Below are 87140 nucleotides of genomic sequence, written 5' to 3'. Positions count from 1 at the left end.
ACGACGCTGGCCTGGGTCGAAACCGATGGTGATTTCTTTTTGATTGTTTGTGCAATTCATAATAAGCTGACTCCGCCTTGCTATTCGGGCTCGAGGCCCAGTTGACTATTCGAGTTTAATGCTTGGAGTCCTATACAACGTTCTCACTTGTTAACGGTCTCTCAAATGAGGAGCCTGCAATTTACCGAACTGTTGTATAAGAAGGCTTTGGTTGCAGCCAAAGCTTGGGCCTCACTTTACCTAAACGGGTTTAAAAGGTAACTATTTGGTGGGGTAATTATCCATACAAGGCATTTAAACGGAACAAAAACAGTTGGTTAGGTTCCGCTTCGCTCCACATCATAACCAACAATTTTTGTCCGCTTAAGCGGGCGTTAAGTGTACCTCGGGGATTTATTTATCTATGGAAGATATCGCAAAAATATTAGACTTCATTGTTGAAATTGAGAAACTAAAAGCTGTTCTGAGAAAGACGCGACCAGTTGGACTTGAACGTTATGAAAACTCGGGAGAGCATAGTTGGCATGTGTGTTTATCTGCGTTGTTACTTAAAGACTACTCTAATGAATCAATCGATATTAATAGAGTAATCAAAATGTTATTGGTACATGATCTGGGTGAAATTGATGTAGGTGATACAATTGTTTACAACAGTGGAACTGTTGAAAATAAGAGTAAAGAAGAAGCATGCATTAATAGAGTATTAAATATATTACCTGAAGAACAAAGAGCAGAGTACCTTGAATTGTGGCATGAGTGTGAACTAGCGGAAACTCCTGAAGCAAAGTATGCAAAAGCAATAGACAGAATCCCTCCATTACTTCATAACATCAATGATGAAGGGCATAGCTGGAAGAAAAATAATATACCTAAAGAAAAAGTGTTTGCTTTGAATAGTGTTGATATTTCGCAAGGTAGTGAGCAAATTTGGAGTGTCGTGAAAGGTAAATTAGAGACTGCAGTAGAAGATGGCATACTCGAATAGCACACTTCTTTAAACGGAATAAAAACAGTTGGCTACGTTTCGCTGCGCTACACATTATAGCCAACAATTTTTGCCCACTTAATTGGGCGTTATGTTTCTCATCCAGTAGTTTCAATATTATATTCTCATGGGGTAATTGCTGTTTATTTGATGTTTTATTTGTAAGCACCTGTTTTGTGACGTATTATGTCATCATGTGATATTGTTAAATAAGGATCTTTATATGAAGCGAGTTATTAGAATATTTTTAGGTTTGGCATTAATTGCTTTTATAGGTTATTTGTTTTTTAGTGGGCATATAGCAGGGGCTATTATAGTTATAATAGGAAGTGGTATTCTTATCCCATTAGCAATGCACATGACAAATGGTGGTCAATTTTCCGGAAGTCCTAAACAAGATTCTACACCACCATCAAGCCCCAATGGATCGGGTGGAGCCCATGGTGGAGGCTATGATTGAGCTGAAGGCAGTTTTAACTAATGCAAAACATAACAAGGCGCTTAAAAAGCTAATCGGGGATACCCAAAGACTATATTTTATAACTAGTTGTTTTTACTCGCCTCAATGTTTCATTGCCCGATATTTTCTATTATGAGTTGAATTAGAAACCACGTAATTTTTGTAACAGAAGGAAGGTTTAAATTATCCGAAAATTTGCGGTTTCCCCGATTTCTCTCTGTATAAAACCATGCGCTTTGACTGAATTTCTCGGTTATCCTATGGTTAAACGCGTATCATGAATTCATATTGGTAGGCAATCATCCTTCAATTTTGCTATCCATTGATATCGCATTCAAGTTGCTTTTTGAGTGTCTGAGACCAAATACTATCTTGGATTATTTATCATCATTTTAGAGTAAATGGTCATAATTAAGATTCCTCGCCTACGATTATTACAACTATCAATATGTCACATCCATGTCATAAATCCCCGTTATTCTGAAATAACATCATTACATTCAATCTTTTACAATAGAAATAAAGGGAAGCGATATGAAGCATATCTTAGATAAGGAATCAGATTTTAGCAGTATGGTCAATGCGCGTTTATCTCGCCGTCAATTCTTGATGGGAGCAACGGTCGCAGGCGCTGGGGCATTCTTAGCAACTAGTCCAATTGCGCAAGCGATTGCGGGCAGTTTAGATAGCCAGTTATTAAACTTCACTGCCATTCCTAATTCAACCAGCGACACGATAACGCTTGCTAATGGTTATAGCTACAGCAATTTAATGGCTTGGGGTGATCCTATTTTTGCCGATGCTCCTGCGTTTAATGCCAATGGTAAACAAAATTCAGCTGATCAAGCATTACAATTTGGCGACAATACCGATGGTATGAGCATATTCCCGTTATCAAATGATCGCGCTATTCTAGCCGTTAATAATGAGTATACCAATTATAAATACCTGTTTGCCCATGAAGGTAACAGCATGACTAAGGATGATGTCCTTAAAGCTCAAGCTGCTGTCGGGATCACTATTGTTGAAATAGTGAAAAAGGGCAGACAATGGTCGATCGATAAAAAAGGCCAAGCGAATCGTCGTATTACGGCTAACACTGAGATGCGCGTCTCTGGTCCTGCTGCGGGTCATCCATTATTAAAAACGGATGCTGATGCAACGGGTAAAAAGGTACTTGGTACCTTTAATAACTGTGCAAATGGTGAAACACCATGGGGGACTTACTTAACCTGTGAAGAAAACTTTAATGCTTTCTTTGGTACGGAAAAACCGACATCATTAACTGATGATCACCAGCGTTACGGACTGAAGGCGAAACAAAGCAAGTATCAGTGGCATAATCATGATCCACGTTTTGATTTATCTAAAAATCCCAATGAGCCAAATCGCCATGGTTGGGTGGTTGAAATAGACCCTAATGATCCCACTTCAACGCCTATCAAGCGCACCGCATTAGGTCGCTTCAAACATGAAAATGCTGCCTTAATGGTTAATGAAGATGGTCATGTTGTGGTTTATTTAGGGGATGATGAACGTGGTGAGCACCTCTACAAATTTGTTTCAAAAAACAGATACCAAGCAAACAATAAACAAGCTAATCGTGACTTGCTTGATGAAGGTACCTTGTATGTTGCTAAGTTTTCAATGCAACAGGATAAACTAGAGGGCGATGGTGAGTGGCTTGAGTTAACTTATGGTAAAAACGGTTTAACAAAAGAGAATGGATTTAATGATCAAGCTGAAGTGATGATCTTTGCTCGACGCGCAGCAACTCAAGTTGGTGCGACTACGATGGATCGCCCTGAGTGGGTTGCTGTTCATCCTGATAAAAAACATGTTTTCTGTACGTTAACCAATAATAAACATCGTGGTAAAAAAGCAGGCCAAGAAGTCGGTGGCCCTAATCCGCGTGAAGCAAACCATTATGGACAAATTGTTCGTTGGCAACCGACGAAGCACGATCACACTAGCAATACCTTTAAATGGGATCTGTATTTAATTGCAGGTAACCCTGCCGTCCATTCTGATAACCTTTACGCAGGCAGTAATAACATCAATAAAGATAATATGTTCAACAGCCCTGATGGTATCGCTTTTGATAAAGCGGGCCGTTTATGGATTCAAACCGATGGAAATTTCTCTAACGAAGGTGATTTTGCAGGACAAGGTAATAATCAAATGTTGTGTGGTGATCCTAAAACTGGAGAGGTTCGTCGTTTCTTAACCGGGCCTATTGGCTGTGAAATAACAGGTTTAACCTTTTCAGAAGATCAAAAAACGATGTTTGTGGGTGTACAGCATCCCACTGGTCACTTCCCGGAAGGGGGCAATAACAAACCCCGTTCGACGATTGTAATGATCACTAAAGACAATGGCGGTGTGATTGGTAGTTAAGTGCTGATCAGCGATGCTAAAGAGTGCGTAGCTATCAATTGCTAACTGTATAAGTTATCGATAAAACACCAGATAAGATTATATCTGGTGTTTTCATTTTAGGTGGCTGTTGATATTTTAAGTTAATTTTTGCAACCAATGTTGCCCTTCGGCTTCAACACAACATGCTTTGAGCTTACTTTATTTGACTACGTCAAACAGTACGCAATACAAAACGACGTTTTGCTATCCGTCAGAGGAAAAGAATAACTAAGTTACCTTCGCCTACCTTGCTCAAAACACGTTATGTTGAACAACATTTAAAGGGTAAAGTTCAACAGGCCGTTGTGCTAAGCAGTTATTGCAGTTGTTTTTTTCTTTTCTTGTTTGTGTTTATACATTCGCTGATCAGCTAAAGATAAACATTCAGATTGATTGGATGTTTCAAAACTCGTTGCAGTGCCAAAGCTAAGCCCTGTATCTACCCATCCTCTTTTTTTCAGTTGTAATTCAGCTTTTAATAACGCTTCTGATAACTGCATTATTGTTGTCTCTATATTTTGTGAGCCATTAAGACTCACGACTAAAATGAATTCATCGCCACCACAACGAAATAAAGACCCGAGTCCCGGTAAATTCTTCTGTATTAGATCAACCGTGGTAATTAAGACTTGATCGCCTTCTTCATGGCCCAGTTGATCATTAACTTGCTTAAAATTATCAAGATCAATAAACGTAAGACAGTAGTGCCCTGTTAAGTTAGCTAAGGTTTCATTTTGTGCGAAACGGTTACCTATTTGCGTTAATGGGTCAATACGAGAAGTAATATAACTACGTTGAAACTCTTTTTGCTTTATTTGTAACCATTCTGAAAGAGACAGAAGAATACATATACAATCAAAGGTTAATGCAAGTTGCACAACCAGTTCGGGGGATACGTTCCATACCATTTTATAAGTATGAGAGATAACATAAACAACCAATGTTAATCCGTATAAAAGATTACCGGCTAAGTAATACTTTGCTCTGAAGTCATTTTTACTGAGCATGTAAAAACCTGTGCCAATACAGAGCGGGGCCCATATTATGGCGATGATGTGAGAAATTAAGTAACTTAATGCAAAGGGGATAAAAGGCATCAAGATCCCAAATGCTAAACAGCTGATGGTCAGTAAGTTAAATATTTTTGCTAACTTTAAATGATATTCCTGGCAGTTAAAGAGTAGGCGTGTGAATTGGCTAGCTGCAGCGATAGCAAAGGGGAAGATCAACATGCCAATATATGCAGGATTAAAATTCGAAACGGAAAATAAATGCCCCCAGCTGCCAGAGGCTGCAAACCAACCCAGTGCATGTAAACCTACGTATGCGGTGCAAGCTAATGTCACTAAATACTTGGTTCTTATGTATATAACAAAAGCAATTAAGGCCAGTGTCATCATGACCGTAAATGAAATCGAAGTTGCGCTATTAATTAAAAATTGGCTACGGTAGAAGGTAGTTTGACTTTCGAACTTTAAATCTGCTGGTATGGCAAATATTTTAGCCTGAATGTAAATCCAAAGCGTACCACTCTCTGCATCACGTAATGGCAGTGAAAATACTTGTGAATGTGTCAGCTTGGGGTTCTCACTGTTTGTTTGTCCAAAGCTCGCTAGTTCAATAATATCGCCTTGCTCAGACTCCCAGTAAGCGGTGCCTACATCTAAATAGTTGATATGCAGGTTAACAAACCAAGTTTCATTCTCTCCTTTAGTATTAGCTAATTTAATTTTAGTTGCATAGGCGCCCATTTTCCCAAGGGTAGAAGGGACAAGCTGGCCATTTTGATATAGTTGTTTTAACAATTTAAAACTAGGGGGACGATCGAGCTGTGTCGTTTTCGACCATAGATTATGTTCGTTTAGTTGAATAGTGTTGAGCTCACCTAATTCAATATAAGCTAACACTCTATGAGCATTAGCGTGAAACGATACAATAAAAAGCGTTAATAACACACAAATATGGGGCATGATGTTGGCTTATTTTAATTAAAGATACTTATCGATAGTCATGTAAAACGGATGAAGTTTGCACAACCTTTGACAATATTATGGCATAAAAATAATTGGTTATAGGGAAGTGCTAGAAAAACCGATTGAAAACAAGCACTGCGCTTTTTAATAAGCTCGGCAGTTAACTATCGTTCTTTACTTTATTTGTAATCCACTGTCTTATTAACTTTTTCCACTTTGTAAAACGTTTCCATAAAGAACGATAAACTACACAGTAGAAAGCATATTCCGAGTATAAAATATGAGTAGCCGTGTGCAAAGCAAACCTTTGTCGTTTCTCTATGCCCAAATGGATTATCAATGCCATCGATGAGCAGTAAAAAGCTTACTAATAGCGTAAAGCATGAAATTGAGAATTTAAAAGTAAAGTTTTTACTAGAGTAGAAATTTTTATTAAAGGGTGGGTTTGATTTGATCCCTTGGGATAAAAAACGATATGAGGTGCTAATTCCCAAAATTGATGCCAGTAATAAAAAGATATCAAAGGGAGAAATACTGACTTGAAGTTGTGAATGCAAAAAATATGATCCCACTACTAATATGATAATAAAAATGAGTACTTTATGAGTTCTTAGCACGACTGCTCCTTAAGGCGAATTTAATCGGGGTAGTTATTGCTAGTTATCGCTTTGTTTATTGATGTGCAATAACCAAAAATTGTTGCAAAATTAAACTTGAAAGGTCAACAGAACCTAGGTGGACAACTCTTTAAATCCATACTAACAACAGCATCTTTAATCATAAAGCATCTTTACTTATCGCCATGCTCTATCTTCGTTTAATAAAATAAGTGGATTAAGGACGATACAAAGACAACCTTAAAAGTTTCCCTATATCAAAGGGCTAAAAGGGGAAGTGTTTATATCTGATATTTCAGCTGGTTGATGGTTTCATCAATTATGTTTAATTTAAGGAGTGATAGGTGTCATAAGTTTTATATGTGATTGATTATTTTTAATTGTTTATGGTGATGCAAATTAGACGCACCATAAAGTGAGGCTAAACTTTTAATACATATTTATGGCTTGTAAGTTACTGTCGTGATGATATCAGGTTATATGCAAGCGTATTATCAATGAGCAGAGGATATAATGGGATTTTTTTCAACGAAACACAAGAAAGTGGAGCCACTTTCAGCCTCCCAACTTAAAGCAAAAAAATCAGACCAGATATTCAACAGTATAAAACAGTCCGTTGCATATATTGAGTTTACCCCTGAGGGGAAAATAGTAGATGCTAATGATAACTTTTTGCATACTGTCGGTTTTACAATTGATGAGATTAAAGGTCAACATCACCGCATATTTTGTGATGTAGCGTACTCTCAGTCCAATGAGTATCAAGATTTCTGGAAACAGCTTGCCGCAGGAAACTCTATTAAAGACCGCTTTCTTCGCTTTACTAAAGGTAAAGATCCTATCTGGTTGGAAGCAAGTTACAGTGCTGTTAAAGGTGATAACAATGAGGTTATTTCGGTAGTTAAAATAGCGACTGATGTGACCGATTTTGTTGAAAAATCAAATATTCAAAAAGGCATATTGAAAGCACTTGATCATTCAACTGCCACTATCTCTTTTGAGTTGGATGGCAGCATCATTGATGCGAATGAAAACTTTCTCAACACAACAGGTTATAGCCTTTCCGATATTAAAGGCCAGCATCATCAATTGTTTTGTTCGCCAGAGCTAATTAATAGCAATGAATATAAAGAGTTTTGGGCACAGTTAAACAGGGGAGAATTCGTACAAGGTTTATTTGAACGAAGAGATAAAGAAGGTAATGTTTTATGGCTAGAGGCAAGTTATAACCCGATAATAGATGAAAATGGAAATTTATTGCGTGTCATAAAATTTGCCACAGATGTAACACTGCGCGTATTAAATATCAATAATGCTTCTGATGCGGTCCACTCTACAACCACCGAAACAGAGCAAGTGTCAGCGCAAGGTACCGATGTTTTGGCAAAAAGTGTGGCTATCATGGATGAAATCACGAGTAACGTTGAAATAGTGGCAACGGATATATCTGCGATCAACGAGCAATCAGATAAAATCAATAATATTGTTAGCACCATTTCTTCAATTGCAGATCAAACTAATCTATTAGCATTAAATGCTGCAATAGAAGCAGCAAGGGCTGGGGAGTCAGGACGAGGCTTTGCTGTCGTTGCTGATGAAGTCAGACAATTGGCTACTCGAACCAGCGACTCAACCGCTGAAATTACAGAAGTGGTTAAAAATAATGCCACCTTATCAATGGCGTTATCGCAAAACATTATCGAAACGCAGCAAAAATCGTTAGCGGGTTCAGAGCTTATTGCGCAAGTAGATGGCATATTTGAGGATATAAACAAAGGCATGAAAGCAGTGGCTTCTGCGGTTGACCGGTTATAATAAAATGGTTAATAATTTAGGTTGTTTGTCATTTTTATTATCCATTCGTCAAAGCTGCTGGGCAGATAATAGACCTGCTCATCAATCATTTGAAAATATTGGTCCATTGATAAAGGAAGGCATGGGTTCAAGCTTTCTTCTTGAAGTAAATCACTGACTAACGACATTCCTTTTTTATCACTAAATAAATAACTTACAAAAGAGAAAGCACTTGAATATAAGTGATTCATTTGATTAATATCTCCCCATTGGTTTTCCGCATATACCAAGTTTTGAAAGTCCATGGGAGTCGTTTGATTATATTGTAAATAGGGAAGCTTTAAACTAACTGTATAGCTCCCATTAACTTGTGCCACTCTCATATTTTCAAATAGCTCGGCAAGGCCCTCATTAGACCAGCGAGATTGTAAACCAACTAAGGAGAAGTTAATGGCGTGTACTGCTTCATGAAAAGCGGTTACTGCGGCTTGTTCTGTATCTCTAAAAGCTACAAACGCATAGTTACTTCTGGCCCAAAACAATCCTTGGGTATTAGTCGCATCAAGAGATAGCTGAGATATAAACTCTTGATAGGATTCTTGGCTAGGTAAAATAACTAGGTTTATTTCACTCTGCTTATTGAGGTTTAGGGCAAAGGATTGACGATAAATTTGTAACAGTGTTTGTATCTTATGTACGAGAATTTCATTAAAGCTTTCAGTTAATGCACCTGAAATAATGTTCAACGTTAACCCGCTCTGTATTTTATAACTGGATTTTTTGAGTGTTATGTTGTAACTCATCTGTTCAATAATTTGATTAATTTTTACAACAGATTGTCTATCAAATTCAATTGTACATTGGTGTATATCTTGGTTTGCAAAATCGACCTCTTTGAATAACGCTTTACCCTGTAGTTGAATGATCACGGGAGGAGGAGCTTCGTATAGATCAACAGGTGATATCGTTGTATCTGTAGGAATAAAATCACTCTCTGTTGTTTTAATTGCTGGTGGAGGCGCTGGAAGCGCTGTTATAGATGTTTCAACGGGTAACGTCGATTGTGTAGAGGAATTGTCACACATTTCACTGTCTTTACATCCTACGCTAGGTAAAAATTGAGCAGTATTGTCTATTGTTGAATTGTTGTTATTAGTTTTATCGGCAGGCCCACTAAAGGCGATATAAAGTGTTCCAATAGCGACCAGGGCACCTATATATCGAGTCTTTCTATAACGCCACTGTTTGTTGCTCATATATTAATTCACTTTAAATACATCCTGTGGCTATCACCATACCACTAAATAATACTGGATTCATTATTATACAAAATCCACTAAATAACTGATCAATCTTACTGGTTAAAAGAGGCTATTTCAGCGTTAAAAATATCGTAAAAGGAACAACCACTTGAATCAATTTTCGCTTTAACTAACTCATTTTTCATACGTAATATTTGATCACTATATTAACGGAATTGGTATTATTTCTTAAGCTTGATTTAAGCAATATTATTTTTTAGAAGAAGCATTTAAAGGTTGGAATAGGGGAGCTAAAAAGATGAGAATAACAATCAGCCCTTAAAATATTTCGCTTCATAGGGGGATTGTTATTATGGTCTGTTGATCTTTCGAGTTTATTTTTGCAACAAATTTTCCCCTACGGGTTCAACACAACACGCTTTGCTCGTGCTCTATTTGACTACATCAAACAGTACGCAATACAAAATGAAAAGACGTTTTGCTATCCGTTAGACGATATCTACTTAGCATGACCAAGCCACATCCCGTCTGACTTGCTAAAACGCGTTGTGTTGAACAAAATTTAAACGGCAAAGATTAACAGACCCTAGGTAGTCTTAATTTCCCCAGCGCTATACTCGATCACTTTCTAAATTCCATTGGTATAAATTATCGAGGAAACGCGATGAGTGTAACTTGCCCAGCGTCTTTTAATGAACGATTTATTAATGCGTCCATGTAACTTTTATCGATACTATTCACAACCTGATTTGACTCCAATACAGAACCAACAGCAAATCCTAGCATGGCATCGCGATGAATAAACCACGCTCTGGCTTTAGGGATTTTATCATTGTCTAACATTGCTAATGCTAATGCATTTTTATGCTCATCTAGCTCGTCCTGAGAAACACCGTGTTGATAAAGAGAAGCTAATGCTTCCTCTACAGCCGTTACGCCTTTGTCGGCATCACTTTTATCCGTGACTACATTAATTTGGCAACGCGCATAGTTACTGCCTGCTGTTGCATGTCCACACCATGCTTGAGGTGCGTAAGAGAGTGATAATTCCTCGCGTACATAGGCAAGAAGTTTACGATTCAAAATACGTGACAATATATCAGTAGCGTAAATTTCTTTGATGCTTGGTTGTGTCGCTTCAAATATAAAATCAAAGATGAGATCAGCACGCTGTTCACCATTTATATTTTCTTTTAATACAACTTTGTTCTTCGAAATTGGGAATTGCTGATGCGTATATTGATGTAATTCGCCTGCCGGTAAACTACCTAAATATTTTGTTATCATCAGCTTGGTTTGGACATCATTAAAATCACCAACCAAAGTAAGTTTATAGCCATTAGCGTGGCCAAATAATGTGTTATAAACGTATTCAACACTTTCTTGCTCAAGGTTGTATAACTGTTTTAACGATAACTTTCCTTCATAAGCGTTATTGATAAAGAGATCTTTTTCTCTAATAGAAAGAAAATCAGGATCATTGTTTCTATTCCAATTGAGCATGTTTTGTTTAATGTTTTTAAACACATGTGGCTCAATTTTACCGTACAACATGGCAGCATGAATTGCTGAAAGAGCAAATGCTAAATCATCGCTCGTAGTTTCAAGAGTGAACCCCTGCGATGTATTATCGATATACGGTGTAATAGTGGCGTTATTAACTTCAAATAATTGCTGTGTTTGCTGACTTGATAAATCAGATAGGCCACTGTAAGCATAAACATTTGGCGCAGCAACCGCAGCAACTCGAAATTCTGGTGGCAACGAGGAGATACCACCCGGGGCTGAGAACTGTAAATAGACTTTGTTGTTAGCACGACTATCCTGTTGCAGCAATACCTCGATCCCATTATCTAGTTGTAGGGCTTGTATCTGATAGTTGGGGTACGCTGTCGTATTAATTATTTTACCGGGGAGGGCAATTACGTCTGAGCGTTAGCCATACTACCGCTAGTATTTCCCATGTAACTGCCTATTTATTTTGTTTTTAAACTGTTTATATAAATGTGAGGGATATCGATAAATTTTTTAATTATTTTAGTTTTTCACTTGTCACCTTTATTTCATATTTACAACACATAATAATCAGCTACTGTTATTCACGAGTGGCTATTGTTAAATAGATGTTAAATGAATGTTATTTGTCCCCTTGGGGATGATGAAGCGAATGGAGAGAGTGATGTCAATAAGAACTAAATTTATAAAAAGCCTAACGATAATTTCTACTTTAGGGGTTTTAGTTTCTGCTAATGCTGTAGCTACTGAGAAGCCAAATATACTTGTTATTTGGGGAGATGATATTGGTCAATCAAATCTTAGTGCCTATACATTTGGCTTGATGGGCTATAAAACCAATAATATCGATAGCATTGCTAAAGAGGGAATGATGTTTACCGATTATTATGGTGAGCAATCTTGTACTGCAGGCCGATCAACCTTTATTACCGGACAGAGTGTATTTCGTACTGGACTGAGTAAAGTGGGTATGCCTGGTGCGGATATTGGTTTACAAGCTGAAGACATAACTATTGCTGAAGCATTGAAACCATTAGGTTATGCAACGGGCCAATTTGGTAAAAATCACCTTGGTGATAAAGATGAATTTCTGCCTACTGCACATGGTTTTGATGAGTTCCTTGGTAACTTGTACCATTTAAATGCAGAAGAAGAGCCAGAGCATCCAGATTATCCTAAAGACCCTGAGTTTCGTAAGAAGTTTGGTCCACGTGGGGTCATTCACTCTTTTGCTGACGGCAAAATTGAAGATACCGGTGCGTTAACCAAAAAACGTATGGAAACTATCGATGATGAAACAGTGGCCGCCGCGGAAGACTTTATGGAGCGGAGCGTTAAAGCTAAAAAACCTTTCTTTGTCTGGTGGAGTGGCACGCGTATGCATTTTCGTACCCATGTTAAACCAGAGCTACAAGGCTCATCTAAAATCAGTAATTATGCTGATGGTATGCTAGAGCATGATCGCCATGTGGGTATTTTACTGAAAAAAGTCGATGATCTTGGTATCAAAGATAACACCATCGTATTCTATTCGACAGATAATGGCCCACACATGAATAGTTGGCCTGATGCAGGTACAACACCGTTCCGTGGTGAAAAAAATACGAACTGGGAAGGGGCTTATCGTGTGCCTGCAATGGTTCGTTGGCCTGGTAAAATAAAGGCTAATTCGGTATCAAACGATATTATGCATCACATGGATTGGTTGCCAACCTTTGTTGCTGCCGCTGGTGATTCTGATATCAAAGCTAAACTTAAAAAGGGCCATAAAGCCGGTAAAAAGAAATTTAAAAATCATTTAGATGGTTATAACTTTTTACCTTACTTGACAGGTGAAGATACAACACCACCTCGTAAAGAGATTTTCTACTTTACTGATGATGGTGATGTCGCAGCATTACGCTATAACAAATGGAAGTTAGTCTTTATGGAGCAACGAGTTGAAGGTACATTGCAACTGTGGGCTGAACCATTTGTAACGCTACGCTTACCTAAAATATATAACCTACGCATGGATCCATATGAAAATGCGGATATCACTTCAAACAGTTATTGGGATTGGGTACTTGATCACGCATTTATGTTAGTGCCTGCTCAAGCTTATGTCGGTAATTTCTTAGCCACATTTGAAGAGTTTCCTCCTCGACAAAAAGCAGCAAGCTTTAGTTTATCGGAAGTGTTAGAAAAGTTGAGTACACCATCCAGTAATTAAATTTTTTGGCAAACTCCTAAGGGCGCATCTGCGCCCTTTATTTTTTTAAGCTTGCATAGATAATAAATTTTTTAATACAACATCTTATGCAAGGTAGAGGTAATGTGGCTTATTTCAGCCTGGTATAAACACTTTATGTTGTATTGTTTGCTATTGGCCTAGGGGCTGTTGATCTTTCAAGTTTATTTTTGCAACAAATGTTGCCCTTCGGGTTCAACACAACACGCTTTGCCCTTGCTCTATTTGACTACGTCAAACAGTACGCAATACAAAACTAAAAGACGTTTTGCTATCTGTTAGACGAAATTCGCTTAGAATGACTAAGCCACATCCCGTCTGCCTTGCTCAAAACGCGTTGTGTTGAACAAAATTTAAACGGCAAAGATCAACAGACCCTAGTTAATTGCAAAAAATTATTGCAAAAATAAACGCTAAAGATCAACAGAGCCTAGATATAAATTATAAAATCTATTTTTGCGATTGAGTAAACAGATGTGAGTTTATTTAACCATTATCTTATTGATAGTATTGTTATTATTTAGGTTATATTTTAGTTTTAGATGCGACCGTTATATATAAACCTTTTATCAGATTAAATATTAAAGTGAGTTATTAATGCCAAGCAATACCGTACCTTTTTCTGTTTTTACTTTTTTATTTTACTGTTTAGGGCTTTACTGCTTTTTTTATACTCCTTTTGCATCGGCAAATGGTGATGTAAAAGCACAAGTGAATTATGTCGGGAATGCGAGTTGCATTGAGTGCCATCAAGAGGAAGTTGAAAATTGGCAACTGTCGGATCATCAAAAAGCGATGCAAATAGCTAGTAAAGAGACGGTGTTAGGTGATTTCAATAATAGCCGTTTTGAGTCAGATAGTGGTTGGACGATCTTTAATCAAGACAAACAAGGTTTCTATATTGAAACAGGGGAGATAGGCAAAGCTGGAGAGCGCTTTCGAGTACCTTATGTTTTCGCATATTATCCATTACAGCAAATTCTCGTTGATATTGGCGGAGGGCGTTTACAGGCTTATACCGTTGCTTGGGACTCGAGAGAAAAAAGCAAGGGCGGACAACGTTGGTATAACTTGTATGAAGAAACGCATGAAACTGACAGTCCTTTTTATTGGAAAGGGCAATTTAATAACTGGAACGCTCGCTGTGCCTCATGTCACTCGACAGATTTAAAGCGTGGTTATAGTGTTGATAAAGATACTTACCAAACCACATTTAATGAAGTTAATGTAAGTTGTGAAGCATGCCATGGACCAGCAGAAACACATATTCAATTAACCTCTGAGCAGAAAAAGTCAAAAGCGAATGCGGGTTTTGAAATGCAACAACACAAAAAAGGGAACTGGTTTTTCAAGTCCGGAGAAACTACCGCTGAACGATTAGAAAAAATTCCTTTCTCGATAGACCATGGTCAAACTGATCAGTGCGCTTCATGTCATAGTCGCCGTGTAGCGTTAAGTGATGCCAATGATCCTGGCGATTTTACTGAGCATTATATTCCGCGTTTAGCCGTGCCTGAGCTATATCATGCAGATGGACAGATATTAGATGAAGTTTACGTGTATGGTTCATTCAGCCAAAGCAAAATGGCTGCTGCTGGCGTTACTTGTAGTAACTGCCATGAACCTCACACAGGTAAAGTACTAACACAAGACAATAATTTATGTGCACAATGCCACTTAGCAACAGAGTTTGATACACCAGAGCACACCTTACATAAAAGTGGATCAGAAGGTGCATTGTGTATCGATTGCCATATGCCAACGACTCGATATATGGGAGTGGATGATCGCCGTGACCATGCTTATCGTATTCCTAATCCGTGGGTAAGCGAAGCATTAGGTACGCCTAACGTATGTTTAGATTGCCATGAAGACAAAGATAATCAATGGTCGCAAAAGCACCTTAACAGTAAAAAAGAGCAGATATTTGGCAACTATGATGATATTGGTCCTGCACTTTTATTAAATCTAGAAAACCCCTTACAAGGCCAGCAAAATATTGCCAAATTAGTAGCGGATGAAACACAACCCCCTATGCGTCGTGCGGTTTTATTAGGGCACATAAATATGAGTAAGGTTGAGAATATGCAGCTATTAAATGAACTGGCTAACTCACCACAAAGCTTAGTCAAACTAGGAGTGATATCGGTATTAGAGCGTTCATCTAAACAGCTACAACTACAGGTTGGCTTTGGCTTATTATATGACGATGATAAAAATGTGCGTTTGCAGGCGATTAAATTGTTAGCACCTGCTTTTCGTGGTCAGCTCCCTAAAAAAGCGCAAAAGCCGATGCAAGATGCGTTGCTTGAAGCTGTAACAACTTACCAGAAGCAACAAGATCTACTATCAGCACAAATGGCACTAGCAGATTTAGCATATAAAATTGGGGATTTAGAGCAGGCACAAATTCAATACTTAAATGCAATTAATCTACAGTCTAGTTTTTTACCTAGTAAGCTAAATTTAGCGAGTATTTACCGAGAAACAAATCAACTTGATAAAGCGCGACGGTTACTGCAAGAAATTTTAAAAGTTGTGCCTGATCATGCGATGGCTTTACATAATTTGGGGCTGGTTTATGTCGTAAAGCGGGATTGGCCTAAGGCACTAAATGCGCTGCTCAAAGCGAAACAGCAAGAGCCTGATAATGCACGTTTTTCCTTTGTATATGTATTGGCACTCGAGGCCAGTGGTGATATTCAAGGCGCATTAAAAGAGTTGCAAGTATTAGAGCAGCGTACACCAGGCGATCCGGCACTTAAAACACTACGAAATAGATTGACTCAGTAACTATACAGACAACAATTAATATTAACTTAAAGCAAGCCACTACCACTTTAAACCGATAGGAACGAGATATGTCTTTTGCAAATAGAATGAAAAAACAAGCCGTTGTTATTGCTTGTGCACTAGCGAGCACAGCCTCGATGAGTGCTCTGGCTAAGCAAAATGAACAACCTAAATTAGTATTACAGATTACCGTGGATGCCTTACGTGGAGATTTTCCTACTCGCTTTTTGGATAAAATGGGTAAAGGTGGATTTCGATATTTGTTAGAAGAGGGCGTCGTTTATAATAATGCACATTACCAGCACGCAAATACAGAAACCATAGTGGGTCATAGTTCATTGGCAACGGGCGCTTTACCCTCAGTGCATGGCATGGTGGGTAATGTTTGGTTTGATCGAAAACTAGCGCGTATTGTTTATAATATTGAAGATGAAAATTACCATCTACTTGGGCAAGGAGGAGTTGATAAAAGCACTGAGATTGATAGTACACAAAAAGCAGCAAAGGGCGATGGGCGTTCCCCTTTGCCACTATTATCAAGTACGTTAAGTGACGAAATGAGTATTGCTTATAATGGTAAATCAAAAATATTTGGCGTGTCGGTAAAAGATAGGGCCGCCGTTTCATTGGCTGGGCAATACGGTAAAGCGTTCTGGTTTTCAAAGTCAACTAAGCAGTTTGTCACGAGTGATTATTACTACAAAGCTTACCCAAGTTGGGTAGAGCAGTGGAACCAACTTAAAAAAGCAGATAAATATAACCAGCAAAGTTGGTCATTGATGCAACCTGTTAAGCAGTATCTGTTTGCGGGTGAAAAAAGTGTCGGATATAAAACCGATTTAGCGGGCTTTGGTCAGCAATTTCCACACCCTTATGGTGAAGCGTCAGGTAAGTATTTTGGAACGCTTTTAACACTAAGTCCTGCTGGAGATGAATTAACCTTAGATTTTGCAAAAACGTTAATGGCTGAAGAAAAAATAGGGCAGAACAGCGTACCCGATTATTTAGCGATTAGCTTCTCTTCTACTGATTATGTCATTCATATGTTCGGCCCTTCTAGTTTAGAAAATGAAGATAACCTGTTGCGTTTAGATCGTACGTTGGCTGATCTTTTTAGTCATGTAGATAAAACAATCGGATTAGATAAAACCTTAATTGTGCTTTCTGCCGATCACGGTGCTGCTGACGCACCTGCATATTTAAATCAACTAGGTGCACAAAAGCCTCGTTATTTTGATCAAATGTTACTTGAAGATGCGGGTATTTATAAATCGTTAAAGCAACAGTTTGGTGTTGGAAAGGAGTTGGTTCGCCTTTACTCTAAACCTTATTTATACCTAGATCACGGTGTAATTAACGCAAATAAATTAGACCTAAATGAAGTACAACATGCACTTGCTAGTTTAGTGGAAAAAATACCAGGTGTTGAATATGCGGTCACTACTGAAGACATAATTCAGGGAAAACTTGACGATCAACAGGTATTACGTTTGGTGGCGAATAACTTTAATAAGAGTCGCTCAGGTGACATCCATATCGTCTTTTCGCCAAATACTTATATTAATGACTTCGACGGGTTAAAAGTGGCTTCAACACATGGCTCTCCTTGGTCCTATGACACGCATGTACCAGTCATTTTTGCTGGCATGGATATTGATGATGAGAAAGTCACACGTGCTGTTACTCCTTATGATATTGCGCCGACTATTGCTAATTTCTTAGGGATCACTCAGCCAACAGGAACGACAGGAAAGGTACTAAAAGAAGTTGTTGAATAACTGATAGTTGCGTGTGGAGGATGGCTCTCCGCACGCACTTTAACTACTAAAACCATTTACATGTATGCTTCTATTTATTGCTACCGGTTAAACCCTACTATTAATTTGTTAAACATATATAACCTCAAATAAAAAGCATTAACAGATTGTAAATATCTACATTTATAGTAACGTGCAATAAATTTTATATTACTTAGCTATTTAATTTTAAAGGTGTTTTTTTGAAACAAAATCCATTTTCTTTCTACGATTTTCTCGGCTATATGATACCCGGCGCGGTGTTATTATATATGCTAACCTTCGTTTTTGGCGTTGATAACTTAGTCACTGTATTACATTTAGAGGAAACTAAAAACTCGACTGCAAATCAGTTACTGAGCTTTATCCCTGCCGTCATTGGTTGTTATTTATTAGGACATGCGTTAGCGATTGGCTCCTCAGCAATCATTGAATCATTTACTAATTATTCTAATGGTTATCCGTCGGAGTTCTTGTTTGCTGTAAAACCTAAACCTTACTTATCAAGTTCCTCATTAGTGGGTAATATTGGACGTGCTTTATTATGGTTACTCATCTTTCCTATCTCTTTTTTGAAAACCTTACTCAAAGATCGCTGTAAAATAAAAATATTCAATCAAGCTAAGTCATTACCTAAGCCATTGCGCGAAGCCACATTTAATAAATGTGTAAAAATATTAAAGGATAAGATAGAAGTTGATACCTCAAATATGCACATAGATAAGGGGATTGATGGCGATTATTTACGTCTTTTGTACCATTTCATTTTCGAAAATTCAGAAAGGCACTCACTTAAATTACAAAATTATGTGGCGCTGTATGGCTTGACCCGTAATGTATCATTTGTTTTTATTTTACTGTTCTGGATTGCGCTTTATTCATGGTTATTTGTTGAGTCTTCTAACATCGACAGCACCTACTTATTTGTCTTTTCAATGCTTGCTTATATATTCTATCTTGGTTTTGTAAAGTTTTACCGACGTTACAGCTTAGAGGCTGTGATGGCTTCAACTGTCTATAACGTCAAAGAATCTTAATGATAAACCTGTAATGTAGGGATGATTTTAAAAAACAGAAAACTTGCGGTAATTACGAGGTTGAATCTGCTTCTTCTTATAAGTGAAATAATTATTTCGTTTTAGATTGCCTCGATTATTAAGAACATTGACATTACAATATGCAAAATTTAATCAGTTAAGCAGGTATATATGTCACTTTCTCCTTGTCCTAAATGTAACTCAGAATTTGTTTACCAAGATCAAAACCTATTGATTTGTCCTGAATGTGCTTACGAGTGGGATCCCAATGAAATAGATGAAGATGCGATATTTATTGTTAACGACTTTAATGGTACACCTTTGAATGAGGGTGATAAAATTACCATGGCAAAAGATCTGAAAATAAAAGGCAGTTCGCAAGTTATTAAAGTAGGTACAAAAGCAATTATTAAACGTATCGTTGAAGGCAAAGACCATCAACTTGATTGCAAAGTCGATGGTGCCAGTGAAATGATGATCACTGCTAAGTTTGTAAAAAAAGCGTAATTGATATGACTAAACTTTAGCTGGCATTCATTATCGCCAGCTTAGTACCATCAAATTTTAACTTGCTCAGCAAAACTTTTGCATTGTTTTGCCCCTCTTCGCTAAATTTTAAACCATATTGAGAATGATTAACCGAGCTTTGTAGATTACAGACTTCACCAATCAATAAAGCAGAATCAGTCAGGTTTTTGCCCTTGTGTGTCACACTGATCACCACCTTATCGCCGATGGTTAACTTTTGATTTAGTAATGAGGTGACCACGCGACAGCCTCCGCGTGAGAGATCGTGAATTTGACATTCAAATTTATAATTATTGGTAATAGCCTGCGCCATTAAAGCGACTTCGTACCGAGGCTCCTTTCGAAGCTGATATATTTGCATAGTTTGTGGTATCGAAAGTAATAATAATTGCACAGGGCTTTCGATGAGATGAATTAATTGGCTTTTAAAAGTAAGGTGTGCACCACGCCCTCGCGATGAAATAGCACATACTTCCATCCAAAATCCTTCTTGGAAAAAGTAAGTCTTGTCATCACCTTGAACCTCAGGCATTTCCATTAGAATATATTGGTTTGTGTGACAACCAATAAAATTTGCTTTACTTGAAATGTGAGTGCCAATAGGCGTCATTAGGTCAAAGGATAATTCACTACCATGGGATATCATCGGTAATGCGTCAATACTGCTGATTGTTGATTGCATGACCTTAGCTTGTCGCTTATTAATGATTTTACCTTTTAACGCAACGGCATCTTGCTGTGACATATATCCTCCATGATTCAATATTATTGCTCCTAGGCTCTGTTGATCTTTGCCGTTTATCTTTTCAATATGTATTGCCCTGCGAGTTCAATACACTTTGCTCGTGCTCTATTTGCTAAGTCAAACGCTCGCAACTCAAAGCTAGCAGCCCATTAGAGGAGATTCGTTTATCATGACTAAAGCACATGCTAAATCATTTGTCAGTGACTCACCATAGTGAACACGACGTTTATTTGATAATAGGCAATAAATTATAGATGTTTTAATACCAATTTCGCTAATATAGTGATCAAATATTACGCAGGAAAAAGGAGTGGTTAAAGGCGAAAATTGATGCAAGTGGTTGTTCCCTTTACGAAATTTTTAACGCTGAAATATCTTCTTTTAACCAGTAAGATTGATCAGTTATTAAGTGGATTTGGTATAAAGTGCGATGTAGCGAAATAGTATTATTTAAAATCGTTAAACGAAGTATATTATTTGTGCTTAAATAGCACGATCAATGAGAACCGATAGGAAGCAAACAATGAAATTGCAACAACATGTCTATTTAATGGCAGATTACAATCAATGGATGAACCAGAAAGTTTATGAAGCTGTTGGTACGCTTTCACCTGAAAAGCTACATCAAGACCAAGGCGCATTTTTTGGTTCGTTATTTGCGACGTTAAATCATATTTGTGTAGGCGATACTATTTGGTTAAAGCGTTTTGCTACTGTACTCGATAAGTATGAGGCGTATACACCGATTAACGACCTTGAGATGCCTGAGTCATTAAATACCTTTCTGGCGAACAATTTTATCGATCTCAAAGATCGCCGTGTTTTATTAGATGAAAGCATATTAGAAATAACGAGCCTGTTAACGGATGAAGAGTTATTAATGCCGATTAGTTATCAAAACAGTAAAGGTGTAAATGCCAACAAAACATTGTTTAACCTACTGATGCATATGTTTAACCATCAAACTCATCATAGAGGACAAGTCACGACGCTATTAAGCCAATCTGGTATTGATATTGGTATCACAGATTTAGTATTTATTCAGCCGAATGTCAGTGTTTAGGATACTTTTTCAAGTTATGGATAGTGCGGGCATACTCGCTTTTTATTAGAGTTAGATTATATTTAACTTATCGCTTAAACAGTAAATGGAGATTGTATGCCACTGACAAGATTGATTTATGTAAGTACTATCACAGATAAATTTGAGGCATCTTCATTGGAAGATATTCTGCGAATTGGCCGAAAAAATAATAGTAAAAATGGCATTACAGGCATGCTCTGTTTTCAGCGTAAATACTTTATTCAATGTCTTGAAGGCTCTCGAAAAGCGATTAATGAGACCTATAATAAAATTATTAATGATGAACGCCATACCGACATTATGATTTTGGAATATAATCCGATACATGTAAGAGAATTTAACGACTGGTGCATGGGTTATATCCCTACATCACAGTTTACAGACCCACTAATTTTAAAATTTTCAACCAGTGTTGATTTTAACCCTTATGACATGTCTAGCACGAGTGTTGATATGTTAATGCTCGAATTTAAAAAAACACACCTATCATTTTAGCAGTCACTAAAATAAGCCTCGCTCGTACAAAGTGCTCAATGATACCAAACACAATAAAATAGCTTTACCTGAGTAAAATTTAGATCACTGACTTAAACTCAATTGCTATAACTCCGAAGAGCACTTTTCACTTCAATCGCCCATTTTATTTTCCCAAATAAAACTTAATTCAAACCCTAAGTTATTGAATTTAATGGGTTGTTTTGTTTTATTTGATAACATTGATAAAACAATAACAACCTGTCACATTTCTGTAATATTGCTCTGCTTAAATGCACCTGTCAAAAAAATGAAACATAACTGTCACATAGTGTGGCGATCGATAGTATTTAAGCGATTACATCAATAGGTATCAACATGAGTGTGTTTAATAACAACTTTAAAACAAATAAATTATTTAACTGGGTAGCAGTAATTTTTCTTATTTACAGCATGCTAGTAGCGGTGAGTACTGTTGGCAGTGGTTTTAAAATATTCTCAGGGGGTGCAGCTGGTGCTGAGCAGATATTTGAGTTTGTCACAAATCCTTTCATTGCTCTTATTTTAGGAACATTAGCAACGGCATTAGTACAATCTTCTTCAACGGTCACCGCTGTGATTGTTGGTCTTGTTGCTGGTGGTTTACCTCTTTCAATTGCTATTCCGATGATCATGGGGGCAAATATTGGTACAACCATCACTAATACGATTGTTTCAATCGGACACGTGAGAGATAAAGCTGAATTCAAACGTGCTTTTAGTGCTGCCACGGTACATGACTTCTTTAACTTACTTGCTGTTATTATTTTCTTACCGCTTGAATTAATGTTTGGCATGTTAGAGAAAATAGCAACTGCAACCGCTCACTTTTTTGTTGATGGTGCCAATGTTTCAATGAAAGAGTTTAACTTCATGAAAGCGATGACTAAACCGGGAGTGAACTTTATCAGTGAACTTGTTTCGGTTGTTCCTGGTAAAATGGTCGGCATCGTGATGGTTATTACAGGCGTATTAATAATCTTATTTTCGGTGACGTTTTTAGGAAAAGTGCTCAAGAAAGTACTCGTCGGCCGCGCTAAAAATATCCTGCATAATACAATTGGTAAAGGTCCTGTAACTGGTGTTGCATCGGGCGCATTGATGACCGTAATGGTGCAATCGTCATCAACGTCAACAAGCCTAATGATACCCCTCGCAGGTAGTGGCATGTTCACAACACGCCAAATATATCCATTTACATTAGGTGCAAACATTGGCACAACGATCACCGCGCTACTTGCTGCGACTGCTATTTCTGGCTCTGCTGCAGAAGCTGCTTTAACAATCGCATTAGTCCATTTCCTGTTTAACTTTTTAGCGGTCGTTGTTATATACGGAATTCCAGTGTTGCGTGAAATACCATTACGATTAGCTGAGCATTTAGCGGAAGTGGGGACCAATAATAAACTGCTTGCGCTTGGTTATGTGCTCGGGACTTTCTTTGTTATACCTGGTTTAATCATGATTGGTGTCCGCTAAATTGACCACCTACAAGTAGCGCAGTCCTTGCGCTACTTGTCACTTCTCTGTTCTCATTTTTACTGAAAATTATCTTCCGCTACAAAAATACTCTAAAATACTGATTTTAGTAAAACGATGGAGGTAATTTGCAAACACTTGAAGGTGGCCGTATTGGTCAAGTCTTTCGTGAGAAAGATAAAGTCTATCGCCCTAAAGGTTTTTGGTCTGATGCCGTGCATCAATTGTTACTTCACTTGCATGAAGTCGGCTTTACAGGAGCACCATATCCCATCGGTTTTGATGACCAAGGCAATGAGATTGTCTCCTATGTAAAGGGGGATGTTTACAATTATCCGCTAGTAGGGAATATCGCAACAGAGCAAGCTTTAACTTCGGCGGCTACTTTGTTACGTTGTTTTCACGATGCCACGCTGAGCTTTATTAATTCATCGCAAACAGCCGACTTACAATGGATGCTACCAAGTCGTAATGTCAATGAAGTGATCTGTCATGGTGATTTTGCCCCCTATAATGTTGCTCTCATAGACAAACAAACAGTGGCAATATTTGATTTCGACACTGCACACCCTGCACCGAGAGTTTGGGATGTCGCCTATGCAATTTATTGTTGGTCTCCATTTAAAACAGATCCCTTTGATGCGCTTGGCGACATTAACAGTCAGTCACAAAGAGCAAAAATGTTCTGTGATGCATATCAGCTCGACGAGCCTGATCGTAAACGGTTAGTACAAGTGATGATTGAACGTATTCGAACTTTAGTTGATTATATGCAAAGTGAGGCAAAGAAAAACAATACTGCATTTGTAGAAAACATTAATGATGGTCATCACCTCGCATATTTAAAAGATATTCGCTACTTGCAAGACAATGAGCAGTTAATTACCGCTGTTCTGTGTGACTAACCTTGATATAAAGTGTCGAATTATTTTGCAATTACCTGTTTGGCATTTTGTACAAACTTACTAACTTACTAATCTATAAGGGCAGGAAATTATTGGCATAAAGTGTGCTTTATTTTTATGAACTGCGAAAATGCAAGTAAAGGAATAGATATGATCAATACATTTAAAAATACTGCGCTGGCTTTATTATTGGGCACGATGGCAACTGTTGCCCATTCAACGGTTATGTTTGAAGATGATTTTAATAGTTATCAAGAAGGGACCTATACCACAACTATTGGTAGTAACTGGAAGGTTAACAAAGGATCTATCGATATTGTTGCACCTGGTGGTAGCTGGGAAAGCCTTAACCAACCTGGTTACATGGGTTTTGTTGATTTAGATGGTTCAACAGGCGAATCAGGAAAAATTGTCAGCAGTGATAAATTCTTTTTTGAACTGAATATGAATTATCAACTAACGTTTGATTTAGCAGGTGATCAACGTAATGACGGTGAAAATAGAGCACGTAGCTTTATCACAACCGTAGATGGTATTAGTGGTAATAATCTATTAAGCAACTTAATCACTTTAGACTCAAACGCGAGCTTTGATACCTATAGCTACAGTTTTGTAGGTACAGGAGTCGAAGGACGAATAGGCTTTAATGCCCGTGGTGGTAATAACGATGATGATAATATAGGTCTGTTACTTGATAATGTTCAACTAGCAAGTGTCCCTGCGCCAAGTGGGTTAGCATTATTCGCAATGGTACTGTTAGGTTTAGGCTGGAGTCGTCGCAAGTTCAGCGCTTAATAAGATTCCTAACCCTGAAAAAAAGCATAATGGCTCAAGCTATTATGCTTTTTTAATATCAGTGTTTTCTATGACTGTTACATTCAAACTTGCATAAGTACACAATCGCTGTTCTTAAAACCTTCCTTTAATTAAGCCATCTGTTTTGCGTAGAATTTAGAACAAATACTTAAATGTAATCACTATGAAAAGCTGTTTATCGTAGTTAAAAAGGTTAAAAACAGATCTTCATTTAGCGAAAACCTACTTAAGCGCTACTAAATAAGCTAAAATGCTCGGCTCTATTCTTTGCATCGAGCCCTAATATCAATGAGCACTGTTACTTCAACGAACACGACTTCTCCCGAGTTTATCCAACTTGGCCTTATAGCACCGTTAGTGGCGCGTCTGACCGAGTTGCAATACAAGCATCCAACGCCAATACAAGCCTCTGTTATCCCAACGGTATTAGCAGGGAGAGACTTGATTGCGGGTGCGAATACTGGCTCAGGAAAAACAGCCGCGTTTGCCTTACCTCTTTTGCAAAAAATACAGGCGGGTAAACCAACTAAAGATAATAAAAACAAAGGTAACCTTGTTACTGGGCTTGTTTTAGTACCCACGCGAGAACTCGCAAAGCAGGTGGCAGATGATATTAAATCCTATGCTGCTCACCTGAACGGCTCGATAAAAACAGTGGCAGTATTCGGTGGTGTATCTGTCAATACGCAGATGCTAGCATTACGTGGTGGCGCCGATATTATTGTCGCAACACCGGGTCGATTATTAGATTTGATTTCAAGTAATGCGATCAAACTCGAGCAGCTTAAGACCTTAGTACTCGATGAAGCTGATCGTATGTTAAGTCTGGGTTTTACAGAAGAACTCAACAACCTATTAGCATTAATGCCAGCTAAAAAACAAACTTTACTCTTTTCTGCAACGTTTCCAGAGCAAGTTAAATCGCTGACTCTTACATTGCTTAATGATCCCGAAGAGGTGCAACTACAAAGCAATGATGCCAGCACCTTAGTGCAACGTGTCTTTAATGTTAATAAGGGGCAAAAAACGGCACTACTAGCGCACCTAATTAAACAACATCAATGGCAACAAGCGCTAATATTTGTCAATGCTAAAAGTGGTTGTAATCACCTTGCAGAAAAATTGGCAAAACGAGGCATCAGCGCTGAAGTTTTTCATGGCGATAAAGGTCAAGGCGCGCGAAGTCGCGTACTAAATGCCTTTAAAGCAGGAGAGATTCAAGTGCTTATTGCCACTGATATCGCAGCGCGCGGATTAGATATAGAAAAGCTACCAGTTGTGATTAATTTTGATTTACCAAGAAGTCCAGCTGATTATATGCATCGTATCGGCAGAAGTGGCCGTGCAGGAGAAGTGGGGCTAGCGCTTTCTATTATCGACAGTGACGATGCGCATCATTTTAAAGTGATTGAGAAGAAGCATAAAATTCGCCTCGAGCATGAACAAGTTGCGGGTTTTGAACTTAATGAAGCGCTGAGTAATGCATTCAATAAAGGACCAAAATCAGTCGCTAAACCCGCAGGAAGTGGCAAGAAAAAGCGCAAACAGAGTGAGCAAATCAATGCTGATATCTGGTCAGGCAACATATAAATAATTTTGCCTTCGTAACACAATAATACAAAGAGACGTGCCAGCATTGGTGCGCCTTTATCATGAGTGACATAAAGTTGTTATTTGTGATCTATAAACTTTGCAAACAATGTGATACCAAAGTGAATAAGTATATGATTTAAATTTAGCGTAGGAAAAATAGCTTAATTCAAGGCAGAAGTTGAGCTAAATGGTTGCTCCCTTTACGAAACTTATAGCGAAGAAGTAAGTTGTTTTTACCAGTGAAATAAATCAGCTATTTATTCAGATTGGTATTGCATGTCTATGATAAATACAAATTTAAAATTAATACTTAAACAAGGAAATAACGATGTATAAACAATGGATTAATCGCTGCTTATTACTGTTAGGGATATGTTGTTTTATTGCTCCATTTAGTGTCATACAAGCGGCTGATGCAGAGCAAAAAAGTACCACACAGGCAGAGAGTGAACAACCGGAAGAACTACTGGCGCGATATAAGCGACAACAAGAGCGTATTGACCAGATACAAAATTATAAAATTAGCTTGTCGACGCTTGAAAAAGAAGCGCTTGAATACCGTTTATTTCAACGACATTTAACCGCCTTCGAAACCTTAAACAAATTATCAGCAATATTGATAGAAGATAAAAAAAAGGGCCATGACAACCTTGCTATTATGGCTGAAATGGCACCGATAATTGAGCAGAATAATCAAGCGTTAAAACAAGGCATCCATAAATTACAAACCAACTTTAATGAAAACTACGCGAAGCAAGAGCCATACAGCACAGAATCATTACGTCTTTATATTTCCCATTTATCATTGCAAGACACAGTCTATAGCGCGATGACGCAGCAGGTGCTTAATCAACAAGGCTTAGGTTTTGATGTTGCCAACACCAAAAGCTATTTAATTGAGCAACTTTATAATCGCGCAGAGTCTTTTTCAGGGATGGTTGAGTTAGTCGTTAAAAAGCGAGAAGAGCTGAAAATTTTAATCGGTGTCAAAACTGATAACCAATCCTTAAAAGACACCCTTGCCGTGGTCACCGAGCAACTAGTCGTTGCGAGAGGAAGTTTTAGCTTAACTGCAGATTTACTTACCCAACTCGGGTTTGATGCTGCCTTTTATCAGCAAACAATCCTCAAGCTTGGCGGGCAAATCACCTCTGAAGTGTTAGACTTTAACCTGCTAACTGGCATGTTTAACCGCCTTACGCAGCGTGTCTCTGAGTATATGGTTGAGTATGGCGGTGAATGGATATTCAACATTTTACTGATTATTGCCATCTATTATATATTCCGCTCATTAGCAAAGGTCGCACGTAACCTATTGCGTAAAAGCCTCAGTAAAACCAAATTAAACCTATCATCTTTAATGAAAGAGATGATTATCTCATCGGTAAGCAGATTGATCATGATTTTGGGATTGTTTATCGCACTCGCTCAACTTGGCATATCGCTAGCACCCATTTTAGCCGGCTTAGGGGTGGCTGGTTTCATCATTGGTTTTGCCCTGCAAGATACACTTGGCAACTTTGCTGCCGGCATGATGATCCTCATTTATCGCCCATATGATGTTGGCGATTTAGTTGAAGTCGGTGGTGGCGTGTTTGGCAAAGTTGAAAGCATGAATTTAGTTTCTACCACCATTTTGACTATCGATAACCAAACATTGGTTATTCCTAACAGTAAAATTTGGGGTGATGTGATCAAAAATGTTACCGCACAAAAATTACGCCGAGTTGATTTGGTATTTGGCATCGGTTACTCCGATGATATTGAAAAAACCGAATCGGTATTAACTGAGCTTGTATTAGCACACCCAATGGTACTTGCAGAGCCAGAGGCAGTGGTAAAACTGCATGTATTAAACGAATCATCGGTAGACTTTGTGGTTAGACCATGGGTCAAAACAGAGGACTATTGGGAGGTGTATTGGGATTTAACACGTCAAGTGAAAATGCGATTTGACCAAGATGGCATCTCTATTCCATTCCCACAGCGTGATATACATGTTTACCCTGCAGTATCAGCTGCAGATTAATTGCGGTACAAATAACCAGTGCAAGTAGATTGCACTGGTTATTATATTAGGTGATGAATTCAGCAATAACCTTGTATTCGCGTTATTAAAACTAGTACAAAGCGACAGTGGTTACATTGATAAAAGGTGTAAGCGTTAAACCAGCCATATCCCCGAAGATATTAAAGCCAGCAGTTGTAATAATGCTAATAATGATAGTGATTGAAATACATTCATTTCTATTCCCCTTGCAGTAATACCCAGTCGTATTGATAGGCTAGTCCGAATTCGTGACAGTAACGTGACAAATCGCCTAACTATTTATTTTTATGTTTATGATTTTATTGTTTATTTCTTCACTTTATCTGCTTTAAAACAAATAAAGTGTAAAGAAGATCGACTTTTAGATATTTTGATATAAATTTATGTTCAAATTTGATAAATTCCTGCCTATAAATTTGTCATTTTATTCATGCTGTTACGTTAGTTAATGCCAATCAATTTAAATTCTTATTGTTACAAGGAAGTTATATGACTGTTTCATCAATCGTCTTTACTAAAAAAGCGCCATTAACGGCGCTTGTCTTAAGTTTAACCGCACTCGCTGGTTGTGGTGGTGGCGGTGGTGGTTCAGATGCTACTCCAAGCACACCTGTTGCAAAAAAAGATAGCACTGCGCCAGTGATAACGCTCGTGGGTGATAATCCGATGACACTTGCTGATAAAGTCATATTTAACGAGCCCGGTGCAACAGCGTTAGATGATGTCGATGGCGCGGTGGCGGTGACTTTTTCGGGGATTGTCGGTGTTTCACCTGATACTTATACCTTAACGTACAGTGCTAGTGATGAAGCGGGTAATAAAACCAGTGTTGAACGTAAAGTGATTGTGCAGGGGGATATCACCCCTGCCCCCTTTACTTTTGCACCAAAAAATGATGTGTTCTTAGCGACTGAAATCGTTTCAGATAGCATCACCGTTTCGGGCATTAATGTTGAAGTGCCAATCAGTGTTATTGGCGGAGAATATTCGGTTGATGGTGGTGCTTATACTGCTATCGCAGGTAAGATCAATGACGGTCAATTTGTTACTTTACGTGCTACTTCGTCAGACAAAATTGCTACTCTGATTAACGCATCGCTAACGATTGGTTCAGCGACAGAGAACTTTAAAATCACGACTCGAAGCGCTGAGCCAAGTGGATTGTTTGAAGGGACTGGGAGTGTAAATGGAGAGACCACAAACTTAGTGGCTACTCAAGCCATTATCCATAACGAACACTTTATGTTATTTGATACGCTAGCAGCCTTGACAGGTGAAAATGTACTATATGACGGTCGTATTTTAAGTTATGAAGGGCAAACTTTTTTCGCTGAAGTAGATGTTTATAAAGATGGTCTTTTTACAGAAACAGTTGATGCTTCAGGTGTGATAGAAAATCAAGTCTCATTTACGGTTACTCTTGCTGGTCCGACTCAAAACTATGGTCAAGGGGTACTTACTTTTGATACCTCTCGTGATGCTGAATACCAAAAAGATGCAACTTACCCTCGCCTACTTAATGATGAATCGCTTTGGTATGGTAAGACAAATACTCTGAATCAAGATAAAAACAACAAATATAGATTAAGACAATTTCCAGAAACTCCTACGATGTTAAAAGGTTTCGTGGGAGATTTTAACCGTTGTCGTTTAAGTGGGCAACTGACTATCCCTGAGCCTACTGTCAATATTTATAATATTGACTTTACTGTGACAGAAAATACTCTATGTGACCATGTTGGTGAAGGTTATAAAGGCTTTGTTACTGTGGTAGATGAGGGAGTTGATCGTATTGAAGATGGGACTATGTGGTTTGCAGTTGCTAATGGGATCTATAGTAATTTTGCTAACCTGCTTTTTACATCAACTAGATAAACAAAACTAATATCTAAACGTAACAAAATCTGCCTTATTTCGGAAATAAGGCAGAAAAGTTATTGCCCTAAAATATGTAACAAGGATGTTTATATGAAAAGCCCTCAACGTTTTTTCCCGTTAGCTGTGTTTGATAAAAAAGCGCTACCTGTAGTGCAAAGCTCACTGGTGGGAGAGTTTCATCCGCAACTCTTACATAGCTGATCGAGGACATCCGAACCTTTTTGACGAAACTCCAATAGTTAAAATCGATGATACGAAGTTGGGGTGTGCCCAATTGGATTTGTTTATAAATATTCCTCTGTGAAAGCGAAGCGCTCTGTGACCTCTGTGGTCAAATTTTGGGTTTCAACGATTGTTTACCTTCGTCCTCTGTGAAAGCGAAGTGCTCTGCGACCTCTGTGGTCAATTCCTGCCTGTCATGAAACTCACAAAGCAGAGGTTTCTGCTTGTAGGCGACTTTTGATAATGGTGAACCGACACACTGTTTCGTTGTTCAATATAAACATGCCTCTGTACTTCGATTTTATTTTTAACTCGGCTTGGCTAACTAGCGTTGTTTGCTAGCTTACGATAGACTGCGCGTCATATTGGTTTTGTGTTGCCTATAGAAAGGAATTGAAAAGTGAGTCGCTTTGCCGGTTAAAATTTCCCTGCATAGGTTGCGTTTTGAAGTGAGATAAACTCTCCCCTGAAATTCGCGCCTGGTTAGTGTTAATTTTCCTGTGTAATCGTTGTTCATTTATTACATTCCATTGCTATTGCGCCTGTTGATGCAGGTGCTTTTAGGCCACAATGTTGCCGTTTCTTCCCCTTATAAAAATGATAATGCAGATGAATGATAAAACGATAGTAACCCACGATGGTAATTTCCATGCTGATGATGTTTTCAGCGTCGCCGCGCTTAAATGTGTTTTCCCTACTTTCAATTTAGTGCGCACACGCGATAACGCTATAATCCAAGAAGCGGATATCGTCTTAGATGTGGGTGGTGAATACGATGCTCTGGCAGGGCGTTTTGATCATCACCAACGTGGTGGGGCGGGTGAGCGTGAAGATGGCATTCCATACTCTTCATTTGGCCTTATTTGGAAACACTATGGCGTACAAATTTGTGAGGGCGATGAAGAGTTAGCAAAATCGGTCGATGCTGGTTTAGTTTCTACCATCGATGCTATCGACTGTGGGCATACGGCTGGTGTTACAACAGGAATTAGCCTTAGCCATACTATCTCAATGTTTAATCCAACTTGGCAAGAAACCGGTGATTTTGATGCTTGTTTTAATGAAGCCGTTAGCTTTGCATCACGCGTGTTGGCACGTTTTATTGCTTCTGCAAATGGTGGTTTAAGTGCTAAGGCGATTGTGGCTGAGGCGATTGAAAAAGCGGATGATCCGCGCGTCATTGTGCTACAGCAATATACCCCTTGGAAAAGAACGGTACATTCGTTAGCACCAGAGGCGCTTTATGTGGTTTATCCTTCACAAACAGGGCAATGGCGTATTCAAACCGTACCTGCAGAGCTTGGCTCATTTGAAGACAGAAAATCATTACCGCAACCTTGGGCGGGTTTAAATGGTGAAGCCTTACAAGCAGTTACTGGGCTTGATGATGCGATGTTCTGCCATAATGGATTGTTTATTGCGGGCGCAGAATCCTTTGAAAGTACTATGAAAATGGCTGCTATTGCGGTTAATGCGTAAGCATAGCGCGAGTTTATTGACTATTACCTTTGTTAGGTAATAGTCTTATTGTTATGTTTTGATAACGCTAAAGGCCACATGAACGCTTTTAAACCTGCTTGGGGCTTGAAAAATCATCATCTACAATCGATTCTTTCGAGTACCGGACCGCGGAAATTACTCGAGAAACGTCGTGCAAAGCGGTTACTTAACAGTGCACAGCCACAGCTTTTAACCAGTCCTCAGGGTGTTACCTTACTCAGTTACCTTTCCAAAGCGAAACAGCCAGCAAAAGGCTTAGCAATTATTGTTCACGGCTGGGAGGGCAGTGCTGATTCACTGTATATGCTCGCAACGGGGCAGCGCTTACTAGACGAAGGTTATGATGTTGCGCGACTTAATTTACGCGATCATGGTGACACGCATCATCTCAATAAAGCGTTATTTAATTCAACGCGATTGCAAGAGGTTGCAGAAGCGGTTAAATCACTGTGTGCACAATTTGGAGGGGCGCATAATCTGTTATGTGGTTACTCGCTAGGGGGAAATTTTTGTTTGCGTGTGGCTAACATTGCCAAACAGCAAAACATAGCGCTTAATCAAGTGATAGCCATTTGCCCGTTATTACACCCGCCGACCACGATGGATAGGTTAAATAATGGCTTTCCGGTTTACGAAAAGTATTTTGTAAAAAAATGGAAACGCTCATTATTTAAAAAGCTACAACATCATAACCACTTTGATTATGGCGAAGCGTTAGCTAAATTAACTACCTTAGATCAGATGAACGATTTTTTTGTTATCGATTATACCGAGTTTAAAAGCACCAACGATTACTTTGAAGCCTACTCGATTCTAGGTGATGCGTTGTCTGATGTGGCGTTACCAACGACTATTATCAGTGCTGTCGATGATCCGATTATTCCGGTCGAGCAACATCAGCAGTTATTTCCTTCAGCATGGATAAATATTGAACTGCAACAGTATGGTGGACACTGCGCGTTTATCAAAAATTGGAAATTTGAGAGCTGGTTAAGTGATCGTATTGCCTGTTTAGTGAATAATAAAAAAAACACTAAATAACGACGCTATCTTAGTGGTTCAAAGTCGCTACTGCTGTGTTTTTCTGAACAAAATTTAATCGCTAAAGGTTATTCTAGATAAGTTTAGCAAATTGTGATTAAGCAGATTAAGATAGGTAGCATTATCGTTAGCACTAATATTACTTTAGTTATTACTTAGCCTCGAGATCAGGAGTTTAGATGAACCAAGAATTTGATACCTTTATTCAACAAAGCATTAATAACCCAGAACAATTATGTGAAGATCTGCTATTACAAGCGGGCTTTGATTTTCTTAAAGTGCAGTTACAGGCTTATCTCGATAAAGAGGGCGTCACTGCGCTCACCTTTACGCAGGCGATCAAAGTGGCTAGAAAGCTGAATCATCATGAAACAGATGCACGTTTTTGGTCGGCACTTGAAGCCTTTTATTTAGCCGTTGGCGACAGTATTGACAACGATACAAAGCGCAAACGTTGGTTACGCTTTGTAAATATTATTGAGGAGCTACAAGGTTACACGGGAAGTCAGCTAATTAACGATAAACGCCTGCGCAACAAACGTGTTAAACGTTTGTACTTAGCGTTTACACTGGGTTGGGAACATCTACGCTATATTGCAGGCAATGAAGATGATTACAACCCAAGTGAACTTGTACTGGCTACTTTCACCGATGCATTTGACCATGATCACGATTAAATAATCATTAATCGTAGGGATTGTAAATCTTTGCAGTTTAAACTGTTGTTCAACAGACCCGAGTGTTTAAGGCGAACCCATTATGGTTCGCCTTTTTTTTGCTTTTTAGTTATTAAAATTAAAAAACAGTTTGTTGATAAATAAAACAAAAATAAAAGTATCGGGTGATTGTGTAGGGTGTGATACCTGTGTATATTGCTTCATTCATGAGTGCGATTAACTTAATACAGCTGAGTTTGAATGCCCAAACAACCTAAAAATGTACATAAGAATGCAACCACTACACCCGAGATGCGCGCATTTATCCACGAGTCAGACCTCGCGACCGCAGTCCTTGCTCGTTTACTTAAAGTTTCTGAATCTACGGTGAGAAAGTGGCGCAAACGCAGTTCTACCGACGATATTTCTCATCTTCCTAAACAACTCAACACAACGCTAAGTGAAGCACAGCAATATGCGGTGGTGCAGTTGCGACTGCGACTTAAGTTATCGTTAGATGAGTTACTCAATGTCTGCAAAACGTATATCAACCCCAATGCTTCACGCGCTGGATTACAGCGCTGTTTAAAACGTCACGGTGTATCACGTTTGTCGGAGATGCAAGACTTTGATGAATCGACATTAGATGCAAGTTATGCGCAGGTGGCCATCGAAGAAAGCTTGTCTCACGAGGTGATTAATTCGGTGGTGTCGCCACAGGCGATGAGCGATTTTTTAAATCAGATGCGTGAGCAGATGGGGGATGCGCCCACTGAGCGTTTAACGACGCTAGATGTCATACAAGTGTATTTGATTAAATTACCAGAGATATTAGCTGCAGGCCCGAACAGCAAAACCTCGCTATTAATGGCACACGACCTCAATAGCCAGTGGGTTTATGTCGACCTTTATAGTGATGATGATTATCAAGCCGCAGGGCGCTACCTTCGCCATGTATTAAGCCAAGCACCGTTTCCTATTCGCCGTGTGCTGGTAAAAAATTATAACGAATTTTTAAGTCGTTTTCGGTTATTAGAAGATAAGTCTAATGATGAAAATTTAACTGAAAATGCAAGCAAATCTTAATTGGAGTAACAACATGTCTAACGAACAACATCTTGATGTCATTGAAACAGAGCAAGATAAAAAATTGAATTCTCGACTTCAAGATTGTCCTATCGCCATTGTTGGTATGGCGTCGGTATTTGCCGAGACGAAAAACCTAGACCAATTCTGGGACAATATTGTTGAGTCCGTGAATGGCATTCAAGATGTGCCTGAAGATCGTTGGGCGATTGATGATTATTACTCTAGTGATAAAAAAGCTGCTGATAAAACCTATTGTAAACGTGGTGGTTTCTTGCCTGAAATCGACTTTGACCCAATGGAGTTTGGCTTACCACCTAATATTTTAGAGTTAACCGATATTACTCAGTTGATGTCGCTGGTTGTGGCGCGTGATGTGTTAGCCGATGCGGGTATTAGCGATGAAAATGCTTATGATCGCGATAAAATCGGTATTACCTTAGGTGTTGGTGGCGGACAAAAACAGATTGGCCCGTTAACCTCTCGTTTACAGGGGCCTGTACTTGATAAAGTGCTTAAAGCCTCAGGGGTGAGTGAAAGCGATCGTCAGGTGATTATCGACAAATACAAAAAAGCATTTATTCCATGGGAAGAAAACTCATTTCCGGGGATGTTAGGTAATGTGATTGCCGGTCGTATCGCTAACCGTTTTGATTTTGGTGGTACAAACTGCGTCGTAGATGCAGCCTGTGCTGGATCACTGGCTGCCATCAAAATGGCGGTTTCAGACCTGCTAGAGCATCGTTCAGAGATGATGATTTCTGGTGGCGTTTGTTGTGATAACTCGCCGTTTATGTACATGTCTTTTGCGAAAACACCTGCATTTACCGATGGTGATGATATTCGTCCTTTTGATGAAAACTCAAAGGGGATGATGATCGGTGAAGGTGTTGGCATGATTGCCTTAAAGCGTCTTGAAGATGCAGAGCGTGATGGCGATAAAATCTATGCGCTTATCAAAGGTATCGGTAGCTCTTCCGATGGTCGCTTTAAATCAATCTATGCACCGCGTCCATCGGGTCAAGTGAAAGCGCTTAAACGTGCTTACCAAGATGCGGGTTTTGATCCGTTAACCTGTGGTTTAATCGAAGCGCATGGTACGGGAACTAAAGCCGGTGATGCTGCCGAGTTTAGTGGTTTAAATACGCTCTTTAGTGAAAATAACGAACAAAAACAACATATTGCATTAGGCTCAGTCAAGTCACAGGTGGGTCATACAAAAGCCGCTGCAGGCACAGCGGGTCTGATTAAAGCCGCACTTGCACTGCATCACAAGGTATTACCGGCAACGATTAATGTTGATAAACCTAATCCTAATTTAGAGATAGAAAATACACCACTGTATGTGAATAACGAAACACGTCCTTGGATGCCACGTGCCGATGGTGTTAAACGCCGTGCAGGTATCAGTTCATTTGGCTTTGGTGGTACTAACTTCCACTTTGTTTTAGAAGAGTACAAAGCGACGCACAGCGAAGCTTATCGTCTGAATGAAGTTGCACAAACCGTTGTTATCAGCGCGAAGGATAAATCATCATTACAATCGCGATTAACGCAATATCTATCAAACCTGTCAGTAGAGGCAGATCTACAAGCTTATGCATTTAATAGTTTATTAGCAGAAAATCCATTTAAAACGCCGCATGCCGAATTAGCACGTTGCGGTTTTGTGGCAAAAAATGCGCAACAAGCGATCAAGGCTATTGAGCAGATTATTAAAGCTTTAGCTTCTGATGCTAAAGCGTGGAGCAAACCAACGGGTATCTATTACCGTGAAACAGGGCTCGAGACACAGGGCAAAGTCGTTGCGCTGTTTTCTGGACAAGGCTCGCAATATGTCAATATGGGACGCGATTTAACTTGTAACTTCCCTGATATGCTTGCCACCAGCGCAGCAATGGACAAACAGTTTACTGATAAAAACCAAGCGCAATTATCTGCAACGGTTTTCCCGATCCCTGTTTTCTCTGCTGATCAACGAAAAGATCAAGAAACACAGTTACGTTTAACGCAGCATGCACAACCGGCTATCGGCACCTTTAGTGCTGGTTTGTTTAATATTTTTAAACAAGCGGGCCTAAAAGCGGACTTTGCTGCAGGACATAGTTTCGGTGAGTTAACTGCACTGTGGGCCGCGGGCGTTCTTGCTGAGCAAGATTACCTTTCGCTTGCACGTAGCCGAGGTGCTGCAATGGCTGCGCCTGAAGATGAAAACTTCGATGCAGGTACTATGGCTGCTGTTGTTGGTGCGCCAAATGATGTTGCTAAAGATATTGAAGCGATTGAAGGCGTTTCGATTGCTAATTACAACTCCAATAATCAGGTTGTGATTGCGGGTGTGACCGCACAAGTTGAAGTGGCGGTTGAGCAGTTACAAAACAAGGGTTACAAAGTGGTTAAGTTGCCAGTTTCAGCAGCTTTCCATACCGAGTTAGTGGGGCATGCACAAAAGCCGTTTGCCGATGCGATTGATACGGTTGAATTTAATTCGCCTACTATTCCTGTGTTTGCTAATGGTACTGCGAAGGCACATCCAAATAATGGCGTTGAAATCCAAGCTGCACTGAAAAACCATATTTTACAGTCAGTACATTTTAATGAGCAGATAGAAAACCTTTATGATGCGGGTGGACGTATTTTTGTTGAGTTTGGCCCTAAAAACGTACTAACACGTTTAGTGGATAACATTTTGCAAGATAAAAGTGATGTTATCAGCATTGCAATCAATGCGAATGCGAAAAAATCAGCCGATCAGCAACTACGTTTAGCTGCCGTTGAGATGGCTGTATTAGGCATACAACTTGACAACATTGACCCCTACTCAGCGCAGCAACGCCCGTTAGTCGCACCGAAAAAATCACCACTAGCGATGAAGTTAACAGGTGCCGCTTATGTGAGCCCGAAAACTAAAAAAGCATTTGATGAAGCGTTAAACGATGATTGGACCATTACTAACAGCGCACCTGCACAGGTCAAAGAGGTGATTAAAGAGGTGATCGTTGAGAAGATCGTCGAAGTTGAAAAAATCGTTTATGTAGATAAAAGTGCTGGCCAACCTCAGGGTTCAAACCAACCTAACGCTGTCGAAACGGCTAATGCGATTGAGCGTAGTGTCGAAAATTTTGTCAATCATCAATCACAGTTACTCGATGTGCATCAAGCTTATATGCAGGGGCCTCAGGAGTACGCCAAAACATTCCAAGAAGTATTAGCTGCGCAAACGGGTGAAACACAGTTACCGTCAGGGTTAGATAAAACACTGAGCATGTACCATGATTTCCAGTCGGAAACATTGCGTGTTCATGAAACTTATTTAAACAGTCAAACAGAAAACATGAGTAAGATGCTTGATGGCCTCTCTGCTGATGTTACTACAACTGTTACTGCAACAACGCCACCTAGCCATGCGGTACAACCTCAAGTTACTGGTAATATTGAGCCGAAAACTGCAGTTAAAACTGCTGAGCCTGTGCAAGTTGCACAGCCAGTGAAGCAACAGTCGATGCAATCACAAGCAACCGTTGAAGTTGTCCCTGTTACTACAAAGGTAACACCTACACCGGCCGTTAATGTAGATAAAATCCAAAATGTGATGATGGAAGTTGTGGCCGATAAAACCGGTTATCCAACGGAGATGCTTGAACTGAGCATGGACATGGAAGCCGATTTAGGGATCGATTCAATTAAACGCGTTGAGATTCTGGGCGCGGTGCAAGATGAAGTATCTGATCTTCCTGAGTTAAATCCAGAGGATTTAGCTGAGCTTCGCACCTTAGGTGAAATTGTCAGTTATATGCAATCTAAAGCAGAGGTTGCTTCACCGGTGTTAGCTCAAGCGGCTGCACCAATATCACCAATAGCACCACAAAGCACGGCTGCAATCGATTTAGATAAAATCCAAAATGTGATGATGAAAGTTGTGGCCGATAAAACCGGTTATCCAACGGAGATGCTAGAGCTTAGCATGGACATGGAAGCCGATTTAGGGATCGATTCAATTAAACGCGTTGAAATTCTAGGCGCGGTGCAAGATGAAATATCAGATCTACCTGAGTTAAATCCAGAGGATTTAGCCGAGCTTCGTACCTTAGGTGAAATTGTTAACTATATGCAATCTAAAGCAGAGGTTGCTTCACCGGTGTTAGTTCAAGCGACTGCTCCAATAGCATCACAAAGCACGGCTTCAATTGATTTAGATAAAATCCAAAATGTGATGATGGAAGTTGTGGCCGATAAAACCGGTTATCCAACGGAGATGCTAGAGCTTAGCATGGATATGGAAGCCGATTTAGGTATCGATTCAATCAAACGCGTTGAGATTCTGGGCGCGGTGCAAGATGAAATCACCGATCTTCCTGAGTTAAATCCAGAGGATTTAGCTGAGCTTCGTACCTTAGGTGAAATTGTTAACTATATGCAATCAAAAGCAGAGGTTGCTTCACCGGTGTTAGTTCAAGCGGCTGCACCAATATCACCAATAGCACCACAAACCGCGGCTTCAATCGATTTAGATAAAATCCAAACCGTGATGATGACCGTGGTTGCCGATAAAACCGGTTACCCAACGGAGATGCTTGAGCTTAGCATGGATATGGAAGCCGATTTAGGTATCGATTCAATCAAACGCGTTGAGATTCTGGGCGCGGTACAAGATGAAATCACCGATCTTCCAGAGTTAAATCCAGAGGATTTAGCTGAGCTTCGTACGCTAGGTGAAATTGTTAGCTATATGCAATCTAAAGCAGAGGTTGCTTCACCGGTGTTAGCTCAAGCGACTGCACCAATATCACCAATAGCACCACAAACCGCGGCTTCAATTGATTTAGATAAAATCCAAAATGTGATGATGACCGTGGTTGCCGATAAAACCGGTTATCCAACGGAGATGCTTGAACTGAGCATGGATATGGAAGCCGATTTAGGGATCGATTCAATCAAACGTGTTGAGATCTTGGGAGCAGTACAAGATGAAATCACCGATCTTCCAGAGTTAAATCCAGAGGATTTAGCCGAGCTTCGCACCTTAGGTGAAATCGTCGCTTACATGAAAGAGAAAGCTAGCGGTGCTATGCAAACTTCGCCAACAGGGGCAACGCTAACTCCAGCACCTGTAGCGACTGCAATCGATTTAGATAAAATCCAAACCGTGATGATGTCAGTTGTTGCCGATAAAACGGGTTACCCAACGGAGATGCTAGAACTTAGCATGGACATGGAAGCGGATTTAGGGATCGATTCGATCAAACGTGTTGAGATCTTGGGAGCAGTACAAGATGAAATCACCGATCTTCCAGAGTTAAATCCAGAGGATTTAGCCGAGCTTCGCACCTTAGGTGAAATTGTGGCTTACATGAAAGAGAAAGCCAGTGGTGCGATGCAAACTGCGCCAACGCTAACACCAGCAGCGACTGCAATTGATTTAGATAAAATCCAAACCGTAATGATGACCGTGGTTGCCGATAAAACTGGTTACCCAACGGAGATGCTAGAGCTTAACATGGATATGGAAGCGGATTTAGGGATCGATTCAATCAAACGTGTTGAAATTTTAGGCTCGGTGCAAGATGAAATCACTGATCTACCTGAGTTAAATCCAGAGGATTTAGCTGAGCTTCGCACTTTAGGTGAAATCGTGGCTTACATGAAAGAGAAAGCTAGCGGTGCGATGCCAGTTAAGGCAAATATTGAGCAAGCTGCAACAACATCAACTGAAACACCAGTAGTGAGTGAAATCAATAATGATTTTACCCCAGCGCCAAGCAGTATAGTTGTCGTTAAACATCTTGATGCCGTTGAAACAGACGTTAAAAGTTTAAATGGCGAAAACCTATTATTGGTCGACGATGGGGAAGGAAGCGCAGTACGTCTTGCTGAAAAACTAAATCAACAGGGCTGGGCTGTGACTGTATTAACTCCAGCTTGGGTAGAGAGTACAACCTCTAAAACGTTTTCTAAGGCGATCAATCGTGTTGCACTTGAACAACTTGATGAGAAAGAGTTAGTTGCCATTTTAGCCACACAAAATGTTTGGCATGCGGTGATTTATCTGCAAGGTAAAACGGCGATTGATGGCATCGAATATCCGCAATCTAGTCAACAAGGTTTACAACTTGCATTTTTACTTGCCAAGCTAACCGGCCTTGCAAGTAATGAAACAAATAATAGTGATGCCCGTTCATCGTTTTTAGTGTTAACACGCCAAGGTGGCGCTTTTGGAGTTGACAATAACGAGTTAAACAGTGATTTAGTACAAACTGGTTTAACGGGATTAGTGAAAACACTCAGCCATGAGTGGCCATCAGTATTCTGTCGTGCGATTGATGTCGCCAGTAAGTTTGGTGCCGATAAAGTGGCAAACATTGTATTTGATGAGTTAAACGCAACACAAGCATCGCCAGTAGAAATCGGCTTTAATACAAATGGTCGCCTAACACTTATCGCTGAGCAAACTGACAGTTACGCGCTTCAGGCGGGTAATAGCATCGATGAAAACTCACTGTTTTTAGTTAGTGGTGGGGCAAAAGGCGTTACCGCGCATTGTGTGATCCGTTTAGCGAAAACTTACCAATCTAAATTTATCTTATTAGGTCGCTCTCAATATGATGACAATGAGCCAAGTTGGGCGCAGGGTATTAGCGATGAAGGTGAACTGAAAAAAGCTGCGATGCAGCACTTGATCGCATCGGGCGAAAAGCCAACGCCTATTGCAGTGACGAATTTCATCAAACCCATCATTGCCAATCGCGAGATCACACAAACCTTACTGGCAATTGAGGCTGCTGGTGGCTTGGCGCAATATGTGAGTGCCGACGTGACCAATAGTCAAAGCGTTCAAGATGCGGTATCACCCATCACGGATCTGTGGGGAGGTATTACTGGGCTAATTCATGGCGCAGGCGTATTAGCGGATAAATTAATCGAGCAAAAATCCTTAAGTGAATTGGAAGCGGTTTATAACACTAAAATCGAGGGATTATTGTCGCTATTAAGCTGCACTGAGCAAGCAAATATCAAACACCTGGTTTTGTTTTCATCGGCGGCTGGTTTCTACGGAAACCTTGGTCAGTCCGATTATGCGATGGCCAATGATATCCTAAATAAAACAGCATACCGCTTTAAGGCCCTTAATCCTTCTGCTCAAGTGTTAAGTTTTAATTGGGGTCCTTGGGATGGTGGCATGGTTACACCTGCACTTAAACGTATGTTTAATGATCGTGGTGTGTACATCATTCCCTTAGATGCAGGGGCACAGTTATTGGTTAGTGAATTAGCGGCCGATAGTAATCGTTGTGCACAAATTTTAGTGGGCAATGATATGGGCGGTGAAGCTGATACACAGGAGAGTGCTGTAAAAAAGCCACAAGTTAGTCGTTTAACTAAGCATCTTTTAACGGCTAACAATCCTTTTTTCAGTGATCATCAAATTGGTGATAACGCGGTGTTTCCAACGGTTTGCGCTATTGCATGGATGGTCGAGGCGGTCACAGCAACTTACCCTGATTATCATTATCAGGGGTTAAGTAACTATAAACTGTTTAAAGGCATCATCTTTGATGGCACTCAGGCAAGTGATTATGCGATTGACCTTAACTTACTTGAAGAGAGTAATGAACAACTTAAGGTGGAAGTTAAAATTGCCAGTGAACAGGGGGATAAAACCACCTTTCACTACGCAGCAACCTTAACACTGTCAAAAACAAGGTCGACTTCGCCACTGTATGCTTCAAAGCTGCCAGAACTTGTTACTGAATCACATTGTTTATATGAAGACGGCACGCTATTTCATGGTGAAACCTTACAGGGTATAAACGCCGTTAATTACTGTGATGAAGAGGGGTTATTACTGTCTTGCTTGATCCCAAGTTCAGTACAGCAACAACAGGGTGAGTTTGATATTACCCTGAATAATGTTTTTGCTAATGATCTGGTTTATCAAGCGTTACTGGTATGGGTTCGACAACAATTAGGCCTTGGTAGTTTACCAACGGCTACATTGCAGTGGACGGTTTATCGGGAAGTACCAGTAGATCAGCCATTTTATTTGCAGTTAAAGGTGACCGCTAACAAACGCAATAAAAAAGTCATTGCTGATGTAAGCCTGATTGATGCACAAAAGGTTATCCTTGCAAAGGTAACTGGTGCACAGGTGACGGCGAGTGAAAGCTTGAATGATCTCTTTTTAAAAGTGGCTAAATAATGACAGTAAAAGTGATGCAAACTGTGCTGTCGGTGATCGGTTTTAACGCGATCTATAATGATCTACACAGTATCGATCACGTTGAAGCGAGTTTGTATTATGGTGATGCGCTCAGTAACTCAACGCCCTTAACGGGTAGTTACTCTGAGCTATGTAAACGCTGTGCCACCCCAGTTCTCTTAGCAAATCAGTTATCCGCTAAACAGGTTGCTGTTTTAGTTGTACAAGAGAAAGAGAGTGTTGAACAGACAGAAGGGGCTACACAGGCTCACTTTAGTTATGAGTCTGTTCATTCACTCAGCGATGCACTGTTGCGTAGCGAACAGATTATCTGTTGCGATGATGTTGCGGTGTTGATTATTAGCGCTTCACTTAATACTGCTGTCACGAATGTCGATAACGCCAGTATCAGTTTTGATAGCAGTTTTAACGGTTATGCCTCGTTACAGGGTAGTAGTTGTTTATTACTTAGCAGTGCTAAGTTTGCGCAGCAACAGCAGAGTTATGTTTACGCCAGCATCAATAATAGTTGCACTAGCACCCATGCCAATATGGCAACGGTGATTAAAGACTCCTTAAATAAAGCGGGGCTTACTGGTGATCAGATTAGTGGTGTTGAAGTCTCGTCCTGTATAAATAAACAGTTGTGTGATTTTGAGCAACAGGCATTACTGACCGCTTATAGTGAATCGTGCAATCACACACCTTGTAAAACATTAACCACCGCAGTGAGTTGTCATAAAAGTGTGCTTGGTGAGGCGGGTATGGTTTCGCAGCTTATGGGGTTGATCCACACTGTTATTGCCTTACAACAGCGCTATCGTCCTGCTATTAAGGATTGGCAATCACCACAGACAGCGTTGTTAGATAAGTGGTTAAGCGCGCCTTTTTACCTGTTTAATCAAGCCGCACCAGTGTTTACCAACAGGGGAAATGCACGAACTTATGCCTATAGCTTGTTAACAGATCAAACATACAGTCATGTTGTTTTACACGCCGAAGACAGACAATCAGTGCACGCAAATGGTTTTATGTCTCATGGCAAACAAGCACTGTTTATTGTTGGGGCTGATGATCAAAAAACCTTATTGCAACGTGTAGAAGCATTAAGCGCGGAGACTAATGACCCACAATGTGAATTTAAAGATAAAGCTAAACAGTGTTATCAAATCTTTAAACAGGGCAATTTTAATTATCATGCTGTATTCATCGCCCAATCATGGGATGAGTTAACACGCGAAATAAAACTGGCCTTAAATGGCATTAAACAAGCTTTTATCGATGAGGGTGATTGGAAAACACCCAAGGGAAGTTATTTTAGCAGTGTGCCGAATAAAAACGCCAAAACGGCCTTTCTTTATCCTGGCATCGGTGCAACTTATGTTGGGCTTGGGCGTGATCTTTTTCATCTTTTTCCAGCAATATATCCACACGTCATTGGCTTGGCTGATGATATTAGTGCGTCGTTAAAAGATGAATTATTAAACCCGCGATCAGTGCTGGCATTAGATTTTAAAACACTAAAACAACGCGATCTTGAGCTACGTAATAGCTTAGCTAATATCGCTGAGTGTGGTGTCGGCTACGCCTGTGTATTTACTAAAATATTTGAACAAGTCTTTAAGCTTAACGCTGATTTTGCCAGTGGCTACAGCATGGGAGAGGTGAGCATGTTTGCCGCGCTTGGTTGTTGGCATAATCCGGGCTTAATGAGTGAACGTTTGGCGAACTCCGATACCTTTAATCATCAACTTTCCAGTGAACTTCGCGCGATTCGCAAGCTTTGGGATTTGCCAGATATTAACGACGGTGAGTTTGAACAAATATGGGAAACCTACACCATTAAAGGCAGTGTAGAGCAAGTGAATGCGGCCATTAAGCCTGCAGAGCGAGTTTATATTACCATTGTCAATACACCCGATTCATTAGTGATTGGTGGTTTTCCTGCGGATTGTTTACAAGTGATCGAACGCCTTGGTGTACGTGCAATGCCACTTAATATGGCCAATGCCATTCACAGTGAGCCTGCTTATCAAGAGTATGACAATATGCTTGCGCTGTATAACATGCCAGTGACTGAGCGTATTAGCACCAAGATGATATCTAGCTCCTGTTACTTACCGATTCCGCAACACCAAAAGGCGATTGCAGTGAGCATTGCAAAATGTCTCTGTGAGCGCGTTGATTTTCCGCGTTTAATTGATGCTTTGGCGGATAAACAGGCACAGGTATTTATTGAGATGGGCGCAGGACGATCACTTTCGAGTTGGACCGATAAGATTTTAAAAGGCCGTGAACAGGCACATTTGACCGTGCCCGTGAATGCCAAAGGCACCGATGATCAGTTGACCTATGCACGTGCGGTGGCCAAATTAATTAGTTTTGGCGTAGCTATCGATATTGAATGCTTTTTCAGTGGTTCACTGATTCAGCAAGTTTCTAATTAACGTATTAAATTAAACGGCCTATGCCGTGAAAAATGAGAATATTTATGGAAAACATTGCCATTGTTGGTATTGCAAATCTGTTTCCTGGTTCAAGTCAACCAGAGGCGTTTTGGACGCAATTATTAAATAAACAGGATAATAGAACACCGATCACGGCTGCTGAGATGGGCGTTGATCCTGCGAAATATCTTGGTCAAAAGGGCGATACCGATAAGTTCTACTGCATGTACGGTGGTTATATTCGTGGGTTTGAATTTGTTGCTTCTCCTTTTAGCGCGCGAGGCCTCAATAGCGATTACCTTCATCAATTAGATGATATTAATAAATGGGGCTTGTACGTTACTGAGCAAGCATTAAAAGATGCAGGTTACTGGAACAGTGATGCACTGCAAGATTGTGGTCTAATTTTAGGTAATTTGTCATTTCCAACAAAAACCTCAAATCATCTCTTTTTGCCTTTTTATTATCATGTTGTGGAACATGCACTGAAACAGCTCAGTGGCGATGCTGTTCAGTTAACTAACTTCACAAAACCGTTAGCGATTAACCCTGATAATGCCTTAGTTGCAGGTTACCCTTCCGCTTTATTAGCGAAGGCATCTGGGCTAGGTGGGACACACTTTTCACTTGATGCTGCCTGTGCTTCTTCCTGTTATAGCATAAAACTTGCCTGCGATTACCTGCATACCGGGCGCGCTGATATGATGCTCGCCGGTGCGATTTCGGGTGCTGATCCGATGTTTGTTAATATGGGATTCTCTATTTTCCAAGCGTTTCCAGCAAACAATAAACATGCCCCCTTTGATAAAGACTCACAAGGGCTATTTGCTGCAGAAGGTGCGGGAATGATGGTGCTAAAACGCCACAGTGACGCACTGCGCGATGGCGATACTATCCATGCGGTAATCAAAGGTGGTGCACTGTCTAACGATGGTAAGGGAGAGTTTGTATTAAGCCCGAATAGTAAAGGCCAAGTGCTTGCCTATCAACGTGCCTACCAAGATGCGCAAATATCGCCAGCTGAGGTTGATTATATTGAATGTCACGCAACTGGTACGCCAAAGGGAGATAAGGTCGAACTGGCGTCGATGGAAACCTTCTTTAGCCAATATAACCATAAGCCGTTATTAGGCTCTGCTAAATCGAATTTAGGTCACCTGTTAACCGCGGCCGGCATGCCCGGTGTGACTAAGGCGATTTATGCGCTGAACGAAGGCGTTATTCCGGCAACCATTAGTTTAAATAATGCCATTAACACCAAACAAGCCTTTCTAACCAGTGAGCAGATGCCAATTGATACGGTTAATTGGCCAACTCAGACTGGTAAAGCGCGAACAGCGGGCGTCAGTGTTTTCGGTTTTGGTGGCAGTAACGCACACCTTGTTTTACAAGCGGGAAATACGCCATTATTAACAGCAAATAGCAATTCGGTTAAAGCACTTGCGCCGATGGCTATTGTTGGCATGGATTGTATGGTCGGAGATATTAGTGATCTTGCTGACTTTAAAACGCTACTTGATAACAATGGCAATACCTTCCGCGAATTACCAGCAAAGCGCTGGAAAGGGATAGAGAAAAACCGTGTCGTCAAGCAAACACTGGGTTTAAGCAATGCACCTAAAGGGGGTTATGTAGAGCAGTTTGATATCGACTTTCTTCGCTTTAAAGTACCACCTAACCCTCAGGATTGTTTGATCCCACAGCAACTTATGATGATGAAGGTTGCTGATAATGCAGTGCAACAGGCGGGCTTAAAAGAGGGCGCTAATGTTGCTGTATTAGTCGCAATGGGGTTAGAGCTAGACCTACATCAGTATCGTGGGCGCGTTAATTTAAGCACGCAAATTGATCAAAGTCTTGAGCAACAGGGGATCCATTTAACAGCCGCTGAACAATCAGAGCTGATTAATATTTGTAAAGAGAGTATCGCCAGTGCCGCGCAGTTAAACCAATACACGAGTTTTATCGGTAATATCATGGCATCACGTATCTCTGCACTTTGGGATTTCAGTGGCCCTGCGTTCACGGTATCGAGTGAAGAAAATTCGGTATACCGTTGCACAGAGCTAGCACAAAACCTGTTTGCGACGTCCGATGTAGAAGCGGTTGTGATAGCCGCCGTTGATTTAGCGGGATCCTTTGAAAACATTAGTTTGCGTCAGCGTTACGGGACAGTAGAAGAAAACCCTCAAGGGCAAATTCAAGACAATATACTGGATCATCATCGCTGGACAGTAGGTGAGGGCGCGGGCGCGATAGTATTAAAATCGGCGTTACAGGAATCGCACAACCGTTATGCACAGATTGATGCGATTAGCTTTGCCAGTGGCAGTGATAGCAACGCAATACAACGTGCCGTAAAACAAGCATGTCAGCAAGCGGCGATTCAACCACAACAAGTTCAACAGGTAGAAGCCTTTGCCAGTGGTTTCATTGCGGATAATCAAGCGGAAATACAGGCTTTTTCGCAATGTTATAGTAACGCCAATATTGATAGTGTTAAACGCCAAGTAGGTCATCTGTTTAATGCCTCGGGGATGGTAAGTTTGATTAAATCGGCCCTTAATTTAAATACAGGGATAGCAGAGAAAATCGCCGTTAATGGTCTGGGCAAAGATATGAGCTGTGCACATCTGATTTTAAGCGCACCCAAACAGCCATATCAGTTAATCACTAAAGCCAATGATGCAAACAGTAAAAAGCCTTTTTCGTTGATTAAACCGATTGTTCTAGGTGGCATCGATATTGAACAATCAATTTTGCAACACCAAGGTAACCCCCTGTTTAATAAAATGAAGCAGGTTAAGGCACCTGTGAATAATGGGATTGACCTATCGCTTGTTACACTTAAACAACCACTTTCGCTAATGGCAACATCGCCCATTAAGCCACACACTTCTTCAGAGCAAGTTACCATGACTAAAAACAGTATCAACAGCGAAACGAGCAGTGAAATTTTACAACAAACGCAAACACACCAAGCCTTTATTCGCGCACGACAAGGCGCTGAGCAACAAATTTCCAAACTGATTAAACTGCAAGCGCAATTGTTAACGGGACAATCAGTAGCGGGACAAGCGCCTTCATCTGTCGTTAATCAAGCAACGTTCGCGCCCGAACAAGTAGAAACAGGTTTTGCAATTAAAGGGCCGGCGGGATATCACTATCCTGCTTTACAACTTGAAGAGCGTTTTAATAAACCCAAGCAAGTTATCTTTGATACCGCCGATTTAGTGGAATTTGCAGAGGGCGACATTAGTAAGGTATTTGGTGAACAATATAGAATTATCGACAGTTATGCGCGTCGCGTTCGCCTCCCGACGACCGATTACCTGTTAGTGACCCGTGTGACGGATCTTGAAGCCAAGGTAAACGAATATAAAAAATCATACATGGCAACGGAATATGATATTCCCGTTGACGCACCGTTTTTAATTGATGGTCATATCCCTTGGTCGGTATCGGTTGAATCGGGTCAATGTGATTTGATGCTTATCTCATATATCGGCATCGACTTTCAAAACAAAAGTGAGCGAATCTATCGTTTACTCGATTGCGAATTAACCTTTTTAGAAGATATGGCCTTTGGTGGTGAAACACTACGCTATGAAATTCATATCGATTCCTATGCAAAAAATGGCGAGCAACTTTTATTCTTCTTCCACTACGATTGTTATGTGGGCGATAAAAAAGTGCTTATTATGCGTAATGGCTGTGCGGGGTTCTTCACCGATGAAGAGTTAGCGGACGGTAAAGGCGTTATTCATAACGATAAAGATAAAGCGGCTTTTGCGAATGCTAAAAAATCAAGCTTTACACCACTGATTAAAAACAGCAAAACGCAGTATAACTATGCTGATATGATGAAGCTAGTAGATGGTGATATCGCCGGATGTTTTGGACCTGAATATGATCAACAAGGACGTAATCCTTCGCTGAAGTTCTCATCTGAAAAATTCTTGATGATTGAACGTATCACTAAAGTTGATCCTACTGGTGGTCATTGGGGACTCGGCCTTATTGAGGGGCAGAAAGATCTCGCGCCGGATCACTGGTATTTCCCATGTCACTTTAAAGGCGATCAAGTGATGGCGGGCTCGTTAATGTCAGAAGGTTGTGGGCAAGTGGCAATGTTTTACATGCTTTGGTTAGGTATGAATGGCACCGTCAATAACGCGCGTTTCCAACCAATGAAAGGAGAGCCACAAACTGTACGCTGTCGTGGGCAGGTGTTACCGCAAACTAATACCTTAACCTATCGTTTAGAGGTGGTTGAGATGGGCATGTCGCCACGTCCATTTATTAAGGCCAACATCGATATTATTCTTGATGGTAAAACCGTGGTTGACTTTAAAAACCTGTGTATGGAAATTAAAGAACAGGATGAAGATTCAGCGTATCCCGTGACATTACCAAGTAACGTACAACTATTACCCACTGCCAATACAAGTTTAGTCGAATCATCTGTAGAGTCTGCGTTTAATGAGCTTGAAAGTCACGTTGAGCAGATCCCTGTGGAAGCGATTCACGAGGTGGAGAATCACCTGATCACCGATGAACGCGGCGTGCAACCTTTTAAAGATGCAAAATGCCCATTAATGCGTGTTGAATCAGATTTTAATGCCCCGAAAGAGAAGGGCGTGACACCAATCAAACATTTTGAAGCTCCGATGGTTGCAGGGCAAAATAGAACGCCAGATAGCCTTCCATTTACACCTTACCATCTGTTTGAATTTGCAACGGGTAATATCTCTAACTGTTTTGGTCCTGCCTTTGATGTTTATAAAGGGCGTATACCGCCGAGAACGCCCTGTGGTGATTTACAAGTTGTTACCCGAGTGATTGATGTGCAAGGGCAACGTTTAGACCTTAAAAAAACAGCCAGCTGTATTGCGGAATATTTTGTGCCTGCAGATGCATGGTACTTCACTAAAAATAGTGTCGATAATTGGATGCCATATTCATTAATCATGGAGATTGCACTGCAACCTAATGGCTTTATCTCAGGCTATATGGGCACCACCTTGGTTTATCCTGAAAAGGATCTTTTCTTTAGAAACTTAGATGGTGAAGGTGAGCTATTAAGAAAAGTGGATCTACGCGGTAAAACCATTGTTAATAAATCGGTGTTATTAAGCACCACTATGGCAGGTGGTATGATCGTGCAGAGTTTCACCTTTGATTTGCTGGTGGATGATGAGCCGTTTTATAAAGGTAAAGCTGTTTTTGGTTACTTTGGTGGGGATGCGTTAGCGAACCAATTGGGTATCGATAACGGCAAAACAACTAATGCATGGTTTGTCGATAATAATACACCTGCAGCTCAGGTTGAAAAAATCGATCTTACCGATAAGACTTTATCACTGTTTAAAGCACCCATTGCAAAGCCACATTATCGTTTAGCGGGCGGACAACTTAATTTTGTCGATACGGTGTCAATTGTTGAAGGTGGTGGTAAAGCGTCACTCGCTTATATCTATGGTGAACGTACTATTGATGCGAGTGATTGGTTCTTCCGTTATCACTTCCATCAAGATCCGGTGATGCCAGGCTCATTAGGCGTAGAAGCGATTATCGAATTGCTACAAACCTATGCCCTGAAAAACGATTTAGGAAAAACTTTTAACAACCCGCGTTTTGAAGCCCCGTTAACTAACGTTGTGTGGAAATACCGCGGACAAATTACGCCGCTAAATAAACAGATGAGTTTAGATGTCCATATTACTGATATTATCAAAACCGATAGTGAGGTGCGTTTAGTGGGGGATGCGAATCTGTCTAAGGATGGCCTACGCATCTATGAAGTGAAGGATATTGTTCTTAGCATCATCGAAGCTTAAATACTAAGGTCGTTGTCCTTTAAGGCTATCTCTACGTTGAAAAATGCTCATTTAAACCATTAAACTGCGCTTTTTCGCCTTGATCTAGCCTTAAATGACTTAGCCCTAAGCATTTAAGGTATCACGATAAGTTTTAATAAAAGAACAAACAACTAATTTAAGGTGATTTTCATATCACCGTTTAGGAAATAACAATGAGTGTATTAACGTTAAATAATCAACAACCGATTGATTGGGCTTGGAAAGTCGCGAGTAATAATATCAATACAACTTCTGATGCAGTAAAAAGTGCATTAATGGATTTGAATAAACCTATTTATGTTGCAAAAAGTGGCGACATGTTAGGTGTTAGCCAAGCAACTTGTGATGCAAGCAGTGAATCGGTTGTTGCATTTGCACAAGCGCTTAATCCTGAAGATTTAGGCGATGCTGATTTTAAAAAGCAACATGGTGTTAAATACGCTTATCACGGTGGTGCAATGGCTAACGGTATTGCTTCCGTTGAGCTAGTTATTGCGCTAGGTAAAGCGGGGCTGTTGTGTTCATTTGGTGCTGCAGGTTTAGTACCCGATGTCATTGAAGATTCGATCAAACGGATTCAAGCAGCACTGCCAAATGGTCCTTATGCGGTAAACCTGATCCATGCGCCAGCAGAGGAAGCATTAGAGCGTGGCGCAGTTGAGCGTTTCCTAAAATTGGGTGTTGAAACAGTAGAAGCGTCTGCATACCTTGGCTTAACCGAGCATATCGTTTGGTATCGTGTTGCAGGGTTAAGTGAGAAGCCTGATGGCTCGGTTAATATTAAAAACAAGGTGATTGCAAAGGTATCACGTACTGAAGTCGGGCGCCGTTTTATGGAGCCTGCACCGCAAAAGTTATTAGATAAGTTATTAGCACAGGGCAAAATTACCGCGAAACAAGCTGAACTTTCAAAGCGTGTGCCGATGGCCGATGATATTACTGCGGAAGCGGATTCGGGTGGTCATACGGATAACCGTCCGTTTTTAACGCTTTTACCTACCATCATTGCACTGCGCGATGAGATCCAAGCACAATATAATTTCTCCCCTGCACTGCGCGTTGGTGCTGGTGGTGGCATCGGCACCCCAGAAGCAACATTGGCTGCCTTTAATATGGGAGCCGCATACATTGTGTTAGGCTCGGTGAATCAAGCTTGTGTTGAGGCTGGGGCTTCTGAGTATACCCGTAAATTGTTAGCGGGCGTTGAGATGGCTGATGTGACCATGGCACCGGCTGCCGATATGTTTGAAATGGGCGTGAAGCTACAGGTGGTAAAACGTGGCACCATGTTTGCGATGCGCGCCAATAAACTTTACGAGCTATATGTTAATTATGACTCGATTGAAGCGATTCCTACTGCTGAGCGAGAGAAAATCGAAAAGCAAATTTTCCGCCAAAACTTAGATGATGTTTGGGCTGGCACAATCGATTTCTTCCAAGCGCGTGATCCTGAAATGTTAGCACGTGCTCAAAGTAACCCGAAACGCAAAATGGCACTAATTTTCCGATGGTATTTAGGGCTTTCTTCACGCTGGTCAAATATCGGTGAAAAAGGGCGTGAAATGGATTATCAAATCTGGGCTGGACCCAGTTTAGGCGCATTCAATAGCTGGGTGAAGGGTACTTATTTAGAAAGCTACACGGAGCGCAAAGCGGTTGATGTTGCGTTACACCTGTTAAAAGGTGCCGCTTATTTACAACGTGTTAATCAACTGAAGTTGCAAGGGGTTAGTTTGTCACAAAGCTTGCTTAACTACACGCCAAAATAAACAAGTTGTTGATTTTTGACTTTACTGACGGCTGATAGCTAAAAACTGGCCACTGCTTTAGTTTCAATTTACTGACAGCTGTTTTAAATTCAGATAAAATCCCCCAATAAGCCTTAATACTATTTATTAAGGCTTTTTAAATTGGAAAGAACAATGAAACCAAGTGTAGAAGAACAACGAAATAACCCGTTACATGGCCTAAGCACAGAGACATTACTCACTGAACTTGTTGAGCATTATGGCTGGAAAATATTATATGCAGCGATGCGATTTCACTGTTTTAAAGTGAACCCTTCTGTTGCAGGTAGCGTGAAGTTTTTGAAAAAAACGGAATGGGCGCGTATAAAATTAGAGAACTTTTACTTATCACGTTTTAAGCGTATGCCTAAAGCACGTGAATCAGAGTTTGATTTAGCGCCACGCGAACGCGGCTTTTCTTTACACATTGTGCCACGTGAGCCGATGGAATTGACTATCGAGTCGATTGAACTATCACAAGCTAAGGCCGCTTCTGCACATAAAGAGCATAGTCAGCGTAAGCGTGATGATCGTGAGTTTAATCGTCATTCTCGAGGAGCCTCAAAACATCCTTATCGAGATAACTCTCAGGGAAATAGAGGTGGCAGTAGTGAACGTCCAAAAGACAGACGTGCCAACAAAGAAAAATCCGATGAAGCACCTTATGATCCAAATAACCCTTGGAATACTTAATTCGATGGGTATTAGTTACATAATCAATGTTTGAATCAAGAAAAAGGCCCCAATAATGTTATTATTGGGGCCTTTTTTGAGATATTTTAAAATATTAACGTAATTTAAATTTATTCACTAAGTTTTCAAGTTCAGTAGCTAATCCACTCATTCTATTGGCTTTTTCAGAGGTATTGCTTGCAAGATTAAGGGCATTGTCCGAAGCATCACGAATTACCGCGACGTCACGAGCCATCTCCTGTGTTGTTGACGACTGCTCTTCAGTTGCTGAAGCAATTGAAACAATCATACTATCTAAGTTGACAGCACTTGTAACAATGGTTTCTAATGATTGTCCCGCTTTCTCTGCTAATTCAACACTTACTGAGGCTTGTTGACTACCTTCAAGAATACTCGTAACGGCTGCTTGTGTATCTGCTTGTATTGCTCCAATCGATGCAGCAACCTCTTTAGTTGCTTCACTGGTTCGGGCTGCTAATGTTCTAACTTCATCTGCTACGACTGCAAACCCACGACCTTGCTCACCAGCGCGTGCTGCTTCAATAGCTGCATTAAGTGCAAGTAAATTAGTTTGTTCGGCAATGCCATTTATCACCTGGATAACAGCACCGATTTCATCACTTCGTGCGCCGAGCTTATCAACGGTTTCAGAGGCGTTATTGACGACTTCTGATAGTTTGTTTATACCCGATACAGTATCTCTTACGATTTCCCCCCCCATATTTGCTTGTTTACCAGATTCGGTCGCGCTTTCAGATGCATGATTACTTTGCATTGCCACCTCTGATACAGTCGAAGACATCTCTTCGATTGCAGTTGCAAGCATGGATGATTTATGGGCTTGCTCATTACTTCCGTCGGTTAGATCACTACTTGATTGTTGAATATCAGAGGAAGCACTGGCGACAGAAACGGCAACATCATTAATATCTGTGAGTAGAGCATTTAAAGAATCACTCATTTTATTCATCGCAAGGGCAAGTTTTGCAATCTCATCTGTACCCATATTATCTAATGCTGTTGAGCTTAAGTCACCTTCACTGATACGATCTGCAACGGTCAGTACTTTTTGAAGACGACGGTTGATTGAATTCGATAAGAAATACGCAATGGTTGCACCTACAATTGCGGCTAAAATAGTAGCGATTAATAATTGACTAACCATATTCTCTAACATCGATGAAACAAGCGTTAGCGCTGTGCTGGAATCGTTTTTTTCTTCTAATGCAGACTCATCTAAAATATCTTCTAATTTATTGAAAATTGTCTCTTCCATGTCATTGACGGTATTTAAGGCCGCTTCACGACCAGTAGGGTCGAATTTTTTAAAGATTTCGTTGGCAGTGCTAACTATATTATCTTTGTATTGTCCAATTTTACGTAAATTTTCAACTTCGTTGGGCTTTTGTTCAAGTGGAGCTAACTTATTCAGGTAAAGTTCAAAGGAAGCTTGATCTTTCTTAAAAGCTTCTACTTTACTAACATCACCTGCTACAAAACTAGTGATAGAAGCTAACATATCGCCCCCTTCATCAATAAGCTCTAAATAATAGCGCACCCCTGGCAGGTCATCTTTGAGAGACTCCTCTAGGTCTATCGATTTCAGTGCATCAGCAAACTCTTCCTCCTTTAAACGGTCTAATAATTGTTCTAATTCAGCTCCCTCTTTCTCAAGAGCTTTGATTTGTGTGAGTGCCCATTGCTCTGTTTTAGGGCTGTAGCGATCAAATATTTCTGTTTTACTCCGCTGAGCATACTCATTGGCAAGTTTCTCAATCATCGCCATTTTGTCGCGGTCAGATTGTTTAGCAGACTCTAAGGCATATAAGGTTTTATAGTATCCTTGAAACTGATTGTAGTTACCTGAAAATTTATCAACTGCAGACATCTCTCCTGAAAGGTATTCCAATATATTAGTTTGCATATCGGCAAGCTGATCTGATACTTGTAAGTAGGCTATTACACCAGGCACATCATCATTTTCCACTTCAGTCGTGATAATTTGAATCGCTTTATTTTGCGACCAAACAATGCCTGAAACAATAAACATGATGACGATGATACTCGCGAAACCTCCATATAAACGCTGTGCAATTGTTAGCTTCATGCTTTTCTCCATATAAATATCAGATAACTAGTTCAGTGGGATTTTATTAACTTTTTAAAAGTAGCTATGGAATATATTTATATCAATTAATTTATATCAATTTGTTATCACTATTATTAAATGTTTTGTGTCGCAACATATTGACCCTCATAGGGCTTATTATTGATCTGAGATAAGTTTGTCTTTGCTAGTAATAGGGTATTGATGTAGGTAGAATCGCCAACAATTAAAATAGGTGTGAATGGATTTGTAATGACTAGAAAAATAGAACTGTTAGCCCCTGGTGGTGATGTGGATGCGATTAAAGCTGCGATTGTTGCCGGTGCGAATGCGATATACTGTGGCTTGGATATGTTTAATGCTCGAAATCGCGCGACTAATATCTCCTTTGAACAATTAAAAGGTATTTTACGACTTGCTCATCGTTTTGAGTGCGAAGTGTTTTTAACGGTTAATGTGGTTATTTTAGAACATGAAATAAAAGGTGTTGTTAAACTACTTAACCAATTGGTAAACACCACTATTGATGGCATTATTGTGCAAGATTTAGGGTTGTTTAACTTAGTAAAAAAACATTTTCCTACACTGCTTATTCACGCTTCCACACAGTTAACAACGCATAATGCAGGGCAGATTGAATTTCTTGCGAAAGCTGGTGCAACACGCGTTAATCTTTCTCGTGAGATGAATCTACCTGAAGTTAAAATGTTAACGACAGTTGCACATGATCATGATGTGTTAACTGAAGTGTTTGTACATGGCGCGTTGTGTATCGCTTTTTCTGGGCAATGTTATTCAAGTTCGGTGAGTGTCGGTAACTCTGGTAATCGTGGTCGTTGTAGCCAAGCCTGTCGTGATGAATATGAAATCACCGATGCAGGTAATAAGTTCCCACTTAATTTAAAAGATAATTCTGCTTATTTCGACCTACCTGAGCTGGTAGATGCTGGCGTTGATTCATTAAAAATTGAGGGCCGTATTAAAGGTGCCCAATATGTGCATACTGTAGTTGATAGCTGGCGCCAACAAATAAATCAATTTGTTGAGACAGGTAAATTACTGGACGATAACAGTAATCTTTATAAAGTATTTAATCGTGATTTTACCAACTCTTTTTTAAAGGGTAATTTAACTAAAGATATGTTCATCGATAATCCGCGCGACAATAGTTTCCAACATGCTAATGAAGAGCATGGGGCTATATCCGTTGTGCAGATTCAAGAGGTGCAAACAGAATTATCTGCTCAGAAAAATGCAATTTCGGCAACCGTTGCCGATAAAATCAAGCATATTAGTATTGAAAAACCCATTCTAACCATGGCAGTTACTGGTCAATTAGGAAAACCTTTAAGTATCACTATCGCTTTTGAAGAACAGCAGCATACCGTGCATTCTCAAAGCAACCTGATTGCCGCCGGTGAAGCGTCGATACAACCTGAGGCAATTGAAAAACGTTTTAAAAGCTTCAAAAATGGTGATTTCGAATTACAAAATATCGACTTTAGTGGATTAAATGAAGGGCTGAGTGTGCCTTTTAAAGAGTTAACGACCATTAAAAATGAAATTGCATTCCTGCTTAATGGCAAAGTAAAACCGATTGCACCTGTTGAACTTCCTGCTTTAGAAGTGTTTGAAAAAGTATCTACACAACCGACATTATCACTGCTTATCAGTGATGTGAAAGATAGCTATCTTGCTGAAAAAACAGAAGGGGATATCTATTTTAAATTACCTGAAAGCTGGAAAAAACGTTGTAATAAACACATTGATATATTCCTTGAAAATCCACGTTTAATCCCATGGTTCCCAGCGGTCTTAATTGGTAAAGATTACGATGAATCAGTGAGACTACTTGAAACGGTTAAACCCAAACGTATTATCTCTAACAACACAGGTATTGCGTTAAAAGCGACCCAACTCGGTATTGAGTGGATTGCAGGGCCACTTCTAAATACCACTAACTCCTATGCACTGTTAACCTTACAAGAAGAGCTAAACTGTGCCGGTGCATTTATTTCAAACGAGATAAACCGTAATCAGATACGTAATATTAAACGTCCGAAAAACTTTAAAATGTTATACAGCATTTATCATCCCATTTTGATGATGACCAGTCGACAATGTTTCTTCCAGCAGACTGTCGGCTGTAATAAACCGTCTATCGAAGATGGTTGTATGCTTAAATGTCAAAAAGCGACCACGATAACTAATGTTAAAGGTTTCTCTTTTGCTGTAGATAAACAGCTTGGTGGATATCCAAGTATCTATAACGACGAGCAGTTTTTAAACTTAGATGTGGTTGAAGAGTTCTCGGCACTATTTGATGAGTTCTTTATTGATTTAACGAACATTGGCGCAGGCTCTAAAGCTGAATTAGACAAGGCTATGTTACTCGACTATTTCACGGCTTTAGTGAAGGGTGATAAAAGCATGAAACAAAAGTTGGACGATGTTGTGTCGCTTTCAACACATGCACAGTACATTCAAGGTTTATAAAATTTACCCCTCAAGTTATTGCGCCGCTTGCCGATAAAGTGAAAGTCGCTGAAACTAATATTTAGCGCTATAGTTAGTGTGGTATTAAGGAGGGGTAAAAATGGATATGAGTGTGGTAGGTTCAGTGATGAGTCATCAAGCTAAAGTTAATACACTTGAAAAAGTGAATGTACATTTGATGAAAACCAACAATGAACAAACAGAGCAACAAACAATGCAGTTATTGCAATCGGTTGCGCCAGTGGAAAGCCCTGACGGTAAAGGTAAACATATCGATATTCAGGTTTAATACCAAATCCACTAAATAACTGATCAATCTTACTGGTTAAAAGAAGCTATTTCAGGTTGAAAATTTCGTAAAGGGAACAACCATTTGCATCAATTTTCGCCTTGAACTAACTCCTTTTTCCTAGGTAATATTTGATCACTATATTAACGGAATTGGTATAATGACTCGTAAACGAAATAAATCGCACAAACAAAAAAGGTAGCAAATTATTGCTACCTTTTTTATTGCCGAGAATAATTAATTACTTTTTAGGCAATAGGGCAGTGACTGCAATCACCACAAATAGTGCACAATAAACTGCAAAGCTGACAATTAACCACTGTGGCATAGAGTAACCTAAAAATTGCCACACGATATCGGCACAATCGCCGGTTGGGTTAAATAACCACGGAAGCCATTCATGTAACGGAGCCCAGCTAGGAAAGTTAGGGAAAAAGTCACAGGTAGCAAAAGGGGAAGGATTCATCTGATAGCCGACATGCTCAACGGCAAGCGCTAATCCCCATACGGCACTAACACCCCATACTGCAAAGGCAAGTAAACGGATCATGAGTTGTTGTGGGCCAATTGCCCCAATTAAACCTGCTATTAATATACCCATCATGGTAATGCGTTCATAAACACACATGACACAGGGCTCTAGTTTCATAACATGTTGGAAATAAAGTGCGCATAATTCTAATACAAGTGCACTAAATGCGAGTAATAACCAAGGCCAGCGCTGGGTAGATAGATTTTTTAAGGTAGATAACACAATTAATTCCTTGAATTGTTGATAGACCTATTTGTACCACTAAGGGGCTATACATTTCAAACCTTAATGTTTTTAACACTGTACTTTATGAAGTTTACAAAAATCAATGTGAAGATAATCACATTTGTATATTTGTCATTGAAACATATCATGTTTTGGCTCAGACTGACTGTGGTATCATTAAAGCAGTATAATAATAAAGTAGGTATAACAAGCGATGATTATGAAAGCGAAAGGGCCAGCAGATGTGGCTGAGCAATATCTGATTGAATCGATCTGGAATGGCACCATCGCAATTAACTCGGAGCTGCCGGCTGAACGCTTTCTTGCCGATAAAATTGGCGTAACACGCACCACGTTACGTGAAGTTTTGCAACGTTTATCAAAGGACGGCTGGATAACTATACGCCATGGAAAACCGACTAAAGTAAATGATTTTTGGGAAACATCTGGCCTAAATATTCTAAGTACTTTAACCCGTTTAGATGTTAACAGACGATCTGACTTTATTGACCAACTCATGTCCGTGCGTACCAATATCAGCGCTATTATCTTGCGTATGGCCGCTAAACATAATAATCAATCCGTATTGAAGTTTTTAGCGAATACTCCTTCTATTGATGCGAGTAGTGAAGAGTTTACAGAGTTTGATTACCGTTTTTATCATCAAGTCGCAGTGTCCTCGAACAACATGATATATGTACTTATTCTAAATGGTTTACAGGATCTTTATCGTAAGGTTGGTATTTTTTACTTCTCTAACAGTGAAGCTCGTTCAATTGCCCTTAACTTTTATGAAGATATAAAATCGGTGCTTGAAAAAGGTGAGTCACAACAAATTATGCAAACAGTGCGAGATTCTGCTTTTGCCAGCGGTAAAATATGGTTACGCTTACGACATCAACTACCTGCTGATTTTCTTGATTAAATTTATATCCCCTATTTGAGGTTTGTTTTGCTTAAAAAAAATATGATTAACCATCTATCTGGTGTTCAGAAATTGTTTGAAGTAGGGGTCATAATGACCCTTTTCTGTGCTGTATTTGTATCTATATCACTGCTCTCCTTCTCTCCAGTAGACCCTAGTTGGTCACAACAGCAGTGGGTCGCTGAAATTCAAAATGCAGGTGGTCGTGTTGGCGCTTGGACAGCTGATGTACTTTTTTATGCCTTCGGACTACTTGCTTACCTCATTCCTTTGATTGTTTCTGTGTTAGCTTGGCTATTATTTTGGAAGCCTAAGTTCAGTTTAGACATTGATTACCTTAATTTAAGCCTTCGTATTATTGGCTTCATTTTCACCGTATTTAGTCTTTCCGGTTTAGCATCATTGAACTTTAATGATTTTCACTATTATCCTTCAGGTGGCCTAATTGGCGATGTCATCGCGCAAAGCATGTTGGGTTTCTTTAGTTTACTAGCCGTTAATTTAATTTTACTTACCTTGCTCATCTCAGGTATTACCTTATTGTTTGGTTTTTCATGGTTACGTTTAGTTGATGGCTTAGGCGAGTTAACTATACATATGATCAATCAACTTATTGCATTACCTAGTGCGATAAAAGCGTGGAACGACAAGCGGGTGCAATTAAGAAGTGAAGAAAAATCATTACAAGCTGAGTTAAATGAACGTAAAAATACGACCAAAAGTGTCGCTAAAAAATCCAAGTTACGCAAATCAGTTCAACAACCAACAGATATTGAACCTGTGATTGAAGAAGAATTTGAGCAAGTTCCCTTTACTGATATTGATATCGCTGAAGTTGAAGATTTTGTGTTCGGGGAGAATAGTGTTGAAATTGATACACCAAAAGATCAATTTGATGCGCCGTTTGATGATGCTATTAATGAAATCAGTTTCATGGAAACCGAATCAGATGAGCCTGAAATTATTCCTGATTTTTCACACCTACCTGAACATGCAAGGCCGACCATTAAGCGTAAAATTGATGAGAATATGGCGCCATTCCCGAGTATTGACTTGCTTGACCGCCCAAATAAGAAAGCACATCCAGTATCTGAAGAAGATTTACAAACTGCAGCGCGTTTAGTTGAAAGTAAACTATTAGAGTTTAAAATCAAAGCTGAAGTGGTTAATGTATTACCTGGACCTGTGATCACCCGCTTTGAGCTTGCGCTTTCACCAGGTATGAAAGTAAGTACTGTCACCAGTCTTGAAAAAGATTTAGCACGTGCATTATCTGCCATGAGTGTGCGTGTTGTAGATCAGATTCCGGGTAAAGCTGTTATTGCACTAGAGCTTCCAAATAAACATCGTGAAACCGTTTATGCCTCGCAAGTAATGGGCTGCCAAACATTCATGGATGCAAAATCACCACTTTCGATGGTGTTAGGCGCAGATATCTCTGGTGAGCCTGTGGTGGTTGATCTTGGGAAGATGCCACATCTATTAGTGGCAGGTACAACGGGTTCAGGTAAATCTGTTGGTGTGAACTGTATGCTGGTGAGCTTGCTTTATAAGTCTGCACCTGAAGATGTACGCATGATATTAATTGACCCTAAAATGCTTGAATTAAGTGTTTATGAAGGGATCCCACACTTGTTAACAGAAGTGGTTACCGACATGAAAGAAGCCGCTAATGCACTTCGTTGGTGTGTTGGTGAAATGGAACGTCGCTATAAATTACTTTCTGCAGTAGGTGTTCGAACATTGGCTGGATACAACGCAAAAGTGAAAGCAGGGATTGAAGCTGGTGAGCCATTAGTTGACCCTATCTGGAAAGAGGGTGATAGCATGGATGAAACCGCACCTTATCTTGAAAAGCTACCAAACATCGTTGTGGTTGTTGATGAGTTTGCCGATATGATGATGATTGTTGGCAAAAAGTGTGAAGAGCTTATTACCCGTATCGCCCAAAAAGCGCGTGCCGCTGGTATTCATTTAATATTAGCAACACAGCGCCCATCGGTGGACGTAATTACCGGTTTGATCAAAGCGAATATTCCCACCCGTATCGCCTTTCAAGTTTCAAGTAAAATTGATTCTCGTACCATTCTTGGTATGCAAGGTGCAGAAACACTACTTGGACACGGTGATATGCTTTATCTACCTCCAGGTACTGGTATACCTGCGCGTGTACATGGCGCATTTGTGGATGATCATGAAGTACATAAAGTTGTTGCCGACTGGAAAAAACGCGGAGAGCCTAATTATATTCAAGACATATTAAGTGATGATATGAGCTTAGATAGTATTTTGCCGGGTGAAGAGGCTGAAGGGGACAATGAGATTGATGCATTATTTGATGAAGTTGTCGCATTTATTACGGAAACACGTAAAGTATCAATTTCAAGTATTCAACGTAAGTTTAGAATTGGCTATAACCGTTCAGCGCGATTAGTCGACCAATTACAAGCGCAAGGTGTCATAAGTGCGCCTTCTGGTGCTAACAGCAGTAGAGATGTATTAGCGCCTCCCCCAGTTAAGGATTAAAAATGAAAAAAACGCTATTAACGCTGTTTCTCGTACTTAGTACATGCACTGCACATGCACTGTCAGTTGAAGCGAAAGAATTGAAAGAAAAGCTTGCACTATTTGATCAAATTAATGCCTCTTTTGTACAAAAAGTTTCTAGTGCAGAAGGGAAACTATTAAACGAAAGTAGCGGTGAAATGACGATTTTGCGTCCTGGCAAGTTTCATTGGAAAATAACCTCTCCAGAAGAGGAGTTAATCGTTTCAAATGGTAAAACGATTTGGTATTACAGCCCCTTTATCGAACAAGTTACCTTGATAAATTTCAGTGATGCAATCGACAATACGCCTTTTGCATTATTAGCTGGCGCAGATGAAAAACAGTGGGCTAACTATGAGGTTAACAATAAGGGAAAACTATTTACAGTTATTAATCCAATTGCTGACCAATTAACAACTTTTATCTTCGAGTTTGATGGCAACAATAACATTAAGCAGTTTATTGTTATTGATGAACAGGGGCAACGAAGTACGTTTTCATTAGTACACAAAGCGTCTAAAAAAACAGTAGATAATAGCCTTTTCAATTTTCAAATTCCGGCAGGTGTTGAAGTGGATGACCAACGTTAATGCGTGATCTTTTTGAACTCAATAATGAGTTTCAGCCATTAGCTGCGCGTATGCGTCCTAAAGGTTTTGCACAATATATTGGTCAATCACATATCGTTGGTGAAGGTAAACCACTGCGTAAAGCTTTAGAAGCTGGCGCTGCTCACTCTATGATTTTATGGGGGCCACCGGGAACAGGAAAAACCACACTCGCTGAATTAATTGCGACTTATTGCCAAGCCCATGTTGAGCGCCTTTCGGCAGTGACATCGGGCATTAAAGAGATACGAGCAGCTATAGAAGTTGCGAAACAGAATCAAGCCTCGGGCATGCGAACATTACTGTTTGTTGACGAAGTACATCGCTTCAATAAAAGCCAGCAGGATGCTTTCTTACCTTTTATTGAAGATGGCACCATTTTATTTGTTGGTGCTACAACGGAAAATCCCTCTTTTGAATTAAATAATGCACTGCTATCAAGAGCGCGCGTTTATCTTTTAAAAAAACTTACAGACAGTGAAGTAGAGTTAGTGATTGATCAAGCATGTGATTCTCCAGATGGCTTAGTAGATAAGCTGATTCGATTTGAAGATGGTGTTAAACAAAAGCTAGCCAGTTTAGTGCAAGGTGATGCGCGTAAGTCACTTAACTACCTCGAGTTACTTAGCGATATGGCGAACGATGGCTTGATCACTTTAGAGTTATTGATGGAAATTGCAGGTCGAGAAGGGGTGAGCTTTGATAATAAAGGCGATCTGTTTTACGATTTAATATCTGCGTTTCATAAATCGGTGCGAGGTTCCGATGTCGATGCATCCTTATATTGGTTTGCAAGAATGTTAGCAGGCGGTTGCGATCCGCTTTATGTCGCAAGAAGATTATTAGCCATTGCTTCGGAAGATATTGGCAATGCAGACCCAAGAGCGATGCAAATAGCAATTAACGCTTGGGATTGTTTTAGTCGTGTTGGCCCCTATGAAGGTGAACGTGCCATTGCACAAGCGATTGTATATTGTGCGGCTGCGCCGAAAAGCAACGCAGTATATACAGCATTTGCTAAAGCAAAACAGATCGTTAGCGACTTTCCTGATTTCGACGTGCCAATGCATCTCAGAAATGCGCCGACACAACTCATGAAAGATTTAGGCCATAACCAAGGTTATCGTTATGCGCATGATGAATTGGGTGCTTTTGCAGCTGGTGATGTTTATTTGCCTGAAGCATTAAAAAATGAAGTTTTTTATTATCCCACGGATCGTGGTTTCGAAAAACAGATTAGTACTAAATTGGACTATCTAAAACAGCTAAATTTACAGAGTGATAATAAGCGATATGAATAATATAGTAATCAATATTACCCTAGTGGCTATGGGTGGCGCTTTTGGTGCAACGTTACGTTATTTAATTGGCCTAGGCATGATAAGCCTCTTTGGAAAAGGTTTTCCATTTGCTACACTTGCCGTTAATGTATTGGGCTCTCTGATCATGGGAACGATTTTTCAGTTAGTACAACAAGAAACAATTACCTCTTCTCCTTGGTGGCCACTCATTGGCGTGGGATTCTTAGGGGCATTAACCACATTTTCAACATTTTCGATGGATAACCTATTGTTGATTCAACAGGGCGATCTATTAAAAGCGATGCTAAACGTCGCATTAAATGTTGTTGTTTGTATTTTAGCTGCCTACATTGGCACATTATTAGTTTTAAAGAGTTAGGGAAATAAAATGTTAGATCCGAAGTTTTTACGTAATGATATTGAACAGACAGCAAAATTGCTTGCTAATCGTGGTTTTAAGCTCGATATCGACTTGATCAATGAATTAGAAGAGAAACGTAAATCATTACAAATTCAAACCGAATCCCTACAGGCTGAGCGTAATAGCCGTTCAAAAGAGATTGGTATGGCAGCAAAGCGTGGTGAAGATATCACTGCGTTACGCGAAGAGATGGCGACTTTTGGTGCACAACTAGATGCAACTAAAGAAGAGTTCAATAAACTTGCTGAGCAACTTCAAGAGATCGCATATACCATCCCTAATTTACCGCATGAATCAGCGCCTGTGGGTAAAGATGAAGATGAAAACGTTGAAGTTTCAACCTGGGGTACTCCAAAGACATTTGATTTTGATGTAAAAGATCACGTTGACCTCGGCGAAGCATTAGGTGGGCTAGACTTTAAATCTGCGGTTAAAATCAGTGGCTCTCGTTTCATCGTTATGCAAGGTCAAATTGCCAAGCTACATCGTGCACTGGCACAATATATGTTGAACCTACACACTAACCAACATGGCTACACAGAGATGTACGTGCCATTGTTAGTGAACTCAGAAAGTTTATACGGTACAACGCAACTGCCTAAATTTGGTGATGATCTTTTCAATACTAAACCGGCAACGGAAGAGGGGGTTGGCATGTCATTAATTCCTTCTGCTGAAGTACCTCTGACTAATATGAGCCGTGACGTTATCTACGATGAAAATGACTTGCCGATTAAGATCACAGCGCACACTGCATGTTTTAGAAGTGAAGCGGGTTCATACGGCCGAGATACACGTGGTCTTATCCGTCAGCATCAGTTTGATAAAGTAGAGTTAGTACAGTTTGTGCATCCAGAAAAAAGCTTTGAAGCATTAGAAGAGATCACAACACACGCAGAGCAAGTGCTTAAAAACCTTGAACTTCCTTACCGTAAAGTGGTGTTATGTACGGGTGATATGGGCTTTAGTGCAACAAAAACCTACGATCTTGAAGTATGGGTTCCGGCGCAAGAAGTGTACCGTGAAATTTCTTCTTGTTCAAACGTCGGTGATTTCCAAGCTCGCCGTTTGCAAGCACGTTTTCGCCCTGCAGGTAAAAAGAAGCCAGAGCTTATCCATACACTAAATGGTTCAGGCTTAGCGGTTGGTCGTACTTTAGTTGCCGTATTAGAAAACTACCAACTAGAAGATGGTCGAATTGAAGTACCTAAAGTGCTACAACACTACATGGGTGGCCTAACGCATATCGGCTAACACCAAACTGTTAGTCCTTAGCTGTCGTTTATCAGACAGACTAAAAAAGAGCCTATTGGCTCTTTTTTACGATTAGATATGTCATTTCTCGAGCTAATTTAAAGCGCTCAGTCTCACTTTTGGGCACATTACGAGATAGAGTGTATTGATTAGTAACTCTAAATTTGTGGCCAAAATTACTTGGCCACAACAGTCATCACGAGAGTGCTGTTTAGTTGAATTGATTACAAGTTTTTCAATAGGTTACTAGAAATTTATTTTCTTTTGGTTATCTTTTTCATTAGGTTATTATTACAGCCAAACACAATTAACAAGCGCTTTAAACGTAACAAAAACAGTTGACTATTGTTCGTTCCTCACAAAATTATAACCAACAATTTTTGTCCGCTTATGTGGGCGCTAGCAAACAATATTTTAATGTATGTATCTATATGAAAGGTAAAGAAGTGAAAAGTAAATCTATATTTATATTAGCAAGTGCGTTGAGTCTGGCTGCATGTCAAAGTACGCCTCACCCTGACTATACGTATCAAGGCAAAAATTTGCAGCCAGAAACTGTAAAATACCTGATTGGACAAGAGTTTTCAAAAAGAACCAGTACAGGAAAAACGGAGCTTAAATATATTAATGATGGATCGTATTTAGAGCTTAAAGAAACTATTGATCCTGGCTTTGTTTCAATTAGTAATGATCAAAGTAATCGATTATATAATATTCTGTGCGGAGAAACTGAAGATTATTTAGTAAATTTCGTAAAGGATAACGGTATTGGAATTAAAATTGTCATTAAAGGTGGTCGATCTGATGTAGAGGTCGGACCTTGGAGTTCTGATATTTGTTAATTAATTTTTTGTATTGTAACTTGAAGTATTGCTGTGCTTGATTACAAGTACTTTAAACGGAATAAAAACAGTTGGCTATGTTTCGCTTCGCCCCACATTATAGCCAACAATTTTTGTCCGCTTATGTAGGGTTGTAAGTTGCTCTTACTTATTTCGTTTCGATATGACTTTATTGTTATTTTAATAACAATAACATATCTAAATTGTAAAAATATATAAAGTGTTCACAGGGTTCGAACGTTTTGTAAAAAATGGAATTGAATGATGTATAAAAGTATTTTAATTTTTGTAACTGTTTTATTCATAGTAGCTTGCAATTCAGGCTCGGAAACTGAAAGTAATAAATATGACGGCTTTTGGAAACTTGATGATACTTACCTAGAGATTACCAATCTAGGTGAAATAATAATTTACGATTGTACTCTTTCTGATGGATATACGAGGACTATTGGTGACTTTGCGCGTGTAGTTGGTAATGAAATGATTATTAATGGCAGAGATGTAAAGGATTCATACCAATTGTCAATCAGTGATGGGAGGGTAATTGGTACAGACGATGAACTTAAATTCGTACTTGAACCTGCAGAGTTGCCAACTCTGTGTGAAGATGGCGTTGAAATTGTGTACAACTATCCACAGGAAGCTATAGAAGATGAATTAACTACGTTCACCGTCGACTTTGATTATCGTTTAAGTACAGATTCTGAGGCTGTTGTTAGAATTGCAGTCCGATCAGCAGAATATGGCTTAATTTTTAGTGACGATCAATACATAGAAATACAAAAAAATGATCTTGGAAGAGGTTCGTTTACTGTTGAAGCTACACCATTTATTTCTAACGATCGTGAAGAACCATTCGCGTTGTATATATTTTTATTTATAACACCAGAATTAGAATCACAAAATTCTATTAAATTTATCCGTAATAAACACACAAGTGTTCCGATCCATGTATGGGAAGAAACTAATATCAAGTAATTGAACTTTATTCATTTACTTACTTGTTTAATTTTATCAACGGATTTTCATAGGTGTCAGCAAACAGTTCGCAACCTTATAACATGTAACTATGGTGTCAATTCCTAATGTTTATTCACTTTAGGATCCCACATGACACCATCTTTTACTATCGAGTTTAAGATGATAACCATCTTGCGAACAACCAATTATTGCTGTTTTCTTTGCTTTTCGTGCAGTTAATAAACGTTGATATGTCGCTTTGAAAACTGGGTTACATTGCATTGCAGACATCATCGCAATATACATACCTGTACGTATTTTTTCACGTCCACAAGTATATTTCGTTGAACTTCATAGCTAGCACTTTCTTTATTAAATGGGGTAACGCCAATCAATGGTGCTGTTTCTTTATTGGTTAAATAACCAAGCTGAATCATATCGCTAAGCAGATTACAAGAAAGCACATTATCAATGCCTAGCATACTTTGAATAATGGTATTTTTCGCTTTATATTCATCATATTTATCAATTAGTTTACTGAGTTTATTATCGACTTTTTCAATTTGATTCTTAATGGCTGTGATGATCGGCTTTATTATTCCAGAAATTTCTTTAGGAATAATCTGAAGACGGTTTTTTTCCATCGTTTGCATGGTCATGAGTTTTTTCTACGTGATAACAATTCACTCATCAACTGCATGTTCTCTGGTTTCAATGTTGATAATGGTGGTTTAATCGCGACACCGTAATGTGCAATTAACTTAGCATCTAGCTTATCTGTCTTGGCTTTACGGCCTATCGTACATGCGAACTTTTTTACATATGCGGTTTGATTTGTTCAATCGCATGTTTAATGCCTTTTTCATCGTTGGAGACATTAAAGTAAATATCGAGTGGTCTGATATAAATATCGAGTTGAAACTTGCCTGTGTCGACACCGATGGTGATTTCTTTTTGATTGTTTGTGCAATTCATAATAAGCTGACTCCGCCTTGCTATTCGGGCTCGAGGCCCAGTTGACTATTCGAGTTTAATGCTTGGAGTCCTATACAACGTTCTCACTTGTTAACGGTCTTTCAATACCGGAGCCAGACATTTATCGAACTGTTGTATAAGAAAGCTTTCGTTGCATCCAAAGCTTGGGCCTCACTTTACTCAAACGGGTTTAAAAGGTAACTATTTGGTGGGGTAATTATCCATACAAGTTAATTTAACCGGACTAAAAACAGTGGTCCATTCGCTTCGCTTAATTTATAGCCCGTTATTATGAGCGTTATATTTCAGTTATATCTCGTTAGATCCCAATACTGGGAATTTGTTGTTACATTTATGGGATTGTTTTTTATTATCGCACTTTAAAAAATATATATGTCAATTAAATTATATGGTTATATTGTGGTCGACTACTTGCACTCATGGTTATAGTCACGAGTTTTGCCAGCTTAAATTCCTGTAAAATCGTTTAAGTAATGGCTATGGAAAAGACCAAATATTTTATTCACATTTTCTCCACTTACAAATTAAGGAAAACTAATGAAGAAAGCGTTATTAATACTAGTATCCATCATAGTAGCAATCATTTTAACAGTTACTTTTTCCTCGAAAGAAGTAGAAGTTAAAACCGAAGTCATACCAACATTGCATGAAGTGACAATAGTTATTAATGATGAGGACATTCAAGTCCGTGAAATTAAGAAGCAGGATGAAGACCCTGACTTAAACCTCGAAACTGAAGAGGTTATTACATCGTCTTTAATTACAAAGCTGTCAGAGGTTACCGAGGTTGAGGAACAACAACAGAAACCTTCTATACCTATTTGGAATAGAGATAATTCAAATATTAATGCTGATGAACTATCTCTTGTGAGAGATAGTATTAACACATTAATCTATGACATTAACTTGGCGATTGAAATGGGAGGTAATTATCAACCTTCTGGCGGGAGAAATCTGCTTGCGGGTGATATGGCGGTTACGGATCAAATATGTGGTTTTACAAATAACTCATTTGATATAGATCACGAGTTTAAAACTATAAGTGCCCAGCACTATTGTTTTGAAGTACTTAGAAACTTAATGTCATCTTCAAACGAGTATCGTGATTCTAAAAAGACGCTTAAAAAAATCGAGCAAGAAATGTTAATTATATATAATTCAAATAAATCTAGCTAAAACTTGTTACGTTTAAGTTCGTGATCAATTGAGCTTCTATACCTTCCGATAATATCAGTGATCTACGTATAACTATAACCTTGATTCCTGCCGTGGTAAATTGTATATCTATCACTTAGCGTTATCTGTTTGTATTTATTGATAGTTTTTCACTTCTTGGCTGGAGGAAAAACTTAGTATTACAGATAACACTTTTTGTTTTTTAGGTTTATCGCACTTAGTTTATGAATTAGGCTGGTATAACAAGAGGTTTAAACGTAACTAAAACAGTGGTTTACGTTCCACTTCGCTACACATTATAACCCACGATTTTTGTCCGCTTAATGCGGCGTTATGAAACACAAGGAGTAGCATAAGTGATCAAGTCTGTCGGAAATACTCAAATACAAGAGAAGCACTTAGCCACGTGCCATTGTGGCTCAGTTAAATTGGAGTTATCACTTCCAAATGGAATCGAAAAGCCCAGGCGCTGTGATTGCTCAATTTGCAAACGTAAAGGTGCGATAGTTGGCTCTGTAGCTTTGGATGGGATTCGAATCATTGAGGGAGCAGATGTTTTAAAGCTCTATCAATTTAATACTAAAACAGCGAAGCATTATTTCTGTTCTAATTGTGGTATCTATACTCATCATCAGCGCAGATCTAGCCCCAATGAATATGGTTATAATATTGGCTGTCTTGAAGGTGTTAACCCATTTGATTTGGGTGATGTAGTTACTAATGATGGTGTAAATCACCCTGCCGATAGGTCAGCTCCATAATAAGTCATTTAAATGGAAAATTAACAGTCGACCATTACTTCGCAATTATAGCCAACCATTATTTTTCACTTAATGAGGCGTTATACCTCTTTTTATAAAGGAACCTTACTATGTATCCAGATATTATTTTGCTTAATGGAACAGGAAGCTCAGGTAAAACTAGCTTAGCTAAAGAGTTACAAGAGCTGTTATCAATACAATATTTAAATTTTAGTATTGATAGTATTTTATATGCTTTACCACCAACAGACCTAAGAAGAATGATAGTAGGGGATCCTATAAATCGTTCTGGTTATGATTATGGACAATTAACTGACGGTTACCATAATTGCATTAAAGGGCTTTTAGAAGCCGGTTGTAGGCTTATTATTGATAATGCATGGATAAATGAAGATGAAATTAATGCACTAGAAAATTCTTTGAGTGGATTTAACATAGTGCGAGTTAAGGTGATGTGTAGATTAGATATCTGTGTCGCACGAGAATTAGCCCGTGGTGATCGTGCAATTGGTTTAGCTGAGTCGGAGTATCCTTTGGTTCATAATTTTATGAAATACGATGTTTCAGTAGATACTAGTGATATAGAACCAAAAGATGCAGCAATTCACTTATTAAAAGAATTAAAATTTTGCGAAGTCAATGCTTAACAGGGCGTTAGAGGGAAAGTACATTGAGTGACTCTCCAAATATCCTCAATTTTTAGATTTACTTATTTAATATATCGAGGGCTTAGATTGACGACTTTAGTTATCGTCACTAATGGATTTGATATACAAAACAGACTATCTACAGGTTATTGGTATTATTATAAGCTAAGTCGCTACAGGGCGTTAGCAACTTAGGAAAAATGAGTTACGAATAGAAAGCAAAAAAGGAGCTAAAGGCTCCTTTTATTGTTGGTTTTGTTGACGGCTAAAAGCCAATCACTATTTTATTGATTATCTAAAAAGCGCTCAGCATCTAATGCCGCCATACAACCCGTACCTGCAGAAGTAATTGCTTGGCGGTAGATATGGTCACTTACATCACCGGCTGCAAATACACCTTCAACAGTTGTTTGTGTTGCATTCCCAACGCTACCTGTTTGAACTTTTAGATAGCCGTGGTTCATCTCTAATTGGCCTTCAAATAGATCTGTATTAGGCTTATGACCAATCGCGATAAATACACCCATTACCGCAAGCTCTTCAGTGTTATCAGATAATGTATCTTTTAAACGTAAGCCAGTAACACCCATATCATCACCTAATACTTCATCAAGTGTGCGATCTGTATGTAATACGATATTTCCATTTGCTACCTTTTCATTTAGGCGATCTAATAGAATTTTTTCAGAGCGGAAACCAGTTCGACGGTGAATCAAATGTACTTTAGAAGCAATATTCGAAAGATAAAGAGCTTCTTCAACAGCAGTATTACCGCCACCAACTACAGCTACTTCTTGGTTACGATAGAAAAATCCATCACAGGTAGCACAGGCAGAAACACCACGGCCTTTAAAGGCTTCTTCAGAAGGTAAACCAAGATATTGAGCTGAAGCGCCTGTTGCAATGATCAGTGCGTCACAAGTGTAGGTATTATCGCCTTTAAGTGTGAAAGGGCGTTTGCTAAGGTCAACACTGTTGATGTGATCAACAATAATTTCAGCATCAAAACGTTCAACGTGTGCTTTCATGTCAGCCATTAAACCAGGGCCTGTCATATCAGCTGCACCACCTGGCCAGTTTTCCACTTCTGTTGTTGTTGTTAACTGACCACCAGGTTGAATACCTGTTAAGATAACTGGTTTTAAATTTGCGCGGGCAGCATAAACAGCTGCTGTATAACCAGCGGGACCAGAGCCTATAATTAATAGTTTGTGATGTTGTACTTCACTCATGAGAATTTCCTTTCTAATTAACACTAATAAATTCGCTTTATGATAAGCGGCTTAGAGGAATAAAACAGTAAAAAAAACGGATATTTCAATGAAATACCCGTTTAATACTATTGGTTTAACCTATTAAAAGGCTACAGTGATGTTTTTACTGTGTCACTGCTTGCACGGTTGGTAGCAAAACTACTTCCCGCTTGCTGTGTTGACTTAGTAATTTGTTCGCGAGACGTTGCACCAACAATATTTATTTCACGCGTTAAATCTAGTGGCTCACTGATAGTTTTTACCATCTCTGAGCGTGCAACACGCGCCTGAGTCACAGTGCCTACTTTTTGAGTAGCTTGCTCCTGTGAAGAAACCTGCGCTTTTTCAACAATATTTTGCGTAACACTTTCTTCTGTTGAAACAGAAGGTTGAACAGTGCTTTCAGTTATTGTTTCAGAAACAGGCGTTACTTCTTCTTTATCAGCTTCTACAGTTTTTGATTCTGTCGTTACTTGTTGAGAAACTTCTTTAAGCTCTTCAATTGGCTCTACTTTTACAGGCGCCTCGTACTGTGGCTCAGGTAAAATTTGTTCAGCCTGTTTGATGTTATCATCTGCTAAGCTTTCTTTTAATTGCGTCGCTACTGTATGCGTATCTGAATCAGTTTTAATTTCAGATATTTCACTTGCAATTGGTGCTTCTGCTTTTGCTGGCTCAGGAGTGTTTGCTTTACTAGGTACACTGGATTCAACATTCTGCGGTGCTTCCTGTTGCTCGTTTTGCTCAGCTTCAGGGTAACGGCTAATCACAGGATCAGTTGTTGTTTCAGTGGTGATCTGCTCATTGTTAGCTTTGTTTTTACGCTGACCATTACCACGTAAGTAGCGAGATCGGCGACCAGGAATTGCTACAGGTGAATATTCTTCAGTTGTTGAAGTTTTTTCTTCTGTTTGATTTTCCTTAACATTACCTTCAATTTTATCAACAGGCTGTTTTTTAGGGTTCGCTTGCTCTGGTTTATTCGCTTTCTTAGGTGAAGCTTTGCGTCTAGCTGGTTTTTTCTCTTGCGCAGGTGCATCTTTAGCTGGGCCATCATTGTTAGCTACTGGCTGATCAATGTTTGTTTCTGCTGCTGGTGCTTTATTATCGATTCGTACTTTTTTGCGCATATTTCTACGTTTACGTCTAACAGCAACAACTTCTTCTTTTTCTGCAACAGCTTGATCACGATCTTGCTTTACTGGTCGCGTATTATCTTTACGGTTGTTACGGCGATCATTACCACGGCGTTCAGTTGGTTTTTTATCGTCTTGACGCTCGTTACGGTTATCAGACTTTGATTGATTACGGTTACGATTGTTGCGATTACGATTGTTGTTACGGTTACGATTGTTGTTTCGAGGGCGTTCTTTTACTTCCTCTTTTTTCTCAACTTTCTTATCGTTGTCTTCTTCATCATCGCTGAAGAAAGCTGAAATAGCAGCAAACAAACGACCGAAAAATGAAGGTTTAGCTTCTTCTTTAACTGCTTTTTGTTCAGTTTTTTCAGATTTTTTAGGCTGCGCGCTATTTTTCTTAGGGCTAGAGAACCCGCTTAATACAGGATCATCTTCTTTCTTACATTCATCTTTAACCACATTGGGTACATAGACGGTATGTTGTTTTTCAAGTGCATCGTAGTTGATATCTTCTTTGCCATCTTTACGTGTACGCTTAATTTCAAAATGCGGCGTTAATAGGTTTGCATTTGGAATAATGAATACTTCACAGTTATGACGACGTTCAATTTTCGCTACAGCGCTACGTTTTTCATTTAACAGATAAGCTGCCACTGCAACAGGAACAGTCGCTTGAATTTGTACTGTATTCTCTTTTAAGCCTTCCTCTTCGATTAGACGTAAAATTGCTAATGCTAAAGACTCGTTATCACGAATTGTGCCTTGACCATGACAACGTGGACAAACACGAGATGCTGATTCACCCAGTGAAGGACGAATACGTTGACGTGACATCTCCATCAAACCAAAACGTGAAATACGGCCAAGTTGAATACGAGCTCTATCTTGACGTACAGATTCACGCATACGGTTTTCAACTTCACGTTGATGGCGAGCAGGTGTCATATCGATAAAGTCGATAACCACCAAACCACCTAAATCACGTAAACGTAATTGGCGTGCAATCTCTTCTGCTGCTTCAAGGTTGGTATTAAAGGCTGTTTCTTCGATATCTCCGCCACGTGTCGCACGTGCAGAGTTAATATCGATAGACGTTAATGCTTCGGTTGGGTCGATTACGATTGAACCACCAGAAGGCAAACGCACTTCACGTTGGAATGCTGATTCAATTTGGCTTTCCACTTGGTAATGTGTAAACAGTGGAATTTCACCTTGATACAGTTTAAGGCGGTTAACATAATCAGGGCGAACCATCTCGATATGGTTTTTGGCCTGTTCAAATGTTTTTGCGTGGTCGATGACAATCTCACCAATATCACGGCGTAGGTAATCACGAATCGAACGTACGATGACGTTACTTTCACGATGAATTAAAAACGGAGCAGCTTTTGATTCAGCTGCTTCTGAAATTGCTTGCCAATGGTTAACAAGTACATTGAGATCCCATTCTAGCTCTTCTGATGTTTTACCAACACCTGCAGTACGTACGATTAAGCCCATACCATTAGGTAATTTTAAGTGGCTTAGCGCCTCTTTTAACTGTGTGCGTTCGTCGCCTTCAATACGGCGAGAAATACCACCAGCACGAGGATTGTTTGGCATTAGCACAAGGTAACTACCTGCAAGACTGATAAAGGTGGTTAATGCTGCGCCTTTATTGCCACGTTCTTCTTTTTCAATCTGAACGATGACCTCTTGTCCTTCTTTTATCACCTCTTTGATATTAGGGCGACCTTTAAAGGAATAACCAGCTGGAAAGTAGGTACGTGCAATCTCTTTAAGTGGAAGGAAACCATGGCGATCTGCACCATAATCGACGAATGCTGCTTCTAGGCTTGGCTCAACTCGCGTTATTTTTCCTTTGTAAATGTTTGCTTTTTTCTGTTCGTGGCCTGGGCTTTCAATATCTAAATCATAAAGTTGTTGCCCATCTACGAGGGCAACACGCAACTCTTCTGCTTGAGTTGCATTAATTAACATTCTTTTCATTTTTTGCTCTTTATAAATTTTTTTATGTTTTTTTGGTTGTTGGCAATAAATTGCTTCACTTGACCTCGGGTCTGGTTTTGCAGTCTCTCGACTTGAAATATGCAGAGGTGCATTAAAAAGTGATGGCAGCTCTCATTACTATAAGCTTAAGTAAGCCAATAAAAGTAAATGAGTAAAAGGGCTCAACATTCTATTTTTCGTTATTATTTGTGTTTCAACTACTAGTTAAAGGTGCGTTATATCGCATTTACCATTTAACGAGTCGATAACTTACTAATTCTCTCATTAATACTGTGTCACGCCAATATAAATTTTTAGGTATTATCATTTCAACACGTGATAAACTTAACGAATGGAACAGATAAATCACTCAGTACGCATGCTTGAGGTTTCTCAAGAAAATGCACAGCAACGAATCGATAATTTTCTTCGTCTACATTTAAAAGGTGTGCCTAAAAGTATGATCTACCGGATCGTACGAAAGGGGGAAGTACGTGTTAATAAAAAACGTATAAAAGCCGATTATAAATTAAAAGAGGGGGATATGGTTCGCATTCCTCCTGTGCGTGTAGCCGCAGAAAATGCTTTACCTTCACCTAAATTAAATGCGATTGCGCAACTTGAATCTCGCATTGTTTATGAAGATGATGCCCTTATTATATTAAATAAACCTTCCGGTCTTGCCGTCCATGGTGGCAGTGGTCTTGACTTTGGTGCTATCGAAGGGCTTCGAGCTCTTCGGCCTCAGGCCAGATTTTTAGAGCTTGCTCATCGACTCGATAAGGCGACGTCGGGTTGTCTATTAATTGCTAAAAAGCGCAGTATGCTACGTGCATTACATGAACAACTCCGTAATAAAACCATGAATAAGCAATATCTTGCGTTAGTAAAAGATGCATGGGATAAAAAAGACAGAGCAGTAAAAGAGCCACTGCTTAAAGATTCACAAAACTCTGTTGTTAAAGTAAGCCCACAGGGCAAAGCATCAGAAACGCGATTTAAAATCATGCAACGTTATCATGGTGCGACATTGGTCGAGGCTTCGCCGGTAACGGGGCGTACCCATCAGATACGCGTTCATACAGCGTGCAAAGGGCATAATATTGCTGGAGATGATCGCTATGGCGATCAAGGTTTTTCCGATGAGATGCAAAAGTTAGGGTTAAATCGGCTCTTTTTGCATGCGGCCCACATCACTTTCTTTCACCCTGTATTAGAAGAAAAGATGACAGTTAGTGCACCACTTTGCACAGCTTTGTCCGATCTTTTAGACAAATTACAAAAAAGTTAATATGCGTTATAAAGTAATCATTTTTGATTGGGATGGCACGCTGATGGATTCCATCGCTAAAATTGTTGCTAGCCTAAAAGGCGCGGCCATTGAGTGTCAAGTTTGTGAGCCGACAACGGCGCAAATACGTCATATTATCGGCTTGAGTTTAGATAAAGCAATGGCAACATTATTTCCTGAGCAAAGCAAGCAAACACAGCGATTACTGGTTGATGCATATCGACAAAAGTACAGCGTTTTAACGCATATCGAAACGCCTTTTTACCGCGGTATTAAGCCATGGCTTCTCCAGCTTAAAGCACAGGGGTATCTACTAGCCGTTGCCACAGGGAAGGGGCGTGCTGGGTTGGATAGCTTGATGGATAAGTTTGCCGTAAAAGATCTATTTTCAACTACCTATTGTGCAGATGAAACCGCTTCTAAACCCGATCCGCTTATGCTGACAAAAATATTAGACGATTTAAACCTTAATGTTTCACAAGCCTTGATGGTCGGTGACAGTAGCTATGATTTAGCGATGGCAAATAGCGTTGGAATGGATTGTTTGGCGGTTTCCTATGGCGTACATAATAAACAAATCTTAAGTCAATTTAAGCCAATCGCAATTGTCGATGATCTACCAAAGGAGTTTGACCTTCATGTTCAGTGAATATATTAAATTAACCGGTCGCGGAGAAAAAGGGCGTCGTTCTCTCACACAAAGTGAAGCTTTTGATGCCCTGTCATCCTATTTAGATGGTGATGCGGAGTTACTACAATTAGCCGTACTATTGATGCTACAGCGCGTTCGCTGTGAAACACCAGAAGAGGCAGCTGGTTATATTCAAGCGTTACGGGATCGTATTGATTCAAAATGGAAAACCGTTAATGCAGATGTAGACTGGCCCTGTTTTGCTGGTAAAAAGCGCCAACCACCGTTTTTAATGCTAGCAGCAAAGGTTTTAGCCCAGCAAGGTAAGCGTGTCGTATTACATGGTTATAATGCTGTAGATGCTATTAAATATCAGGTTGAAAGTGCATGTCCGCTATTAGATATCAACATTGCAACAACCCCAGAGCAGGCTAAAAAGGCTTTAGATGAAACTAATATCTGTTATTTACCGCTTGAAAGCTACTGTGGTGAGCTAGTGCCATTACTTAATCTTCGGGCACAGGTTGGTTTACGTACACCGTTAAACACAGTTGCTAGAAGTTTGAATCCGACTCAAGCGCCTTTTGCAATCCATGGCGTTTTCCATAAAGGTTATGAAAAGTTACATGCGCAAGCTGCATTATTAACGCAAGAGCCGAGTATAATTGCTTTTAAAGGGGAAGGCGGGGAAAGTGAAATCAACCCACGTGTTAGCACGACTATTTGTGGTGTACAAAATGTTGCTGGGAAGCTTACTTATATTGAACAGGAATGGCCAACATATTTAAATGAAGTGAGTGGGGCTCATACTGAAGTTTCTGCCGAATACTTACAACAACTGTGGTTGGGGAATATTGAAGATAGTTACGGCGATGCTGCAGTTATTTCTACAGTTGCTGTTTTATTGAAACAGTTTCAACCAGAATATTCACAACAAGAGTGTTTACAGTTAGCCAAGCAATACTGGTCTGAGCGCAATAAATAACTTTGGTTATGCATAAGCTATATGAAGTGGCAATATGATTGCTAAGGGATATTAGTTAATATCATCGCCACATTGAACGACTATATCGCGATGGTTTTCTTTAAACATGTGGTTATAAACATAAGATTATAGCCACATCTTTATCCCCTGCGAATATAAGTATGTGAACTCAATTCTACGCAGGGAAAGTAACTTATACCAAAAGGATTAAAAGGTGATCAGTCTTACTTGTTAAAATTCACGCTATTTGTGTAGTGAATTTATTAAGATCATTTTATCGTTGTTTTGGTATTTTTCTGATTTGAACAATAATCCCCATTAACGGATGGTCTAAATAGTGAATCTCTTCACTACGCAAACGACGATTTTGATCGAATAAAATCTCTTTCACAACAGTACGTTGCTCAGCTTGTTTTGATTGTGGTATCTCTTGCACCTGTTTAGCGATTTGAACATCATTTTCATCATCAATTAATTCAACGCTAGGTGCTATTTGAGGAATTGATTCCGTCACAGCTTTACGGATAATTAGCTGACTATCAATAAACAGGTAATGATCGAGATAAATCTTAAAATTGCCATCAATTGCCCATTTATCAGTGATGATTTCGTTTGAAACTAAATCATCAGAAGCACCTTCAGAAAGCGCTTCTGCAGTTAGGTTTTCAGTAGGTTGCGCATCAGAGGTATTGATAGCGATGTCGATTAGTTGATGCTCTGCCTGTTTTTGCCTCGCAACTTGCTCTGCTAAATTTTTACCTGCGAATAGGTGCAACGGTTTTGCTGTGCGACCACTTTCAACGGGCATTTGCCAAACCATGTGTAATACAGGGTTAAAGTTGGCATGTTTCTTTAGCTTTTCTCGTTGTTCGATAAGCTGTAGCTGTGAGCTATCAAGGCGTCTAAAATTGTTGCCTTGTGCATCAAAAAAAGATTTCGTGATCACTGTCGGATTTGCTTTTGACAAACAGGTTTCACCTTCAACACAAACAGCTTCTCGTTCTGCATTCAATATACTAATGCTATTACCCGTATCAACGACTATTTCTTGAGAGGATAAATGTTCATTGATATCTTGAATTGGTGTATTACGCTCAAATACTAATAACTCAACTTCGAACCAGCGCTGCTCTGCTTGCGAAGTTAATGAGGCAGATGCCAGAAACAGTGCGATTAATATTTTGTAGTTCAAACTATTATCCTTTTTTTATTAAATGGTCTTTGAAACTATTAAGTAGTTGGGTGATCCAGTTCATTCGTGCGCGACTGTCTTCCAATTTTACACTGAACTTTAACTTTGTTGGACCTTCTAGTTTAAAGGTATTTCCTTGTTTTTGCAGTAAAGAAACGAGGAACATTGGATCTACGGGGGTATTTTCAGTAAATTGTATATTTCCTCCGTTGGCATGCGCCTCTAATCGCTTAATTCCCAAAGGCGTACACAACTGTTTAACTTCAGTCACTTGAATTAAATTTTTAGTCGCGTCAGGAAGCAGTCCGAAGCGATCAATCAGCTCCACTTGGATCTCTTTTAAGGCATGCTTATCGTTACTATTAGCAATGCGTTTATACAGTGATAAGCGAAGGTTAACGTCATGAATATAAGTATCAGGTATTAATGCTGGAATTCGTAACTCCACTTCAGCTTGGCTTGATAGAAGGTGTTCTAAGCTAGGCTCTTGACCACTTTGTAATGCAGTTACTGCTTGATTTAACATCTCCATATAAAGGTTATATCCAACCGTTGAAATTTGGCCTGATTGATCATCTCCGAGCAATTCGCCGGCACCACGAATCTCTAAATCGTGTGTGGCTAATGTAAAGCCTGCACCTAATGTATCTAATGACTCAATCGCTTGCAGACGTTTCTGTGCATCTTTAGTCATTAACTTTTTAGGTGGCGTTAAGAGATAAGCATAGGCTTGGTGATGCGATCTACCTACACGGCCACGGAGTTGATGAAGCTGAGCAAGGCCTAAATGGTCCGCACGATTGATGATGATGGTATTCGCACTTGGAATATCAATACCGGTTTCAATAATGGTGGTACAAACCAACACATTTTGGCGCTGATGATAAAAATCACTCATCACTTTTTCAAGCTGATGCTCATTCATTTGCCCGTGTGCAACAGCTACTTTTGCTTGTGGTAATAAAGTTTGAATATCCTGCGCTGCTTTTTCAATGGTTTGAACGTTATTATGTAAAAAGTAGACCTGTCCACCACGCATCACTTCACGGGTGATCGCATCGCTGACGGTTTGATCTGTTTTCTGTTGTACGAAGGTTTTCACCGCTAAACGTTTTGCTGGGGGCGTTGCGATAATAGACAGATCACGCATTCCATTCATCGACATGTTTAGCGTTCGCGGAATCGGCGTTGCGGTTAGCGTCAGAATATCAATTTGCGCGCGTAACGCTTTGATTTTTTCTTTTTGGCGTACACCAAAACGATGTTCTTCATCAATAATAAGTAAACCTAAATCTGAAAATTGTAGGTCGCCACTGAGTAACTTATGGGTGCCAATAAGGATATCTACTTTACCTGAAGCACTGTCTGCTAAAATTTGTTTTTGTTCTTTCGCTGTTTTAAAGCGTGACAACACTTCAATACGTACTGGCCAATTAGAAAATCTGTCTTTAAAATTTTCATAATGTTGTTGCGCAAGCAGTGTAGTGGGGACGAGTAAAGCGACTTGACGGGCATTATCGGTAGCGAGAAAAGCCGCTCTCATTGCAACTTCGGTTTTACCGAAGCCAACATCACCACAGACGAGGCGATCCATCGGTTGTGTAGAACACATATCGCTAATGACGGCATTGATAGAGAGCGCTTGATCATGGGTTTCTTCAAAGGGGAAATCATTTTTGAACAGCGCATAATTATTTTTGTTAAGCTTATAGCTATGGCCAATTTTAGCCGCACGTTGTGCATACACTTCTAATAGTTCGGCAGCAACATCACGTACTTTTTCAGCGGCTCGTTTTTTGGCTTTCTCCCACGTTTCTGTACCTAATTTATTAAGCGGAGCATTTTCAACATCGTGGCCACTGTAGCGACTTATTAAATGTAACGCGCTAACTGGCACGTAAAGTTTATCACCTCTGAGGTATTCAAGTGTGACAAACTCTGTCAAATTGCCTGCTGTTTCAATTGTCTGTAAGCCGAGATAGCGTCCAACACCATAATCGATATGTACGACCGGTTGGCCTACTTTTAGTTCGGCTAAATTGGCAACGATATGATCGCTACTGTAATTTTCATCGCTACTTTGCGAGCGACGACGACTTTGTGTCACTTTAAAGCCGAGTAATTCATTCTCTGTAATAAATGCAAAGCCACGGCTTGGCAACATGAAACTGTTTTCAACTTGGCTGATGGTAATACCGAGTTTTGCTTTCGCTTTTGTAAAGTCATCGATAGTACTAAATTCAGTTAATTTAAGCTTTAAAGGTGCTAATAGTTCTAAAAGTGACTCTTTGCGGCCCGATGACTGCACACTAAAAAGAATTTTACCTTCGAAGCTTGCAATAAATTCACTGATACCCGCAAGCGGTTGTTTCTTTTTATGTTCGACTTGAATATTTTCGATTAACGCGCAATCGAAATTGGTGCGTCCCTGTTTTTCATTGTCAAAGGGGGCTTGCTGAAAATAAAAACGTGGCCATTGATTGAGCTGCTCAAAGCATTGTTCATGGCGAAGATACAGTTCATTTGGGGTTAATAAAGGGCGTAATAAATTAACACTACGCTCTTCATAACGATGTTCAAGTGTCTGCCAAAAATCGATCGTTGCTTGGTTGATGTCGCCAACAATTGCCAATTTTGCGTTGCTTGGTAAGTAATCAAAGAGTGTATTGGTTTGCTCAAAAAATAGTGGCAGATAATATTCAATACCGGCAGGCAGGTTATGTTGGGTAATTTCACTGAAAATTGATTCTTTGCTTGTTGAAAGTGGCGAGGTAAATTTTTCAGTAAATTTCGTTTTAAAGCGGTTGATTGCCTCTTTATCGGTTGAAAACTCATGCGCTGGTAACAGTTTTATTTCGTCAATAGCTTTTAATGAACGCTGGCTTTCGCTATCAAATGGGCGAATGGAATCAATCTCATCATCAAAAAAGTCAAGTCGAAAAGGGTGGTTACTGCCCATCGGAAAGATATCTAGTATCGATCCTCGTGCACAAAATTGGCCGTGGTCCATGACTTGTTCAACCGCGTAATATCCGGCTTCTTCTAGGTCTGCACGCAAACTCTGAAGCTCTATTATCTGCCCACTTTTTATGATCAAAGTATGTTGTTTAAGGTAGCTTTTCGGCGCAAGTCTGAGTAATAGGGTGCTAATGGGAACAATTAAAATTCCCTGTTTAATACTCGGCAGTTTAAACAGCGTTTCGATTCGCGTAGAGATAATATCCTGATGCGGAGAAAAGTGATCATAGGGCAGAGTTTCCCAATCAGGAAAGCTGATCAACTCAAGTTTATCATCAACAAAATAACTGAGCTCTTGACGCAATTTGAGCGCGCTTGGTGTGTCATTAGTGATCAAGATAAGTGGTGACTTTTGCTGTTTAGCACATTCACTGATTGTTAACGCTAAGCTACTGCCTTGCAAGTTAGCTAAATGTATTTTGTCTGAGTTATTTTTAAGCGTCGGAATATTGATAAGTGGCGTTGTTTTCATTGTGATATCTTTTACTCATCTATTTATAGCGATGCGCGTTGTTGTGCGCGTAATTTTAACTGTTTTGATTGAATGTGGAGCGTGGTGCGGATTAATAACTCTCTATCTTCTTCTCTAATCTGTTGGTAGGTTAACTCGATTAAACCTTGTTCAACTTTAGTCACTAATGCATAGCAATATATAGCAGCAGACTCTTCAGGTATGAAGATTTTTAATCGCACAGGCTGATCTACGGCAAAGCGTGCGTCGCCGCATTTAAACACACAAACACTGGCACTGAATGCATCACTTTGAAAATGTAAGCGTTGATCATCCTGTTGGCTTAATACGTAAGTTAGCAGTGTATTGATTTTTAAATTTTGTGTCTGCAGATAACTCCAAAGTGCCTGTGTCGTTTCGTTATTCAGTTTTAAGGGTTGTAAACTATGTGATTCTATTTGAGCTAAATCACTTGCCATACGAAACGGTGCGGGAATCTCAGCTTCGAAATCAGCATCATTAGGAATACATTCATTTTCTGCTAAACCTTCTACATTAAGGCTTAATTGATGCTCAACGAGAAAATATTGATTGTTTGTCATTATTTGTCCTAATTACTGATATGAAGGTTCCTTGCATTACAAAGATACATTAGAATGCAAATTAATAAAAATAAATGTAATAAAAACAGGGCGTTTATGTTTTACCCATTAAGCCTATTCATAGGATTGCGTTATACCAAATCTAAACGTAATAATAAATTTGTCTCCTTTGTTTCCCTTTTTTCAACCGGTGGTATTTCACTAGGGGTTTTAGCGTTGATCACTGTATTGTCAGTGATGAACGGATTTGAGGCGGAACTGAAAACACGGATTTTAGGCGCGGTACCTCAGGCTGTTTTGAGTAACAAAACTCAGACCTTAACTAATTGGCAACCCCGGATTGAAGCACTTAAGCAAGTCGAATATGTTAAACAGGTTGAGCCTGTGATTAACAGTGAAGCGATTATTCAAAGTAGCAAGCAGATACAAGGAATAACTTTCGAAGGTATCTATCCTGAAATGTATGCGAGTGAGGTTGTTAAGTCTTCTATTTACGTTGGTGATTTAAAAGACCTTACTTCTCGCTCATATAACATTATCATTGGGCAAGCGCTCGCTCGTGAACTGAGCGTTAGTGTCGGCGATAAAGTACGTATCATTTCTGCTCGAGGAACTCGTTTTACACCACTTGGTCAAATACCTAGTCAGCGAAACTTTACAATCTCCGGATTCTTTGATGTCGGCTCTGATGTCGATAAATACCTAGTATTGATGAATGTGCATGATGCTGCTCGCTTAATTCGCATTGATGAAAACCAAGTTACAGGATTACGTTTTTCCTTTGAAGATCCCTTTGATGTAATGCGTTGGTCACCACCTAATCTTGAAGGAGGTGAGTCATTAAATGATTGGCGAAAAACGCATGGAGAGCTTTTTGCTGCCGTTAAAATGGAAAAAAATATGATCTGGTTATTGTTATGTTTAATTGTTGCAGTCGCCGCTTTTAATATTCTTTCTTCATCGGTCATGGTTGTAAGTGATAAGCGTGCAGAGGTTGCCATTTTGAAAACACTTGGCATGAAAAGACTTACGCTTAACTTGATTTTTATCATCCAGGGCGCCTGGAGCGGAATCATTGGTGCGTTGATTGGTACTGGATTGGGGTTGTTATTAAGTAGCTATATTAACGAAGTGATGACGTTTTTAGGTTTACATCTTTTAGCAAACGCATCCGGTGGTGCTCGGCTACTACCTGTATTACATCAACCTAACCAAATTATGGTTATATTATTTGGTGCGATGTTTTTAAGTTTATTAGCAACGCTGTATCCCGCATACCGTGCTGGAAAAGTGTGCCCTGTGGAGGCGTTAAGATATGAATAAGCAACAACCGTTATTAAGTGTCACTGGTTTAGGGAAAGTTTACCGTGATGGTAAGCTCAGTAATACCGTGTTAGATAATGTTAGCTTATCGCTTTGTGAGGGCGAGTTATTGGCAATAGTCGGAAGTTCTGGCTCAGGAAAAAGTACTTTATTGCATCTATTAGGGGCATTAGATATTCCCTCTTCAGGTAGTGTTGTCTTTCAAGGTGAAAGCATTAATGCCTTTAATGATAAACAACAAGCCAATTGGCGTAATCAACATTTGGGTTTTGTTTATCAATTTCATCATCTTCTCTCCGAGTTCAGCGCGCTAGAAAATGTTGCAATGCCTTTGCTGATTGCTGGAAAAGATATTAAAACAGCTCAGCAAAAAGCGTTACATATGTTAAAGAAAGTTGGCCTTGCAGAGCGAGTTGAACATCGTCCCTCTGAACTTTCTGGTGGTGAACGTCAGCGAGTTGCTATTGCTCGTGCATTGATTAATGACCCGAAACTAGTATTAGCTGATGAGCCTACAGGAAATTTGGATGCGCATAGTGCAGAAAGTATTTATCAGTTAATTAAAACACTAAATCATGATTTAGGGACTGCATTTGTGGTGGTGACTCATGATCAGTTACTGGCGAATAAGCTCGATAGGCAACTGTTTATGGCCAGTGGTTTATTACAGGATAATGCATAATGTTTCGTCCGTTGTCGTTATTTATCGGTTTACGTTATAGCCGAGCAAAGCACAAAAACCGATTTGTTTCTTTTATCTCCATTGCTTCTATTCTGGGTATATCACTGGGCGTGATGGTGTTAATTGTTGGCCTTTCAGCAATGAATGGCTTTGAAAAAGCCTTGAGAGATCAATTGCTTTCAGTCATACCTCACGGTGAATTGGAAGTTGTCAGTGGTTCATTTAATGATCTCGATAAAAGTTTGCTGTCTGTCTTAGCTCATCCGCAAGTAGTTGGTGCAACGCCGTATATTAATTTAAGCGGTTTACTGCAAAAAGACAGTAAAATGAAGGCGCTACAATTACGTGCTATTCAACCTAAAAGCGAAAATAGTGTCACGAATATTGAACAGTATATTGAGCAAGGTAGCTGGAAGTTATTTACTGGGGGAGAACGACAGATTATCTTAGGAAAAAAGGTAGCGCATGATCTGGGCTTAGCCGTCGGCGACTCATTAAAATTGTTGTTACCTGAACCCAGTGAAAATAACAGATTA

At 39.7% G+C, this 87140-nt stretch carries 56 protein-coding genes and 1 pseudogene (1 of these 57 only partly in view); 45 read left to right on the top strand and 12 right to left on the bottom strand.

Features of this window, described 5'->3' with window-relative positions; translation table 11 throughout:
- Positions 1-403 precede the first annotated feature (403 nt).
- The 3 genes from CW745_RS12615 (at position 404) to CW745_RS12605 (ending at position 3842) form a co-directional block, all read left to right on the top strand.
- Positions 404-985 (top strand): HD domain-containing protein, encoded by a 582-nt coding sequence (locus CW745_RS12615; protein WP_101109038.1) that lies wholly within the window; start codon positions 404-406, stop codon positions 983-985.
- A 223-nt stretch (positions 986-1208) separates the two neighbouring features.
- Positions 1209-1445, top strand: coding sequence for a hypothetical protein (locus CW745_RS12610; RefSeq protein ID WP_101109037.1), 237 nt, complete (start codon positions 1209-1211; stop codon positions 1443-1445).
- Between the two features lie 534 nt (positions 1446-1979).
- Complete coding sequence (locus CW745_RS12605; RefSeq protein WP_101109036.1) at positions 1980-3842, top strand: PhoX family phosphatase; 1863 nt, start codon at positions 1980-1982, stop codon at positions 3840-3842.
- Positions 3843-4171: 329 nt separating this feature from the next.
- Here CW745_RS12605 and CW745_RS12600 read toward each other — a convergent pair whose 3' ends face one another.
- Positions 4172-5833: a diguanylate cyclase gene (locus CW745_RS12600; RefSeq protein WP_101109035.1), complete on the bottom strand. Its 1662-nt coding sequence runs from the start codon at positions 5831-5833 to the stop codon at positions 4172-4174.
- 1133 nt (positions 5834-6966) lie between these two features.
- On the opposite strand from CW745_RS12600, the gene CW745_RS12595 reads away from it, so the two are divergent.
- On the top strand, positions 6967-8268 hold the full coding sequence (locus CW745_RS12595; protein ID WP_101109034.1) for a PAS domain-containing methyl-accepting chemotaxis protein: 1302 nt from the start codon (positions 6967-6969) through the stop codon (positions 8266-8268).
- Positions 8269-8276: 8 nt separating this feature from the next.
- On the opposite strand, the gene CW745_RS12590 is transcribed toward CW745_RS12595, so the two are convergent.
- The gene (locus CW745_RS12590) at positions 8277-9503 is read right to left on the bottom strand and encodes a hypothetical protein (RefSeq protein ID WP_101109033.1); all 1227 of its coding nucleotides are present in this window, start codon (positions 9501-9503) and stop codon (positions 8277-8279) included.
- 654 nt (positions 9504-10157) lie between these two features.
- The gene (locus tag CW745_RS12585) at positions 10158-11345 is read right to left on the bottom strand and encodes an insulinase family protein (RefSeq protein ID WP_101109032.1); all 1188 of its coding nucleotides are present in this window, start codon (positions 11343-11345) and stop codon (positions 10158-10160) included.
- A 343-nt stretch (positions 11346-11688) separates the two neighbouring features.
- Between CW745_RS12585 and CW745_RS12580 the strand changes: the two genes are divergently transcribed.
- The 5 genes from CW745_RS12580 (at position 11689) to CW745_RS12560 (ending at position 19387) form a co-directional block, all read left to right on the top strand.
- A complete protein-coding gene (locus CW745_RS12580; protein ID WP_101109031.1) occupies positions 11689-13236 on the top strand; it encodes an arylsulfatase in 1548 nt (515 codons plus the stop codon).
- Positions 13237-13851: 615 nt separating this feature from the next.
- The gene (locus tag CW745_RS12575) at positions 13852-16047 is read left to right on the top strand and encodes an ammonia-forming cytochrome c nitrite reductase subunit c552 (protein WP_101109030.1); all 2196 of its coding nucleotides are present in this window, start codon (positions 13852-13854) and stop codon (positions 16045-16047) included.
- Between the two features lie 68 nt (positions 16048-16115).
- Positions 16116-17825, top strand: a complete 1710-nt coding sequence (locus CW745_RS12570; RefSeq protein WP_101109029.1) for an alkaline phosphatase family protein — start codon at positions 16116-16118, stop codon at positions 17823-17825.
- Between the two features lie 221 nt (positions 17826-18046).
- Positions 18047-18880: a hypothetical protein gene (locus tag CW745_RS12565; protein ID WP_101109028.1), complete on the top strand. Its 834-nt coding sequence runs from the start codon at positions 18047-18049 to the stop codon at positions 18878-18880.
- Between the two features lie 171 nt (positions 18881-19051).
- Positions 19052-19387, top strand: a complete 336-nt coding sequence (locus tag CW745_RS12560) for a zinc ribbon domain-containing protein YjdM (protein ID WP_101109027.1) — start codon at positions 19052-19054, stop codon at positions 19385-19387.
- A 16-nt stretch (positions 19388-19403) separates the two neighbouring features.
- On the opposite strand, the gene CW745_RS12555 is transcribed toward CW745_RS12560, so the two are convergent.
- On the bottom strand, positions 19404-20153 hold the full coding sequence (locus CW745_RS12555) for a PilZ domain-containing protein (protein WP_101109026.1): 750 nt from the start codon (positions 20151-20153) through the stop codon (positions 19404-19406).
- A gap of 523 nt (positions 20154-20676) precedes the next feature.
- On the opposite strand from CW745_RS12555, the gene CW745_RS12550 reads away from it, so the two are divergent.
- From CW745_RS12550 to CW745_RS12470, 17 genes are all read left to right on the top strand, one after another.
- Positions 20677-21216, top strand: coding sequence for a DinB family protein (locus tag CW745_RS12550; RefSeq protein ID WP_101109025.1), 540 nt, complete (start codon positions 20677-20679; stop codon positions 21214-21216).
- 96 nt (positions 21217-21312) lie between these two features.
- Complete coding sequence (locus tag CW745_RS12545) at positions 21313-21732, top strand: BLUF domain-containing protein (RefSeq protein ID WP_101109024.1); 420 nt, start codon at positions 21313-21315, stop codon at positions 21730-21732.
- A 357-nt stretch (positions 21733-22089) separates the two neighbouring features.
- Positions 22090-23229 carry a Na/Pi symporter gene (locus CW745_RS12540; protein ID WP_101109023.1) on the top strand — a complete coding sequence of 380 codons (1140 nt, stop codon included), beginning with the start codon at positions 22090-22092 and terminating at the stop codon, positions 23227-23229.
- Between the two features lie 128 nt (positions 23230-23357).
- Complete coding sequence (locus CW745_RS12535; RefSeq protein ID WP_101109022.1) at positions 23358-24134, top strand: phosphotransferase; 777 nt, start codon at positions 23358-23360, stop codon at positions 24132-24134.
- A 150-nt stretch (positions 24135-24284) separates the two neighbouring features.
- Complete coding sequence (locus tag CW745_RS12530) at positions 24285-24929, top strand: DUF642 domain-containing protein (protein WP_101109021.1); 645 nt, start codon at positions 24285-24287, stop codon at positions 24927-24929.
- Between the two features lie 309 nt (positions 24930-25238).
- Positions 25239-26540, top strand: a complete 1302-nt coding sequence (locus CW745_RS12525; protein ID WP_101109020.1) for a DEAD/DEAH box helicase — start codon at positions 25239-25241, stop codon at positions 26538-26540.
- Between the two features lie 331 nt (positions 26541-26871).
- Complete coding sequence (locus tag CW745_RS12520; protein ID WP_238596814.1) at positions 26872-28572, top strand: mechanosensitive ion channel family protein; 1701 nt, start codon at positions 26872-26874, stop codon at positions 28570-28572.
- Positions 28573-29082: 510 nt separating this feature from the next.
- Positions 29083-30468, top strand: coding sequence for an immunoglobulin-like domain-containing protein (locus CW745_RS12515; RefSeq protein WP_101109019.1), 1386 nt, complete (start codon positions 29083-29085; stop codon positions 30466-30468).
- A gap of 834 nt (positions 30469-31302) precedes the next feature.
- Entirely contained in the window at positions 31303-32172 is an 870-nt protein-coding gene (locus CW745_RS12510; protein WP_101109018.1) for an MYG1 family protein, read from the top strand.
- A gap of 78 nt (positions 32173-32250) precedes the next feature.
- Positions 32251-33234 carry an alpha/beta fold hydrolase gene (locus CW745_RS12505; protein WP_101109049.1) on the top strand — a complete coding sequence of 328 codons (984 nt, stop codon included), beginning with the start codon at positions 32251-32253 and terminating at the stop codon, positions 33232-33234.
- Positions 33235-33413: 179 nt separating this feature from the next.
- Positions 33414-33911 (top strand): hypothetical protein, encoded by a 498-nt coding sequence (locus CW745_RS12500; protein ID WP_101109017.1) that lies wholly within the window; start codon positions 33414-33416, stop codon positions 33909-33911.
- Positions 33912-34151: 240 nt separating this feature from the next.
- On the top strand, positions 34152-34976 hold the full coding sequence (locus CW745_RS12495) for a helix-turn-helix domain-containing protein (RefSeq protein ID WP_101109016.1): 825 nt from the start codon (positions 34152-34154) through the stop codon (positions 34974-34976).
- Positions 34977-34989: 13 nt separating this feature from the next.
- Positions 34990-43173 carry a type I polyketide synthase gene (locus CW745_RS12490; RefSeq protein WP_238596812.1) on the top strand — a complete coding sequence of 2728 codons (8184 nt, stop codon included), beginning with the start codon at positions 34990-34992 and terminating at the stop codon, positions 43171-43173.
- Positions 43173-45620, top strand: a complete 2448-nt coding sequence (locus CW745_RS12485; protein WP_193755602.1) for a PfaB family protein — start codon at positions 43173-43175, stop codon at positions 45618-45620. The genes CW745_RS12490 and CW745_RS12485 overlap by 1 nt, the downstream gene beginning before the upstream one ends.
- Positions 45621-45664: 44 nt before the next feature.
- Positions 45665-51460 (top strand): beta-ketoacyl synthase N-terminal-like domain-containing protein, encoded by a 5796-nt coding sequence (locus CW745_RS12480; protein ID WP_101109014.1) that lies wholly within the window; start codon positions 45665-45667, stop codon positions 51458-51460.
- Positions 51461-51654: 194 nt separating this feature from the next.
- On the top strand, positions 51655-53250 hold the full coding sequence (locus CW745_RS12475; RefSeq protein WP_101109013.1) for a PfaD family polyunsaturated fatty acid/polyketide biosynthesis protein: 1596 nt from the start codon (positions 51655-51657) through the stop codon (positions 53248-53250).
- A 153-nt stretch (positions 53251-53403) separates the two neighbouring features.
- Complete coding sequence (locus CW745_RS12470; protein ID WP_101109012.1) at positions 53404-53961, top strand: VF530 family DNA-binding protein; 558 nt, start codon at positions 53404-53406, stop codon at positions 53959-53961.
- Between the two features lie 94 nt (positions 53962-54055).
- Here CW745_RS12470 and CW745_RS12465 read toward each other — a convergent pair whose 3' ends face one another.
- Positions 54056-56068 (bottom strand): HAMP domain-containing methyl-accepting chemotaxis protein, encoded by a 2013-nt coding sequence (locus CW745_RS12465; RefSeq protein ID WP_193755601.1) that lies wholly within the window; start codon positions 56066-56068, stop codon positions 54056-54058.
- A gap of 252 nt (positions 56069-56320) precedes the next feature.
- Between CW745_RS12465 and CW745_RS12460 the strand changes: the two genes are divergently transcribed.
- Together CW745_RS12460 and CW745_RS12455 are read left to right on the top strand one after the other, a co-directional pair.
- The gene (locus tag CW745_RS12460; RefSeq protein WP_101109010.1) at positions 56321-58564 is read left to right on the top strand and encodes a peptidase U32 family protein; all 2244 of its coding nucleotides are present in this window, start codon (positions 56321-56323) and stop codon (positions 58562-58564) included.
- A gap of 100 nt (positions 58565-58664) precedes the next feature.
- Entirely contained in the window at positions 58665-58853 is a 189-nt protein-coding gene (locus CW745_RS12455) for a hypothetical protein (protein WP_101109009.1), read from the top strand.
- A 241-nt stretch (positions 58854-59094) separates the two neighbouring features.
- Here the strand turns inward: CW745_RS12455 and dsbB are convergent, their stop codons facing one another.
- On the bottom strand, positions 59095-59607 hold the full coding sequence (dsbB, locus tag CW745_RS12450) for a disulfide bond formation protein DsbB (RefSeq protein WP_101109008.1): 513 nt from the start codon (positions 59605-59607) through the stop codon (positions 59095-59097).
- A gap of 217 nt (positions 59608-59824) precedes the next feature.
- Here dsbB and fadR point away from each other — a divergent pair, with 217 nt between their 5' ends.
- The 8 genes from fadR (at position 59825) to CW745_RS12410 (ending at position 68486) form a co-directional block, all read left to right on the top strand.
- On the top strand, positions 59825-60535 hold the full coding sequence (gene fadR, locus CW745_RS12445; protein WP_101109007.1) for a fatty acid metabolism transcriptional regulator FadR: 711 nt from the start codon (positions 59825-59827) through the stop codon (positions 60533-60535).
- A 42-nt stretch (positions 60536-60577) separates the two neighbouring features.
- Positions 60578-63061 (top strand): DNA translocase FtsK, encoded by a 2484-nt coding sequence (locus CW745_RS12440; protein ID WP_101109047.1) that lies wholly within the window; start codon positions 60578-60580, stop codon positions 63059-63061.
- A gap of 2 nt (positions 63062-63063) precedes the next feature.
- Positions 63064-63672, top strand: a complete 609-nt coding sequence (gene lolA, locus CW745_RS12435) for an outer membrane lipoprotein chaperone LolA (protein ID WP_101109006.1) — start codon at positions 63064-63066, stop codon at positions 63670-63672.
- Positions 63672-64991, top strand: a complete 1320-nt coding sequence (locus tag CW745_RS12430) for a replication-associated recombination protein A (RefSeq protein WP_101109005.1) — start codon at positions 63672-63674, stop codon at positions 64989-64991. Before lolA ends, CW745_RS12430 begins: the two co-directional genes overlap by 1 nt.
- Positions 64984-65370 (top strand): fluoride efflux transporter CrcB, encoded by a 387-nt coding sequence (crcB, locus tag CW745_RS12425; RefSeq protein ID WP_101109004.1) that lies wholly within the window; start codon positions 64984-64986, stop codon positions 65368-65370. The genes CW745_RS12430 and crcB overlap by 8 nt, the downstream gene beginning before the upstream one ends.
- Before the next feature lie 9 nt (positions 65371-65379).
- Entirely contained in the window at positions 65380-66666 is a 1287-nt protein-coding gene (gene serS / locus CW745_RS12420; protein ID WP_101109003.1) for a serine--tRNA ligase, read from the top strand.
- Positions 66667-67097: 431 nt separating this feature from the next.
- Positions 67098-67508, top strand: a complete 411-nt coding sequence (locus CW745_RS12415; protein WP_101109002.1) for a hypothetical protein — start codon at positions 67098-67100, stop codon at positions 67506-67508.
- A 261-nt stretch (positions 67509-67769) separates the two neighbouring features.
- The gene (locus tag CW745_RS12410; RefSeq protein WP_101109001.1) at positions 67770-68486 is read left to right on the top strand and encodes a hypothetical protein; all 717 of its coding nucleotides are present in this window, start codon (positions 67770-67772) and stop codon (positions 68484-68486) included.
- 104 nt (positions 68487-68590) lie between these two features.
- On the opposite strand, the pseudogene CW745_RS12405 reads toward CW745_RS12410, so the two are convergent.
- Positions 68591-69443, bottom strand: a pseudogene (locus tag CW745_RS12405) (transposase).
- A gap of 558 nt (positions 69444-70001) precedes the next feature.
- Between CW745_RS12405 and CW745_RS12400 the strand changes: the two are divergent.
- The 3 genes from CW745_RS12400 (at position 70002) to CW745_RS12390 (ending at position 72048) form a co-directional block, all read left to right on the top strand.
- Positions 70002-70640 carry a hypothetical protein gene (locus tag CW745_RS12400; RefSeq protein WP_101109000.1) on the top strand — a complete coding sequence of 213 codons (639 nt, stop codon included), beginning with the start codon at positions 70002-70004 and terminating at the stop codon, positions 70638-70640.
- A gap of 356 nt (positions 70641-70996) precedes the next feature.
- A complete protein-coding gene (locus CW745_RS12395; protein WP_202973194.1) occupies positions 70997-71401 on the top strand; it encodes a GFA family protein in 405 nt (134 codons plus the stop codon).
- Between the two features lie 110 nt (positions 71402-71511).
- The gene (locus tag CW745_RS12390; RefSeq protein WP_101108999.1) at positions 71512-72048 is read left to right on the top strand and encodes a chloramphenicol phosphotransferase; all 537 of its coding nucleotides are present in this window, start codon (positions 71512-71514) and stop codon (positions 72046-72048) included.
- Between the two features lie 284 nt (positions 72049-72332).
- On the opposite strand, the gene trxB is transcribed toward CW745_RS12390, so the two are convergent.
- A complete protein-coding gene (gene trxB, locus CW745_RS12385; RefSeq protein WP_101108998.1) occupies positions 72333-73280 on the bottom strand; it encodes a thioredoxin-disulfide reductase in 948 nt (315 codons plus the stop codon).
- Positions 73281-73411: 131 nt separating this feature from the next.
- The gene (gene rne, locus CW745_RS12380) at positions 73412-76429 is read right to left on the bottom strand and encodes a ribonuclease E (RefSeq protein WP_101108997.1); all 3018 of its coding nucleotides are present in this window, start codon (positions 76427-76429) and stop codon (positions 73412-73414) included.
- A gap of 352 nt (positions 76430-76781) precedes the next feature.
- Here rne and rluC point away from each other — a divergent pair, with 352 nt between their 5' ends.
- The 3 genes from rluC to CW745_RS12365 are packed head-to-tail and all read left to right on the top strand — an operon-like array spanning position 76782 to position 79336.
- On the top strand, positions 76782-77720 hold the full coding sequence (gene rluC, locus CW745_RS12375; RefSeq protein ID WP_101108996.1) for a 23S rRNA pseudouridine(955/2504/2580) synthase RluC: 939 nt from the start codon (positions 76782-76784) through the stop codon (positions 77718-77720).
- 1 nt (position 77721) lies between these two features.
- Positions 77722-78369, top strand: coding sequence for an HAD-IA family hydrolase (locus CW745_RS12370; RefSeq protein ID WP_101108995.1), 648 nt, complete (start codon positions 77722-77724; stop codon positions 78367-78369).
- Positions 78359-79336, top strand: a complete 978-nt coding sequence (locus tag CW745_RS12365; protein WP_101108994.1) for a glycosyl transferase family protein — start codon at positions 78359-78361, stop codon at positions 79334-79336. The genes CW745_RS12370 and CW745_RS12365 overlap by 11 nt, the downstream gene beginning before the upstream one ends.
- Positions 79337-79610: 274 nt before the next feature.
- Here CW745_RS12365 and CW745_RS12360 read toward each other — a convergent pair whose 3' ends face one another.
- From CW745_RS12360 to CW745_RS12350, 3 genes are read right to left on the bottom strand one after another with little or no spacing between them, the layout of a single operon-like run.
- Entirely contained in the window at positions 79611-80528 is a 918-nt protein-coding gene (locus tag CW745_RS12360; RefSeq protein WP_101108993.1) for a peptidoglycan binding protein CsiV, read from the bottom strand.
- A gap of 4 nt (positions 80529-80532) precedes the next feature.
- Positions 80533-84018, bottom strand: coding sequence for a transcription-repair coupling factor (mfd, locus tag CW745_RS12355; RefSeq protein WP_101108992.1), 3486 nt, complete (start codon positions 84016-84018; stop codon positions 80533-80535).
- Between the two features lie 23 nt (positions 84019-84041).
- Positions 84042-84599, bottom strand: coding sequence for a PilZ domain-containing protein (locus CW745_RS12350; protein WP_101108991.1), 558 nt, complete (start codon positions 84597-84599; stop codon positions 84042-84044).
- Between the two features lie 96 nt (positions 84600-84695).
- On the opposite strand from CW745_RS12350, the gene CW745_RS12345 reads away from it, so the two are divergent.
- The 3 genes in view from CW745_RS12345 to lolE are tightly spaced (each overlapping or abutting the next) and all read left to right on the top strand, a layout consistent with a single transcriptional unit that may run on beyond the window.
- Positions 84696-85922, top strand: coding sequence for a lipoprotein-releasing ABC transporter permease subunit (locus CW745_RS12345; RefSeq protein ID WP_101109045.1), 1227 nt, complete (start codon positions 84696-84698; stop codon positions 85920-85922).
- The gene (gene lolD / locus CW745_RS12340) at positions 85915-86604 is read left to right on the top strand and encodes a lipoprotein-releasing ABC transporter ATP-binding protein LolD (RefSeq protein WP_101108990.1); all 690 of its coding nucleotides are present in this window, start codon (positions 85915-85917) and stop codon (positions 86602-86604) included. Before CW745_RS12345 ends, lolD begins: the two co-directional genes overlap by 8 nt.
- Positions 86604-87140 carry the start of a lipoprotein-releasing ABC transporter permease subunit LolE gene (gene lolE / locus CW745_RS12335; protein ID WP_101108989.1) on the top strand. It continues 708 nt past the right edge of the window, so only the first 537 of its 1245 coding nucleotides appear in the window; it begins with the start codon at positions 86604-86606; its stop codon lies beyond the right edge, outside the window. The genes lolD and lolE overlap by 1 nt, the downstream gene beginning before the upstream one ends.

It is taken from the genome of Psychromonas sp. psych-6C06 (genome assembly GCF_002835465.1).
Lineage (GTDB): Bacteria > Pseudomonadota > Gammaproteobacteria > Enterobacterales > Psychromonadaceae > Psychromonas.
Note: the sequence above shows the minus strand (reverse complement) of the source record. Positions and strands in the feature narration are given on the sequence as shown.

Bases quoted from the DNA above. Each gene is read 5' to 3' on its own strand.
- CW745_RS12480 (WP_101109014.1), top strand. From the start codon at position 45,665: ATGGAAAACATTGCCATTGTTGGTATTGCAAATCTGTTTCCTGGTTCA.
- CW745_RS12540 (WP_101109023.1), top strand. From the start codon at position 22,090: ATGAGTGTGTTTAATAACAACTTTAAAACAAATAAATTATTTAACTGG.
- lolD (WP_101108990.1), top strand. From the start codon at position 85,915: ATGAATAAGCAACAACCGTTATTAAGTGTCACTGGTTTAGGGAAAGTT.
- CW745_RS12545 (WP_101109024.1), top strand. From the start codon at position 21,313: ATGCCACTGACAAGATTGATTTATGTAAGTACTATCACAGATAAATTT.
- CW745_RS12495 (WP_101109016.1), top strand. From the start codon at position 34,152: ATGCCCAAACAACCTAAAAATGTACATAAGAATGCAACCACTACACCC.
- CW745_RS12605 (WP_101109036.1), top strand. From the start codon at position 1,980: ATGAAGCATATCTTAGATAAGGAATCAGATTTTAGCAGTATGGTCAAT.
- CW745_RS12615 (WP_101109038.1), top strand. From the start codon at position 404: ATGGAAGATATCGCAAAAATATTAGACTTCATTGTTGAAATTGAGAAA.
- trxB (WP_101108998.1), bottom strand. From the start codon at position 73,280: ATGAGTGAAGTACAACATCACAAACTATTAATTATAGGCTCTGGTCCC.
- CW745_RS12610 (WP_101109037.1), top strand. From the start codon at position 1,209: ATGAAGCGAGTTATTAGAATATTTTTAGGTTTGGCATTAATTGCTTTT.
- CW745_RS12590 (WP_101109033.1), bottom strand. From the start codon at position 9,503: ATGAGCAACAAACAGTGGCGTTATAGAAAGACTCGATATATAGGTGCC.
- CW745_RS12500 (WP_101109017.1), top strand. From the start codon at position 33,414: ATGAACCAAGAATTTGATACCTTTATTCAACAAAGCATTAATAACCCA.
- CW745_RS12575 (WP_101109030.1), top strand. From the start codon at position 13,852: ATGCCAAGCAATACCGTACCTTTTTCTGTTTTTACTTTTTTATTTTAC.
- CW745_RS12365 (WP_101108994.1), top strand. From the start codon at position 78,359: ATGTTCAGTGAATATATTAAATTAACCGGTCGCGGAGAAAAAGGGCGT.
- CW745_RS12550 (WP_101109025.1), top strand. From the start codon at position 20,677: ATGAAATTGCAACAACATGTCTATTTAATGGCAGATTACAATCAATGG.
- CW745_RS12595 (WP_101109034.1), top strand. From the start codon at position 6,967: ATGGGATTTTTTTCAACGAAACACAAGAAAGTGGAGCCACTTTCAGCC.
- CW745_RS12485 (WP_193755602.1), top strand. From the start codon at position 43,173: ATGACAGTAAAAGTGATGCAAACTGTGCTGTCGGTGATCGGTTTTAAC.
- serS (WP_101109003.1), top strand. From the start codon at position 65,380: ATGTTAGATCCGAAGTTTTTACGTAATGATATTGAACAGACAGCAAAA.
- CW745_RS12600 (WP_101109035.1), bottom strand. From the start codon at position 5,833: ATGCCCCATATTTGTGTGTTATTAACGCTTTTTATTGTATCGTTTCAC.
- CW745_RS12555 (WP_101109026.1), bottom strand. From the start codon at position 20,153: ATGTCACAGCAAGATGCCGTTGCGTTAAAAGGTAAAATCATTAATAAG.
- mfd (WP_101108992.1), bottom strand. From the start codon at position 84,018: ATGAAAACAACGCCACTTATCAATATTCCGACGCTTAAAAATAACTCA.
- CW745_RS12560 (WP_101109027.1), top strand. From the start codon at position 19,052: ATGTCACTTTCTCCTTGTCCTAAATGTAACTCAGAATTTGTTTACCAA.
- CW745_RS12475 (WP_101109013.1), top strand. From the start codon at position 51,655: ATGAGTGTATTAACGTTAAATAATCAACAACCGATTGATTGGGCTTGG.
- CW745_RS12520 (WP_238596814.1), top strand. From the start codon at position 26,872: ATGTATAAACAATGGATTAATCGCTGCTTATTACTGTTAGGGATATGT.
- CW745_RS12370 (WP_101108995.1), top strand. From the start codon at position 77,722: ATGCGTTATAAAGTAATCATTTTTGATTGGGATGGCACGCTGATGGAT.
- CW745_RS12525 (WP_101109020.1), top strand. From the start codon at position 25,239: ATGAGCACTGTTACTTCAACGAACACGACTTCTCCCGAGTTTATCCAA.
- CW745_RS12515 (WP_101109019.1), top strand. From the start codon at position 29,083: ATGACTGTTTCATCAATCGTCTTTACTAAAAAAGCGCCATTAACGGCG.
- lolA (WP_101109006.1), top strand. From the start codon at position 63,064: ATGAAAAAAACGCTATTAACGCTGTTTCTCGTACTTAGTACATGCACT.
- CW745_RS12430 (WP_101109005.1), top strand. From the start codon at position 63,672: ATGCGTGATCTTTTTGAACTCAATAATGAGTTTCAGCCATTAGCTGCG.
- CW745_RS12470 (WP_101109012.1), top strand. From the start codon at position 53,404: ATGAAACCAAGTGTAGAAGAACAACGAAATAACCCGTTACATGGCCTA.
- CW745_RS12510 (WP_101109018.1), top strand. From the start codon at position 31,303: ATGAATGATAAAACGATAGTAACCCACGATGGTAATTTCCATGCTGAT.
- CW745_RS12490 (WP_238596812.1), top strand. From the start codon at position 34,990: ATGTCTAACGAACAACATCTTGATGTCATTGAAACAGAGCAAGATAAA.
- CW745_RS12460 (WP_101109010.1), top strand. From the start codon at position 56,321: ATGACTAGAAAAATAGAACTGTTAGCCCCTGGTGGTGATGTGGATGCG.
- fadR (WP_101109007.1), top strand. From the start codon at position 59,825: ATGATTATGAAAGCGAAAGGGCCAGCAGATGTGGCTGAGCAATATCTG.
- crcB (WP_101109004.1), top strand. From the start codon at position 64,984: ATGAATAATATAGTAATCAATATTACCCTAGTGGCTATGGGTGGCGCT.
- rne (WP_101108997.1), bottom strand. From the start codon at position 76,429: ATGAAAAGAATGTTAATTAATGCAACTCAAGCAGAAGAGTTGCGTGTT.
- CW745_RS12505 (WP_101109049.1), top strand. From the start codon at position 32,251: ATGAACGCTTTTAAACCTGCTTGGGGCTTGAAAAATCATCATCTACAA.
- CW745_RS12400 (WP_101109000.1), top strand. From the start codon at position 70,002: ATGAAGAAAGCGTTATTAATACTAGTATCCATCATAGTAGCAATCATT.
- CW745_RS12440 (WP_101109047.1), top strand. From the start codon at position 60,578: ATGATTAACCATCTATCTGGTGTTCAGAAATTGTTTGAAGTAGGGGTC.
- CW745_RS12455 (WP_101109009.1), top strand. From the start codon at position 58,665: ATGGATATGAGTGTGGTAGGTTCAGTGATGAGTCATCAAGCTAAAGTT.
- CW745_RS12390 (WP_101108999.1), top strand. From the start codon at position 71,512: ATGTATCCAGATATTATTTTGCTTAATGGAACAGGAAGCTCAGGTAAA.
- CW745_RS12570 (WP_101109029.1), top strand. From the start codon at position 16,116: ATGTCTTTTGCAAATAGAATGAAAAAACAAGCCGTTGTTATTGCTTGT.
- CW745_RS12530 (WP_101109021.1), top strand. From the start codon at position 24,285: ATGATCAATACATTTAAAAATACTGCGCTGGCTTTATTATTGGGCACG.
- CW745_RS12415 (WP_101109002.1), top strand. From the start codon at position 67,098: ATGAAAGGTAAAGAAGTGAAAAGTAAATCTATATTTATATTAGCAAGT.
- CW745_RS12580 (WP_101109031.1), top strand. From the start codon at position 11,689: ATGTCAATAAGAACTAAATTTATAAAAAGCCTAACGATAATTTCTACT.
- CW745_RS12350 (WP_101108991.1), bottom strand. From the start codon at position 84,599: ATGACAAACAATCAATATTTTCTCGTTGAGCATCAATTAAGCCTTAAT.
- rluC (WP_101108996.1), top strand. From the start codon at position 76,782: ATGGAACAGATAAATCACTCAGTACGCATGCTTGAGGTTTCTCAAGAA.
- CW745_RS12410 (WP_101109001.1), top strand. From the start codon at position 67,770: ATGATGTATAAAAGTATTTTAATTTTTGTAACTGTTTTATTCATAGTA.
- CW745_RS12345 (WP_101109045.1), top strand. From the start codon at position 84,696: ATGTTTTACCCATTAAGCCTATTCATAGGATTGCGTTATACCAAATCT.
- CW745_RS12465 (WP_193755601.1), bottom strand. From the start codon at position 56,068: ATGAAGCTAACAATTGCACAGCGTTTATATGGAGGTTTCGCGAGTATC.